Origin of the sequence: Micromonospora chokoriensis (assembly GCF_000718555.1) — a bacterium.
GTDB classification, from domain to species: Bacteria; Actinomycetota; Actinomycetes; order Mycobacteriales; family Micromonosporaceae; genus Micromonospora; species Micromonospora chokoriensis_B.
Genome location: NZ_JOAN01000004.1, coordinates 112,512 through 227,152, shown reverse-complemented (window position 1 = coordinate 227,152; position 114,641 = coordinate 112,512). Strand labels below are relative to the sequence as shown.

Here is a 114,641-nt window from a genome sequence, read left to right as displayed (position 1 = left end):
CGCGGCCAAGGCCGCGTACTGGTGTCAGGTCCCCGAGAAGGCCCACGTGCGGTGGGTGCTGCCGGACGACGAGGACGCCGCCCTGGACGCGCTGGCCCGGCTTGGCGCGGCCGGCACGCTGACGCTCGGCGAGCAGACCAAGTTCGCCGGCATGTTCCGCGCGCACGGTCGACTGGTGCCGGTCTGGGATCTGCCGGAGCAGACCCCGGCTGCCGAGTGGGAGGAGCCGGTGGCGCATTTCGCCAAGCGGTACGCCGAGGCGCTCACCGTCACCGACCCGCTCGACGCCGCCGGCCGCCGGTCCCGCCAGGGGCTGCTCGGTCGCCAGCTCACCCTGCGCTGAGCCGGAGCCGTCCCGCTGAACCGTAGAGCCCGCTATCCGTCGCCGCTCAGCCGGTGACGGATAGCGGCTCGCGGGTGATCGGGCAGGACATGCAGCGCGGCCCGCCCCGGCCGGAGCCCAGCTCAGAGCCGGCGATCGGGATCACCTCGATGCCGGCCCGCTCAAGTTGGGCGTTGGTCTCGGTGTTGCGCTCGTAGCCGACACAGAGCCGGGGGGCCAGCGCGAGGGTGTTGTTGCCGTCATCCCACTGCTCACGTTCCGCGGTGACCGGATCCAGCCCGGTGTCGATGACCCGGAGCAGGTCGAGGTCCATCGCGTCGGCGGCGGCCCGCAGGAACGGCGCCGGGCCGTCCACCCGCGGGTCCGCACCGTCCGCGCCGGCGATCACCGTGTACGCGGACAGCGTGCTCGCGATGTTGGGATACATGAGTACGGCGTCCACGTCGACCATCGTGCACACGGTGTCGAGGTGCATGGTGGCGCGTTTCTGGGCGATCGGCACCACCAGGATGGTGTGGGCCAGGCCGGCGGCGAAGACCTGCCGGCCGAGGCGTTCGGCGCCAGCCGGTGTCGTCCGCTCACCCACCCCGACGGCCAGCACCCCGGGTGCGAGCAGCAGCACGTCCCCGCCCTCCAGGTGCTCAAGGCTGGGGCGGTAGACGAACTCGGTGCCGGCGAACCGGGGGTGGTGGCGGTAGATGGCGTCGGTCAGGGTGGTCTCGCGGCGGCGGGCCGGCATGGCCAGGCTGGTGACACCGACCCGATCGCCGATCCACAGCGACGAGTCGCGGGTGAACAGCAGGTTGGGCAACGGATCGATGACGAAGTCGTGTCGGTCCATCAGCGTGTAGACCAGCCCACCCGGTCGCTCCGAGCTGATCCGCAGCTCCTCGTGGGCCAGCCCGGCGGTGAGCACGTCGGCCAGGGCGGCCGGGTCCAGGTAGGAGAGGTGGTCGGCGACGCGGGCGCGCAGCGTGTCGCCGAGCCGTCGGGAACGCAGCACCTGCTCGGTGAGTTCGGCACGGGCGTCCGCGACGGCAAGCGTCTCGGCCAGCAGGGTGGCCAGGTAGAGCACCTCGACGCCGCGCTCGCGCAGGGCGGCGGCGAACGCGTCGTGCTCCTCCTGGGCACGCCCCACCCAGGGGATCGCGTCGAACAGGAGCGAGTCGTTGTTGCGCGGGGTGAGCCGGGCCAGTTCGGGGCCGGGCCGGTGCAGCAGTACGGTGCCGAGCCGGCCGACTTCGCTGTCGACGTAGTGGGTCACTCCCGCAGCGTAGGGCAGGGTTTCGCGGCATCCGAGAAAAGAACTGTGGATGAATATGGCATTCATCCTGAGTCATTCCGGCGCTCCGGCTTGCCGAACACGGGTAGTAGCAACGTAGGGTAGTGAGGACATAACTTCGAGGGACCTTTTGCCGGAGGTCGCGATGACTGTCTTTCCCGCACGACGAGCCGTACCGTCCGCTCGGGCACTGCCGCCCGTCGCGGTGCCACACCCCCGCGTCGAGTCGCCGGGGGTGCTCGAGCCAGTCCGTCCAACACCGCTCGAATGGGCCCGCCGACGTCGGGCCGAGCGAGGTGCACGCCGCCTGGAGGCGGCTGGGGCACGAGCGCTGGGCCAACTCGACCACCTCGGGCCTGCCTGGCATGTGATCGAGTGGCCGCGCACCGACGTGACAGACGTCCTCGACCGCGGTCAGGACGATCGAGCCGGGTTCCTCGCCATCGGGCCGAGTGGCCTCTTTGCCGTGACCATCGCCGACCACGGCCGAGCCAGAGTGCTCGTCGCCGGGGACGTGGTGCAGATCAACGGCAAGCGACCCCCGTACGTGGCTGAGTCCCGTCGGGACGCCAGGCGGGCCAGCAAGGCCCTCTCCGACGCGGTGGGGCTGACTGTTCCGGTCACGCCGGTGTTGACCTTCGTCGGCTCAGGCGTGATCAGCGTCTACGGCCTCCCGAAGGACTGCCTGATGGCCACCCACCGGGAACTGGACCGGCTGCTCGTGGCCGGTGGCAGCCGGATCAGCCCCGCCACCGCCGAGAAGCTTTCCCGGGTCGCACAACACCCCGGCACCTGGCTGAACGGCACGTACCGTCCAACCGCCGACTACCGGTGGTACGACGAGGGCCGAACGGCCGCTGACAAGCAGGCCCACCACCGGTAACGTCATCGGCGACGCCACGCGGCTCCGGTCCCCCCGTTACCTCGCCGGTCTCCGCGCCGTCACCGGTCGCCTCGGTTCACGCTGCGCGGCTCGGTGACCCGGTGCGCTCGGTGATTCCGTCGGCGACCCGCTAGCGTGGACAGTCGATCGGTGCACATAGGAGGCGCGGTGGCCCACGTCGAACTTTCGCTCTCGGAGGCGTTCGTGCCGGCGGCGCGGGCATCGACAGAGCCGGAGTGCGACAACGTCGGCCAATGGTCCTCGACCGTCTCCCGGGCCGATGAGCCGTGTCTGCTGATCGACGCACACACCCGGGTGGTGGCGATCTCCACGGCCGGCTGCGAGCTGCTCTGTCTGGGCGAGCCAGCCGGGCTGATCGGGCGACCGCTGCTCGACGGCGGGCTACGCCTGCTCGACTTCACGGCCAACCGGTGCGAGCTGGCCGAAGCCGAGATCGACAAGATCCCGCCGCTGTTGGCGCTCTCCTCCGGCCGCCTCGCCCGTGGGCTACTGCGGGTGCAGGCCGCCTCGGCGAACAGCTCCGACGCGACCGTCGACGCGATCTCCACCCCGGTGCTCACCGAGGGCACTGTCGCCGGCTCCCTCACCTTTTTCTCCGAGGTCTGACCTGCGGCGGAGGTTGTCCTCCGCCGCACGCGTCGTTGTGCGGATGGGCCCACACGAAGGCCGTAGGGTGCCCTCATGCTCGATATCGCTCTGCTGCCGGGGGAATACGCTGTGTGCCGGTTGGCCGTCGGCGCCACCCTGCCGTACGCGTTGTCGAGCGGGCTTCGTGGCGCGGACGTGGTGACGGTGAGCTGGACCTCCGACGGGATCTCCGTAATCTGCCCGACCGACCGGGCGCCGGCGCAGGCCGTTCTGGAGACGACGTGGCGCTGTCTGCGGGTCACCGTCCCGGTGGCGCTGGCCGGCGCCGGGGGCCTCGCCGCGCTGGTCGACCCGCTCGCCGAGGCGCGGGTCAGCGCCGTCACGTTCTCCACGTTCGACACCGACTACCTGCTGGTGCCGACCGTCCGGCTGACCGAGGGCACGGCCGCGCTCCAGCGCGCCGGGCACCGCGTCACCGGCTGACCTTCACCCGATCGGCCGCTCGCCCTACGATGGGCTCGGCCACCCCCGGCCGCGAAAAATTCTCCGATGTCCCGAGGATCGGCCCGTGCCGTTCACCCCGCCCCGCCCCACGTCCCCCTCACCGCGGGCGACGATTCACACCTCACCGGCGACTCCTGGCCGAGCAGCCGATCGCGCTCCTGGGCGGGCTACCGCCCGGGTCCTGGCGATGGCGCTCGCCGCGCTCGCCGTCGCGGCGCTCGCCGGCTGTGGAGCCCCACCCGGGCTGGGAGAGCCGACCAGCGTGCCCACCCACACCGCGGCCCCGACGGCATCCGGCCCGAGCACCACACCCGCCACCTCGCCGGTCACCGCACCGCCTCTCGGTACGGTCACGCCCACCCCGGATGCCGGGCTGGTCGCGGCGGCCTGCCGAAACGGGCCTACCGGGCAGCGGGTGGTGCAACTGCTGCGCGGCCAGGCCGGAGTTCTGCCGGCGAACGTCCGGGTCAAGGTCCGCACCGGGCCGCTCTGTGCCGCTGACTGGCAGTTCACTGTGCTGGAGGTGACCGGGCACGAGGAGCTCCAGGTCGTCACCCGGGGCAAGTCCAGCGCCCCGGTGCTGGTCACCGCCGGCACCGACGTCTGCACCATCGAGATACGCGCCACCGCCCCGGCGGGGATCCGCACCCTTGCCTGCGACGCCGGTCCGGCCAACGGGCCGGGTGCGTAGGCTGGTCGGCATGCCGGGAACACCGCCGACACGTTTCGTCTACCTCGGGCCGGAGGGCACCTTCGCCGAGCAGGCCCTGCGCTCCATCCCCGCCGCCGAGCGCGGCACGCGTACGCCCGCTCGCAGCGTCGGGGAGGCGCTGGACAGCGTCCGGGCCGGCGACGCCGACGCCGCGCTGGTGCCACTGGAAAACTCGATCGGCGGCGCGGTGGGCGTCACGCTGGACGAGATGGCCGAGGGCGAGCCGTTGGTGATCACCCGGGAGGTGATCCTGCCGGTGGAGTTCGTGCTCGCCGCGCGGTCCGGCACCTCACCGACCTCGATCGGCACCGTGGCGGCCCATCCGCAGGCGTCCACTCAGTGCCGGGACTGGCTGCGTAACCACCTGCCCGATGCCGTGGTGGTGGACGTGCTCTCCAACGGCGCGGCCGCCGCCGGTGCCGGCACGGGCGAGTACGACGCGGCGATCTGCGCGCCGATCGGAGCCGCCCGGCACCGCCTCACCACCCTCGCCGACAAGATCGCCGACCACCCGGACGCGGTGACCCGGTTCGTGCTGGTGTCCCGCCCCGGGCCACCACCACCGCCGACCGGTGACGACCTCACCTCGCTCGCGGTCTACATCGCCCACGACCGGGTCGGCGCGCTGCTGTCCGTGCTGATGGAGCTGGCCGTCCGTGGGGTCAACCTGACCCGGATCGAGTCCCGTCCGACCGGCGAGGCGCTCGGCCGCTACGTCTTCTTCCTGGACTGCACCGGCCACGTGGCCGACGTACGCCTGGGCGAGGCGTTGCAGGGGCTCCGCCGGGTCTGCGCCGACGTCCGCTTCCTGGGCTCCTATCCCCGACACCGGTGGGCGGAGGCGGCGGGCGAACGCCCGGTGCCCGCGCCGACGGGCCTCTCCGACGTCGACTACGCCGACGCGGCGGCCTGGCTGACCCGGCTGCGCACCGGTGAGTTGACCTGACCGTGCGGGGCGCCCCAGCAGACCCGGAGCGCCCGCGCCACTCTGGTCAGCTCAACAGACCGCCGAGCAGACCGCCCTCCTGCTGCTGCTGGCCGCTGCCCATGACCGGCGGCTCCTCGGACGGCTGCACCACCACGAAGCCCTGCCCGGCGAAGCTCATGGTGAACGACTCACCGGTGCGGCGGCCGAGCAGCGTGCCGAGGCCGAGCTGCTCGGCACGGTGGTAGCCGGTCTGGAGGTTGGCCGACCAGCAGACCGCGGCCTGCGGGTCGACGTACGTCGGGGCGTCCACGTTCAGCACGACCGGGGTGCCCTTGGTGGTGATGGCGATCCGCCCGTAGCCGCTGAACACACAGTTGAACAGGCCAGACGAGGAGGCCATCCCGGCGCCGCCGACCATCCTGATGTCGTACTGGAGGGTGGAGTCGAAGGCGAGCACGCTGGAGCCGTTGATGGAGAGGGCGTCGCCCGGCTCCAGGTCGATGATGTGCACGTCCTTGGCCAGCTCGGCGAGGAAGACGTCACCCTGGCCGGAGACCTTCATCAGCGGGACGCCCTCGCCGGTGAGCTTCTGCTTGAGGAACTTGCCGAGCCCGCCCGAGCCCAGCGCCTGGAACTGCACATTGCCCTGGTAGGCGACCATCGACCCGACCCGGGCCATCGCCTCGCCGTTGAGCTCGATCTTCAACATCTTGGAGTTCTGCAACCGCATGCCGGGCTGCGCGGACTCCTTCTCCAGATTCTCCGCGGAGAACAGCTCGCTGCGCATGAAAGGGCCTCCTGAATAGGGTCGCGTTCGCTGCACCGACGGTAGGCGACCTCGGCAACCGCGCACGGTCGGCCACGCGGCGCGGGCCAGCGACGGGGCTTCAGCCCCAGCCGAGCGCGTGCAGCCGCGCGTCGTCGATGCCGAAGTGGTGGGCGATCTCGTGCACCACGGTCACCGCCACCTCGTCGATGACGTCCTCGTCGTTGTCGCAGATCCGCAGGATCGGATGGCGGTAGATGAAGATCCGGTCGGGCAGCACGCCGGAGTAGTCCCAGCCGCGCTCGGTGAGCGCGTGCCCCTCGTAGAGGCCGAGCAGGTCGACCTCGCCCGGCGGCGGGTCGTCCTCGACCAGGATCACCACGTTGTTCATCAGGCCGAGCAGTTCTTCGGGCACCTCGTCGAGGGCTTCGCCGACCAACTCCTCGAAGCGCTCACGGCTCATCTCCACCGGCACCTCGCCCATTGTGCCCGACGCGGAGGCCCGCGGCCCGGTCCCGCTGGACGACCGTGGCCGGGATCCGCACATGCACGGAAGAAGCGACCACCCGAGACCGGGCGGTGGCTCCCTCCGTGGACGTGCGGTGTGGGTCGACTCGTCAGGCGGCCAGGCGGGCGCTGAGGGTGATCTCGGCACCCGGCGAGAGCAGCCGGGAGATCGGGCAGTTGGCCTTGGCGGCCTCGGCGAGCTTCTGGAACTCGGCGTCGTCGATCCCCGGGACCTGGCCGACGGTCTCCAGATCGATCCGGGTCACGGTCATGCCGGCGTCGGTCTTGTCCAGGTGGACCTTGGCGGTGGTCTCGACCGAGGTGGCCGTCGAGCCAGCGTCGGCAAGCGCCTTCGAGAACGCCATCGAGAAGCAGCCGGCGTGCGCAGCGGCGATCAGCTCCTCGGGGTTGGTGCCCTCACCCTCCTCGAAGCGCGACTTGAAGGAGTAGTTGCCGGACAGGCCGCCCTTACCGGTGCGGATGGTGCCCGCGCCCTCGGTGAGATTGCCCTGCCATTGTGCTGAAGCGGTACGGATAGGCATGAGGCAAACGCTAGCGGAAAGGCGACCGCCGAGCGACAGACCGGCACGCTCACCCTGCGATCCCCGTCACCACCAGCCGGCTGTGCCATGATGCGACCCAGATCCGTGACCGGCGGAAGGATGGCCGATGTCCGAGGAGCTTCCAATCCCACGGCAGGGCGACCGGTCCGAGGCCCCGGCCGTGATCGAGTGGGGAGCCGTCGACACGGCCCCTCGGCGCCGGTTCGGTTGGTCCCTGGCCGGCTTCGCGCAAGACCCTCGGCTGCCCCTGATACTCGCCGGTCTGGGCGCGGTGGCCGCGGTCGCCTCGCTGGTCGGTGAGTGGCTCGTGATGAGCTTGCCGAACGACGGGCCCGACGGAAACTCCACGATCGAGGTGCCCGCCGGGGTGTCCGAGGTCGGTGGTTTCGGGGTCGGCTACCTGGTCGGGCTTCTCGCCCTCGTCTGCACCGTGGCGCTGGCGCTGCGCGGCACGGCGGCGGTGCGACCGAACGCCCGGCTGGCCGGTCTCACCCTGGCCGGTGCCCTGCTGGCGCTGCTGGTCGCCGCCACGGCCACCCTCAACGACCCTGGGCAGCGAAACTTCTTCTACTCGCCCCAGGACGGCTTCCAGGCCGAGTACGGCCGTGGTCTGGTGATGGCGTTCGCCGCCTGTGTGCTGTTCGCGGCCGCCCTGCGGTTGTCGCCGCCCGGCGCGCTTGGTGGCCCACCAGAAGACGACCGCCCGGCTGATGCGCCAGCGACGCACCCGTGGCGCCGCCGCCGAAACCCCGACCCGATCGACGACGGCCTACCCGCCCCAGCCGACCTGACAGTCACCCCAGCCACCCCCTTCGCCAACCCCAACCCCAAGCACTAACCCCCACCCCACTCCGAAAACCGCGCCGATCTTGCAGTTTCTGTCCCGCCATAAAGGGCATAGCACGCATCACGGCAATCGAAAGTGCAAGATCGCGCGGGGGGAAGGGGACACCTACCCGGTGGCCAGGGTTGGTGCCCGATTCGCCTGGAAGCCATGGATGCGACCCGTTCCGCGAGGTACGGTTGCTGCCCGCCGTCACTCCGGGACTCGGTTTCCTGACCCTGGCGGTGCGACGGCGGCGGGCGAAGGAGGAACGATGACCCGCCCGGGACTGCCCAAGTTGATCGCGACCGACCTCGACGGGACGCTGGTCCGCAGCGATGACACCGTCTCCGCGTACACCCATGGGGTGCTCGACCGGGTGCGCGCCGCCGGCATTCCGGTGGTCGGCGCGACCGGACGCGGCCCTCGGTTGACCGAGTTGACCCGCAACGACATCCGAGCCGCCGACTTCCTGGTAATGGCCGGTGGCGGCTGGGTGGTCGACCAGAGCGACCCGATCGGCCCGGTATTGCTCCGCGACGAGCGGCTGCCCGCCGAGGTGCTGGCCCGGCTGCTCGCCGATCTGGAGGCGGAGGTCGGCCCGCTGACCGTGATGGTCGAGGCGTCCGACGAGCACGACGCCCCGCTCTGGGGCGACTACCACGAGAGCTGGCCCTACCAGGACCGCTTCGAGGCGCGCACCCGCGACGAGTGCCTCGCCTGCGACGTGATCAAGGCCTTTGCCAGGACCGCCGACCACCACGTGGACGAGCTGCTGGCGGTGGCCCGGCGGATCGTCGGGCCGCAGGTCGCCACGCTCACCCAGGCCGGGCTCGGCTTCATCGAGATCTGCCCGCCCGGCGTGGACAAGGCGACCGGGCTGACCGTGGTCGCGCAGACCCTCGGGGTCGACCCGGCCGACGTGCTGGTCTTCGGCGACATGCCCAACGACCTGCCGATGTTCGAGTGGGCCGGCTGGTCGCGGGTGGCCGTGGCCAACGCGCACCCCGCTCTGCGCGCCGTCGCCGACGAGGTGACCTTGCGAAACGACGACGACGGGGTCGCGGTATATCTGGACCGGCTACTGTCCCGGTGATGGGAGACACGCCCCACCTCATCGCCACCGACATCGACGGCACGCTGATCCGCGACGACCACACCGTCAGCCCACGCACGGCCGACCTGCTCGCGCGGATCAGCGCGCGAGGCACGCCGGTCGTCTTGGTCACCGGCCGTCCGGTCCGCTGGCTCAAGATGGTGTACGACCAGCTCGCGCAGCCACTGCCGGCGGTCTGCGCCAACGGCGCCGTGGTCTACGACCCGTTCTCCGACGAGGTGGTACGAGCCGACCCGCTCGCACCGCACCACCTGGCCGAGGTGGCCCGGAGGCTGCGGGCCGAGGTGCCCGGGATCAGCTTCGCCGTGGAGATCCTGGACAGTCGGGAGATGCGGCACGAGGCGCACTACCCGCTGCGCTGGGACGCCGACGCCAACGGCATCAGGCCGATCGAGACGCCGGAGGAGTTGCTCTCACTGCCGGCGGTGAAGCTCCTCGCCCGAGCCGGCGAGCAGGACCCGGACGCCTTCGCCGCGCTGATCGCCACGGCGGTCGCCGGGGTGGCCGAGGCCACGCACTCGTCGTCCTCCGGGCTGGTGGAGATCTCGGCGGCGGGGGTGACCAAGGCCGCTGGGCTGGCCTGGTACTGCGACCAGCTCGGGGTGGCCGCGGCGGACGTGCTGGCCTTCGGCGACATGCCCAACGACGTGCCGATGCTGACCTGGGCCGGGCGTGGCGTGGCGGTGGCCAACGCGCACCGCGCCGTCCTGGCGGTCGCCGATGACGTGACGACGGCGAACACCGAGGACGGCGTGGCGGCGTACCTGGAGAAGATCTTCGGGGTGGACTGAGGTCAGAGGTACTGACCGGTGTTGTGCCCCTCGCCGCCGCCCGGCTGGCCGATGCCCGGCATCCCGGGGACGACGCCGCCGGGGCCGCTGGGCAGCGCCTGCCGGCCGCCGCGCATCTGCTCCAACTGCACCCGGGCAGCCATCTGCTGGGCCACCAGAGCCGCCTGGATGCCGTGGAACAGGCCCTCCAGCCAGCCGACGAGCTGCGCGTGCGCGATGCGCAACTCGCCCTCGCTGGGGGCCTTGTCCTCGGCGAAGGGCAGCGAGAGGCGCTCCAACTCGTCACGCAGCTCGGGGGCGAGGCCCTCCTTGAGCTCGACGATCGACCGCTCGTGGATCTCCCGCATCCGGTTGCGGCTAGCGTCGTCGAGAGGTGCGGCCTTCACCTCCTCCAGCAACTGCTTGATCATGCTGCCGATCCGCATCACCTTGGCCGGCTGTTCGACCAGGCGAGTCGGGTCCTCGCCCTGGCCCTCGTCGGTCTGCATCGTGCCGATCGGCCGGCCGTCCGGGCCGACCACCACAACGGTGCCGGGGTGGCCGGAGTCGTCGGGGCCAGGCTCGTCGTTCTGTCCAGCGGAGCGCGCTTCGGTCATGGGGTCCATCTTTACCCAGCGGACGCAAGCCATGCTGGCCGGGACCGACTCCCGGGGCCGAACCACCCGGGTGGGGCGCGCTACCGTCGCGCCATGCCTGTCGACCCACGCGCCGTGTTGACCCGGCCCGCTCCCGAGGCCGACCGGTCGGTGGCGTACGGCGACGACCCGAATCAGGTGGCCGATCTGCGCCTCCCGGCGGGCACCGGCCCGGCCCGGCCGCTGGTCGTCGTGCTGCACGGCGGTTTCTGGCGGGCCGAGTACGACCGGCGGCACACCGGCCCGCTGGCCGCAGCCCTCGCCGCTGGCGGCTACCCGGTGGCGCAGCTGGAATACCGCCGGACCGGGCAGCCGGGGGGCGGCTGGCCGGGCACCCTTACCGACGTGCTGACCGGGGTGGCCGAGCTGCCGGCGCTGGCCGCCGAGGCGCTGCCCGGCCGGGTGACCCTGGCCGCGCCGATCCTGGTCGGGCACTCCGCCGGCGGCCACCTGGCGCTGTTCGTGGCGGCCACCGCCCCGTCGACGGTGAGCGGGGTGCTCGCCCTGGCCCCGGTGGCCGATCTGGGCGAGGCGTACCGACGCGATCTGGACTCGGGCGCGGTCGCCGCGCTGCTCGGCGGCGGTCCGGCGGAGGTCCCGGACCGCTTTGCGGTCGCGGATCCACGAATGTTGGTACCGATACGAACACGTACGGTAGTCGTACACGGCTCGGACGATCAGCAGGTCCCGGCGGAGATGAGCCGGGATTTCGTCGTGGAAACTCGGGCCGCAGGTTCCGATATCTCCCTTGTTGAACTGCCTGGATGCGAGCATTTCGGGCTGATCGACCCGGAGTCGGCTGCCTGGCCTCAGGTCCTTGCTGTGTTGCGGTCCCTGCACAACGATCACTAGCCATTGACGCAGCGTCGCGGACCAGGTAGAACGCCGGAGGGGCGGTGTTCAGCCCTGCAACGCTCCTTGGAAGGAACTCGGTGTCGCAGATGAATCGCAGGCGAGCGCTCCAACTGTTGGCCGCGCTCGGTACCACCGGGTTCGTCGCCGGATGTGGCTCCGACAACGACGCCGAGCCCACCGTCAACCGGGGCCCGGTCAAGATCGGCTTGATCACGCCGCAGGCCGGCGGTCTCAAGAGCATCGGCGACGACATCACCAACGGCTTCCAGCTCTTCCTCGACCTGCACGACCAGCGCCTCGGCGGCCACCCGGTGGACCTGCTGACCGCCGACGAGGGTGACACCGCGAAGACCGGTAAGGCCGCCGTCGAGGGCCTGCTCAAGCAGGGCGTGCTGGCGCTCACCGGCGTGGTCAACTCGGCGGTGATGGTCGGCATCCGGGACACCGTGGAGCAGGCCCGGGTTCCGCTGATCGGCTCCAATGCCTCACCGAGCAGCCTGCAGAGCGTCTTCTACATCTGGCGGACCTCGTACGTGCTCGACGAGGCTGGCCGGGCGCTGGGCCGCTACCTGCGCGACCAACTGCCGCCGAACGGCCGCGTCGCGATCGTCATGCCGGAGAACGTCGCCAGCCCGGACGTCGTCCGCGGCTTCCGGCAGGAGTTCGGCGTGGCCGACCCGCGGATCAGCGACCCGGTGACCTACACCAGCCCCACCCCCACCCCGGGCAAGACGACGTACTCCTCGGACATCACCAAGGCGCTGGCCAAGGAGCCCACTGCGGTCTTCTGCTTCTACACCGGGTCGGCCGCCGTGGAGTTCATCAAGCAGCTACGCGAGAAGTTCTCCGGGCCGATCTACGCGCCCGGGTTCCTCACCGAGGGCACGGTGCTGGACAACCTGAAGGACAACGCGCTGGGCATCCAGACCGCGCTTAACTACTCGGCCGACCTGAACAACACCTCGAACCGGGTCTTCGCCTCGGCGTACCGCAAGAAGCACCAGGTCACGCCCACCACGTACGCGATGGCGTCGTACGACGCGGCGCAGGTGCTCGACCAGGCCATCCAGCTGACCGGTGGGAAGCCCACGCCGCAGCAGGTGAACCTGGCGCTGGGCAAGATCGGCCAGATCGACAGCCCGCGCGGCATCTGGCAGTTCAACCAGCCGCGTACGCCGCAGCAGAAGTGGTACCTGCGCGAGGTGCAGCGCGACGGTCAGGTCATGTCGAACGTGCTGATCAACGAGCTGGCCACGCTGGGCTGAGCGTCCTTCCGCGCCACGTTTCGGGGCCGGCCTCCCACTGGGAGGCCGGCCCCGAAGCATTCGTGGGTCAGTGCCGCAGCTCGGCGATGCAGCACTTCACACTGCCGCCGCCCTTCTTCAGCTCGGCCAGCTCGACGGGGACCGGGGTGTACCCGGCCGCCTTGAGCTTGCCGGCCAGCCGGGTGGCCTCACTGTTGAGCACCACGTTCGCGCCGTCGCTGACCAGGTTCAACCCGAACGCCATCGCGTCCTCGTCGTCGGCGATCACCGCGTCCGGAAAGAGTTGGGTGAGCACCCGCTGGCTGGCCGCGGAGAACGCGCCCGGGAAGTAGACGATGTTCGCGTCGTCGATGGCCGCGAGCGCCACGTCCAGGTGGTAGAAGCGGGGGTCGATCAGGCGCAGCGACACCACCGGACGGCCCAACGCCTCCTGAGCCTGCGCGTGCGCCGGGATCTCGGTGCGGAAGCCGTGCCCGGCCAGGATGAGCCCGCCGTGTGCCTCCGGCACGTACGCGAAGTCTCCCTCGCCCTCGTTGGTCTCGCTGGGTGCGATGAACCGCCAGCCCTGCGCCTCGTAGAAGGCCTGGTGGGCGGCGGCCTCGGCGGCCCGCTGCTCGTGCTTGAACCGGGCGCCGTAGACGCTGCCGTCCACCACGAACCCGCCGTTGGCGGCGTAGACCATGTCGGGCAGGCCCTGCTCGGGCGTGAGCAGGTGCACCTCGTGGCCGAGGCCGACAAGCGTCTCGCGCAGCCGGTCCCACTGCTTGACGGCCAGGTTCCGGTCGACCGGAGTGGTCACGTCCATCCACGGGTTGATCGCGTACTCGACCGCGAAGTAGTCCGGCGAGCACATGAGATATGTCCGCTTTCGCGGGAATCGCTGCTGGTTCACGGTCACCAAGAGTAGGTACCGTGGAACGTTGAAAACAGCCACAACCGTTGCTTCCCAGAGGCGGAACGTTGCAGATAGACGCGGTAGACCAGCGGATCATTGCGTTACTCGTCGCGGACGCCCGGGCGTCCTACGCCGACATCGGCGCTCGGGTGTCACTCTCCGCCCCAGCGGTGAAGCGTCGCGTCGACCGACTGCGCGCCACCGGGGTGATCAGGGGATTCACGGCCGTGGTTGATCCGGCCGCCGTCGGCTGGACCACGGAGGCCTTCGTCGAGCTGTTCTGCGCCGGCCGGACCACCCCGGCGCAGATCGGCGTGGCCGCCCGCCGCCACCCAGAGGTGGTCGGCGCGTACACCGTCTCCGGGGAGGCCGACGCGCTCGTGCACCTGCGCGCCGCCGACATCGCCCACCTGGAGGCCGCGCTGGAACGGTTGCGGGCCGAGTCCTTCGTGACCTCCACCCGGAGCACCATCGTGCTCTCCCGACTTGTCGAATCCCCCGGCGTCGGTCCGTCCCCCGGCACCGCTCCTTGACCTCAACCCGGGTTGAGGAGGTGGACTCGCCGGGAGTGGGCACGCCGCCCACCGCAACCGAGGGGGACTTCCATGCGGGCGATCTGGTTACGTGAGTTCGGGGGGCCCGAGGTGCTGGTGCCCGGTCCCGCGCCCGACCCGACGCCCGGCCCCGGCCAGGTGCTGATCGACGTCGCGCACGCCAACATCACCTTCATCGAGACACAACTGCGCGCTGGTCACCCCGGCCCGTTCCGCCTCACCCCACCGTTGATCCCCGGCAACGGTGTCGGCGGGGTGATCACGGCGGTCGGCTCGGACGTCGACGCGGCGCTGACCGGGCAGCTGGTGGTCAGCGCCACCGGAGGTTCCGGCGGGTACGCCGAACGCGCGGCCGTCGACGCGACCGCGCCGATCACGGTGCCGGCCGGGTTGCCGCTGGACGAGGCGGTGGCGCTGCTGGCCGACGGGCGTACCGCCACCATGCTGATCGAGGCGGTCGGCGTCCGCCCGGGTGACCGAGTGCTTGTGGAGGCCGCCGCAGGTGGAGTGGGCAGCCTGTTGGTGCAGCTCGCGGCCCGAGCCGGCGCACGGGTGATCGGAGTCGCCGGAGGGCAGCGCAAGGTGGACCTGCTGCCTGGCCTCGGTGCCCACCTCGCGATCGACTACCGCGAGCCGGGCTGGGCCGACCAGGTCCGAGCTGCGGTGGGCGGGGTCGACGTGGTGCTCGACGGGGTCGGTGGGTCGGTGGCCCGGGCAGCGTTCGACCTGCTGGCCCCGGGTGGCCGGATGGTCAGCTTCGGCTTGGCGAGCGGGGAGTGGTCCCCGGTGTCGGCGGAGGACGCCACCGCACGGCAGGTCACCCTGATCCGGCCGGACGTGCCACCCGCGCGGCTGCGGGCGTACACCGAAGAGGCCCTGGCGAACGCGGCGGCCGGCCACCTGCGACCACTCATCGGCCAGCGATTCCCGCTGGAACAAGCCGCCGACGCGCACGCCGCCATCGAGGCGCGCGCAACGGTCGGCAAGACCCTGCTGGACGTGGCCTGACCGGGTTCAGAGGTACATGCCGGTGCGGTGCTCCGACTCGTCGCGTCGGACCGGCTTGTCGCCCTCACCGAAGAACCGCTTGCCGCCGAACTCGCCGTGCAGACGGTCGTCCAGCTCGTCGGCGAGACCGGTCATCACCTGCACCGCCAGCATCAGATGGGTCGCCTGGAAGTTGCGACCGAAGACCGGAATGGACGCCCAGACCGTGTCGTCGGCGCAGTAGAGGCGGCCGATCGGCATCCGGTTGGTCAGCTCGGAGAGCTTCACGTAGAGCCGCTCGGTCGGCTCCACCTCGGTGAGCACCGGGGAGAAGACGTCCACCAGGGGCGGGTTGTCCCGCACCCGCACGAAGACCATCGCCGAGCCGGCGCGGATGTTGATGTCGCCGTCCGAGTCGATCTGCAACCGGTCGGTGTCCGACTTGAGCATGGTGGAGACCACGGTTCGGACCCGATCGGCCAGGTCGAGCACATCGTCCCGCTCGACCTGCGCGGCGGCGGCCTCGGCCAGCGCCTCCTCCAGGTCGGCCTCCACGTCGGCGTCCGGGCCGAACTCGCTGCGTGCGGTGCCCAGCGGGTCCACGGCCAGCGGGTCGCCCTCGGTGTCCTGCACCGAGTAGACGAGGAAGGCCGGGTGCGGGGCACCGTAGACGTCGCGAAGCGTGCGGGACAGCAGCGTGGCGACCTGGGTCGCCTCGGCCGTCGTGGCGTTCAGCCCGAAGGAACCGCCGGAGCCGGCCACCACCCCGGGCGGGGACCAGCCGAGCGCGACCATGTCGGCCACCGCCCCCCGGTCCAGTCGGTAGCCCGCCGGAAGCGCGGCGTTCCCGACCGCGCGGGCGGACAACACGCCGTCCGCATCCACGTCGACGCTTATCGAATAGACGGCATCCCCGGTGCCGGAGGCGGTCGGGTCCAGGGTCACGTCGAGGTGCGCGCCGACGGGAAGTTCCCGCAGCCGTACGGCGAGCGCGCGGGCGAACTCCCGCCACGCCTCGGTCACCTTCGCCCGCAGGTCGGTGGTGCTGGGTTCGTCGAGCAGGATCGATTCCGCCGGCTCAGTCGAAGCGCCGGGCAGCTCACCGTGCGGGGCCGAGGGGTGGTCAGCCGTCATGATCGCCTCCGTCCGTCACGATCACCCTACCCACGCCACCCGTGGGCCGAATCAGGCCGGACCGGGATCGGACAGCGGCGGTCAGGGGGCCGTCGGATCGGCGCCCAGCTCGACCGGCCAGGTGCCGGCCAGCGCGCTGATCCGGGCCGCGGCGTCCGCCGGCTCGGCACCCCGGCCAACCGCCAACCCGAGCAGGTACGCGGTGACCGGCGCACCCGGACGCAGCACCTGGTGGGCGACGTCCCGGGCCAGATCCAACACCGCCGGCACCGGCACCCCGGCCGGGTCCAGATCCAACTCGGCGCAGACCGCCGTGACCCAGTCGTCCATCACCGTCATCGCGCCCACTCCTCCGCCCGGCGTACGTCCTCGTCAGTGTCGCAGTCGAACCACGGCGGCGGGCCATCGCCGGACCAGGGCACCTCCCGCACGACGAGACCGGCCAGCAGCGCCCGGACCGGTGCTCCGGCCAGGCTGCCGCCCCGCTCGACCGTCAGCCGGTTCAACGCCGCCCGCAGCGCGGCGACCCGCCAGACACCGCAGAGCGACTGCCGCCGCCCGTCCCCGTCCACGAAGCACGCCCCGTCGGGCCCTCGCTCGGCGCCGAGGCCGTTGCGGGCCGGCGATGCGGGAGCAGAGCACCCGCCCGCCGGTTCGGTGTCGGGGGTCTCCCGGTCGAGGTGCTGCAGCAGATCGCCGATCGCGGCCCGGGTGAGCAGCGGCAGGTCGGCGGCGAGCAGCGCGACAAATGCCGTGTCGGGATCGAGCAGTGCCAGCCCGGCAGCCGCCGCGGCGACCGGGCCCCCGCCTGGCGGGTCCTCCCGGGTGACCCGCACACCCGCCGGCACAGCGTCAGCCACACCGACCAGCACCCGCGGCGTCGCATCGGCGACGGCGGCCAGCACCCGGTCACGCATCGGCCGACCGCCGACCGGAAGCGCGGGCTTGTCGACCCCGCCCATCCGTCGGGCGGCCCCACCCGCGAGCACCACAGCGGCGTACGTCCCCACCCGGCCACCGTAACCGTGCCAGCGCCCGAACGGGCCGACCCGCCCCTCGCCCTGGTGATCATGAGTTTATCGCTCGACACGCCGACGACACGCGCGGACAACTTCATGATCAACGCGCGGGGTTGGGGGTGGGTGGGGCTGGGGTGGGGTGGAGGATGGCGGGATGGGACGGGCAACTGATCGGCGGGGCGTACTCCGGATCGACCTGGACGCGGCTTCCGCTGGACGCGGGTCGGTTCGCCGACCGGACACGCTCGCGGTGGAGGAGCCGCTGGAGATCCGGGTCGGCGCGGCCGGCCCCGGCCGGCGCAAGCCGCTCGCCGTCACCATGCGCACCCCCGGCGACGACCTGGACCTCGCCATCGGGTTCCTGCTGACGGAGGGGCTGATCCGGTCGACCGACGACGTGCTGACCGCGCAGCTCTGTGCCGGCGCGGAGACGCCGAACACGTACAACGTGGTGGACGTGGTGCTCGCCCCCGGCGTTCCGGAACCGACCACCGACCCGTCCCGGAACTTCTACACGACGAGTTCCTGCGGGGTCTGCGGCAAGGCCAGCATCGACGCGATCCGTACCCGGTCATTGTTCTCGGTCTCGGCCGATCCGCTCAGCGTGCCGGCCACGCTGCTGGCCGACCTGCCCGACCGGTTGCGCGCCGCCCAGCGCGGCTTCGATCGGACCGGCGGGCTGCACGCGGCGGGGTTGTTCACCCCCGATGGTGAGCTGGTGGTGCTCCGGGAAGACGTGGGCCGGCACAACGCGGTGGACAAGGTGATCGGCTGGGCCGTGCGGGAACGCCGGCTGCCGCTCGCCGGGCACCTGCTGCTGGTCTCCGGACGGGCCAGCTTCGAGCTGACCCAGAAGGCGTGGATGGCGGGGTTGCCGCTGCTGGCGGCCGTGTCCGCCCCGAGCACCCTCGCCGCCGAACTGGCGGACGAGGCGGGGATGACACTTGTCGGCTTCCTGCGCGGGCGGACCATGAACGTCTACACCGGGCCGCACCGGATCACGGTGGAGCAGCCGGTCTGAGGCGAGCGCCGCGTCAGCGACCGATCCGGTCGATCAGGTCGAACAGGGCCAGCCGCGCGGCGGCGTCGCGGGCGATCAGGAAGCCTGCGATGCCGAGGATCCAGCCCAACGCGCTGCCCGCCTTCGTGACGATCCAGGTGTTCAGGCGGGCCAGCACCGGCTCGACCAGTCGCGGCCGGGCCACCCTGGCAGCCAGCAACAACACCGCCGGCAGCACCATGACCAGGCAATACCCGGCCAGCAGCGCCACCACGCCCGCCGCACCCACCCGCGAGGTGGCCAACAGGCCAACCGCACCGAGGTACGGGAGCATGGTCGCCACCTCGGCGAGCGCCGCGAGCAGCGCGAGCCCGACCAACCAGCGGGCCGACGAATCCCCGGCGGTGGCCCGGTCCCGCCAGCGCAACACGCCACCGGTACGGGGACGCCGCTTACCGTCGTAGCGGAAGCTGAGCGCCAACATTCCCACGCCGAGGACGAGTTGCGCCCAGAGGACACCCCGGTTGTCCAGCGCACCGCCCAACGCGTCGCCCAACCGGCTGCCACCCCAGACCAGCAGCAGCCCGACCGCGAGGTAGAACACCGCGATCGTGGCGAGGTAGCCCAGAATCCGCCGGACGTTGACCGACCCGGGGGCGAGCAGCAGCCAGACCGGGATGAAGAGGGTGCCGATGCTTGTGCTGTCGATCAACGCCAGCCCGGCCAGCGACAGCAGCAGTTCGGGGGTCATGTCGTACCAGTGCGGAGAGCGGACACGAGATCATTCTCCGGCGGTGGTGGCCCGGCCGCGTCGGCCGTGGACAGGAGCAACGCGTACATCCTTCGACGGAGGGCGTCGCGAGGCGCAGTTCAGGACAGGTCGAGGATGCTCCAGTTGGTGGGCAGCACCTTCGCCGCCGCCTTGGGTTGCAGGGTCGCGTAGTGCGCCTCGTGGATGATCGCCGCGCGGGCGGCATGACCGAACGAGATGTCTCCGTCCGCGGCGCGGGCCAGCACGCCGGTGTCTCGCACGTCTTCACCGTCGAGCGGCAGCAGGCGGATCATCGGGGCAGTCGTCATCAGGGCCAGTAGCGCGGCGTCGATCTCGTCGTTCACGCCCGCGAAGGCAACCGCCAGGCAGGTCGCCGGGACGGCCACCTGCCGACCCTCGTCGGCGACCTCCAGCATCAACTCCCCCACCGAGACGTTGCCCTCGATGTAGGCCGTCAACGCCGACGCGTCGAACACGGCCACGATCTGATCGCTCATTCGACGCGTCCCAACATCCGACGCCCCTCGGCCAACGCATCCGCCGGAATGGGTGTCGCCAGCCGCTCCCGCCACCGCGCCCTGCCCGCCTCGGTCACCTCGATGCCGGCTCGCCGCAGCACTTCGTCGAGGTGCACGCGGGCCATCTGGACCCGTACTGCCGCAGTTATCGCGGCCGAGACGTTGGGCTGCCGGTCAAGCCAATCCGCGACGTCGTCGGGGAGGCTCACGGAGCGCTTCACGGTCATGGCTGCCAGCGTATCAACCTTGGTAGCACCGGCGGTATTACCAGGACGGTCAACGCCGGCCACGACGGCTCCGTTTGCGGGGGCGGATGACCCCGGGCATACCGACCGACGGCCAGCCGTCCAGCTCGGATGGGGGCACGCCGCGCCGGAGCAGGTCGTCCAGCAGCATGGCGAGCGAGTAGTCGGGGTGCAGGTCGAGCGTGCGTTCGAGCGCCACCGCCGCCAACGCCCCCTGTCCAGCGCGCCAGGCGGCGAACGCCAGCAGCGCGCCCGGAGCGGCGGCCACCTCCGGCTCGGCACGGCGCAGCACGTCGGTCCAGAGGGCGATGTCCCGGTCCCGACCGTCGGTGCGTTCCCAGGCGTGATCGCGGACCGGCAGGTGGGTCATCAGCAGGCTCAGCCAGGCCACCTCGTCGTCGTCGAGCCGCTCACCACGCCGCTGCCGGCGCTGGGCCTCGCGGACCGCGGCCACCCCGGCGGAGCGCAGCGCCCGACCGCCGAGCAGATCACTCTCGGGCGCCTGCTCGATCAACTCGGCCAGTCTCGACTCGGCACGGGCGGTGGCCGCGCGGGCCGCGTCCCGGGCCGGGCCGTCCACCGGTGCCACCTGCGCCACCAGGGCGGCCCGGTCGGGGAGGGCGACCTGACCGGCGAAGACCGCCGAGGCGGTCACCCGGTTGACGGTCGGGTCGTAGCGACGCCCCTCAGGCGGACAGCAGTCGGGCTCGGTGCAGAGATAGGACCACCAGCGGCCGTCGGTCACCCGCAGCGCGTCGAGCACGTGCAGGCCGAACTCGCTCAGCGCGTCGCGTACCGCGTCCACGGCTGGAGTGACCCGCTCAGGTTGCCCGTAACCCACCACCGTGGCGGCCTCCGCACCCTGCCGGCGGATCACCCCAGCCAGGTGCCCGGCCAGCCCGCCCGGATCGGTCGAGTCGGGCAGGTCCGCACGGGCGGCGAAGATGATCTGCCGGCCGACCAGCGCCACGGCGACCACGCTGTCGGTGGGATGAAACCCGAGCAGGTACGGCACGGCGGCGATCAGGTCGGCGGGTGAGCGGACGGCGAGCTGAGGGCGTTCGGTCGAGGTCATGTCGGAAGCCTGCGGCGGGCCCACCAGGCCCTGCCACCCCTGTGGATGACACGCGACTTATCCACAGTTACTGAACGTGTTTTCCCTGCTCACGCCACACCTACGAATGCGGAAAGTGCGCCGATGTCGTCGGGCGACACCTGGCTGTCGTAAGGAGCGGTTACCGTGCGCTGATGGACCTGGCGTACCTGCGCGCGCACCCGGCACACCTGCCGACCTTCCGGACCCATCAGCGGCTCCGGGAGACGCCGGTCGCCGGTGGCAACATCTGCGGCGCCGCCCGGCTCACCCTCGACGACGGCCACTCCGTCTTCGCCAAATCCTGGCCGGAGGGGGCCGCCTGCCCGGTGCCGGAGGGCTTCTTCACCGCCGAGGCCGCCGGCCTGCGCTGGCTGCGGGAGGCCGACGCGGTGGGCGTACCCGAGGTGATCGTGGTGTTGCCGGAGCTGCTGGCGCTCGACTGGGTCGAGCCCGGCGAGCCGACGCCGGAGGCCGCGGAGCGATTCGGTCGGGAGTTGGCCGAGCTGCACCGGGCGGGCGCAACCAGCTTCGGTGCGACCTGGCCCGGCTTCATCGGGTCGCTCCCTGCGGACAACACCGCCACCGACGGGCCCTGGTCGACGTGGTTCGCCGAGCGACGTCTCGCCCCCTACCTGCGACGCTCGGTCGACGGTGGCGCGCTGACCGCCGCCGATGCCGCTCTGGTGGAGCAGGTGATCAGCCGCGTCGACGGGCTCGGCGGCGACGAGCCGCCCGCGCGCATCCACGGTGACCTGTGGCCGGGCAACGTGCTGTGGGGGGCCGACGACCGGGTCTGGCTCATCGACCCGGCAGCCCACGGTGGGCACCGGGAGACCGATCTCGCCCAGCTCGCCCTCTTCGGCGGCATCCCCTACCTGGATCGGGTGCTCGCCGCCTACCAGGAGAGTTGGCCGCTGCCGGAGGGCTGGCGCGATCGTGTGCCTCTGCACCAACTGCATCTGCTGCTCGTGCACACCGCCCTCTTCGGGGCCAGCTACCGAGATGTGGTCGTACAGACCGCCGGTGCCGTCCTGAGCCGGGCCGAGCGCGCTACGGTCGACAGGTGAACGTCGCCCCGGGGACCGCCGGCGTCCTCGTCGACCGGTACGGCCGTGTCGCCCGGGACCTGCGCGTGTCCCTCACCGACAAGTGCAACCTGCGCTGCACCTACTGCATGCCGGCGGAAGGGCTGCCCTGGCTCGCCGGCCCCGAGTTGCTGACCGACGAGGAGATCGTCCGGCTCGTCCAGGTGGCTGTCGAAAGACTCGGTGTGACCGAGGTGCGATTCACCGGCGGCGAGCCGCTGATCCGAGCTGGGCTGGTCGACATCGTGACGGCGGTCGCCGCCCTCGAACCCCGCCCCCGGGTGTCGTTGACCACCAACGGCATCGGCCTGGACCGGCTGGCCCCGGCGTTGCGTGCGGCCGGTCTAGATCGGGTGAACGTCTCCCTGGACACCCTGGATCCGGACCGGTTCACCAGGCTCACCCGCCGTCCCCGCCTCGACGCGGTGCTGGCCGGGCTCGCCGGGGCGGCAGCCGCCGGGCTCAACCCCGTGAAGATCAATTCAGTGCTCATGCGCGGTGTCAACGAGGACGAGGCGCCGGCGCTGCTCCGCTTCGCCCTCGACCACGACTACCAGCTGCGGATCATCGAGCAGATGCCGTTGGACGCCCAGCACGGTTGGGCCCGCGACACCATGGTCACCGCCGAGGAGATCCTGGCGTCGCTGCGTACCGTGTTCGATCTCAGCCCCGACCCGGCCGAACGCGGCGCGGCACCGGCGGAGACCTGGCTGGTCGACGGAGGCCCCGCCCGGGTCGGTGTGATCGCCAGCGTTACCCGCCCCTTCTGCGGGGACTGCGACCGCACCCGGCTGACCGCCGACGGTCAGGTCCGCGCCTGCCTCTTCGCCACCGAGGAGTCGGATCTGCGCGCCGCGCTCCGCACCGGCGCGGACGACGACGAGTTGGCCCGGCGCTGGCGCACCGCGATGTGGGGCAAGCGCGCCGGGCACGGCATCGACGACCCCACCTTCCTCCAGCCGACCCGCCCGATGTCCGCGATCGGGGGATGAGCATGGAGCTGACACCGCTGACCGTTCGCTACTTCGCAGGTGCCCGCGCCGCCGCCGGCCGCACCGAGGAGGCCATGCCGGCCGGGCGGTCACTCGACGACCTCACGGTCGAGCTGACCCAGCGGCACGGCGATCGGCTCGCCGGGGTGCTGCGGGTGGCGAGTTTCCTGGTAAATGGCGTCACCTGTCATGATCGTCAGGCACCCCTACCGGCCGGGGCCACGATCGACGTCCTGCCCCCGTTCGCGGGCGGCTGAGGAGGCGCACACATGATGGCGGTTCTGGGGTTCGTGGCTGTCCTGGCGCTGGTCACCGGTCTCATCCACCTCTACCTGTGGAAGCGACTCGTTCGCGACACCACCGCGCCGGGCCGCTGGCGACGCGTCGGCGGGATCGCCGCCCTGGTGCTGGCCCTACTCGTGCCGGTCACCCTCGCCGGGACGCAGGCCGGGCTCTACTGGCTCGCCTGGCCGGGCTACCTGTGGCTCGCGCTGATGTTCTACCTGCTTGTCGTACTAATCGTGCTGGAAGTCCCGATGCTCGTCACCCGGTTGGTGCTGCGCCGCCGGGTGGTCGCCGCGGAGCCGACCACCGCCGCGCCCGAGCCGGTGCTTGTCGGTGCAGCCGGGCCGACCGAGCCGCCGGCCGTCGGCGCGGTCGCGGCACCGGACCACGACCCGAGCCGCCGGTTGCTGCTGGCCCGTGGGGCGGCCATCTTCGCCGGCCTCACCGCCACCGGCATCGTGGGGTACGGCGTCCGCACCGCGCTCGGCCCACCCCACCTCGACCGGGTACGGATCCCGCTCGCCAAACTCCCCCGCAGCATGGACGGCCTGCGCATCGCCACCGTCTCCGACATCCACCTCGGCCCGCTGCGTGGCCGGGCGCACACCGAGCGGATCGTCGCCGCGATCAACCGGCTCGACGCGGACATCGTCGCGGTCGTCGGTGACCTGGTCGACGGCTCGGTGGCCGAGCTGGGCTCGGCGGCCGAGCCGCTGCGTGACCTGCGCTCCCGCTACGGCAGCTTCTTCGTCACCGGCAACCACGAGTACTACTCCGGGGTGGAGGAGTGGGTCCAGGAGGTCGACCGGCTCGGCCTGCGGGTGCTACAGAACCGGCGACAGGAGATCCAGGCTCGGGGCGGTGTGCTCGACCTGGCCGGCGTGAACGACCTGACCGCCGCGGGCACCGGCCTGGCCGCGCCACCGGACTTCGCCGCAGCCCTCGGTGACCGCGACCCGAGCCGTCCCGTGGTCCTGCTCGCGCACCAACCGCTCGCCGCGAAGGAGGCAGCCCGGTACGGCGTCGACCTGCAACTGTCCGGGCACACCCACGGCGGTCAGATGGTGCCGTTCAACCTGGCCGTCAAACTGGAGCAGCCGGTGGTCAGTGGGCTCGGCGAGGTCGATGGCACCAAGGTCTACGTGACAAACGGCGCCGGTTTCTGGGGGCCGCCGGTCCGGGTCGGCGCGGAGCCGCAGATCAGTCTGGTCGAGCTGCGCTCGGCATAGCGGAGGTCACGTCCGCGCGTGGCGGCAGGCGGCCGGCGCGGCGGGCGTGACAGGATGCGGCGTGCCTCCGTTCAGCGCCGTACCCCCCGGTGGCCTCCCGCCATTCGTCGCGGACCTGCACATCCACTCGAAGTACTCGCGCGCGTGCAGCCGCGACCTCACCCTGCCGAACCTCGCGTGGTGGGCCCGGCGTAAGGGCATCGGTCTGCTCGGCACCGGCGACTTCACCCACCCCGCCTGGTACGACCACCTGCGGGAGACACTGCGCCCGGCCGAGCCAGGGCTCTACCGGCTCAGCCCCGAGGCGGAACGGGACATCGCCCGCCGGCTGCCACCCCGGCTCGCCGGGGCGGCGGAGGCGGACCCGGCGCGTTTCATGCTGAGCGTGGAGATCTCCACCATCTACAAGCGGGACGACCGGACCCGCAAGGTGCACCACCTGATCTACCTGCCGGATCTGGACGCGGTGGCCCGGTTCAACACCGCGCTCGGCCGGATCGGCAACCTCGGCTCCGACGGCCGGCCGATCCTCGGACTGGACTCCCGCGACCTGCTGGAGATCACCCTGGAGGCCAGCCCGGACGGCTACCTGGTGCCGGCACACATCTGGACGCCCTGGTTCTCCGCGCTGGGCTCGAAGTCCGGCTTCGACGCGATCGCGGACTGCTATGCCGACCTGGCCGAGCACATCTTCGCCGTAGAGACCGGACTCTCCTCCGACCCGGCGATGAACTGGCGGGTCGGCAGCCTGGACGGCTACCAACTGGTGTCGAACTCGGACGCGCACTCGCCGCCGGCTCTCGGGCGGGAGGCGACCGTACTGACCAGCGAACGGGACTACTTCGCCGTTCGGGAGGCATTGCGGACCGGCGACGGCCTGGCCGGCACGATCGAGTTCTTCCCGGAGGAGGGCAAGTACCACGCGGACGGGCACCGGCTGTGTGGGGTCAACTGGTCGCCGGAGCGCACCCGGGCTGCCGGCGGGCGCTGCCCCGAGTGCGGCAAGCCACTCACCGTGGGCGTCCTCACCCGGATCGAGGAGTTGGCCGACCGCCCGGAGGGGCACCGGCCGGCGCACGCCCGGGACGTCACCCACCTGGTGCCGCTGGCCGAGATCCTCGGCGAGATCAACAAGGTGGGCGCCCGGTCGAAGAAGGTCGAGGGGCGGTTCAACGAGCTGCTGGCCGCACTCGGCCCCGAGCTGGAGATCCTGACCACGACGCCGCTCACCGACATCGCGCAGGCCGGTGGTGAGCTGCTCGCGGAGGGCATCGGGCGGCTGCGGCGCGGCGACGTCCGCCGGGTGCCCGGTTACGACGGCGAGTACGGGGTGATCACGCTCTTCGACCCGGCCGAGCTGGGTGCGCAGGAGACGCTGTTCGACGTACCGGTGCCGGCGCAGCGACGCCCCGCGGAGCCGGCTCCCCGGGCCGCGGTCAAGCGCCCGGCGGCGGCGAAGTCGGAGCCGAAGCGTAAGCCGGCCCCGACGCCCGCACCGCCGATCGCGCCGCCGCCGTCTCCGCACGAACCGTTCGAGCCGATGCTCTCCGGCATGGAGGAGGTCGGCACCGGCCTGCTGGACCGACTGGACGCTATGCAGCGGGTGGCCGCCTCCGCACCCGGCGGTCCGCTGCTCATCGTCGCCGGTCCCGGCACCGGCAAGACCAGGACGCTCACCCACCGGATCGCGTACCTCTGCGCAGAGCTGAACGTCTTCCCCGAGCACTGCCTCGCGATCACGTTCACCCGCCGGGCCGCCGAGGAGCTGCGGCACCGCCTCGACGGCCTGCTCGGCCCGGTCGCCGAGGACGTCACAGTGGGTACGTTCCACGCGCTCGGGTTGACCATCCTGCGGGAGAACGCCGACGCGGCGGGCCTCCCGGCCGACTTCCGGATCGCCGACGACGCCGAGCGGGCGGCAGCCCGAACGGAGGCCGGCGACGACAGCGCCAGCTATCGGACGCTGCTGCGCAAGCAGGACCTGGTCGACCTGGATGAGCTGGTGAGCCTGCCGGTGGAGCTGTTGCGGGCCGACCGGAAGCTGGTCGAGCGGTACCGGGACCGCTGGCGGTGGATCTTCGTCGACGAGTACCAGGACGTCGACGAGGTGCAGTACGAGCTGCTGCGGCTGCTCAGCCCCGCCGACGGCAACCTCTGCGCGATCGGCGACCCGGACCAGGCGATCTACTCGTTCCGGGGTGCCGACGTCGGCTACTTCCTGCGCTTCTCCGAGGACTTCACCGACGCCCGACTGGTCCGGCTCAACCGCAACTACCGCTCGTCGGCCCCGATCCTGGCCGCCGCCGTCCAGGCCATCGCCCCGTCCTCGCTGGTCCGGGGCCGACGACTGGACCCGGCCCGGCTCGACCCGGAGTCCCCGCTGGTCGGGCGCTACCCGGCGGCGTCCGTCGCCGAGGAGGCCGACTTCGTGGTGCGGACCGTCGACGACCTGGTCGGCGGGCTGTCGCACCGCTCGCTGGACTCGGGCCGAATCGACGGCCGGTCCACCTCGCTGTCGTTCTCCGACATCGCCGTGCTGTACCGCACCGACGCGCAGGCCGCCCCGATCGTGGACGCGCTGGCCCGGGCCAACATCCCCGTGCAGAAGCGTTCCCACGACCGGCTGCGGGATCGGCCCGGGGTGGCTGCCATCGCCCGCGAGCTACGGCACGCCGACGGCCTGGCCGGCTCGTTGGCCGCCCGGGTGCGGCTGGCCGGTCAGGTGGTCGCGGAGCGGTTCGCGGTGCCCACCCTGGACGGCGCTGGCAGCGCCGTTCGGCCCGAGGACGTCCGTTCGGCCGTTGACCTGCTGACCCCGCTGGCCCGACGCTGCGGTGACGACCTGGAGACCTTCCTGTCGCAGTTGGCCACCGGGGCCGAGGTGGACGCGCTCGACCCGCGCGCCGAGGCGGTCACGCTGCTCACCTTGCACGCCGCGAAGGGTCTGGAGTTTCCGGTGGTCTTCCTGGTCGGCGTCGAGGACGGGCTGCTGCCGCTGCGCTGGCCGGGCTCGACGCCCGACGAGGACGCGGTCGCCGAGGAGCGCCGGCTCTTCTTCGTCGGCCTGACCCGGGCCCAGGACCGGCTGTACGTCAGTCACGCCGCCCGCCGCACCCGCCACGGCGCGGAACGCGACTGCGCCCCGTCACCGTTCCTCAACGCCATCGACCCCGGCCTGTTCGAGCGCTTCGGCGAAACCGAGCCCCGCCGCCCCAAGGACCGCCAACTCCGCCTGATCTAAGCCACTCGGGCCCCGCGTCACACCCCCGGCCCTCACCGCGCCAATCTTGCACTTTCGGTCGCTGTTTTGCGTGAAATCCACCTTATGCCGGGACAGAAACTGCAAGATCGACGTGGCGTTGGGGCGGGGAGGGTGGGTTAGGCGAGGAGGACACCTAGCCAGGTGCCCGCGAGTAGGGCTGGGCCGAGTGGCAGCAGGGTGTCGCGACGCACCCGGCGGGTGACGAGCAGGGCGAGCACCAGTCCACCGTGCAGCAGATGCGGGAGGAGCAGCCCCGCCAGCAGGACGTCCCGGCCTAGCCAGCCGAGCGGCAGGCCGAGGACGGCGGCAAGTTTCACGTCCCCGAAACCCAGCCGGGACCCGGGCAGCAGGGCCAACAGCACATGCGCTGCGCCCGCGACCGCCGCACCACCCAGCGCCCCGATCAGCCGGCCGGGAGCACCGGACAGCAGCGCCGCAACGATCAGACCCCCGAGGGCCAGCAACCCGGCGACGACGACCAGCGGGTCGGGCAGCCGCAGGCAGGCCAGGTCGACCACGGCCAGCACCAACCCCACCGCCGCCACGGCGAGGAAGACCGGCAGCGCCGGGTCGGCACCCCGCGCGACGGCGAGCCCAACAAACACCACTGCCGCCACCGACGGGCTCAGCCAGGTGGCACACCGCAGCCGGCGCGGCGTCGCGACGGCTCTGCGCGGCGTCACGAAGCGCCAGGCCAACCGGGGTACGACGAGACCGACCAGCGCACCGAGCAGCGCGATCGACACCAGCGTGGCGGCCGACATGCGCCGGACGCTACTGGCGGTCGCGCACCCGCGCTGTCCCCGATCGTGATCCCGCGCCACGTGGTCGTTCGGTGGTCACCACCAGGGCGACCCCGGCGACGATGACGGCACCGCCGAGCAGCACCTGCGGGGTGATCGGCTCCGCCACCAGCAGCGCACCGAGCGCCACCGCGACCGCCGGGTTGACGTAGGCGTACGTCGACACCAGCGAGATGGGCGCGTTGTGCAGCAACCAGACGTACGCGGTGAAGGCCACCAGCGAGCCGGCCACCATGAGGTAGCCCAGCGCCAGCCAGGACCGGGTGCTGACCGACGCCGGGTGGAAGTCGGCCAACTCGCCCCGACCAGCGGCGACGACGGCCAACACCAGCGCGCCGGCCACCATCTCGTACACCGTGGCCACGAAGGGGTCGGCGGGCATCCGGATCCGTCCGGACAGGAACGACCCGACCGACCAGGAGGTGGCCGCCGCCACCACGGTCAACGCCCCGAGCAGTGGCACGGCGGCCGAACTGCCGCCGGGCAGCACCAGCAGGATGAGACCGACGAAGCCCAGGGTGACCCCGACGAACGTCCAGAGCGGCGGCCGGTCACCTGTCGCGGAGCGCAACAGCACCACCAGTAGCGGCACGGTGGCCACCAGTAGCGCGGCGATCCCGGACGGCACCGCCACGCCGGGCGGCCCGGATTCGGCGAGCACCACCAGGCCGTTGCCGCCGGCGAGCAGGAGCGTCCCGACCAACGCGGCCGAGCCGAGTTGCCGACGGTCCACCCGCAGTGCGCCCGGGCCTCGACGCAGCCGCAGCACAGCCGCCAGGATCAGGCCGGCCACGGCGAACCGGAGGGCGGCCGACAGCAGCGGAGGCAGCGTCTCCACGGCGATCCGAATGGCCAGGTAGGTCGACCCCCAGAGCAGGTAGACCACGATCAACGCGGTCCAGATCAGGGTCGGCGTGGTGCTGGCGCGACGGCCGGCGAGGGCTGTGACGCTCGGCGAAGGTGAGCTCATCAGTGGACCACGCTACGGTGACCTCGGAGTCGGCGTCGCGCTTTGGTGGCCGGCCTCTCACCACTCGCGCAGGAGGGCGGCATGACGAACTACGGACGACCGGGGGGCGGCAACCCGGGGCCGTGGCGTGGGCAACGACCCGACGAGACGCCCAGGCGCCCGGTACAGCAGCCCTATCCGCCCGCACCCGAGCCCTACCCGCCGGCGGTCCCCTCGTACCCGCCCGCACCGCAGGGACGACCCGGGACGTACGGAGGCCCACCCGCCGCCCCCCACGGAGGCCGTTCGGGGACGCCCCACGGTGCAGCGCCCGACGCGCCGTACGGCGGCGGCCCGAGGCAGCCCTACGGCCACCAGCCCGAGGCGCCCTATGGCCGCGGCCCGAGGCAGCCCTACGGCCACGAGCCCGACGCGCCCTACGGCGGCTCGTACCAGCCAACTGCGGCGAACACGACGTACGGCGGGCAGCAGTACCGGCCCGACGAACCGTACGGCGAGCAGCAGTACCGGCCCGACGAGCCGTACGGCGAGGATCCGGCACCGAGGCGGCGCGGTCGGGGTCCGCTGATCGCGGTACTGGCCGTCGTACTGCTGGTGGTGGCTGGCGGCGGCGCGTTCCTGTTCCTCCGTGGGCAGGGCGACTCAGCGCCGGCAGCGGGGCCGAGCAGCTCAGCCGTCGCCGGTGCGCCCGGCCCCGACGCGGTCGGGCCCGTGCCGAGCGGGGCCGCGCCGGAGTCGTCGGCCGATCCCCGGTTCGCCAAGGTCGGCCAGTGCGTCCGCAATGACGGCGCGGCCGGCGGCAAGCCCAAGCTGTTGATCAGTGGCTGCGCCGCGAAGTCGTACGAGGTGCTGAGCCGGATCGACGGCCCGACCAGCGGCGAGCGGGACGCCGAGACGAAGTGCGGCAAGGTCGAGGGCTACACCAACTGGTACTTCTTCGACAGCGAGCTGGACACTCTCGACTTCGTCCTTTGCCTCAAGCAACGCTGAGACCACCCACCCCGGGGATGACATGACGACCTACGGACCTGCGGGTTCCGATCAGCCGGACGACCCGTACCAGCGCCCGCCCACCGGGCCCGACAGTTCGCCGACGGTCGACCCGACCCTGCCTCAGTGGAGCGCCCCGCCCTCTGCGGAGGATCCGACTCGGCAGCAGTGGGGTCCGCCGCAGCCGGGCGCAGAGCCACCGACCGCCCCGATGTGGGCACCACCGCCCACGTCGGGGCCGGGTTACCCACCGCCCGGGCCGTTCCCGCCGGCCGGGCCGACACCGGGTCAGCCGCCCGGGCCGTTCCCGCCGGCCGGACCGTTTCCGCCAGTCGGCCCGACGCCGGGTCAGCCGCCCGCGCCGTGGGGCCAGCAGCCTCCCGGTGGCTACGGGATGCCGCCCGCCGCGCCGGTGAAGAAGACCGGTCGCAACGTCGCCCTCATCATCACGCTGGTAGTGCTGCTCGTACTCTGTCCGTGCCTCGGCCTTGCCGGTTGGGCGGTCTGGAAGGTCGCCGACGCCGCGCGTACCCCGTCGACCACTGCGCCGGCCGTTCCACCCGCTCTGCCCAGTGACGCGCCGACGCCGGCCGCGCCGACCCCCGACGAGGAGGAGTTCGCGCGGGGCGACTGCCTGGTGAACGAGGGCAGTGAGGACGACGCGGAGCTGCGCAAGGTGCCGTGCGGCCCGGACACCTATGAGGTGTTGCTGCGGATCCCGGCGACCACCGACGGGGACCGGTGCGAGGCGCTCGCCCCGCAGGCGACCGCGAACTACGTGCACGACAACTCGATCGACCTGTTCGACTACGTGCTCTGTCTGCGGAAACGATAGCCCGATTGCCAAAACTAGGGCTGTCTAGCGTGGACGCTAGACAGCCCTAGTTTCTTGTCGACGGTCTCGACACGCCGGTAGCCCCATCTATCCATGTCTAGCCTCGCAGCTAGATGGCCCGATACTCTGCGATGCGTGGATCCGGTCCGCAACCCGTACGCGCCGGGCGCCGGCCAGCGTCCGCCCGAACTCGCCGGGCGGGGGCGGGAGCTGGACGTCTTCGACATCGTGCTTGAGCGCATCGCACGGGGCCGGCCCGAACGCAGCCTGATGCTCACCGGGCTGCGCGGCGTCGGCAAGACGGTTCTGCTCAACACTCTCCGGTCACAGGCGATCAACCGCCTCTGGGGCAGCGGCAAGATCGAGGCTCGACCGGACCAGTCGTTGCGTCGCCCGGTCGCCGCCGCGCTGCACATGGCGGTCCGGGAACTCGCCCCCCGCCACCGCGCACCGGACCGGATCGACGCCTTCCTCGGCGTCCTCAAGGCGTTCGCCCAACGGTCCACCCCGACCGGCCGAGCCGGTGCCGCCACGAAGCTGCGCGACCGGTGGCAGCCCGGCATCGACGTGCCGGCGGCAAGTGGCCGGGCCGACTCCGGTGACATCGAGATCGACCTGGTCGAGCTGTTAAGTGACGCCGCCGCCGTGGCCAGTGACGTCGGCACCGGCATCGCCATCTTCATCGACGAGATGCAGGATCTCGGCCCGGAGGACGTGTCGGCGCTCTGCGCCGCCTGCCACGAGCTGTCCCAACTCGGTGCGCCACTGATCGTCGTCGGTGCCGGCCTCCCGCACCTGCCGGCCGTGCTCAGCGCCGCCAAGTCGTACTCCGAACGGTTGTTCCGCTACCAGCGCATCGACCGGCTCGACCGGATCGCCGCCGACCGGGCGCTCTGCGCGCCCGCCGAGCGCGAGGAGGTCGAGTACGAGCAGAAGGCACTCGACCTGCTCTACGAGAAGTCCGGCGGCTACCCCTACTTCGTCCAGGCGTACGGCAAGGCCACCTGGGATCATGCGCCGCGCTCGCCGATCACCGCCGCCGACGTGCGGGTGGCTGCGCCCGAGGCGGAAGCCGAGCTGGCGGTCGGGTTCTTCGGGTCCCGGTTCGAACGGGCCACTCCCGCCGAACGCGAGTACATGCGGGCGATGGCCACGATGTCCGCGGTCGAGGGCGAGTCTCCAACGGTGGTCCGCGACGACATGGACGCCGCGGTGCCCACCGCGGAGATCGCCCGTGCTCTCGGCCGCAAGCCGGCCAGCCTGTCCCCAGCCCGGGACGCGCTGATCAAGAAGGGCTTGATCTACTCCGGTGAGCGCGGCACGGTCGCCTTCACGGTCCCGCACTTCGGCAGGTACCTGCGGACCCAGCCGGCCTGACCACCACCCGGCGTCGACCCGGTCAGACCTTCGACCAGGGCGCCGGAAAGAGCACCTCGCCGCGCGGTGGCGAGCCCTCCTCGCTGGTGGACGGCGGCAGCACCAGCGCCTGCCAGGGCTCACCGAGGCCGGCCCACGGGCTACTCAGGCCCAGCTCACTAGCCGGGCCGAACCCGAACCGGCGGTAGAAGGCCGGGGCACCGAGGACGACGACGAGCCGCTCGCCCAGCTCGGTAGAGGCGTCCAGGGCGGCCTGCACGACAGCTGTGCCGTGCCCGACACGCTGTCGATGCGGGGCGACCGCCACCGGGCCGAGTGCCAGAACTGACACGTCCGAGCCCCGCTCCGGCCGCAGCCGCACCCGGGTCAGCAGCGCGTAACCGACCACCTCGCCGCCGTACTCGGCGACCATGGCCAGCTCCGGCACCCAGGCGGCGGTGCCGCGCAACTCGTCGACGAGGGTGACCTCCGGCGGCGTCGCCACGTCCGGACGAGCGAAGGCGGCGGCCAGCACCCGGCGAACCGGGCCGGCGTCGGCCGGGTCCTCGGGGCGTAGCCGCAGCGTGGTCACCCGCGCGACGTTACCCGCCACCGCCCGTCCATCCGTGACGGTCGCTAGATTTCGGCGTGGCGCACGTGCACGAACACCGATCCGATCCTGCGGTTGCCGGGGTAGCAAACGCCGCGAAGGGGTATGACTGATCCATGACGCCCGTACGCTCCCTCGCCCGCGCCATGTTGAGCGGCATCTTCGTGGTCAGCGGGTATCGCAACTTCCGCAACCCCGACCGGCTCGCGGTGACCGCCAAACCGGTGACCGACAAGGTCGCACCGATACTGAAGAAGGCACACCCGAGCTTCCCCACCGAGACCGAGACGTTGATCCGGCTCAACGCGGCGGTGCAGCTCAGCGCAGGTCTGATGCTGGCCACCGGTCGGTTCCGCCGACCCGCGGCGCTGGTCCTCGCCGGCACGCTGGTGCCGGTGACCATCGCCGGGCATCCCTTCTGGAGCAACGACGACCCGATCGCCAAGAACAACAACCAGATCCACGTGCTGAAGAACCTCGGGCTCCTCGGCGGTCTGCTGCTCGCCGCAGCGGACACCGACGGCAAGCCGGGTCTGCGGTGGCGGACCGGCCATCGCATCGGCCACTCTCGACGTTCTGTGCAACGCGCCGTCCGCACCGCCCGTCGCGAGGCCCGGATCGCCGTCCGGTCCGCGTCCACCGCACGTCGACTCCCCGGCTGACCTGCATCGATGCGCCTCGTCTCACCCCCTACCCCCCGCTAAGGCCACGAATTACCTGAACCACCCGGTAGGCGTTAACGCGGTGGAAATGTCAAAAACATGTGTGGGATCGGACACGGTCGCATAACGCGGGAGGCACTGACGTGAGGCGCCGTTCTAGGCTCCGTGCAGGACCTGGACGGGTAGGACGACCTTGGTACGGGGGTGGCCACGCCATGCCGACGGCTGTCGGTAAACGGGCGGACCGCCTCGCCCCAATCCAACGCGCGATGCGCGGGATCGATCGCAGGAACGTTGTACGGGGGGCCATCGTGGCCGCCGTCGCCTACGCCGCATGGCTCGCCATCGGCACCTTCGGACGGCCGTACAACTTCTTCGACATGAAGATCTATCACGGTGCCGTGGTGTGGTGGGCGAGCGGTCACGAGCTCTACGAGTTCATCGCGCCCGGAACTACTCTCGGGTTCACCTACCCGCCCTTCGCCGGGCTGGTCATGCTGCCGATGGCGCAGCTCCCGATCGGCGCGGCCGGCATGGTCAACGCCGCCGCCAGCATCGCCGCGTTGGCGCTGGTGCTGGCCGGGTTGCTCCGACCCATCGTGGACCGGCTGAGGTGGCCACTGTGGTTCACGGTGGCCGTGGCGGTGCCGCTCGCGGTCGCCATCGAGCCAGGTCGGGAGACCCTCGGCTACGGCCAGGTCAACATCCTGCTGTTCGCCTTGATCATGGCCGACCTGATCGGCCTGCGCTGGCGCTCCCGTCGGGGCACCCACTACGCCGCGACCGACGGCCCCCTACTGCGCTTCGTCTACGGCGGCGCGTGGGCCGGCGCCGGCATCGGCCTGGCCACCGCCGTCAAGCTCACCCCGGCGCTGTTCATCGCCTATCTGCTGATCACCCGTCAGTGGCGGGTGGCGGCCACCGCCATCGGCACCACGATCGGCGTGACGGTCGGCACCTTCGCGATCGTCGGCGACGAGTCTCGGACGTACTTCGGCAGCGTGCTCTGGCAGACCGAACGGGTCGGCGCGGCGGACATGACGCCCAACCAGTCCCTCGCCGGCCTGCTCGCCCGGCTCTACGACTCGATCGAGACCCCGGGGCTGCTCTGGCTCGCCTTCTCGGTGCTGATCCTGGCGCTGGGCCTGTCCCGAGCGGCCAGCTCCCGCGCCGACGGTGACGAGCTGACCGCGTTCACGCTTGTCGGTCTCACCGCGAACGTGATCAGCCCGATCTCCTGGACGCACCACCTGGTCTGGGTGATCCCGGCGATCATCGTGCTGGCCGACGCCGCCGTGCGCCGCCGCGAGGCGAGCCGGGGAACGCCACAGCGCAGCGGCCAGGGGCCGGTGTTCGGCGGCCTGCCCGGGGTCAACGGGCTCCGCCCGCCGATCTGGTACCCGACGCTGACCGGGCTCCGCCACGGCGTCGCCGCGATCGGGCTCTACCTGCTGTTCCTGATCTCTCCGATCTGGCCGTACGAACACCAACTACCGGAGATGTCGCACTACCAGGACGGTCTCTTCGGAGCGCTGATGGAGAACTCGCTGGCGCTCGCGCTGATCGTGCTTGTCGCCGCACTGCCCTGGCGTCCAGGAGCGGAGCCGGCGTTCTACGGCGAGCGGCTGGCCAGGGCCGTGGTGGTCAACGGCCGCCGCTGAGCGGTCAGGGGCAGTTGACCCATTCCTCGGTGCCATCGGTGAAGACCTGCCGCTTCCAGATCGGCAGTCGCGCCTTGACCTCGTCAACCAGCCGGGCGCAGGCCGCGAAGGCGGCGGCCCGGTGCGCGGTGCTCACCGCGGCGACCAGCGCCACGTCACCGATCGCCAGGGAGCCGACCCGGTGCGAGACCGCCACCGCGTACACGTCGGGCTCCGCGGCGATCTCGGCGGCCACCTCGCGCAGCACCTGTGCGGCGCTCGGGTGTCCTTCGTACTCCAGGCTCGTGACCTGGCGGCCGTGGTCGTGGTCGCGAACCACGCCCTGGAAGGACACCACGGCGCCGGCCCGGCGATCGGCGACCGCAGCCTCGTGCGTGGCCAGGTCGAGCGGCTGGTCGGTGACCTCGCCGAAGGTGATCGCTGGTGCGGTCACGACGCACGCTCCCCGGGAAACAGCGGCAGCGGCACGATCGGCACCCGGTCGCCCGGCTCGCCGCTGGTGCCGGGTCGGATGACAGCGAACCCGTCCGCGCCGGCCAGGCCGCGCAGCATCGCCGAGCCAACGTGTCGGACCGGGAACGCGGTGCCGGCGGCCCGGTCCAGTCGGACCAGCGCCAGGTGGGTGTGGTCACCTCGGCCGGGCACCGCCTCAGCCAATGTGGCCTGCGGCAGCACCGGCATCGAGCGGCCCTGCAGGCCGGCGAGCAGCGGGGCGACCAGCGACACCAACGCGACGATGGCGGACTGCGGGTTGCCCGGCAGCCCCGCCACGAACCGGGCTCGCCCGTCGTGGCCGGTCAGCCGGGCCAGCAGCATCGGGAACCCCGGCCGGACCGCCACCGTGTTGACCACGTAGTCGGCGCCGAGCGCCTCCAGGGTCGGGTGCAGGTGATCGACCGGGCCGTTCATCGTGCCGCCGGTGGTGCAGATCAGGTCGGCGTTGGCCAGGGCCGAGCGCAGGGCCGCCACGTGCGCGGGCAGCGTGTCGGCCACCGGGCCGACCACGTCGGATGGGCGAACCTGGCAGCCGTAGCGCCGCAGCCACGCCGGCACCGCGGGGCCCAACGCGTCGCGGACGCGGCCGGCCGCGGGCGGACCCGCCGTCAGTAACTCGTCGCCGAAGACCAGCAGCGCGGCGCGCGGCGCCCGCCGAACCCGCAGCGTGTCGTGCCCACAGGCGGCCGCCAGGCCGATCACCGCCGGGTCGACCGGCGTGCCAACCGGCAACAACTCCTCATCGGCGTACGCCTCCTCGCCGGGCTTCCGCCACTCGGGCGCCTCCCGGGGAACGCCGCTGACCAGGCCGTTGGCGCTCGTCGATTCTTCCACCCGCAGCACGGCGGTGGCACCCTCGGGCACCATCGCACCGGTCGCGATCTCGACGGTCGTGGCGTCCTCGGTGAGCGGTGCCGGGGTGCTGCCCGCCAGAACCCGGCCGACGACACGCCACGGGCCACGGCCCCGCACCGCCCAGCCATCCACGCTTGAGGTCGGGAATGCGGGCAGGTCGGTGCGGGTGGTCAACGGCTCGGCCAGGGTCGACCCGTCGGTGTCGACAAGTGGTCGGGCGACGGCGGGCAGCGCGGCGGCCAGACCGACCGCGTAGACCCGCGATCGCGCTTCCTCCCAGCCGGCTGGTGGGGGCGCAGTGACCCGATCCGCGGTGGGTGCGGTTTCCGTGCTCACCGACCGAGCCTATCGGCACGGACCGACACCCGCCGGGGCCTGCCGTGCACCGACCAGTGCGCGCCACCGCGAAGCGGTCAGTGGTCTCCGCCGCGAAGCTGGTCGACGGTGTGCCCGAGGATCGGCCCGAGGACGGCCAGGCCGTCCCGGGCACCGCCGGTCGAGCCGGGCAGGTTGACCACCAGCATCCGACCGGCGACCCCGGCCAGGCCCCGAGACAGCACCGAGGTCGGCACCCGGTCACGACTGTGCGCGCGGATCGCCTCGGCGATGCCCGGGATCTCGTAATCCAGCAGACCCCGGGTCACGTCCGGGGTCCGATCCGACGGGGTCACTCCGGTGCCACCGCTGGTGAGCACCACGTCGACACCGTCGGCGCGGGCGGCCCGTAAGGCGTCACCGACCGGCTCACCGTCGGGCACCACCACCGGCTCGTCGACCTGGCAGCCCAGCTCGCGCAGGCCGGCGACGAGCAGCGGACCGCTGGTGTCGGCGTAGACACCGGCCGCGGCCCGGTTGGAAGCGACGATCACCCGAGCCCGGATCACGGCCGGTCCTCCGGGCGGACCCACTCGCCGGTCTTGCCGCCCTCCTTGCGCAGCACTCGGACCGCCTCCACTGAGGCCGCCGGGTCGACCGCCTTGACCATGTCGACCAGGGCGAGACCGGCAACGGCAACCGCCGTGAGCGCCTCCATCTCCACCCCCGTCCGGTCGGCCGTGCGGGCAGTGACCGTGATCTCCACGGTGTCGACGGTCAGCCGCAGGTCGACGGTGACGCCATGCAGGGCGATCGGGTGGCAGAGCGGGATCAGGTCCGGAGTGCGCTTGGCCCCCATGATCCCGGCCAGTCGACCCACCGCCAACGCGTCGCCCTTGGGCAGCCCATCGCGATGCAGCAGGTCGATGACCTCGGGGGTAGTTCGCAAACGGCCAGCCGCGACGGCCACCCGGCCCGTCACCGCCTTGCCGGAGACGTCGACCATGCGGGCCGCGCCAGCGCGGTCGACGTGGCTGAGCTGCGCGGGTTCGGTCACGGTCGGAAGCCTATCGGTGCCCTACGACGGCGGTCAGAAGGAGCGGCGTCACGCTGACGACCGCACCGGGGTGCTGACGGCGCAACGTCCGACGCCGCTCCTCCCTCACCAACCCGCTACCGAGGTCGCTGGGGGGACCTGGCAGCGGGCGCGCGTCGACGACCCGGTTCTGCCCACGGGCAGAACCTCCCCCGTTCGCCGATACGGCAGGAAGCTACCGGGCTCGGCGATAAGAAATCGATAAGTGGCGTTCAGGCTGGTCCCCGGTCCGCGTCCACGGCTCGGGCAGCCAAGTCGGCGAGACAGCGTTCGGCCTCGAAGCGCTCCGGCACGCCCATCCGCCGGAAGATCGCCAAAGCGCGCTCCCAGTGCCGCCGGGCCTCGACCGGGTCGACGTGGGCGAAGTGTTCGGCAAGCCCGGCCAGGGCCCGCCCCTGCTCGTGTGGGTGCGCGATCCGCGTAGCCAACCGCAGCGCATCCTGGTGCATCTCGAACGCCTCGCCACCTCGGCCCTGCGCCAGCAGGGTGCGCCCGAGCTCGTTCAGCGCCGCCGCCTCGACGTGTCGTTCCCCCGAACCGATCGCCAGGTCCCGGGCCATCTCGTGTTCCTGCTGGGCCTCGACCAGCCGGCCAAGACCGCGATAGGCGATCCCGAGATCGTTGCGCACCTCGGCTTCGGCATACCGGTGGCCGGTCCGCTCGCGCAGGGCCAACGAGGCAAGGAGAATGCGGATCGCCTGCGGGAGGTCACCCATTCGGACGCGTACGGCGCCGATGTGGCTGAACGCGTTTAGCGTGTGGAACTCGTCGGAGTTCGTCTGGGCCCACGCCAGGTGCAGACGATGCAGGCGCAACGCCTCCTCGTAGCGACCCAACGACGTCAGCGCCATGCCGAGGTTCGGCAGCACCATCGGCACCCTGACAGTGCCGTACCCCTTGTAGTCGCGCAGGCATTCCGAGCCGACCGCCACCGCTTCGGCAAGGTTGCCACTCCAGTAGTAGACGGCCGCGAGATTCGCGCGGTACCGCGCGGTGCTCAGCACGTCCCCCGAGTCACGGGCGAGGGCGACCGCGCGGGTCAGGTGGTCGAGTCCTCGCCGGCTGTCACCGGTGCGGACGTAGCCGGAGGCGAGGTAGTTGTTGATCAATGCCAGTGCGCCGATGTCCCCGGATGCCTCCGCCGCGATCAGTGCTCGACGGTGAGTCACGATGATGTCCTCGAAGTATCCGCGGATGTAGCAGAATCGCCAGAGGGCACGGGCCAGTCGCCAGGAGTGCTCGGGAAAACCGTCATCAAGCGCTGCCGACACCATCGCCACCAGGTCCGTCCGCTCCGCCTCCAACCAGTCGGCGGTGGGGTCGCCGATGGCGTCGACCAGCTCGGGCCGCGCGAACGAGACTCGTTTGACCTGGGAATTTGCGATGCCAGGCTCCAGCGTCTCGGCGACCCTCAGCGCCACCTCCAGCGTGAAGTCGAACAGCTGGGCCAACCCAACGCTTCGATCGCTCGCGGAGTCGGTACGCGAGCACAACTCCACGGCGTACTGACGCATGAGGTCGTGCAGCCGATACCGCGTCGAGTCCAGGTCCTCCACCAGGTTCCTGTCGACGAGGTCGTCGAGCGCCTCGCGAGCTTCCGCGATGGTCAGGCCGGTCAGCGCGGCGACGGCCGGGAGGCTGAAGCGGTTACCCGGATACAGACCCAGGAACCGGAAGACACGCTTGGTCGAATTCGGCAGAGGCTCGTAGGAGGCGGCGAAGGCACCGGTGATCGTGCTGTCTTCCTGGGCCAGGTGGTGCAGCGCCGGGGCATCGCCAGCCATCTGTTCGGCAAGGTCCGCCAACCGCCAGCCGCGGCGGTGGGCCAGTCGGGCACCGGCCAGCCGAATCGCCAGGGGAAGGTGCCCACATCGCCGGACCACCTCGGCGGCCGCGTCCGGCTCGGCCTCGACCCGGTCTCGACCGACGCTCAGGCCGAGCAGATCCACACCCTCCTGCGGGCTCATCACCGGCAGCGTCTGCGACGGCCCGACATCCGGGTGGGACAGTCGTCGCCGCGACGTCACCAACACGACGGTGGTCGGCTCGGCCGGCAGGAGAGGCATGATCTGCTCGCTGCTCGCAGCGTTGTCGAGCACCACCACCGACCTCCGGCGGGCCAACTCCTGTCGCCACATTTCGACTCTGCCGTCGAACTCCACCGGTACGCGGTCGGCCGGAACGCCAAGCTGTCGGAGCAGGGTGACGAGGGCGCTCGCCGGCTCCACCCGGTTCTTCTCGCCATGCCCGCAGAGGTCGATGAACAACGCGGCGTCCGGGTACCGCTCGGACAGCCGACGCGCCAGGTGCACGGCAAGGGTTGTCTTGCCGCTACCCGCCATGCCGTCGATGATGTGCACGGCCGGCACCCGCTCCTCGATCCGCCGGGTCTCCGCCAGCAGCCGCGACACCACGTGCTCCCTACCGACGAAGTCGGTGACCGCTCGGGGGAGGTGATCCACCAGGTCGGGCCGACGTGGTTTCGCGGAGGCCACCGCGGTCGCCTGGGCAGGCGCGGTCGGGCCAGCCGGACGGGCTGCGGGGCTGCTCCTCGACAGTGGCGTAGCCGCCGTGAGGATCGTGCGGTGAAGAGCCTGCAGCCCGGCACCCGGAGGGATGCCCAGATCCGCTGCCAGCCTCGCGCGCGCCTCCCCGTACGCGGTAAGCGCGCCGGCGTGGTCGCCGCGCTCGTACAGCGCCCGCATGAGAAGGACGTACGCCGGTTCCCGGAGGGGGTGACGCACGATGACGTCGCGCAGCAGCGGGATCGCCAGGTCGTCCCGCCCCGACCTCAACTGGGCGTCGATGAGGAGTTCCACGGCCAGCAGGCGCTCCTCCTCTGCGGCAGCGCTGCTCGCGGTGAGTACCGGGCCGAGCGGGACACCGGCGAGCATCGGCCCGTGCCATCGAGCCACGGCAGACCCCAGCAGTTCCAGGGCGCGGTCCAGCCGGCCGGCAATTAGGGCTTCCCGGCCCGCCACGCGCTCCATCTCAAAGCGGAACACGTCGATAAGCTCCGCCGGCAGAACGAGTCGGTAACCGTTCTGTTGCCTAAGGATGGCGCCCTCACCGTTGTCGAAAGTCTCGAAGGCCCGACGCAGATTCGCGGCGTAGGAACGCACATTCGCAACCGCTGAGCGCGGCGGACCGTCGGGCCACAACTCGTCAACCAGGTCGTTTAGCGTCACCAGTTGTCCCGGCTGGACTGCGAGCATCGCAAAAACGGCCTGCTGTTTAGGCGTACCAAGGTGCAGTTTACGAGTGGACAATTGCACTGAGAGGCCACCCAGAAGCTGAATCTCCACTCATCCCCCTGCCATTGGGGCGGGACGGTCGCTAACGGCGGACAACGCGCTCTGCGACGAGGCTGGCCAGTCCCGGTGCAGGGTGCCGCGTGCAGGTTGCCCCCTGCTTATCCGGGAGCAAGTTGCCGGGCATCCGTTCACTTGAGGGCCATCGACCATTGATTGCGCCTCCCGGCGTTCCAGACGGACAGCTTGCCCAACCGGTTGTCTCCTCTGGCCGAACTCCAGATGATGTAGCAGGTCGGAAGCCAGCAGACTTGAGAGGATACGCAGACATAACCCACCGGATTCAACCTGCAGCAGCTAGCAACGAGTCCGCGTCAGAGGGGGCAAACCTCAACGGTGCGCTCAGGAGCGCGGACAGAACGTTACAAACCATCTCCCAGTTGGCTAATGTTGCGCATAGAGACATATGGCGGTCTGTAACGGGCTATATCTCTATTACGCTATCCCCGTCAGCAAGTCGGAGCATTAATGGCTAGTCCATGAGTTGCCACTAATGCCTGAACCTCCGGGAGGTAGTCATGCGCGGCAACGAGTGGATGTGACGACGCGGGGGTCTGCCGCTGGCCCCTTATCGTGCGCTACGGTGCCAGGAGCGGACCCGGCACCCTCGGGAGCGGCATGCCTTCCCAAGCGCAGAACGATCAAGAAGATCATCGAAGACTGACCCTGATTATCGGTGTCATCGTCGTTGCGGCATCGATGGTCTGCGCCCTGTCGCTGATGGCGGTGCTCGCCCGTCCCCCGGCATCCGTGACCGAAGTTGCCACCGTCGTAGCACTCATCGCCATGATCGCCGTTGCCACGATGGTCAAGGCCCGGGTGCGAATCCGATCAACCACACACTCGATCACCTGGAACGAGACCGCGATCCTGGTCGGAGTGGCGGTCGCTCCAGCACCCTGGGTCGTGTTGTGCACGGCAATTGGGGTGGCGGTTGCTTTCGCGGTCCTGCGTCTGCCGGCGATCAAGATGGCGTTCAGCGTCGGAAAAAACGCCCTCGTTGCCGCCGGCGCCGGGCTGACCCTCGTTTCGCTCGACTGGGCCTGGCCCCCCGACACATTCACCGACTTCACCGACCTCGTCGGCCCGATAGCCCTCGCCTACCTCGCCGCCACACTGCTCGACGAGATCATCGCGATCCCGGTCATCGCGATAGCCTCCGGTAGCAGCATCCGTCAGCAATTCCGCACGAACTGGGACTTGCGGGGCGTGGGTGTAGCGCTGCGATTCCTCGTCACCATCTGCACCCTTCTCCTCCTTCAGGCCGACCTACGACTCCTGGTGGCCGTTCCGCCGCTGGTGCTCAGCCTGCACCTCGCCTACTCCACGAGAATCCGTTCCAGGACGGAACAGCAGGCGTGGCAGCGCCTCGCCCGCACCACCGACGCGCTCAACGTGGTCGACCTGGGCAACGTCCTCACCACCGCCGTCACCCAGGCCGCCGAGCTGTTCTCCGCCGACGAGGTCGAGATCGAGCTACGCGACGGCGGCCGAACCGTACGCGGTGGCACCGGTGGCATCACCTTCGACGGCCCGACCGGCACGCCCACCGACGTGGACGGCACGATCATCCCCGCGACCCTCGAAGGTCACGACCGGACCGTCGATGTCGGCATGCTCCGACTGCGTTTCCGCGGCCCGGTACAGCTCTCCGAGCGGGAGCAGTACACCCTGCGTACCTTCGCCTCCGCGCTCTGCACGGCCGTCCGCAACGCGCAGGCGTACGCCGAGCTGGCCCGGGTCGCCGACGAGCACGCGTACGCGGCCGCGCACGACGCGCTGACCGGGCTGGCCAACCGCCGGCACCTCCTCGACGAGGGCACCGAGCAGTTGAGCGCCCGCCACGCCGACGGGGTGACCGCGCTGGTGCTGATCGACCTCAACCACTTCAAGGAAGTCAACGACACACTCGGGCATGCCGCCGGCGACCAGGTGCTGGTGCAGGTGGCCGACCGGTTGCAGGGCGCAGCCCAGGCGAGTGACCTGGTGGCCCGCCTCGGGGGCGACGAGTTCGCCGTGCTCTTGCGCGGTCTGCCGGCCCCTGCGGTCGCCACACACCGGGCCGAGACGCTGCTCGCCACCCTGCACGAGCCGTTCGAGCTGGACGGCATGCGGATCAGCGTCGAGGCCAGCGGCGGGATCTCCATCGCCCCGTCCAGCGGTGGGATGGCCGAGCTGCTGCGCCGCGCCGACGTGGCCATGTACCAGGCGAAGCGGGCCGGGCAACGGATCTCCACGTACGCCCCGGCCCGGGACACCGCAGACCTGGGCCGTCTCACCCTCGGCGGCGACCTGCCACGCGCGGTCGCCGACCACGAGTTCGTCGTCAACTTCCAACCGATCGTCGACCTGGGCACCGGCAAGGTGACAAGCGCAGAGGCCCTGGCCCGCTGGCACCACCCCACCCACGGCATGATCGACCCCCTGCGCTTCCTGGAGACGGTGGAGCGGTCCGGCCTACTGCCGGCCTTCGCCGAAGCGATCCTCGACCAGGCGCTGATCGCGGCGGCCAGCTGGCGCGACGCCGGCTTCGACATACCGGTCGCGGTCAACGTGTCCCCGCGCAGCCTGCTCGACGCGCGGTTCCCGGGCTCGGTGCTGGCCCGCCTCCGTGCCCACGACCTCCCACCGAACCGGCTGGTCCTGGAGCTGACCGAGACGCTGACGCTCAGCCAACTCGACGTGGTCGACCGGGTCCTCAGCCGGCTGCGCGACGAGGGTGTCCGGTTGGCGTTGGACGACTTCGGCACCGGCTACTCCTCACTCTCCCTGCTCTCCCGCATCCCGGTACACGAGTTGAAGATCGACCGGAGCTTCGTCACCACGATGGAGAGCTCGGCCGAGGCCGCCGCCGTCATCCGATCCACCCTCGACCTGGGCCGCAGCCTCAACCTGGACGTGGTGGCCGAGGGGGTCGAGAGCGAGCCGCAGCGGCGGGCCCTCTGGGAGTTGGGCTGCGTCGCCGGCCAGGGCCACCTGTTCGCGCGACCGATGCCGTCCGGCACCCTCCTCGCGGCGATGCAGCGCGGCTCGGGCGGCCGACCGGGCACCCTGGCCGCACCGCTGCACGACACCGGAGCGGTGATCCGGCTCAACCAGAACCGCCGCCAAGCCGGTCGCTCCCACCCCGACCGCCTCCCGCACCTGCCCGCCTGAGCAGGCACCTCTGCACCTGAGCGAGCATCGGCCCACCTCGCAGACAGCCCGATCTGCCAGACTGTCGCGCGTGATCGTCGACGACCAGCCCGCCCACCGCCGTCGCTGGCACTGGCGGACGCTCGACGCCGCAGCCGGTGGACTCGCCCTCGACCTGGGCCTCTACGCCGTCTCGGCCATCTTCGCCGCGATCACCGCAGTCACCTCGACCCTGCTGCCGCATCGAGCCTGGGGAGCGGTCGCCGCAGTCGGCTACCTGCTCGCCACACTGGCGGTAATCGCCCAACTCCTGCTGCGTCGACGCTCTCCGACCTCCCGACTGACCGGCCTGCCAGCCCGCTGGGCGGTCACCGGTCTCGCCTGGGCGGGCACCACACTGCTGCCCCTGGTCTGGCAGAGCATCGACCGGGCCGGCGGGCGCACCGACCGGGCCCAGGAGGAGGTGCTGGTCGTGGAGCACGCCGGCAGCCGCCTCCTGGAGCACGGCACGCCGTACCTCGGACCCGACGCCATCGCCGCCCTGCCACCCGGCGAGCAACTTATGGGCTACACCCCGTACCAGCCCGGCATGGCGATGTTCGGCCTGCCCAGAGCACTTGTCGACGCCTGGTGGACCGACTCCCGGGTCTGGTTCGCGGTGGGTACCGCGCTGGCGCTCGCCCTGGCGGTGGCCACCCTGCGCGGACTGCCGGCCGCCGCCGGCCAGGCCACCCCCGCCACGACCCACCGAACCGACACCGCCCTGCTGCGCGGCGTGCAGGCCGCCACCGTACTGCCGATCTGCGCCCTCACCCTCGCCACCGGCGGCGACGACCTACCCGTACTCGCGCTCTGTCTGCTGGCCCTCGCATTCGCCGCCGCCAACCGACCCGGCCGGGCCGGCCTCGCGGTCGGGCTCGCCGGCGCGCTGAAGCTGTTCGCCTGGCCGGTCGCCCTGGTTTTGATCGTCTGGGGTCTGACCCGACGCGCCGGCACCCGAGTCGCCGTCGGCGCCATCGGCCTGCCCGTCGCCGCACTACTGCCGGCACTGCTTGTCGACCGCGACGCCCTCACCGAGAACGTGCTGCGCTTCCCCCTCGGCCACGGGCTGGTCACCAGCCCCGCACAGTCCCCGTTCCCCGGCTACCTGATCGCCAGCGCGCTACCCGCCGGCCGGCTGATCGCCGCCGCGCTGCTGGTCGCGGCCGGCGTGGCCATCGCCGTCCGGCTCGCCCGCCGCCCGCCCCGCACCGCCGTCGCCACCGCGCTCATCTGCGGGTACGGGCTGCTCGCTGCCATCGCCCTGATGCCCACGACCCGCTTCGGCTACCTGCTGTACCCGCTGGCCCTGCTCACCTGGGCACCCGCGCTGCACCGCCCGGTCGACACGCCGAACTCCCCGGTTCCCGATGAGCGGTCCGGTCGGACCACTTCGGCGTAACTGCCGGGCGCAACTGCGCATCAGGGCGTAGACCTGAAGGCATGACGACGTACCGCGACCGGGCCGACGCGGGCCGGGTGCTCTCCGAACGACTCACCGCACTCATCGGCGATCCGGACGTCGTCGTCCTCGGCCTCGTCCGTGGCGGCATACCCGTCGCCCGGGTCGTCGCCGAACGGCTCGGCGCACCACTGGACGTGCTTGTCGTCCGCAAGCTCGGCATGCCGTGGGCCCGGGAGGTCGCCTTCGGCGCGCTCGGGCCGGGCGGCGTCCGAGTGCTCAACGACGCGGTGGCCAGCCGACTCAGCAGCGACGACATAGCCGAGGTCAGCCATCGGGAGCAGGCCGAGTTGGAACGCCGGGAACGGCTCTACCGGGGCGGTCGCGCACAGTTGGACCTCACCGGACGGACCGCGTTGATCGTCGATGACGGCCTCGCCACCGGCGCGACCGCCCGCGCCGCCGTCGAGGTGGTCCGCCAACTCGGGGCACACCGGGTGGTGGTCGCGGTCCCGGTCGGCGCGCAGGAGGCGTACGAACTGCTCGCCGCCGAAGCGGACCAGGTCATCTGTGCTCAACGGCCACCTGACTTCGGTGCGGTGAGCGTCTACTACGACGACTTCCACGAGGTGTCCGACGAAGAAGTCACCGAGGCGCTCACAGCAACTGCTTAGGTCCAGCGGGTACCGTCGGGCGATGAGTAGTCTCACCTGTCCCAAGTGTCACGGAGAAATGCGCCAGTACGAGCGCAGCGGCGTCGTCATCGACCAGTGCGGGGAGTGCCGAGGCATCTTCCTGGACCGGGGCGAGTTGGAGAAGCTGTTCGAGGCGGAGGCCAACTGGAGCCGCCAGCAGACCGGCGGCGCGCCAGCGCAGTCCGCGCAGCAGCCGGCCGGCTACCCGCCCCCGCCGCCCCCGCCGCACCAGCCCGGTTACGGCGCCGTCCCGCCGCCGCCCCCGCCCGCCCACGGCTACCCGCCGCAGCCGGCCTACGGCCACCAGCAGCAGCACCACGGCTACCACGGCCACTACCGGCAGAAGAAGCGCAAGGGCTTCCTCGACGAGATGTTCGGCTGAGCCCAAGCCGACCTCCCTGCCCGGGTCGATCCACGCGTCGGCCCGGGCACCTCACCCAGGCCATTGATCGTTGGCGGGTGCGATGCGTCGTGCGAGGCTGAGTCGTATGACCGCGATCCGACCGGACGAGGCGCTGGCCCAGGCGTACGACGGGATCACTGCGGTGGTCGGCGACCTGGACGACGCCGGCCTGCAACGAGCCACCCGCTGCCAGGGCTGGCTCATCGCCGACCTGCTCCTGCACGTGCTCGGTGACGCCCAGCGGGCACTTGTCGCCCTGGCCAGCCCCGTCGACGGCCCCGCCGACGTCGACGACGTGAGCTACTGGCGTGACTTCCCCGGCAACGACGACGAGGCGGCCCGGCACGCCTGGTGGGTCCGTCGATCGGCCGCCGCCTTCGACCGTCCGACCGGGATCGTCAAGCTCTGGCGAGAAACCACCCCGGCGGCGATCCGCGCCGCCGCGTCAGCCGACCCCAAGGGGTACGTGACCACGCAGGGGCACGTGCTGCGCGTACCGGATTTCCTCGCCACCCTGACCACCGAGGCCGTCGTCCACCACCTGGACCTGACGCTGGAACTGCCCGGCGCGCCGCCGCCCGGCCCCCTGGGGGTACGCGTCGCGGTGGCGACCATGTTTGGCCTGCTCAGTGACGACACCGTTCGACCCGCCGGGTGGAGCGACAGAGATTTCTTGCTGAAGGCCACCGGGCGCGTGTCACTGACCGACCGGGACCGGCTGGAGCTGGGCGAGTCGGCGGGCTGGTTCCCTCTGCTCGGCTGAGCGGCGAACGGTGCCGTGCCGGTCAGCCGATGGCCATGTCGACGAAGCGGGACAGGTGCAGCTGGGCTGCGACGGTCACCGTGTCGGTTGGCCCATTTCTGTGCTTAGCAACAATAAAATCCGCCTCCCCGGCCCGCGGCGACTCCTTGTCGTAGTAGTCGTCGCGGTGCAGCAGGATGACAACGTCGGCGTCTTGCTCAATCGAGCCCGACTCACGCAGATCAGACAGCTGGGGTCGCTTGTCGGTGCGCTGCTCGGGGCCACGGTTCAGCTGACTGACCGCGATGACCGGGCACTCGACCTCCTTGGCCAAGAGCTTGAGGCCACGGGACAGGTCGGCGACCTCCTGCTGGCGACTCTCGGTGCGCTTCGGCGAGGTCATCAGCTGGAGATAGTCCACCACGATCATCTTGAGGTCGTGCCGCTGCTTGAGCCGCCGAGCCTTGGCCCGGATCTCCATCAGGTTCATGCTCGGGGTGTCGTCGACGAAGAGCGGCGCCTCGCTGATCTCACCCATGCACCGGGCCAGCTTGGTCCAGTCGTCGTCGGAGAGCTGACCACTGCGCAGCACGTGCAGCGGCACCCGCGCCTCGGCGGAGAGCAGCCGCATGACGATCTCGACCTTGCTCATTTCCAGCGAGAAGATGGCGGCCGCCTGGTTGGCGCGAATAGCCGCATTTCGGGCAAAGTCCATACTTGCCGTAGATTTTCCCAAACCGGGCCTTCCGGCCACGATGATCAACTGACCGGCGTGCAGGCCGTTGAGCAGTCGGTCCAGGTCGCTGAAGCCGGTCGGCACGCCGGTCATCATGCCGCCGGTCGCCCCCACCGCCTCGATCTCGTCCAGCGTCGGCTGCAACATGTCGGCCAGGATCGCGAAGTCCTCGCTCACCCGCCGTTCGGTGACGTCGTAGACGGCCTGTTGGGCGAGGTCGACGACGTCGTCCACGTCGCGGCTGCCGCCGCTGGCGGTGCCGTAGCCCAGTTGCACGATCTTGGTGCCGGCCTCGACCAGCCGGCGCAGCACCGCCCGCTCGCTGACGATGCGGGCGTAGTACGCCGCGTTGGCGGCGGTGGGCACGCTGGCGATGAGGGTGTGCAGGTACGGCGCGCCACCGATGCGGGCCAGGTCCCCGGAGTCGGTCAGCGCGGCGGCGACGGTGATCGGGTCGGCCGGCTCACCCCGACCGTAGATGTCGAGGATGATGTCGAAGATGGTGGCGTGCACCGGCCGGTAGAAGTCGTTGGTCTTGAGGATCTCGACGACGTCGGCGATGGCGTCCTTGGAGAGCAGCATGCCGCCGAGGACGCACTGCTCGGCGGCAACATCCTGCGGTGGAGTCTTGTCGAACTGGCCGTCCCGCTGCGCGGGTGGCTGGCCTCCGCCGGAGCGTGGCTCTGCCCGCATGTCGTCGGTGACCGACACGGGTACCCCCTCCACTGCGCCGGATCCAGTCCCAGCTCTACCGCTGGGGTCTGACACTTCTACACCGACCGGGCCGGTCGATCGGGGGCCATCGCCGGCGGTCGAGGGCCAACCATACGGACCCCGAGGTCAGAGACTCAACAACGCCGGTGGATGAGCCTCGGGACAACCTGTGGATGCCGGTGGTCAGCATGTGCGCAGCGTGTGCACAGCCTGTGGATAACCATTGGGGAATTCTCGGCTTCAAGTCGCTGACCTGGGGAAACATGCTCCCCAGCCTGTGGAGGATAATATTTCGGTCGGGCCTGTGACACGATCGTCCCGTACTATCTCCAGCGAACGGCTACACCTGGACAGCGGATTCCGCTTTCGGTTCAGAAGGGTCACACTCCGGCCGTGAATTACCGGGACTGGGGACGCGGCGACGGCAGCCCGCGCGAGCGCCCGCCAACCGCATCGTGGGGTGAGCGCGCGGCGTCCGTTCCGGTTGATCCGTACGACGAGGACGGGCGCTACCGCACCTCCAGCCGAAGGCGTGCACTGGACCGCGGCCAGGACGAGCCTGTCGACGCCTACCTGCCCCGGTGGGCGCTGGAGTCGGGGGTCCGGCACGCGGACGGTGGCGGTCGCCACGCGGCACCAGACGAGGATGAGCCTGAGCCCGAGCGGCCGACGTCCGGCGCTGGCCGGCGGTCCGCCGAGTCGTCGACCCGTCAGCGGCGGGGCCGGGAGGTTGGTCGGCGGGAGCAGGCCGCGATCGGCCCGGCGCCCGACTCGGACCACACCAGAGAGTGGACGCTCGATCGACCACAGGAGCAGGGGTACGCCGGCCGCCGACGGGCCGATGCCGGGGAGGACGAGCCGGTCTCTGGGGCTGTCTCGGACCGGCGTCCCCGCCGTGCACCCGTTGGCCGTCCGCAGGTGATCTGGTCGGGCGGGGATCTGGAGGCCGCCCCGACCGAGCAGGTGCCGGACCAGGAGCCGAGCCGTCGCAGCCGGCGTAGCCGTCGTGCGGCGGAGGAGTCCTGGTCCCGCCCGGCGGCCGACCCGTGGACCAGGGGATCGGACCGGGTGGCTGAGCCCGAACCGTCGTACCCGCCAGCGGTGGACCCGTGGGACGCCTCGGGCGTGCAGGCGTGGCCGCCGGTGACCGGCGTGGCCGGCGGTGACGGTGGGGACCTGAGCGAGCAGTGGTCGGCGGTGGAGAGCGTCGGTGGCTGGGAGCGGTCGGACCGCACCGGCCAGTGGGAGCGGTCCGCGATCGAGGATGACCAGTGGGACCGTACGCTGCCGCCGCGCTCGGATCAGCCGGTGGCGGCCGAGGGGTGGCCGAGCCGGGAGGATGGATTCTGGTCCGGCACCCGGCTGGCCGATGACGACCCGCGTTGGATGGACCCGTCGACGTCGGCGCCCCGGTCGCCGGTGGTGGGATATACCGCTCCGCGGCCGCGCAGCGCGCCTGTGCCGCCGGTGGGTGCGCCGCGTGGGGGTGCGCCACGGCGTCGGGCGGACCGGCCGGCGGCCGGGACGGCGTCGGTGCGTCAGCGGGTCGAGTCGGCGGCCACCGGTGCCTGGGCGCGGCGTCTGGAGGACGACCTACTGGACCCGGACCCGGGTGGGTCTGTCCGGCCTCTGCTGTACACGGCCGCGTGTTACCTGGTGCCGGCGATGCTGATCTTCGTCTGGCTGTTGACGTTGGACAGCCAGGCACCGGCTGGTTGCGTGACGGACATCAGCGGGGGCGGCTGCGACTCGGCCCGGTCGCGCGCGTTGGAGTCACTGCTCGCCGGTTCGCCGCGCTTCGGGTTGGCGCTGGTGAGCAGTCTGGTGGTGGCGGCGCTGCTGCGTCGGGTGGGTACGACGTGGCGCTCGGCGACCATCGCTGTTGCCGCCGCGGTGGTGGGCGGCGGCCTCTCCACCGTGCTGATCAGCGCGGTGACGGGCCAGCCCATCGGGTGAGCCGCCAGCGGGTCGGGGCAGCGCCGGGCGCCGGGCGGCGGGCGGCGGGCGGCGGGCCACATCATCGGCTGGGCACTGCCGCTTCGGATGACGTACGCACGAGGGCCCGCACCGAGCGATCGGTGCGGGCCCTCGTGATGGTGTTGCGGACGTCAGCCCTGAACGACGTTCAGGTTGAACGACGCGGTCACCTCGGGGTGCAGCTTGATCTTCACCGGGTAGGCGCCGATCGACTTGATGTGACCGGGCACCTCCAGCCGACGCCGGTCGAGGACCGGGCCACTGGCGGCCTTGACGGCGTCGACGATCTCGGCCGGAGTGACCGAGCCGAAGAGCCGTCCGCCGTCGCCGGCGCGGACCTTCAGGTTGACCTTCAGACCCTCGAGCTGAGCCTTGACCTCGTTGGCGTGGTCGAGGTCGCGGATCTCGCGGGCCCCACGGGCCCGCTTGATGACCGTGACCTGCTTTTCCGCGCCCTTGGTCCAGACGATCGCGAAGCCCTGCGGCAGCAGGTAGTTACGGCCGTAGCCGTTCTTGACCTCGACGATGTCGCCTGGGGCACCGAGGCCGGACACTTCCTGAGTCAGGATGATCTTCATATCGGTGCCTCCTCTCAGCGGGTGGTGGCCGTGTACGGCAGGAGCGCCATCTCACGGGCGTTCTTGACCGCACGGGCGATCTGCCGCTGCTGCTGCGAGGTAACGCCGGTCACCCGACGAGCGCGGATCTTGCCGCGATCGGAGATGAACTTGCGCAGCAGCGCGGTGTCCTTGTAATCGATGTAGGCGATCCCGTCCTTGTCGAGCGGGTTCACCTTCTTCTTGGGCTTGCGCAGTGCCGCAGCCTTGGCCGTTGCACGTGCTCCTGGTTTGCGATCGCGAGCGCTAGGCGCCATTAGAACGGTGGCTCCTCGTCAAAATTGGCGCCCGAACCGGCACGCGCGGGAGAGGGAGAGGGAGCAGCCGAAGCCCAGGGGTCGTCGAAGTTGCCTCCGCCGCCACCCTGGCCGCCGCCACCGCCGCCACCGAAGCCGCCGCCACCGCCGCCGGAGCGGGACATCTTCTGCACCTTCGCCGTGGCGTAGCGCAGCGACGGGCCGATCTCGTCGACCTCAAGCTCGATGACGGTGCGCTTCTCACCCTCGCGGGTCTCGTACGACCGCTGACGCAGCCGGCCCGACACGATCACCCGAGCGCCACGCTGCAGCGACTCGGCGACGTGCTCGGCGGCCTGCCGCCACACGGTGCATGCGAGGAACAGCGGCTCGCCGTCCTTCCATTCGTTCGACGCCTTGTCCATGAAACGGGGCGTCGAAGCGACTCGGAACTTGGCGACCGCAGCCCCGGAGGGGGTGAACCGCAACTCGGGGTCATCGGTCAGATTGCCGATGACCGTGATGGTGGTGTCTCCTGCCATGACCATCTCCTCGCGCACTCAGCGTCTCGTCCTACAGGCTCGCAGAGCCGTACGACAGAGTCGCGGAGGCTGATCCGGACGAACCGGGGTTGGATGCTCTAGCGCATTTCCGGTCGGATGACCTTGGTGCGCAGCACGGACTCGTTGAGGCGCAGCTGACGGTCCAGCTCGGCCACCGCAGCAGGCGTGGCCTGCAGGTCGATGACGGCGTAGATGCCTTCGGCCTTTTTGTTGATCTCGTACGCGAGGCGCCGACGGCCCCACACGTCGGTCTTCTCAACCGAGCCACCCGCAGTCCGAATCACGTTCAGGTACGTGTCGAGCGACGGTGCAACGGTGCGCTCCTCGAGGCTGGAGTCGAGGATGACCATTAGTTCGTAGTGACGCAAGACGTGCTCACCTCCTATGGGCTAAGCGGCCACGGTCCTTCCGTGGCAGGAGGTCTTGTGTCGCTGCCCGCACGCGCCGGGGGAACCCGGCCGGACGCGGACAACCTGACCAGGATACCCGGTCCGAACGATCATGCCCGGGGGGCCGGGTGCACACCCGGACGTGCTGACGGGAGCCCACCGTCCGGCCGTCAATCGGCCGGGTGGTGGACCCCCGTCTACAAGGCCGCGGGGCGTCTGGTCCGCATTCCTTGGGTGGGACCTGGGGAGGAACGACCACACCGATGAGGTTGGACCGAAGACGCCCCGCGGAGCTTTATCGTGTTGTTATCTGACGATACAACAGCACTCGTACCTTGTCGGGGGGAAAAGCACAAATTTCCGAGATTCTTCATCGGTCGGCACTCGCGGTGCGAAGGGTCGCCCCCGCTGCGCCGGGCCGCGCGGCGGGGTGACCTCGCTGTCGGCCGTCGACCACCGGGTCGCCGTCTGCGACGCTCGCGCCGCTGGCGGCACCGGGTGCTGGTCGCCGGTTCACACACATCAACGATCGTCGGTCCATCCGGTGACGCGACACCGCCCCGGCCGTCGACCCGCCGCTGCGGGTCGCGACGTAGGCTCGCTCGCATGCGTATCGGAGCCCACGTCGATTCGACCGACCCGCTGGCGGAGGCGGCCTCCCGGTCTGCCGACACCGTGCAGTTCTTCCTCTCCGACCCACAGGGGTGGAAGGCGCCAAAGCCTCGGGAAGATGCCGAGCGGCTGCGCGCCGCCGAGGTCGACCTCTACGTGCACGCGCCGTACGTCATCAACGTGGCCACCCTCAACAACCGCATCCGGATCCCGAGCCGAAAGCTGCTGCTCGGGCATGCCAACGCGGCCGCCGCCATCGGCGCCAAGGGCCTGATCGTTCACGGCGGGCACGTCAACGCCGGCGACGACCTGGCCGTCGGCTTCGACAACTGGCGCAAGACCTTCGCGTACGCCGCTGACTCCGGCGGCTTCGGCGTGCCGGTCCTGATCGAGAACACCGCCGGCGGTGACAACGCGTGCGCCCGACGGCTGGACGCGCTCGCCCGACTGTGGGACGCCATCGGCGACCACGAGGTCGGCTTCTGCCTGGACACCTGCCACGCCTACGCGGGCGGTGAGGAGCTGCTCGGCCTGGTCGACCGCGTCAAGGCGATCACCGGAAGGATCGACCTGGTGCACGCCAACAACTCCAAGGGCGGGTTCAACTCCGGCCAGGACCGACACGACAACCTGGGCGGCGGGACGATCGACCCGGAGCTGGTGGTAGCGGTGATCCGGGCGGCCGGCGCACCGGTGGTCGTCGAGACACCGGGCGGTGTGGCCGGCCAGACCGCCGACATCGATTTTCTCCGTCAGCAACTCGGAGCGGAGAACTCGGCGGCATGACGAACGGACAGCCCGGGACCGGCAACGCCGGTTCTACCCCCACCGGCGCGGACGCCGAGAGCCGACCCGCCACCACGGCCGCAGCGGGCACCCCCGCCCAGCCGGCTCGCACCCCCGACGACGCCCCCGCTGAAACCACGGCGGTCCACTCGCCGTCGAGCGACGCGGCAACGGCCGAAGCGGCCCCGAACGGCGACCCCGCGACGAGCGGTGTCGCCAAGAAGGACGCGGCCCAGCCCGGCGGCAAGAAGGGTAGGGCGGCCAAGAAGGGCGTCACGGCGAACAAGGGGACGGCCACCGGGGGCACCGCCGAGGCCGGCACCGCAATCAGCGACAGCAGCGCCAAGGACAGCACGGAGGATGGCCCGACCAAGGACGCGAAGGCGGGCGACGCCGACGGCGACGCGAAGGCCGACGGCGAGGCGAAGTCCGACGGCGAGGCGAAGCCGGTCGGCCCGGAGCGTTGGGAGGCGTTCGCCTCCGCGCCGGAGCCGCGGCCCTCGATCTTCAGCCGAGCGGGCCGAGCCGTCGGTCGGTTCCTGATCCACGAGTGGACCCTGGCCGCCCTCGGGGCGTTGGCACTGGCCGTGGCGATGACCTGGCCGACGCTGCGCTATCCGCGCTACACCCTTCCGCAGGACTACTGGGATCCGAGCCTTCAGGCCTGGCAGATGGCCTGGTCCGGGCACATCCTGCTGGCCAACCCGGCGCACCTGTGGCAGTCCAACACGTTCTTCCCCGAGCTGTGGAGCTTCGCCTTCTCCGACACGCTGCTCGGGTACGCCCCGGCCGGAATGCTCGGCAGCGGCCCCGAGGACGCCGTGCTGCGCTACAACATCATGTTCGTGCTGGCGCACGCGCTCGCCACGCTCGGGGCGTACGCGCTGGCCCGACAGCTCGGAGCGGGCCGGATCGGTGCCGCTGTCGCTGGCGTGAGCTACGCCTACGCGCCGTGGCTGCTGGCCCAGGCCGGGCACCTGCACGTGCTCTCCAACGGTGGAATTCCGCTGGCGCTGGCGATGTTGGCGCGCGGGCACGGCTGGTCCCTGCGACACGGCTACCGACCGGAGCGCCGGCACGACGGGTGGGTATACGCCGGCTGGCTGGTGGCGGCCTGGCAACTCAGCCTCGGTTTCGGCATCGGGCTGCCATTCGCGTACCTCCTGGCCGGCGTGGTGCTCGTCGCTGCCGTCCTCTTCTACGCCCGACGGCTGCGCACCGGCCAGGCCGTACCGTTCGGTCGCCGGTTGTTCGCCGCCGACGTGCTCGGTGGGGTGTTGTTCGCCGGTGTGGGTCTGCTGATGGCGTTCCCGTTCTTCAAGGTGACCGAGCTGCACCCGTACGCCGAGCGCACCATCGCCGACATCAGCCTCTTCTCGCCGCCGGCGTCGGGCTTCGTGACGGCGCCCGCCGAGTCGCGGATCTGGGGTGGGCTGCACGAGGGGGCCCGCGCGGCGCTGCCGTGGCACCCGGAGATGACCCTGCTGCCGGGCTTCGTGCTCTACGCGCTCGCCGCGGGTGGGCTGTTCTTCTCGGTCTGGCGGTTGCGGCACCGGCTGCTGCTGCTCGCCGGGGTGCTGGTGACGATGGCGTTCGCGATGGGCACCCGGTTCTTCGACGGCACCTTCACCTACGTGCCGCTCTTCGAGCATGTGCCGGGCTGGAGCGCGTTGCGTACCCCCGGGCGGTTGATGCTCTGGACCACGTTGTTGCTGGGCCTGCTCGCGGCGGGTGCGGTCACCGCGCTCACCGACCGGGTTCGCGAGTTGACCGCGCAGCGGATTCCATCCTGGCCGGGGCCGTGGCTGCGGATGGCCACCCTGCTGCCGCTGCTGCTGGTCACCGTCGAGGGCCTGAACACCACCCCGCACCCGGTGGTGCCGACCCAACCGGCCGCGATGCGTTCGGCGCAGGGGCCGCTGCTGGTGCTGCCCAGCAACCAGAGCCTGGACCAGCACGTGATGCTCTGGTCGACCAACGGGTTCCCGGACGTGGTAAACGGCGGCAGCGGCTTCACTCCGCGCCAGCTCGACGACGTCCGTCGGGTGAGCCAGGCGTTCCCGGACCAGACCAGCGTCGACTACCTGCGCACGCTCGGCGTCCGCACGGTGGTGCTGCTGCGCGGGCAGGTCGCGGGCACGCCGTGGGAGATCAACATCGACGCGCCTGTGGAGTCGCTTGGCATCAGCCGGCAGGACGTTGGGGACGCCGTGGTCTATCGCCTTTAGGGCGGGTTTTCGGGGGAGCCCACCCGGCTCCGGGCGGTCGGGCTTGATCCCTGCGCCGGGCGGGCTCCCCCGAAAACCCTGACCTGTTCCGAGTCGCGTTCCACCTCAGGGGTCAGGTGGCGATGGGTTCCACGGAGGGCTCGCTTCTCGCGGGGCGGCGCCAGCGGTCTAGCCAGGGGGCATCTGGTGCGCCGTCGAGCACGCCGCCGTCCGGGTCGTCCGGGTAGGTGGCCCGCACCGCGTCCCGCTCGGGGTGCAGGATCTCCTTGACGACGAGCACGCAGAGCACCACCACGGTGGCCAGCCGCAGCGTCGAGGCCAGCACGAACACCCCCTCCGGGAAGACCGGACGGCTGGTTGCCGCGCCGAGCAGCTCCCCGTAGAAGGCGACGAAGTAGCAGACCTCGGCGATCTGCCAGGCCAGGAACGCACCCCACTTCGGCCGGGCCAGCACCACGAGCGGGAGCAGCCAGAGAACGAACTGCTGCGACCAGACCTTGCTGAAGATGAGGAACGCCGCCACCACCAGGAAGGCGAGCTGACCCAGCCGCGGTCGGCGCGGTGCCCGCAGCGCCAGCACGGCCACACCGAGGCAGGCCAGCCCGAACAGCGCGTACGAGAGGGTGTTGAGGGCCGGAATGTTGGCGTTCAGCCACTCGAACGGGCCGAGCTGTCCGGGGTCGTTGCCGACCTTGCCGTCCAGGTAGCGCCCGATGTACCAGAGCGTGCCCCAGTCGATCGGCCGGGTGGTGTTCAGCTCGAAGAATCGGTCCCAGTTCTCCGGGTAGGCCCGGGCGGCTGGCAGGTTCACCAGCACCACGGCGGCGATCGCCGAACCGATAGCGATGAGCGCGGCACGAACCCGGTCGGCCCGCAGCGCCAGGATGAGGATCGGCCCGAGTATGAACAGCGGCCAGAGCTTCGCCGCGCCGGCCAACCCGAGCAGCACACCGGCCAACGCCGGTCGTTTTCGAGCCCAGGCCAGCAGGCCGAAGGCGGCCAGCCCGATGGCGAGCAGGTCCCAGTTGACGGTGGCGGTGAGCACCAACGCCGGGGCCAGCGCGAACATCGCCGCGTCCCAGGGTCGTCGGCGGCGCAGGGACAGGATCACTGCCACCGTGGCCACCGCGAGCGCCCCCAACACCAGCGCATTGAGGTTGTAGAACCACTGACCCTGATTGATGCTCGGGTCGCCGTCGCCGATGGCGTGCACCGGCAGGCCCAGCGCCCCCATGAAGTAGCCGGTCAGCACCGGGTATTCCACCGGGTGGTCGCGGTAGGGCACCTTGCCCTCATTGAGCCCTTCGGCGTAATAGAGGGCGAGGACGTCGGTGTAGCAGAACCGGGTGTACTGGACGTTGTTCTGCCAGGCGCCGTCCTGGCAGGGCGACTTCTGCACCCAGTGCAGCGCGAGCGTGAGGCACACCAGCGCCAGCACGATCCGCACGGCGGTCCAGAAGCGACGCTCCGGACCGGCCGGCCGGTCCAACGCGGTCGCGTGGTCGCCCAGCGGGCCGCCGATGACGCTGGAGATGCCGCGGACGAACCCGTCGGAGCGAGACGGGTGATCGGTGGTTCCGGCGTCGTCGATGCCGGGCGTCGACTGGGTGCTCATGAAGAGGCATCCTGCCGTACGACGGGGGTGCCCGTCCTGTCCCGGCGCGGAGATCCGGGTACGAAAACGCCGCCGCCGGCGGGACGGGTCGTCCGGCCGGCGGCGGCGTGCGCTGATGCCTGTCAGTCCCGGTTGGGTGGCAGGCTGGGCAACAGCCCGCCGCCAGCACCACCGTTTCCATTGCCGCCAGGATTTCCTGGCGTGCCAGGGCCGCCGGGGTTGTTGCCATCGTTACGCGGGCAGAACGGGTCGGTCAGCGGGTTGCACGGCGGCGTGCCCCCACCCGGAATGCCGGGCAGACCCGGGATGACCGGCGGCGTCGGCGGCTTCGCGGGCTCCTTGCCATTGCCCTTCGTGACGTCGCCCTCGCCGGTGACGCTGGGCAGAGAGATCTCCTCCTGCCCAGCGAGGGCGGTGTTCATGAACTTCTCCCAGATCGGGCCGGGGAGCGTCGAGCCGCCGATGTCCTTACCGCTGGCGAGCCGGATCTGCGGCTTCCTCGGGTCCTTGCTGCCCACCCACACCGCCGTGGCGTTCTGCGGGGTGTAGCCGACCGTCCAGGCGTGCGCGTTGTCCTTGCTGTCGTACTCCCAGGTGCCGGTCTTGGCGGCGGCCTGGCGGCCATCGGCCAGGGAGATGTCGTTGGGGCGGGGGATCTGCTTCAGGACGCCGGTGACCTCATCGGTGATCTTCTTGGGGATCCGCTGCACGGGCTTGATGCGCTCGCCGCCGACCACCTTCCACTTACCGGTCTCCTTGTCCTGCTGCTCCACCTTGATGACGAAGTGCGCCTGGATGTACTTGCCGTCGTTGGCGAACGTGGCCATGGCGTTGGCGTGGTCCAACACCGTGAGCGGGTACTTGCCGAAGGCGGTGTAGTGGTCGAACGGGTTCGGCCCCTTCTTCTCCAGATCGAAGGCCTTCGGCGGGTCGACGCCCCACATGGTGGTCACGCCGGCCTTCCTGGCCATGTCGACGACCTTGTCGGAGCCGATCTCCTTCGAGACCCAGTAGAAGGGCACGTTGTACGACTGGATCGTCGACTCTTCGAGGGTGCAGTTCTTGCCGCACCTGAGGTTGGTGCGGTTGGCGTTACCGATTGCGACAGCAGAGCCCTCGGGCTTGTACGGCGTGGGGTCCCAGTGCGACTTGACCGAGATGCCGGCCTCGATCGCGGCGGCCAGGGTGTACACCTTCATCGACGAGCCCGGCTGGTGGCCACCGGTCAGGTCGCCGTTCTTGTCGGTGTTCTTGCCGGCGTAGTCGAAGTCGGCGCCGCTGTCACCCCCGTAGTAGGCGACCACGCGACCATTCTTCGGGTTGATCGAGACCACCGCCGCCATCAGGTTCTTTGGCTGGTCGTAGAGCTCGGAGCCCTTCTTCGACTGCATCGCCGTGTTCTCGGCGGCGGTCTGGAGCTTCCGATCGATTGTGGTCTGGATCCGGTAGCCGCCGACGCGCAGGGCCTCGACGCAGGTGACCTTGCCGGCCGCCCCGCTGTCGGTGCAGAGGCCCATCCGGTCCATCTCCTGGCGGACGTAGTTGATCACGTTGCCCCGCGGGCTGTCGACGCCGAACCCGGCCCCACCCTTCTTCGGAGGCGCCACCTTCGGATACTCAGTGGGTCGCTGCGGCCGATTCGGCTGGTCGAGCCAACCCTTCTTGACCATGCCGTCGATGACGTAGCGCCAGCGGGCCTGGGCTTCCTCAAGGTTGAGAGCCGGGTCGTAGCCCTTGTGGGTGGTGCTCGGCTCCGGCTGGCGGATCAGGGCGGCGAGGACCGCACCCTGCGCCACGTCCAACTTCTTGGCGTCGACGCCGAAGTAGGTCTGCGCCGCCGCCTGGATGCCGTACGCGCCGCGACCAAAATAGATCACGTTGAGGTAGTGCTCCATGATCTCGTCTTTGGTGAACTCGTCGTTCAGCTTGGAGGCGAACATCGCCTCCTTGACCTTCCGGGCGTAGCTGTCGTCCTTGAGGTTCTGGTAGGCGTTTCGCGCGTACTGCTGGGTGATGGTCGAGGCGCCCTGCTTGTCGCCGCCCGAGACGTTGTTCCAGGCGGCGCGGGCGATGCCCTTGTAGTCCACACCCGAGTGGTCGTAGAAGTTCCGGTCCTCGGCCGCCGCCACCGCGTCCCGCACGTGCTGCGGCATATCGGTGATCTTGATCAGCTGCCGGTTCTCCTCGCCGAGCTTGGCGATGATCGTCGTGTTGTCGCTCGCGTAGACGGTGGTGGAGAGCGGCAGGGGCAGCGACTGTGGCATCACCACACTTGTCGAGTAGTAGGTGAAGGTCACCACGCCGATGCCGGCGAGCATGATGAAGACCGCGAACCCGGCGATCAGCAGGTTCATCCGCTTGCGCTTCTTCGCCCGCGCTGCGGCGCCCGAGTCACCCGGGCCACGACCGCCCCGACCGGGACCGCCCGGGCCACCTGGCCCACCAGGGCCGCCGGGCCCACCGGAGACCGGTGAGACGCTCGCTCGGGCGACCGCCGCCCGGCCACCGACCGACGCGGAGCCGACGCTGGCCCGGCCCGCAGATGCGGTGCCAACCGATGCGGCACCGACGGCGGCGGCACCCACCGCAGCCCGACCTGCCGGTGCGCCCGGGGCCGGGGAGACGGGCACCGAGGCCCGACCCGCGCCAGCACGGCCGGCTGCCACACCCGGTGCCGGCGACACCGGCACCGAGGCCCGCCCGGCCCGGCCCGGCGATGCCGAACCCACCGAAGCGGACCCGGCGGCCGCACCGCCACGCGGCGGTACCGAGGCTGAACCGCCACGCGGCGGCACCGAGGCCGAACCGCCGACCGTGGCGCGACCACCAGCGGCCCGCGGTGTCACCGAGGCCCGACCCGGGGTTGCCGCGCCGCCCTCCGAGGCAGACCAGCCACTCCCGCCGGAGTCACCGCCCGGTCCGGGGTCGCCGTCCGGACCCGAGTACTGGGTCCGTCCGCGCGCAGAACTGGGATCGCCGTACGAGTTCATTCTTCACACCCTGCCGGTCGCGGTGCGGCGCGACTGCGCCGCCACCGGGTTGCCGTGAGTTGCTTCACCCTGGACACCGGCACAGGGGTGCCAGCTCCACGAGGTCATTGCCGTATCAATCGGGCCAATCGGACCAACAAGCGGTCGACCACCCCCGGTTTTGCCTGCGGCCCCGGGGCCGGTCCAACCAGCTGAGATCACCGTTGCGCCTCTCGCCTCCGCCGACCGGCGCCTTCGGCGCCCGCCGCGTCCTGTTCGCTGGTGCCGTCGCTGTCGCCGGTCAGGCCGTCCCGGCCGAGCAGGTACTGCTCGACGAGATGGTTCCAGTCGCAACCAAGGCACACCTCCACCACGAAGACCTGGAACTCACGCAGCGTCATCGCCAGCACAGGCAGCTCGGTAAGCGTGCGGGCCTGCCCGGCGGACTGCTTGAGTTCGTCGCCGTAAATGTAATGGACGAGAGTCAGGTTCTCGCTGCGACAGATCGGGCAGCGCCGGTCGGTCGGCTCGCCGTGGAACCGAGCGGCGTTCTTCAGGTACGGCGACGCGTCGCAGACGTCGTACGTGCCGACTCGCCCGGCCAGGAGCTCACGCAGCACTGCTCGCTTCTGAAGCGAGTAGTCGACGACCTGGCGCTGCGTACGCATGCGGAGAAGGGTACGCGGTCCGGCCCGACCAGGCGACCACGCTCACGATCCGTGACGACGGCATCTCGGAGCGGGGGTTTGCCCTGGCCCGCGCGACCCGCTAACGTGCGATGTATCGGTCCGATACATCGCGGCGGTTACGACTCCACGCCGGAGGGTAAAGAGAGGGTGGCCAGTGCTTGAGTTCGCCATCCTCGGCCTCCTGCAGGAGTCTCCGATGCACGGCTATGAGCTGCGCAAGGAGCTGACCGCGAAACTCGGCGCGATCCGGGCGGCGATCAGCTACGGCTCGCTCTATCCGACCCTGCGCAGGCTGCAGGCGGCGGGGTGGATCACCGAAGCTGCTGAGACACCCGCCACTGCCGAGGAGGTTCCCGCGCTGACCAGCCGACGAGGTCGGGTGGTCTACAAAATCACCGCGGAAGGCAAGGAACGCTTCGCCCAGCTGATCGCGCAGGCCGGGCCCGAGACGTACGACGACACGGGCTTCGGCGTGCACTTCGCGTTCTTCGCCCGGACCGACCAGGCGACCCGACTGCGCATTCTGGAGGGTCGCCGCCGCAAGATCGAGGAGCGTCGCGAAGGGCTTCGCGACGTGCTGGGCCGGGCGGCCGAGCGCCTCGACGCTTACACGCTGGAACTGCAGCGCCACGGCCTTGATGCCTGTGAGCGCGAGGTCCGCTGGCTGGAGGAGCTCATCGCCAACGAGCGCTCCGGCCGAGCCCCGACGGTCCCGAACATCGGGACAGCCGGCGGCCGACGAGAAGACAACAGCCCGCCTCCGCCTGGAGAGACCAGGAATGAGCGGCCGTGACAGAAAAGAAGGAGGCAGACGCTATGGGCTCCGTCCGCGTCGCCATCGTCGGTGTGGGTAACTGCGCCTCGTCCCTGGTTCAGGGCGTCGAGTACTACCGGAACGCCAACCCGAACGACCGCGTCCCGGGTCTCATGCACGTCGCCTTCGGCGACTACCACGTCAACTCCGTGGAGTTCGTCGCGGCGTTCGACGTGGACGCCAAGAAGGTGGGCATGGACCTCGCGGAGGCGATCGTCGCCAGCGAGAACAACACCATCAAGCTCTGCGACGTGCCGCCGACCGGCGTCAGCGTGCAGCGCGGTCCGACCTTCGACGGTCTGGGCCAGTACTACCGCGAGATCGTCGAGGAGTCGGACGCCACCCCGGTCGACGTGGCGCAGGCGCTGCGCGACGCGCAGGTCGACGTCGTCGTCTGCTACCTGCCGGTCGGCTCCGAGCAGGCCGCCAAGTACTACGCCCAGGCGGCGATCGACGCCGGTTGCGCGTTCGTCAACGCCCTGCCGGTCTTCATCGCCTCGGACCCCGAGTGGGCCCAGAAGTTCACCGACGCGGGCCTGCCGATCGTCGGTGACGACATCAAGAGCCAGGTCGGCGCCACCATCGTGCACCGCGCTCTCGCGAAGCTCTTCGAGGACCGCGGCGTCGAGCTGCTGCGCACGTACCAGCTCAACTTCGGCGGCAACATGGACTTCATGAACATGCTGGAGCGCAAGCGGCTGGTCTCGAAGAAGATCTCGAAGACCCAGTCGGTCACCTCGCAGATCCCGCACGAGATGAGCAAGAGCGACGTGCACATCGGCCCGTCGGACCACGTGCCGTGGCTGGACGACCGCAAGTGGGCGTACATCCGCCTGGAGGGTCGTTCGTTCGGTGACACCCCGCTGAACGCCGAGCTCAAGCTCGAGGTGTGGGACTCTCCGAACTCGGCCGGCGTCATCATCGACGCAGTCCGGGCCGCGAAGATCGCGCTGGACCGGAAGATCGGCGGCCCGATCCTGTCGGCCTCGTCGTACTTCATGAAGTCCCCGCCGGTGCAGTACGCCGACCACGACGCCCACCAGGCCGTCGAGGAGTTCATCGCCGGCGAGGTCGAGCGCTGACCCGCTGAGCACCAAGCACGGCCGAGGGCCGGGTCCGAACGGACCCGGCCCTCGCCGCGTTCAGTGCCTCGCCGTTGAGTACGGCGACCGGCTCACTTCCAGCTCGGCGTGCCCGCCTGGGCCTGCGCGGCCCGCTTCGCCCTACGCTGCTCGGGCGTCTCGGCTGCGCCACGCGCCGTCGAGTTCGCGGCGAAGGGCAGGATCTCCGGGAAGACCTCGCCGACGCCGACCACGAACGCCACCACGTCGATGATGATGTGGGTGGTCCGGGCGGCGTAGACGGAGATGACGTCGGTCGCGTTCTCGTCCCGGTAACCGACGCCCGACATGAACGAGTTCGCCACCACCTGGTTGGTCAGGTAGTTGATCGTCGAGAAGTTCGCCGGGCGCGGGGTGCCGAACGGGAAGATCTGCACGAAGCCCGAGGCGACCGCGGTGGTCACGGTGAGGTTGCCGAAGAGGGCGTCGCCGAAGTAGACGAAGTCGCTCAGGTTGATGTGGATCGTCTGGCCGTCCCGCAGGCGGCCCGAGCTGTCCAGGGTGGTCGACGACTGGTTCAGAATCCGCTTACGCGACGCCGCCGCGCGGGTGTCGACGACGCGCTGCGGCGTGATCGGGACGATCTGGTTCGAGTTGCCGGTGGTGTGCACGTAGTCGAGGTACTTGTCACCGCCGAACTCGGTGACCAACTGGATGTTGCCGTAGTTGTCCAGGCCGATCGAGCCGCCGGGCGAGTCGGGGTGCAGAAAATCGCCGCTGGGCGCCAGCTGCAGCGCCGGGCGGGCCAGCACCGCGCCGTTCGAGGCGGTGGTGCTCGTGTTCGCCAGCCGCAGCGTGGGGCCGGTCCCGGTGCTGGTCAGCGCCGTGGTGGTGGCACCGGCGGCGTTGGCGGCACCCTGAACCACCGGGTCACCCGCCGCGGCCTGAGCGGGCGCGGCAACGGCGGCGCCGACCACAGTGGTGCCGGCAACACCCGCCGCGACGGTGCCGGCGCGGCGCAGCAGCCGCCGACGGTTGACGGTCTTGTCCTGGTTCTCGGTCACAGGTCCCCCGCGATAGTCGGTGAAATGACGACCGATCATGACGGGTGAGACTGGGTATCCACATCGACCGATCGGCTGATGAACACGACCCGTTTCGAACAGATTGGCCCGTTGAGACCGATCAGGACCACGCTTGTTGTAGAGCCACCCGGGCCTCCAACTCCAGCAGGTGCACCTTGCGCGGCAGGCCACCCCCGAAGCCGACGAGCCGCCCGCCAGCACCGACGATGCGGTGGCACGGCACGATGACCGGGATGGGGTTCCGGTTGCAGGCCACCCCCACCGCCCGGGCGGCACCGGCGTCGCCGACCCGACGCGCCACCTCGCCGTAGGTAAGTGTCTCGCCGTACGGGATCAGAGTCATCTCCCGCCACACCGCCCGTTCGAAGTCCGAACCACGGGGGATGGTCACCGGGACGGCGAACCCGGTCAGCTCACCGGCGAAGTACGCCCGCAGCTCGGCGACGGCCTGCCGGGACAACTCGTGGTCAGGCTCGTCGGCCGCCGCGTCGACCCGGCCGAAGTGCGCGCCGCAGACGCTCGCACCGTCGCTGGCCACGGAGAACTCGCCGATCGGTGAGTCGAGCACGGTCCAACGCATCCACCCATTGTCCCCGACTCCCGCCGGCGGTGACCGACCCGTTGCCCGTTGCGCGGCGTCGATACCGTTCGGGTCGTGGCAACGGGGACGCTCATCTTTCTGATCATCGGTGGGGCGGGCATCGGCGTGCTCGCGCTCGCATTGCTCGGCACCGAGATTCTCCAGTTCGGGCATCCCGACGTGGACGGCCCGATCTCGGTCGAGACGGTCGCCGGCTTCGCCGGGGCGTTCGGGTTCGGCGCCGCCATCGTCAACGAACTGCTCGGTGCGCGTACACCTGGCATGATCGTCGGCGCGACGGCCGGCGGCTTGCTGGCGGCCGTGCCCACCGGCTGGTTGGCCTCCCGGCTGAGCCGGGCGGCCAGGAACATGCGCACCGACCCCACTCCCACCCGCGACGACCTGGTCGGAGCGCTCGGCCTGGTTGTCACCCCGGTGCCGGTCAACGGCTACGGCGAGGTCCGGGTACGCCTCGCCGGTCAGCCGGTCAAGCTCAGCGCCCGCGCGGACCAGCCGATACCGATCGGCACCCAGGTCTTCGTCGTGCAGGCACTCAGCGAGACCAGCGTGCACGTCGAAACCTACTGACTTCCCCCTCCTAGACGGGACTCCTCGTATGGCCCTGTTAATCGCCATTGGTGGCGCGGTCCTCCTCGCGCTCATCCTGGTGCTCTTCGTGCTCTCCCGGATCAAGGTGGCCGGCCCGAACGAGGCGTTCATCGTCACCGGCCGCAAGGGCCGCACCACGCAGACCGCCGACGGCGGGCGGTCGACCGACAACTCCGGTCAGAAGGTCGTGCTGGGCGCCTCGGTCTTCGTGCTGCCGGTGGTGCAGAAGCTCCAGTCGCTCGACCTGTCCAGCCGCCGGATCGACGTCGGCATCCGGGGTGCGGTGAGCAAGCAGGGCATCCGCGCCGACCTGCACGGCGTGGCGATCGTCAAGGTCGGCGGCACCGAGGACGCGATCCGCGCTGCCGCCCAGCGGTTCCTGCACCAACAGGACGAGATCGACAACTTCACCCGTGAGGTGCTCGCCGGAGCGCTGCGCTCGATCGTCGGCCGGCTCACCGTCGAGGAGGTCATCCGGGACCGGGCGGCGTTCGCCAGCGCCGTGGCCGAGGAGGCCGAACACTCGATGACCAACCAGGGTCTGGTGCTGGACACCTTCCAGCTCCAGGACATCCTCGCCGAAGGGTCCTACCTGCAGGACCTGGGTCGACCCGAGGCCGCCCGGGTGCTCAAGGACGCCGCCATCGCCGAGGCGCGGGCCCGGCAGCAGGCCGAGCAGGAGCGGCTGCTCGCCGAGGAGGCCATCGCCGAGGCGAACCGGAACCTGTCCCTCAAGCAGGCCGGCATCCAGGCCGAGATCGACGCCGCGAAGGCGAAGTCCGCCGCGGCCGGCCCGCTCGCCCAGGCGGAACGGGACCAGGCGATCCTCTCCGAGCAGCAGAAGGTCGCCGAGCGCAACGCCGAACTCAAGCAGCGCCAACTCGACACCGAGGTACGCAAGCCGGCGGACGCGGCCCGGTACAAGGTGGAGCAGGAGGCCGAGGCTTCCCGCGCCGCGGCGGTGCTGCACGCGGACGCGCAGCGGCAGTCGGTCATCGCCGCCGCGCAGGCCTCCGCCGAGCAGGCCCGGCTCACCGGTGAAGGCGAGCGGGCCCGGCGTGCCGCGCTCGCCGAGGCGAACGCGATCGAGGGTGCCAAGGAAGGTGAGGCCGAGCAGCGCCGACGCTCCGCGATCGCCGAGGCGGTCGAGCGGGAGGGCCAGGCCGAGGCGGCGGCCATCCTGGCCAAGGGCGAGGCCGAGGCCGACGCGATGGCGCGCAAGGCCGAGGCGTTCGCCGCGTACGGCGAGGCAGCGGTGCTGGACCTGCTGGTCAGGGTGCTGCCGAAGGTCGTGGAGGCGGCCAGCGCACCGATCGGGGCGATCGACAAGATGACCGTCATCTCCACCGACGGCGCGTCGTCGCTGACCAAGTCGGTGGCCGGCAACGTGGCCCAAGGGCTCCAGCTCGGCAGCGACCTCACCGGGATCGACCTGCCCGGCCTGCTGGCCCGGCTCGGCGCGGCGTCCTCTTCGACCGGCAACGGCACCTCGTCGGTGGACGGGACGGCCGTCGAAACCCGCTGACCTGGTACGCCGACGGGCGTCGCCCTGAACCTCGGGGACGACGCCCGTCGGCGTAACGCGAAGGCGTGGAGCGGGTTAGTTGATCAGACCCTCGGCGCGGGCCCAGCGCAGCAGTTCCACCTCGGCGGCGTCCCGGTCCAGTGGGCCGTGTTCGAGGCGCTGCTCCTTGAGGTGCTTCCAGGCCCGCCCGACCACCGGCCCCGGCGGCACGCCGAGCAGCTCCATGATCGCGTTGCCGTCCAGGTCGGGCCGGACCCGCGCCAGGTCCTCCTCGGCCGCGATCCGGGCGATCCGGTCTTCCAGCGCGTCGTAGTCGGCGGCGAGCTGGGCGGCCTTGCGCCGGTTACGGGTCGTGCAGTCCGAACGGGTCAGCTTGTGCAGTCGGGGCAGCAGATCACCGGCATCGGCGACGTAGCGGCGCACCGCCGAGTCGGTCCACTCGCCCCGCCCGTACCCGTAGAAGCGCAGGTGCAGCGCGACCAGCGCGGTCACCTTCGCGGTGATCTCCTTCGGGTACCGCATCGCCTTCATCCGGGCCTTGGTCAGCCGGGCACCGACCACCTCGTGGTGGTGGAAGCTGACCCGGCCGTCGGGGGCGGCGGCCTTGGTCGCCGGCTTGCCCACGTCGTGCATGAGGGCGGCCATCCGCAGGATGAAGTCGCAGCCCTCATCTTCGTAGGAGACCGCGTTCTCGACGACCGTCAACGTGTGCTCGTAGACGTCCTTGTGCTGCGCGTGCTCGTCGATCTCCAGCTTCAGCCCGGTCAACTCCGGCAGGAAACGCTCGGCCAACCCCGTGTCGACGAGCAGCCGCAGCCCGGTGATCGGGTCCGCGCCGCAGAGCAGCTTGGTGAACTCGTCGCGGATCCGCTCGGCGGTGATCCGGTCCAGGTCCGCCGACATCTCACTCATCGCCCGGTGCGCGTCGAGGTCGACGACGAAGCCGAGCTGGGCGGCGAACCGGGCGGCCCGCAGCATTCGCAGCGGGTCGTCACCGAAGGACTCACGTGGCGTGCTGGGGGTACGGATCACCTTGGCCGAGATGTCGTCCAGCCCGCCGTGCGGGTCGGTGAACCGGTGGTCCGGCAGGCTGACCGCCATCGCGTTGATGGTGAAGTCGCGCCGCTTCAGGTCCTCGTCGAGGCTGGTGCCGTACACCACTACCGGGTTGCGGCTGACCTGGTCGTACGACTCCGCGCGGAACGTGGTGATCTCCAGCCGGAGACCGTCGCGCTGAGCGCCGATGGTGCCGAACTCCCGACCGGTCTCCCAGATCGACTCGGCCCAGCCCTTGATGATCCGCAGGGTCTCGTCGGGGTGCGCGTCGGTGCAGAAGTCGAGGTCGTCCCCGAGACGACCGAGCAGGGCATCCCGCACCGAACCGCCCACCAGGTGCAGTTCGTGACCAGCGCGGACGAACCGGCGGCCCAACTCGTCGGCGACCGGGGACACCCGGAGCAGTTCGGCGACGGCGTTGCGCTGCGCGGCGGTGAGTTCACGGCGGTCAGCGGCGTGAGGAACGGAAGCTTCGGACATGGGATCGCCAGCTTATCGGGCCAGGGTGTGATCCGATCCGCCGGGCGCGGGTAATGGGCGTGGGTTGACTATGGTCTGTGGCGTGCGGGTCGGTGTCCGACTCGACGTACCCCTGGGAGGCTGGAGATGAGCGGCGGGCTCTACCGCAGCGCCAACGCCGCGAACGATGGCGGGGCCGGAGCTGGCGCCCGTCCCGGGGACGGCGCCACGTTCATCTCCGCCGAGCCACTGAACCAGCCGGCCATGGAGTCGACCGCACCGCCGCAGGAGCAGGTGGCCGAGGCGAGCGCGGCGACCAACAGCGCGGTGATGGCGATCGGCAGCCTGGTCAGCCGGGGCACCGGCTTTCTGCGTACGTTGGCGTTGACCGCCGCGCTGGGTGGCGCGCTGGTAGGCGACGCGTACACCACCGCGCAGATCCTGCCCGGCATGGTCTACGAGTTCCTACTCGGCGGCATCCTCACCAGCGTGCTGATCCCGGTGCTGGTCCGTCGGCGCAAGGTCGACGCCGACGGTGGTCAGGCGTACGCCCAACGGTTGCTGACCCTCGCCGTGCTGACCCTGGCGGGAGCGGCCCTGCTGGCTGTGCTCGCGGCCGGACTGCTGACCAAGCTCTACGCCGGCGAAGACACCGGAGAAGATTTCCGGGGCCTGGTCAAGGCCCTGTCGTACCTGATGTTGCCGATGATCTTCTTCACCGGTCTCAGCGCGCTGATCAGCGCGGTGCTGAACACGCGCGGGCACTTCGCCGCGCCGATGTGGGCGCCGATCCTCAACAACATCGTGGTGATCAGCACCGCTGGGCTGTACATCGCGATCTTCGGCGCGGAGATCGTCAAGCCGGCGGAGATGACCCCCGGCCGGATCCTGCTGATCGGCGGCGGCACCCTGCTCGGCGTGGCGATCCAGGCCGCCGGGCTACTGCCGGCGCTGCGCAAGGTCGGCTTCCGGTGGCGGTTCCGGTTCGACTTCCGCACCCTCGGGCTGCGCGAGCTGGGGCGTCTCGGCGGCTGGATGTTCTGCTACGTCGCGGTGAGCCAGGTCGGCCTCATCGTGCTGTTCAACCTGCTGAACCGGGCGGGCAAGGAGAACGCGGCCGGTCCACTTATCTACAACAACGTGTTCCTGCTGCTGATGATGGCGCACGGCATCATCGCCGTCTCGATCATCACGGCGCTGATGCCCCGGATGAGCGCGGCCGCTGCCGACGGCCGGTACTCCGACGTCGCCGCCGATCTGTCCCGTGGCACGCGCACCGTCTCGGCGGTGCTCGCCCCGATCGCGGTCTGCTACGCGGTGCTGGCCACCCCGCTGGCGGTGGCGCTGTTCCGCTACGGCGCGTTCAGCGACGAGAACGCGGCGGACACCTCGCTGGTGCTGCTGCTGGCTGCGCTGGCGTTGGTGCCGTTCGCGATCAGTCAGCTCTTCACGTTCGCCTTCTACGCCCTACCGGACACCCGCACCCCGGCGCTGATCAACATCCCGGTGGTGGCCCTGCGGATCGGCGTGCAGGTGGTGCTCTACGTCGCCTTCGCCGCCCACTTCGCCGCCGCCGGCATGATGATCGGCAACACCGTCTCCTACCTTGCGGCGGCGTTCGCCTCAGCCTGGCTGTTGCGGCCCCGGGTGGGCCGGATCGGGATGGGTGCCATCCTGCGCACCCTCGGCCGAGTGGCGGTTGCCGCGTTGGGGGCCGCGTTGGTCGGCCTTCTCGTCGTGAACCTGCTGCCCGGCGGCGACCGGCCGAGTTGGATGCAGGCGGTGATCCAGCTCGTGATCGGCGGCGTGGTGATCGGCGGGACCTACCTGGGTCTGGCCATGCTGCTGCGGATCGGCGAGATCACCGAGGTGGTCGGCATGGTTCGCCGCCGCCTCGGTCGCTGAAAGACAGCATCCGATCACAACAAGTTGACACTCATACGGACCGTGACCACGGATCACCAGGCTGGGGATGTCCCTGTGGATAACTCCGCGATTCGCCGGTCAACCACCGCATCGGCCTGTGGATAACCAACCGTACGGCTGAGGGTGGCAACCCGTTCGGGGGGAACATGCGAGGTAACGCGAGCGCCACGCCCAGCCCAGCCCCGACGTCGGTCACTTGCGGTGAAGCCGTAGATTAGCTAGTACATGTGCCAGCAACGTGGCTGACAACGGTCGTAACCGGACGAGTTCTCCGACTGCCGGAACCCCGCCAGGTGCGGCGGGAAGATGACATGTCGGAGAGACGGGCAACCCGGGTAAGGTCGCTCTCGACGGGTACGGCAGGGGCCGACGCTGCGCGTCGGAACTGGTCGGCCGGTTCCTTCAACGGCAGAGCGGGAAGCCACATGCCCAGCAGTTCGGGTTCATCGATCGACACGATCACCGAGGGAGGACGGGTGACCCAGGTCGGCGAGGGTCAGGAGGCGGACGAAAGCGCTCCTCCGGTCATGACCTTCGGTGCTCCCACGGCCGGTGAAGTCCTCGCCGAGCGGTACGAACTGGTTGAGCACATCAATAACGACAGCGCGGGTCGGCTGGTCTGGCGCGGGGTCGACGTCATCCTGCGCCGTCCCGTTGCGGTGGTGCTGCGTTACCCGGGTGGCGACTCCGCCACCGAGATGCTTCAGGCCGCCGTCGCGGCCAGCCGGGTCATCCACCCCAACCTGGTCGGCGTCTACGACGCGATCGACGAGGCCGACCGGGCGTACGTGGTGCGCGAGTGGGTCGACGGGCAGTCCCTGCGGGACCTGGCGACCGACGGCCCCCTGGACCCGGCTCGGGCCACCGCGATCGGCAACGCCGCGGCGAGCGCGCTCGCTGCGGTGCACGCCACCGGCATGGTGCACGGCAACGTTCACCCCGGCACCGTCATGATCAGCGACGAGGGCCGGGTGGTCCTGGCCGACGCCCGCACCGACGGCGCCGACAGCCAGGAGAACGACATCCGGGCGGTCGGCGGTGTCCTCTACTTCGCGCTGACCGGCTCCTGGCCGCACGCCGAGGCACCGCTGCGCGGCGCCACCGCTGGCCACGGCCGCGCCGCCATCCCGGACGCCGTTCGGGACGCCGCGGGTGCCATCGCGGCGCCTCGCCAGGTTAGGGCGGGCGTTCCGGCATACCTGGACGACCTGACCATGGACCTCCTCGACGCCGAGATCGCGCCGCCCTCCTCCGACGTGCTCGCCGCCGAGTTGGCGCGCCTGGATGTGCCGGCCGAGGATGAGCACTACCTCGACAACAGCGGGCCGCTGCGGTTCGCCGCCGACACCGAGGAAGAGCCGTCGCCGCTGGCCGCGGCCGGCGGTCGCAAGGTCGCCGTGGGCATCGCCAGCCTGCTGGCCGTCGCCCTGGTCGGTCTGCTGATCGGCATCATCACGCTGGGCGGCGACGACAAGGACCCGCAGTCCAACCCGGTCGCCGAACCGAGCGCCAGCGCCCCGGCCGGCGACGCCACCCCGGCCGCCGCGACCGTGCGCAAGCTGACCGTGAAGAACGTCCGGATCATCGACCCGGACAGCACGAACCGCAGTGAGGTCGGCGGCGCCGAAAAGGTCATCGACGGTGACGAGGACAAGGGCTGGGAGACCGAGACGTACCAGAACCGGCCCAACTTCGGCAACCTGAAGAGGGGCATGGGGGTCTGGATCGACCTCGGCGAGCCGCACAGCGTCAAGTCGGTGCGGGCGGTGCTCTCGGCCACCGGAGCGTCCGCCCAGATGCTCGCCGGCACGAGCAACCCGCCGTCCAGCTCCAGCGGTGACAAGCAGTTGATCGCGAACTACAAGACCGCCATCGGCCAGCCGTTCGAGGATCACGACGGCACCACCATGACGTTCAACGGCTTCGACGTCGACCAGAAATACCAGTACCTGCTGTTCTGGATCACCGAGCTGGCTCCGGCCGAGGGTGGGTTCAAGCTAGGGGTGCAGGAGATTACGGTCCAGGGGTCGTGAGCCGGGCACCACGAACCGGGCACCGCATTCGCTGGACGCGGTGATGGACGGGCGCGACGCCGCAACGGACCTGGAGCTGCTGCGCGCCCACGCCGCCGGTGACCGGGACGCCTTCGCCGAGTTGTTCCACCGGCACCGCGACCGGTTGTGGGCGGTGGCCCTGCGGACGCTCGGCGACCGCGAGGAGGCAGCTGACGCGCTCCAGGACGCGTTGCTGTCGGCGCATCGAGCGGCGGCCCGGTTCCGGGGTGACTCCGCTGTCACGACCTGGCTGCACCGGATCGTGGTCAACGCCTGCCTGGACCGGATCCGACGCCGGCAGGCGCACCCCACCGTGCCGCTGCCGGACGGCAATCGGGCCGAGGACGGCTCGGGCACCGGCGGGTTGGAGCCGGCCGCCCCGGTCCAGGATCATGACACCGTGCTGGTGGTCCGCCAGGCGCTCACCGCACTACCTCTTGAGCAACGCGCCGCGTTGGTGCTGGTGGACGTGCAGGGCTACCCGGTCGCCGAGGTCGCCCGCATCCTCGGGGTCGCGGAGGGCACGGTGAAGAGCCGGTGCGCCCGGGGTCGAGCCCGGCTGGCCGTGCTGCTCGGGCATCTTCGCCCCGCCGTCACCGTGACGACTCCGGCCCAACCGGATCCCGCCTCCCCGCACAACGGCGTGCCCGACGTCACGCCGGGGAACCTCGGCCCGGCGGAGGGCGTCGGATCGGGGTCGGGACGCTACCGGCGGGACGCCAACCAGGAGGACACGTGACGACCGAGGGGTTCCGGGAGGTCGACGACGACCTCCTCGCTGACTACCTCGGCGGGGCGTTGGACGGCACCCCGCAGCAGGACGAGGTCGCCCAACTGGTCTCCACCGATCCGGCCTGGGCCGAGGCGTACGCGCTGCTGGCCCCCGCCGTAGCGGAGGTCCGGACGGACCTGACCCGCTGGGCCGAGCCACCTCCGAAGATGCCGCAGGCGATCGCCGACCGCCTCCTGACCGCGCTGGCCGCCGCAGAGCCGACCGACGACACCTCGAACGCGGACCCCGCCGCCACGACCAGCGGCGATCCGGACGGCGACACCGCGACACCGTTTGTCGTACCGGTGCAGGGCGGAGCCGGTCGCCGGCCGGCCCTCCCCGAGCCAGTCGGGTCGGCGCGCTGGGCGTCCACCGGGCCGGGCCGCCGCCAGCGCGGCTGGGCCCGACGCAGCGCACCCGTGGCCGCCGCCGCGATCGCCGTCATCGCTGTCGCACTGGGCCTCAACCAGTTGACGATGCGAGCATCGGACGACGCCGGCAGCAGCACCGCCATGAACCACCCGGCCAACGCGCCCGAGGGCCTCGCGGGGGTCGGCGCGGTCCGCACCACCGGGCCGGTACTACGCAGCGGTACGAACTACACCCCGCAGGCCCTCGGCAACGCCTATGGCACCGACGCGCCGAACGCCAGCCGGGCAACCGGCGAGACGCCCGGCGGGCAGCCGGGGGTGGACGCCGAGGGTGAGCGACGTCGGTCACCCGTCGGGTCGGACCAGCTGGCCCGGCTGTCCGACGAGGTCGCGCTGACCACCTGCCTGGCCACCGTCGCGGCGGAGCACGGGGCGGCCCCACTGGTGGTCGAAATGGTCGACTACGCGCGGTTCGCGGGCGAGCAGGCGCTTGTCATTCGTTTCACCGACGCAACCGGTGCCCGGTGGGCCTGGGTGAGTGGCCCGGAGTGCGGAGTGCCTGGGTCCGGCTCGGACAGCCGTTATTCGGCGCGGGTAGGGTGAATCCACGGTCAACGGCACGATGCCCACTCACGTGACCTGACCCACCGGATGCCCGGCTCGGGAATCCCCGGTTCGTACGATGACGTTCTGGAAGTCAGCTGCCGACCCCACCCAGGCGTCGGCAACTCGGATCAGCATCGGTGCTCGCGCCGACGCCGAACACACACAACTCGGGAGACGGCAGTGGACGAGGTCCGCAACCTGATCATCATTGGCTCCGGGCCGGCCGGCTACACGGCGGCGGTCTATGCCGCACGCGCCAACCTCAAGCCGCTGATCATTGAGGGCGTGCAGTCCGGTGGCGCGCTGATGACCACGACCGAGGTGGAAAACTTCCCCGGCTTCGCTGACGGCATCCTCGGCCCCGAGCTGATGGACAACATGCGCAAGCAGGCCGAGCGGTTCGGCGCCGAGTTCCTCACCGACGACGTGACCCGGGTCGAGCTGGTGGACACCGGCGACGCCGGCTCCGGCGCGGTCAGCACCGTCTGGGTTGGCAAGACCGCCTACCGGGCGAAGTCCATCATCCTCTCCACCGGTTCGGCCTGGCGTCCGCTGGGCGTGCCCGGCGAGCAGGAGTACCTGGGCCACGGCGTCTCCTCGTGTGCCACCTGCGACGGCTTCTTCTTCCGCAACCAACACATCGTGGTCGTCGGCGGCGGCGACTCGGCGATGGAGGAGGCCAGCTTCCTCACCCGCTTCGCCGAGTCGGTCACCATCATCCACCGCCGCGACTCGTTCCGCGCCAGCAAGATCATGGCCGACCGGGCGCTGAGCAACGAGAAGATCAAGGTCGAGTGGAACAGTGCCGTCGAGGAGATCCTCGGCGACGACGGCAAGGTCACCGGCGTACGCGTCCGCAACGTGCACACCGGCGAGACCAAGGTGATGGACGTGACCGGCGTCTTCGTGGCGATCGGTCACGACCCCCGCAGCGAGCTGTTCCAGGGCCAGGTCGAGCTGGATGACGAGGGCTACGTGAAGGTCCACGCCCCGAGCACCCGCACCAACGTGCCCGGCGTCTTCGCCGCCGGCGACGTGGTCGACCACACCTACCGCCAGGCGATCACCGCGGCCGGCACCGGCTGTGCCGCCGCGCTCGACGCCGAACGGTTCATCGCGACGCTCAGCTGAAACAACGCAACACATCCCGGAGGAGGGGCATAGTGGGAACAACCAAGGCCGTCACGGACAAGAGTTTCGTCGCCGACGTGCTGCAGGCCGACAAGCCGGTTCTGGTGGACTTCTGGGCCGAGTGGTGCGGGCCGTGCCGCAAGGTGTCGCCGCTGCTCGAGGAGATCGCCGGCGAGATGGGCGACCAGGTCACCATCGTCAAGCTCAACATCGACGAGAACCCGGAGACCGCTCGGGCCTACCGGGTGATGTCGGTGCCGACGCTCACCGTCTTCAAGAACGGCCAGCCGGTGCAGTCGATCGCCGGTGCCAAGCCGAAGGGCGAGCTGATCCGACTCATCGAATCGGCCCTCTGACCAGCACAGAAGCATCAACCGAACCCCGTACCCGCTCGTCGGGTGCGGGGTTCGGCGTCTTTCCCGGCAGCACCGTCGACGTATTTCTCGGCCCAGCCACCTCGCCGCCGGAGAGCGCATAGCCTCAAGCCTGGGCCGCCCGGCCAGCGAGCGTCGTGCAGAGGGGGTCGTGCGTGCGTCCGATCCGACCCGGTGACCGGGGACCTGCGGTCACGGAGATCCGTACCATCCTGACCGGCCTCGAACTGCTCAGCGCGGCCGGCCCGCAGACCGACGAGTTCGACCTCGACACCGAGCGGGCGGTTCGCGCGTTCCAACAGTCGCGGGGGCTCAGTGTGGACGGCCGGGTCGGGGCAGAGACCTGGCGCGCACTGGACGCCGCCCGCTGGCGGCTCGGCGCTCGCACCCTCTACCACGCGGTCCCCGAGCCGCTCACCGGCGAGGACGTCCGGTCGCTGCAGGAGCGACTGCTGGAGATGGGGTACGACGTGGGCCGGGCGGACGCCATCTACGGCGTCCGGACGTCGCGGGCGGTGGCCCAGTTCCAGCGCGAGGTCGGGCTCACCCCGGACGGCTCCTGCGGCCCACACACGATGAACGCGCTGCGCCGGATCGGCCGCAAGGTGGTCGGTGGCCGACCGCAGTGGCTACGCGAGTCCGACGCGATCCGGCAGTCCGGGCCGGCGCTGGTCGGCAAGACGGTCGTCATCGACCCGGGGCACGGGGGCACCGACCCCGGGATGGTGGTGCCCGACGGGTCGCTGCGCTGGACGGAGGCGGATCTGGTGCACGACCTGGCCAGCCGCCTGGAGGGGCGACTCGCCGCCACCGGCGTGCGGGTGCAGCTCACCCGCGGCCCGTCACCCGACAGCTGTCTGCCGGACACCGACCGGGCCCTGCTGGCCAACTCGCTCGGCGCCGACGTGTTCATCTCGCTGCACCTGGACGGCCACGCCAACCCGGACGCGGAGGGCGTCGCGACCTACCACTACGGCACCGACAACGGGGTGACCTCGGCGACCGGTGAACGCCTGGCCGGGCTGGTGCAGCGAGAGATCGTCGCCCGCACCGGCCTGCGGGACTGCCGTACCCATGCCAAGACGTGGGAGCTGCTGCGGTTGACGCGGATGCCCGCCGTCCGGGTCGAGGTCGGCTATCTCACCTCACCGAAGGACCGCGCCCAACTTGTCGACCCCCGGTTCCGGGACCGGGTGGTGGAGGCGATCGTGGCAGCGGTACAGCGGATGTACTACCCGATCGAGCGGGACGTCCCAACCGGGTCGCTCGACGTCAGCGAACTGCGCGCCGTGGTGACCGCCGGCACGGTGGTCGACTGATCCGCCGCCGGGCCGGCGGTTGCCGCGTCTGCGCGGTCAGCCGTTGGTGGATCGGGTGGCCGGGGCGGGACGGACCGGCCGGAGCAGGGTCTCCGGGCTCATCGACCCGAGCAGCTTCTCCAGCGCGTACTCGACGTCGGACTTCCAGCTCAGCGCGGTACGCAGCTCAAGGCGCAGCCGGGGGAAACGCGGGTGCGGGCGGACGGTCTTGAAGCCCACGGAGAGGAAGAAGTCGACGGGTGCCACGCAACCGCCGGCGGAATCGTCCGCGTCACCGAACTTGGCGTCGCCGAACGCCTCGATGGCCTTGATCCCGCGCTTGGTCAGATCCCGGGCGACGCCCTGCACAAGCATCCGGCCCAACCCGCCACCAGCGAACGCGGCGACCACGTTGGCGGTCATCAGCAGCGCCGCGTCGGCCGAGACCGGCGAGGTCGGGAACGCCATCGAACGGGGCACGTAGGCGGGCGGGGCGTACATCACGAAGCCCGCCGGCATGCCGTCGACGTACGCAAGTTTTCCGCAGGAGCCCCACTCCAGCAGCGTCTGGGAGACCCACGCCTCCTTCTCCAGGCCCGGGTCGCCAGCGGCGCAGGCCCGCTCCGCGGAGACCGGGTCGAGCTCCCAGTAGACGCACTGCCGGCACGGGCGAGGGAGATCTTCCAACGTGTCGAGGGTCAGGTTGACCAGACGTCGCGACATATGGCGCATCCCCACAATAGGCTCGGTGGTGAGACCGGCATGGAACGACAGCGCCGCCTTCCTGCCCCCGACGAGCGATCGTACGCCGCCGATCGGCGATGCGGGAGGGGACGCGCAGATGCCCACCGTCGCGGGGGACGCCGAGGACGGTCCGCTATGTGGTCGATCTGCTTTGGCACGGCGGCAGGGCGACGCTGGCGGACTAGGATCGACAATCGGTGTCCTGCCGCCATGGTCAGCGGCGGGCGGGGTACCCGGGGCTGGAGCCACCCGAGCAGCGATCGAGGTGAGGTCATGACCGGCACGACTCTCGACGACTACACCGACCGGTATGCCCGGCGGGTACGCGGAATGACCGCCTCCGAGATTCGAGCATTGTTCGCGGTGGCAAGTCGCCCAGAGGTCGTCTCGCTCGCCGGTGGCGCACCGTACATCGCCGCCCTTCCGCTGGACGCGGTCGGCGAGATGCTCGGCCGGCTCGGCTCCGAGCACGGCGTGACCACCCTTCAGTACGGCATCGGCCAGGGCACCCTTGAGCTACGCGAGCGGATCTGCGAGGTGATGTCGCTCTCCGGGATCGACGCCGCGTGCGGCGCCTCTCCGGAGGACGTCGTGGTCACCGTGGGCGGGCAGCAGGCACTGGACCTGGTAGCCCGGCTCTTCCTCGACCCGGGTGACGTGGTGCTCGCCGAGGGGCCGACGTACGTCGGTGCGCTCGGAGTCTTCCAGGCCGCCCAGGCACAGGTCGTGCACGTACCCATGGATGCGGACGGGCTGATCCCGGAAGCGCTGGAGACGGCCATCGCCGACCTGGCTCGCGCGGGCCGGCGGGTCAAGTTCCTCTACACGATCCCCACCTACCAGAACCCGACCGGCGTGACGCTCAGCGAGGAGCGCCGGGAACGGGTCCTCGACATCTGCGAGCGCGCCGGCCTGCTCGTCGTCGAGGACGACCCGTACGGTCAGCTGGGGTTCGAGGGTGAGGCCCCGGCGCCCCTGCGGGCCCGCCGCCGCGACGGCGTCTTCTACCTCAGCACCTTCTCCAAGACCTTCGCCCCCGGGCTGCGGGTCGGCTGGATCCTGGCGCCGCACGCGGTCCGCGACAAACTGGTCATCGCCAGTGAGGCGCAGATCCTCTGCCCCAGCAGTTACGCCCAGGCCGCGGTCGCCACCTACCTGAGCACGATGCCCTGGCGGCAGCAGCTCAAGGTCTATCGCGAGGTCTACCGGGAACGCCGCGACGCCCTGCTCGACGCGATGGCCGACCTGATGCCCGAGGGCACCAGCTGGACCACACCGGCCGGCGGTCTCTTCGTGTGGGCCACCCTGCCCGACGGTCTCGACTCGAAGGCCATGATGCCGCGAGCGGTTGCCGCCCGGGTCGCCTACGTCCCCGGCACCGGTTTCTACGCCGACGGCACCGGCACCGGCGCCATGCGGCTCAACTTCAGCTTCCCGCCGCCGGAGCGGATCCGCGAGGGCATCCGCCGGCTGGCCGGCGTGATGGAACAGGAGATCGCCATGCGTCGGGTCTTCGGTGCCGTGGGTGGCGCGGCCGGCCGACGCGGTCGGGCCGGCTCCGACGTGCCCGGCCCCGACTTGGCATGATGCCGGCATGGGTACGACCGCTGAGCGCCTCCTCGTGACCGATTCCGCCGTCGCGGCCGACCTGCGCGTCGTGGTGCTCGCCGGCGGGCTCTCCTACGAACGGGACGTGTCGCTGCGCTCTGGCCGTCGGGTGCTCGATGCGCTGCGCGCCGTCGGGGTGGAGGCCGAGCTGCGGGACGCGGACGTGGCGCTGCTGCCGGCGCTCGCGGCCGACCCGCCGGACGCGGTGGTGATCGCGCTGCACGGCGCCACCGGCGAGGACGGCTCGCTGCGCGGGGTGCTGGATCTGTGCGACATTCCGTACGTCGGCTGCGACGCCAGAGCCTCCCGGGTCGCCTGGGACAAGCCCTCGGCCAAGGCGGTGCTCCGCGAGGCGAGCATCCCGACCCCGGACTGGGTGGCCCTCCCGCACGATCGCTTCTCCGAGCTCGGCGCGGTCGCCGTACTGGACCGGATCGTCGACCGTCTGGGCCTGCCCCTGATGGTCAAGCCGGCGCAGGGCGGGTCCGGGCTGGGCGGAGCAGTGGTCCGGGACGCCGCGGCGCTGCCCGCAGCGATGGTCGGCTGCTTCTCGTACGACTCCACGGCGCTTGTGGAGCGGTACGTGCCCGGCATGGATGTGGCGGTTTCCGTGGTCGACCTCGGCGACGGCCCGCAGGCGCTGCCCCCGGTGGAGATCGTGCCGCGCAACGGCGTGTACGACTACGCCGCCCGCTACACGGCAGGGCGGACCACCTGGCACGCACCTGCGCGGCTGGGCCCGGAGGCGTCTGCCACGGTCGCTGATGTGGCCCTCGCCGCACACAACGCGCTCGGTCTACGGGACCTCTCCCGCGTCGACGTGATCGTGGACGCGGCCGGCCAGCCGCACGTGCTGGAGGTCAACGTCTCGCCGGGCATGACGGAGACGTCGCTGCTGCCGCTCGCCGTGCAGGCGGCAGGGCTGGACTTCGGCCGACTGCTCGGCACCCTGGTCGCCCGCGCGGCGACCCGGCTCGCCACTCGCTGACCCACCGGAGCGCGTGACGGCGCTTCCGGATCGACCATGAAGTTGACTTGTCGTGGCCAACCTCATGGTCGGTCCCACCTCAGTGGCTGGTACGGGCGTCGGGTGTATCGCTGCCACTGGTAGGCGCGACCGCTCCGCCAGCGGTGCCGGTGTCCCCGGAACCGCTCCCGCTGCCCCTGCCGGCCGCACCGGAGGCGCCCTTACCGGCGGCCCCCTCGTCGGCGCTCCTGCCTACTGGAACGACGTGGGGTCCGTCGGTCGACGTCTCCGCCGCGTCCGCGCTGTCGGTCGCTGCACTGTCGGATGCTGCGGCGCTGGGGTCACGGGCGGTGGAGGCCGGAGTGCCGGATGCTGAGGTGCCGGGCAGATCGGCGGCGGATGCCGTCCGAGCGGGTTCAGCCGCCGGGCCGGTGGCCGTCGCAGTCGGCGCGGGTTCAGTCGTCCGGTCGGTGACGGTGGTCGCCGTTGAGCCGGCATCGGCATCGGTGTCCGTTGCTGGTGCGACCGAGGACGCGACGTCGGCGTCGAGCGCGGGTTCCGGGATCTCCTCTGCCGCCTCGATGACCGAGACCGCCTCCGCAGCGGCAGCCTCCGCAGCGGCAGCGGCGTCCGCGGCAGCTGACTGGGCCAGCAGACTGGACGGTGCCTGCCACTGGATCCGGGGCGGCTCAGCGAGCGGGCGACCGCCGAACTCGGCGAGCCAGGCCGCGACGAGTGCCAGATTTTCCCGCCACTGCGCCTCGGAGATCGGCGGCAGGATCGAGTCCCACAGGGACAGGAACGTGCCCCGCAGTTGAAGGCGGCCGTATGGGCGGGCGAGGAACCACATGTGCAGATGGGCCGAGCCGTCGCCCCAACGATTGACGTGCACCCGCGCCACGCCGTCGAGAGAACGGATGGCCCGCTCCAGTCGCACGGTCATCACGCCCAACTCGGCAGCCAGCAGGTTCGGCAGATCACCGAGGTCGAGGTGGGTCCGCGATTCCAGGATGAGGACCATGGGCAGGCCGGTGGGACGGTCCATGGCGCGTACCCGCCACCGCTCACCCACCCAGATGTAGGCGTCGTCGGGTGCGTTACAGGCGGTGCATTCCCGGAGACCCTCGCCCTTCCGGGGCGGTTCGACCGGGACCGGATCATCGAGATGCTTGACGTGGAGGTCACCCTCGAATGGAAATGACGGCCACTGGGTGAAGTCCGGGACTGAGGGAGGGGTGTCGTGCACGACGCTGACCCTAACCGAGTCTGGCACCGCTGTCCCTACCTGTTTGAGCGGTCTCAGGGTCACTGAAACGGCACAGCCATCGACCGGGACGGCGCAGTCACGCGTACGCCGAGAAGCGATATCCACAGGCTGCCGAGATCCTCAACACAGGCCGTCATCCACAGGCTCGCACCCACTCTCACGCGCTGTTTCACGTGAAACGGGGGGTGCCTGTGGACAACCGGTGTGGATAACTTTTCGGCCGGTCGGTCGTTGTCCGCGAACCGCCAGATCGACGGGTCGACCGCCACCGAGTCGGCGACGTGAACCGGCGCGCTCCGATCGCGCCGGAGTGGCACTCGTCCGCCGGTCGCCCCCTCGCCGACCGGGCGCGGGACGGCGTCGACAACGACCGCTGGCCCACCCCCGATCGGCTCGCACCCCGATCGGCTCGCACCCCGATCAGCTCGCGGCCCGGCCGGCTCGGCACCTCGATCTAACTGCGGCCCGGTTTCACGTGAAACCAGGCCGCACTGGGGCTCCGAGGACGTCGGCACGCCCGAGGATCACGACGGAGGCGCGTTTCGCACCGCTGAGCGGCTCACTGGCGCTTCTGGCGCGACTGGGGGTGGCTGCGGTCGAGTGGACCATTGCCGACCCGTCTGCGACGCCTGTGGCGGGCGGTTGGCGCGGCAACTGAGTCTTGGCGTGGCGTCGGCGGATTTGTGAGCGCGCGAGCGAGCCCGATCTCTCCGACCGTTCTCCCGCATCGGCGGGCACGGCGCTGGCGTCGCTACTCGACCCAAGCCGACGGTCGGGCGGCGGCCCGTGGCGGAGAAGCGGCCGGAGCTGGTCAGCGCAGACCCTCGCCGCGCGACTGACCGAGCGGGCCACGGGCGATCCGTTCGCCGGCTACGCCGATCCGCAGAAGCGAGGGCCACCGCCTGTTTCACGTGAAACGCGGCGACCCCGGCATGCAGAACGGCCGCGCCCCCTGCGGGTAGCGCGGCCGTAGCGAGAGACCGGGCTCAGTCCCCGTTCTCGCTCTCCTCCTGCTGCACGCCGATGATTCCGACGATCCGCTCAAGGTCGTCCACCGTCGCGAACTCGATCGTGATCTTGCCCTTGCTCCGGCCGATGTCCACCTTCACCCGAGTGTCGAACCGGTCGGACAGCCGATCGGCGAGATCGGTGAGGGCCGGCGCGTGAGCCTTGGGGCGCCGCTTTGCGGGCTGGCCCTTCGCCGGCCCATCGTTCAGCGCCAAGGCCACGATCTCCTCGGTCGCCCGGACCGACAGGCCCTCGGCCACGATCCGCAGCGCCAACTGTTCCTGTGCCTCGGCCTCATCGAGGCTCAGCAGAGCGCGGGCGTGCCCCGCCGAGAGAATGCCGGCGGCAACCCGGCGCTGCACCTGCGCGGGCAGATTCAGCAGTCGGATCGTGTTGGAGATCTGCGGGCGACTCCGGCCGATCCGACGGGCCAACTCCTCGTGGGTGGCCCCGAACTCCTCCAGCAGTTGCTGGTAGGCGGCGGCCTCTTCCAGAGGGTTCAGGTTGGCCCGGTGGATGTTCTCCAGGAGGGCGTCACGGAGCATGGCGTCGTCGCGGGTGTCCCGGACGATCGCCGGGATGCTCTCCCGCCCCACCGCCTGGGCGGCCCGCCAGCGCCGCTCACCCATCACCAGTTCGTACTTCTCGTCGTCGAGCTGCCGAACGACGATGGGCTGAAGGAAGCCGACCTCCTGGATCGAGGTCTTCAGCTCTTCCAGTGCCTCCTCATCGAAGACCTGGCGGGGTTGCTTCGGGTTCGGGATGATCGCGTCGACCGGGATCTCGGCGAATCGCGCACCGGGCACCGGGCTGAGCGCAGGCTCCGGCTCATGGACCGGTGCTCCGGCGGGCATCGCGGCGACGGCAGCGGTGCCCGCGTCGTCCACGTGCTCATGCTCCGGCTCGGCCGTCGCGGTGCCGACGGCATCCGGCGCCGGCCCGGTCGGGATCAGTGCCCCCAGGCCCCTACCCAGACCGCCCCGAGGACGGTTCTTCATGCCACGCCTCCCAGCGACTCATCCGCACTACGCATTCCGGCCCACCGGCTCCTTCACGCCCCGCTCGGCGATCTCCTGGGCGGCCTCGAAGTAACTCGTGGCGCCCCGCGAACCGGGATCGTAGGTCATCACCGACTGGCCGTAGCTCGGTGCCTCGGAGACCCGGACGTTGCGGGGGATGACCGCCTGGAGCACCTTGTCGCCGAAGTGGTTCCGGACGTCCTGCTCGACGGCGTCGGCCAACCGGGTGCGGCGGTCGTACATGGTCAGCAGGATGGTGGAGACGTCGAGCTTCGGGTTGAGGTGTTGGCGTACCAGGTTGATGTTGTTGATCAGCTGGTTGAGCCCCTCCAGCGCGTAGTACTCGCACTGGATCGGGATCAGCACCTCCTGCGCGGCAACCAGAGCGTTGACCGTGAGCAGACCGAGCGAGGGCGGGCAGTCGATGAAGACGTAGTCGAACTCGCCCGGGTACGCGGCGATCGCACGATCCAGGCGCGACTCCCGCGCCACCACCGACACCAGCTCGATCTCCGCGCCGGCCAGGTCGATGGTCGCGGGTACGCACCAGAGGTTGGGGATGCCCTCGACGGCCTGTGCCACCTCGGCCAGCGGCACGCTGTTGATCAGGCAGTCGTAGACATCGGGGATGCCGGTGTGATGTGGGACGTTGAGCCCGGTCGAGGCATTGCCCTGCGGGTCGAGGTCGACCACGAGCACCCGGTTGCCGTGCAGGGCGAGTGCCACCGCAAGGTTGACGGTAGTCGTGGTCTTACCCACGCCGCCCTTCTGGTTGGCGACGCACATGACCCGGGTCCGGTCCGGCCGAGGCATTGTCACCTCGCCACTGGGATTCAGGATCTGCACGGCGCGCATCGCCTCCATAGCCAACGGTGGGTCATCCTCTTCGCGCGTCGGGGTTTCACGTGAAACGTACGTGGAGTCGGCCGCCACGGCAGCCAGCGACTCGGTCGAAGCGATCGGCGCGTCGGCGACCACCGGCGCGGAGTCCCGAACGACGGCCGCGGTGGGTTGGTGCGGGACCGCCGGCTCGAACCGAACCGCTCTGGCGGTATTGCGGCGACCCGAGGTCGGCCGCACCTCGGCGGCGTTGACCGGCCGACTCAACCCCTCCGGCGTACGACGAACACTCGCCGACTCCGGAATGGCTGAGCCCTCCGACCGTTCGAAGTCAGAGGGTTGGTCGAGCACTGCCGGCGGATCGCTGTCCGCAGGTCGGGTCGTCGGCCCGGTCGCGCCGGGCGACCAGCTCGGGTAGTCGGTTTCACGTGAAACGGGATCGCTGGTCGACCCGGTCACGCGTGGATCGTCGTACCTGCCGTCGTCATGCACCTGTCATCCCTGCCCGCTTCGGATGGTCGGTCCGCGCCCCGGTCAACTTGGCCGCATCCACGTCCGCATCCCGGAGCGTACGGCCCAAGGGAGCGGTCGGAGACCCGCGACGTCCGTCACCCGCTCCACACTATCGACGCGCGGTCAGCCTACGGCGGACGGGCGCGGCCGGTCCACGTCGGGTTCTCATCCCCTCGTCCATCCGTACCGGTACAACGAGGCAACCCACCGGCCGGAAGCCCGATGGCGCGAAGTGTCAGCGTCGGCGCGATTGACCGCCCCGGGCGCGCTTCTTGGCCGCCGGACGAGGGCCGACCACACGCTCCCGCACGATCTCCACCACCGTGGTCGGTGGGTCGATGACCCCGACGCCGCAGAGGTGCACGGCCGGCTCTCCACCACCGAGTCGCGCCACCACCTCGGCGTGCTCCTCGATCTCGGCTGCGGCCGACGACCCCTTGAGCGCCAACAGACGACCACCGCGAACCGCCAGGGGGAGACTCCAGCCCGCCAGCCGATCCAGCGGCGCGACCGCGCGCGCGGTCACCACGTCTCCGCTGATCGGCTCCCGGCCGCTCGATCCGCTGGCCGCCTCGTCGGCCCGGCCCCGGAACACCCGCACCGACTTGGCCAGGCCGAGTCTCTCGACGACCTCGATCAGGAACGACGTCCGTCGGGCGAGCGGCTCGATCAGAGTGACCGTGAGGTCCGGGCGTGCGATGGCCAGGACGAGACCCGGCAGACCGGCGCCGGAGCCGACGTCGAGCACCGTCGCGCCGGACGGGATCCGCTCGGCGACAGCAGCACAGTTGAGCAGGTGCCGATCCCAGATGCGAGGTGCCTCCCGAGGGCCGATCAGGCCACGGACCACCCCGTCGGTGGCCAACAGCTCGGCGTACGCGGCGGCCAGGTCGAGACGATCACCGAAGAGGGTCAGCGCGGCCGGAGCCAGCTCGGGCGGCAACGCCGCGTCGGCCGGGGACGGGGCGGTGTCAGCCGACGACTGGGCGGTGTCACGCCCGGTCGACTCGGCATCGGCAGCGGAGTTATCGGGCCGGGCAGCGGACGGCCCGGGCAGCGTGCCGCCCGGGCCGGTCACGGCGTCGGCCGTGATGTCGTCGTGGGTCACCCGGTCAGTCCGCCGGCCGTACGACGATGCGCCGGTTCGGCTCCACACCCTCGGACTCGCTCGCCACACCGGACATGGCGTTGACCACATCGTGCACGCACTTGCGCTCGAACGCGGACATCGCGTCCAGGCGGACCGGCTCGCCGTACTCCTTGACCTTCTCGACGGCGTTCTTGGCGACCGCGGCGAGTTCCTTGCGGCGGTTCGCCCGGTAGCCGCCCACGTCGAGCAGCAGACGACTCGGCGTACCGGTCTGCCGGAAGACGGCGAGGCGGGTCAGCTCCTGGAGCGCCTCCAGGGTGGCCCCGCGCTGACCGACCAGATTCTGCAGCTGCTCGCCGACCACCTCGACCATCGGACGGCCGGCGGCGACCAGCTCGTCGATGTCGCCGTCGTAGTCGAGGATGTCGAGCAGGCCCTCGACGTAGTCGGCGGCGATCTCGCTCTGCCGGAACAGGTCGCCCTCGCCCACCGCCTTCTTCACCCGGGTGCCAGCGGCGGTGTCGGTGTCGTCGTCCGCCTCGGTGTCATCGGCGTCGTCGTCGCCGTTCACCGCGAGCGTCGCGGTCTCCTCCTCGTCCAGGGACTGCTCGGCGCGGGGGATGCTGGTCTCGGTCACGGTCTCATCTCCGTACTCGCTCGGCCGGACCGTCGGGTCCGACTGGTTTCCCGGGGCCGGCGGGAGGTCGCCGGTGCCCACGGGCACGTCTGTACGGGCAGTGTCGCCCGTGGCCGCGCGGTGCGCGGTCGGTTCCACCCGGCGCCGGCCGTACGGCGGCTGCGCGGTGCGGAACGGGCCGCCGCCGGTCACCCGGCGACGGCCCTCAGAGGTCAGCCCTGCCGCTTGGCGGGGCGACCCTTCTTGGGGTTGTTCACCGGCTTGGCGCCCGGCTTCGGCCCGGCCACCTTGGGGGCGGTCGCCTTGACCGGTGCCGGCGGGGCCGTCTTGCCCCGGCCGAACAGGCCACCGGACTTGGCGGGCTGCACCGGGCTACGGGTGGCGGCGGGGGCGACGGCCTTCTTGGCGGTCACCGGCGGCGGGAACTTACGCAGCACCCACTGCTGCTGGCCGAGGGTGAAGAGGTTGTTGGTGACCCAGTAGATGATGACGCCGATCGGGAAGATCGCGCCGGAGATCAGCAGCGATGCGGGGATGCCGTAGAGCATCAGTCGCTGAATCATCCGCTGCTGCGGGTCTTCCGCCCAGCCGGTCTTGAGGATCATCTGACGGCTGGTCAGGTAGGTGGTCGCGATCATGACCAGCACCAGGACACCAGCAATGATCTTCACGGTGCTGCCATTGGCGCCGAGGCTGGCCAGTTCGTCGGCGGTGGAGCCGAACTTGCCGGCGATCGGCGCGGTGAAGAGCTTCGCGTGCGAGGCGCTCTGGAACTGGTCGGCGGTCCAGCCGTAGAGGGTCTTGTTCTGCTTGTCCGGGTCGAGCCGGCGCAGCACGTGGAAGAGGCCCAGGAAGACCGGGATCTGAAGGAACATCGGAAGGCAACCCATCAGCGGGTTGGCCTTCTCCTTCTTGTACAGCTCCATCATTTCTTTCTGGAGCGTCTCCCGGTCACCCTTGTGCTTCTCCTGAAGCTCCTTGACCTTGGGCTGGAGCGCCTGCATCGCCCGCTGCGACTTGATCTGCTTGACGAAGACCGGGAACAGGATCACCCGGACGGTGACCACCAGGAAGATGATGGACAGGATCCAGGCGAAGTTGGTGCCGATCACCGCGCCGACGGGCACCCCGATGGCGTCCCAGGCAGAGTGCCAGGTCAGCAGGATCCACGAAATCGCGTAGTAGATCCAGTCGAGACTCAGACTCAATTCGGGGCTCCAGTCACATCAGCACGGCGGCGGCCGCCCGGCTCCGGCACCGGGTCATGTCCACCAGGGTGAAAGGGGTGGCAGCGCAACAACCGCCGGGCCGCCAGCACGGCTCCCCGGAGCGCGCCGTGCCGAGCGATCGCCTCCTGGGCGTACGCACTGCACGACGGGTAGAACCGACAGCGAGCCGGCAGTGCCGGACTTATCCACCGACGGTACGCGATGATGGGCGCGATCAGCACCTTGGCACCGGTTGTCGACGGGCGTGACCTGGTCTGGTCGGTGTCGCTCATCGGGACCGCCGCTCGCGGGGCGACCGGGCGACCGCGATGGCGGCGTCCAGATCGGTGGCGAGCCGAGGGTACGAGGCCTGCGCCGCGGCGGGGAGCGCCCGGACGACCAGGGTGCTGCCGGCGGGCAGGGCCGCCAACCGTTCCCGAACCAGCGCCCGCAGTCGGCGCTGGACCCGGTTGCGGGTCACCGCGTTGCCGACCGCCTTGGAAACGACGAAGCCGGCACGGGACGGCACGGACGACTGCTCCGCACTGTTGTCCCGTACCGGCTCCGGCGAGGTCGGTGTGCTGGGGTCGACGGTCACCGGCACGGCCAGGTGGACCACGACGGCGCCACGTCCGGCGCGTCGGCCACCACGAACCGCTGCGGCGAAGTCAGTGCTGCGCCGCAGTCGCTGTGCGGCGGCCAGCACTGCCCACGTCCCCTGGACCGGCCCGGTCGGCTCAGGCCGACAGGGTGGTGCGACCCTTGGCGCGACGGCTCGAAAGGATGGCACGGCCGGCACGGGTGCGCATGCGCAGCCGGAAGCCGTGGGTCTTCGCGCGCCGGCGGTTGTTCGGCTGGTAGGTGCGCTTGCTCACGTCAGGCTCTCCGTTTTCGTACGCGCCCCGCGCGAAGGGATCGCCGGGGTCGTGTGGTGGTCCAGGCCACCTCGACGGTGGCCCACGATCGGTGCTGTCCGGCGGAGCGGGACCTCGGCAATGCGGGGATGCGACCGCGGACAGCAAGCACCCATCACCCTAGCAGAGGGCGAGAAAGCAGCCGTTCCAGCCTACGCAGGGGGGCAATGACCGTCAAACACCCCGAGCAGCGGGTAACAGGACGCGCCCGAGGCCGGAGGGCGGTTTTCGCTGATGCCGACAAGGGCGCCGCCGCGTCGCCGGTTGATGGCGCAGGGACAACGCTGTTACCGTGCCCGATTGCGGTGAGCGTCTTCAAGCTCCGGGCGTCGCGCAGGCAAGACCGGACAAGGCAGTGAATCGTTCGGCACGGTGAACCCGCTTCAGCGCCCGTTCAGGCGGGGGCAGGTCCCACCCGCGTCCGGCGGCGGTCACAATCGGTCGGTACACAGGCTGTGGATAACTTGTGGATGACCACCGGTCGACCGTCCGGGTGGGTGTTGTTCCACCCGCGAACGCGGCGGGCCCGGGATGGCCGGCTGGCAGACAGCGGCGGCCGGGAGCAGAAGCGAGGGGGTGGCACGACGGTGGCCGGTATGACCGACCTTGCCGCGGTGTGGTTAGCGGCGACCGACGAGCTCGCCGACGAGATCATCTCCGCCCAGCAGCGTGCCTATCTCCGACTGACCAGGCTGCGGGCGATCGTCGAGGACACCGCGCTGCTCTCCGTTCCGGATGCGTTCACCCGCGACGTGATCGAGTCACGGCTGCGCCCCGCCATCACCGAGGCGCTCACCCGGCGGCTCGGCCGACCGATCCAGGTCGCGGTCACCGTCCGGGTGGCCGAGGATGCCACTGGCCGACCGGCGGGCACCGTCTACCGCAGCGCCCCGGAGACCGGGCCGCTCGACGTCGAGGGTCCAGCCGCCGCACCGTTCGACCACGACCAGTCCGTTCGGCCGGGTGCCGACGCGATGATCCCGGAGCAACCGCACGCGTCCGAGCCGGTCGCGCCAGCCGCGCCGGCGGGTCCGCCGCTCGCGCCGGCCGTCGACGGGCATCGCGCGGGGCTGATTCCCGCCAGCAGGGATGGGCAGGAGGCGTTGTTCAGCGCCGCCTTCGCGGAGCCCATGCGGTCGTCCCGGCCAGGCCCGGACCGGCGCGGCTACGACGAGCAGGCCGCCCGCCTCGACCCGCCCGGCCCGGACACCCGGCCCTACGAGCCCCGCTATCGGGAAGAGTCGGCGTCGCCGCGCGACCAGCATGTGATCCGCTCCCTTCCCCGAGACAGCGGAACGGACAGCGGCCCGGGTCGCAGTGCGGTGGACCACCGGACCGGTGGCCGCGACGACCGCCGGTTGCCCGGCGCCGACACCGGCGGCAACCGGCTCAACCCGAAGTACATGTTTGAGACGTTCGTCATCGGCTCGTCCAACCGCTTCGCCCACGCGGCGAGCGTGGCGGTGGCGGAATCACCGGCGAAGGCGTACAACCCGCTCTTCATCTACGGGCACTCCGGGCTGGGCAAGACTCACCTGCTGCACGCGATCGGGCACTACGCCACGACGCTCGGCAACGCCCGCTCGGTCCGGTACGTCTCGACCGAGGAATTCACCAACGACTTCATCAACTCGCTCCGGGACGACAAGACCAGTGCGTTCCAGCGGCGCTACCGCGACGTCGACATCCTGTTGATCGACGACATCCAGTTCCTGGAGAACCGCGAGCGCACCCAGGAGGAGTTCTTCCACACGTTCAACACCCTGCACAACGCCAACAAGCAGATCGTGATCACCTCCGACCGGTCGCCGCGCCAGCTCGCCACCCTTGAGGACCGGATGCGAACCCGGTTCGAGTGGGGGCTGCTGGCCGACATCCAGCCACCGGACCTGGAGACCCGGATCGCGATCCTGCAGAAGAAGGCGGCGCAGGAGCGGATGTACGCCCCGCCGGACGTGTTGGAGTTCATCGCCTCCCGGGTGTCGAACTCGATCCGGGAGTTGGAGGGGGCGCTGATCCGGGTGACGGCGTTCGCCAGCCTGACCCGGTCGACCGTCGAGCTGTCGTTGGCCGAGGAGGTGCTGCGGGACTTCATGCCCGACGGCGCCGGTCCGGAGATCAACGCCGACCAGATCATGGCTTCGACCGCTGACTACTTCGGTGTGAGCCTGGAGGACCTGCGCGGCCAGTCCAGGTCCCGGGTGCTGGTCAACGCCCGGCAGGTGGCCATGTACCTGTGTCGGGAGCTGACCGAGCTGTCGCTGCCCCGGATCGGGCAGGCGTTCGGTGGTCGGGACCACACCACGGTGATGCACGCCGACCGCAAGATCCGTCAGCAGATGGCGGAGCGCCGCTCGCTGTACAACCAGATCGCCGAGCTGACCAACCGGATCAAGCAGAACAGCTGAGCGCACGCCCGCCGTCGCGGCGGCACACAGCCCGGGACACGCCCGGCCGGATCTCCCGGCCGGGCGTTCTTTTTCGGCCGCCAGCTGGACTCTCGACATGGTGTAGACCACATCATCGAGGCCGTGACCGCCTCGACTGCCACTCGTTGTCCACAGCTTGTTATCCACCGCCGGTGGATAACTACGTTCCGTCTTTCCCTGGTTACCCACAGGCTGTGGAGAAACCCTGTGTACGAGGCTGTGGACGCCTGGGGACGACGGTCAGGTTTTCCACCGAAAACGATCAACCTGTGTACGAGCTGTTGAAGGTTCTGGGGATGACGGCAATGGTGATCTTCGCCGCCGTCCACAGGCTTGGGGAGAAAGTCGGTGGATTACCGGTGGACAACCGGTGGACAACGGTGGACAACCGGCCGCCGCGACCGGGCTGTGGACACACAAGCCAGTTGTACCCCCGGTTCTCCACAGCTAAATCACCGGTGGATAACCCGTCTGACCTGCGCAGACTCGGCTTTTCCACAGTTTGCACAGGTGCGATGAAGACGATGAGTTATCTCTTCTAAGAGAACAAAAACCAATCATCACCGTTGGGCTTTCTGTGGATCGGGCCGAACGCTGTCGGATCAGCCGGTCAGCACCGACACGATCCATGGGGTCGGGCGCACAGCCGATGCCCCCGCGCCCTAAGGTGCGATGGGTACCCGCACGGTCGGGCGGGACGGTAGGCAGCGGTCGGCATGAGAGAGTTGTCGCTGACGTCGACGCGGAGGCATTGATGAAGTTCCGAGTGGAGCGCGACGCGCTCGCCGAGGCCGTGGCGTGGACCGCGAAGAGCCTGCCCAACCGGCCATCCGTACCGGTGCTCGCCGGGGTGATGCTCCGCGTCACCGATGGCAACCTGCGGGTCTCCGGGTTCGACTACGAGGTCTCCAGCCAGGTGACCGTCGAGGTGCAGGGTGACGCCGACGGCGCCGCCCTCGTCTCCGGCCGCCTGCTCGCCGAGATCACCAAGGCGTTGCCGGCCAAGCCGGTCGACATCGCCGCGGTCGGCGCGCACCTCGAGTTGGTCTGCGGCAGCGCCCGGTTCACCCTGCCCACCATGCCGGTGGAGGATTACCCAGCGCTGCCCGAGATGCCGCAGAGCGCCGGCACTGTCGACGCCGCCGCGTTCGCCACCGCGGTGTCCCAGGTGGCCATCGCGGCCGGCCGGGACGAGACGCTGCCGATGATGACCGGCGTCCGCGTCGAGCTCTCCGGCAGCACGCTGTCGATGCTGGCGACCGACCGTTACCGGTTGGCCCTGCGCGAGATCCAGTGGCGGCCGGACGACCCCGACGTGAGCATCAACGCCCTGGTGCCGGCGCGCACCCTGAACGACACCGCCAAGGCTCTCGGCCCGATCGGCGGCGAGGTCACGCTCGCCCTTGCTCAGGGCGCCGCTGGCGAGGGCATGGTCGGCCTGGCGGGCGGCACCCGCCGCACCACCAGCCGCCTGCTCGACGGCGCCAACTACCCGCCGGTGCGGTCGCTCTTCCCGGCCACCCACAACGCCGCGGCCCGAGTGCCGGTCAGCACGCTGATCGAGGTGGTCAAGCGGGTCGCGCTGGTCGCCGAACGGACCACCCCGGTGCTGCTCAGCTTCAGCGCCGACGGCCTGGTGGTCGAGGCCGGTGGTTCCGAGGAGGCACGGGCCAGCGAGGCGATGGAGGCCACCTTCACCGGTGACGCGCTGACCATCGGCTTCAACCCTCAGTACCTCATCGACGGTCTGGCAAACCTGGGCTCCCAGACGGCCGTGCTCTCCTTCGTCGACGCCTTCAAGCCCGCGGTGATCTCTCCCGCTGGCGAGGATGGCGAGGTCATTCCGGGGTACCGGTACCTCATCATGCCGATCCGCGTGTCTCGCTGATCGTGCCAAGCAACACCCAGATCCACGGAGGTAGAAACACATGCAGCTCGGCCTAGTAGGACTCGGCCGGATGGGCGGCAACATGCGGGAGCGGCTTCGTGCCGCTGGTCACGAAGTCGTCGGCTTCGACCACAACGCCCAGCTGAGCGACGTTGCGACCATCGCGGGCCTGGCGGAGAAGCTCGAGTCCCCGCGCGCCGTCTGGGTCATGGTGCCCGCCGGTGTCACCGACGCCACCATCGACGAACTCGCCGAGGTGCTCGGTGAGGGCGACATCATCATCGACGGCGGCAACTCGCGCTTCAGCGACGACGCCCCCCGGGCCGAGCGGCTCAACGAGCTGGGCATCGGCTACGTCGACGTCGGCGTCTCCGGCGGCGTCTGGGGCCGGCAGAACGGCTACGGGCTGATGGTCGGCGGCGCCCAGGAGCACGTGGACCGCCTCATGCCGATCTTCAACGCGCTCAAGCCGGAGGGTGAGTTCGGCTTCGTGCACGCCGGCCCCGTCGGCGCCGGGCACTACTCGAAGATGGTGCACAACGGCATCGAGTACGGCCTGATGCACGCCTACGCCGAGGGCTACGAGCTGATGGCCGCCTCCGAGCTGGTCACCAACGTGCCGGGCGTCATCAAGTCCTGGCGAGAGGGCACCGTCGTCCGCTCCTGGCTGCTCGACCTGCTGGACCGCGCACTCGACGAGGACCCGGAGCTGGCCGACCTGAGCGGCTACACGGAGGACACCGGCGAGGGCCGGTGGACGGTCGACGAGGCGGTCCGGCTGGCCGTGCCGCTGAACGTCATCACCGCCTCGCTGTTCGCCCGGTTCACCTCGCGACAGGATGACTCGCCCGCCATGAAGGCCGTTGCCGCGCTGCGTCAGCAGTTCGGCGGCCACGCCGTCCACAAGCGCTGAGCGGTATCCACAACCTGTGTACGTTCACCGGCTGGAACTGGTCGACTTCCGCTCGTACGAGCGGGTGGCGGTCGACCTCCAGCCGGGGGCGAACGTCCTGATCGGCGCCAACGGCGTCGGCAAGACCAACCTCGTCGAGGCGCTGGGCTACGTGGCGACCCTGGACTCGCACCGGGTCGCCACCGACGCGCCTCTGGTCCGGATGGGCGCCACGTCGGCGGTGATCCGCTGCGCGGTGGTGCACGACGGCCGGGAACTCCTGGTCGAGTTGGAGATCGTGCCGGGCAAGGCCAACCGGGCCCGGCTGGGTCGCTCACCGGCGCGGCGGGCCCGGGACGTGCTCGGGGCGCTCCGGCTTGTGCTCTTCGCCCCGGAAGATCTTGAGTTGGTCCGGGGCGACCCGGCCGAGCGCCGCCGCTACCTGGACGACCTGCTGGTCAATCGGCAGCCCCGGTACGCCGGGGTGCGGGCCGACTACGAGCGGGTCGTCAAGCAGCGCAACGCTCTGCTGCGCACCGCGTACCTGGCTCGCAAGACCGGTGGGAATCGGGGCGGAGACCTCGGCACTCTCGCCGTCTGGGACACCCACCTGGCCCAGCATGGCGCGGAGCTGCTCGCCGGCCGCCTGGAACTCGTGGCCGCGCTCACCCCGCACGTCGCCAAGGCGTACGACGCGGTCGCCGCCGGTCGAGGCGCGGCGAGCATCGTCTACCGGCCCTCGATCGAGCTGGCCGAGCCGACCACCGACCGGGCCACGCTGGCCGAGGCGCTGATGGCAGCCCTGGCCTCGTCCCGCTCCGCCGAGATCGAGCGGGGCACCACCCTGGTCGGCCCACACCGCGACGAGTTGGCGCTGAGTCTCGGCCCACTGCCGGCCAAGGGGTACGCCAGCCACGGCGAGTCGTGGTCGTTCGCGCTCGCGCTGCGGCTGGCCGGGTACGACCTGTTGCGCGCCGACGGCATCGAGCCGGTGCTGGTGCTCGACGACGTCTTCGCCGAGTTGGACACCGGCCGCCGGGAGCGGTTGGCGGAGCTGGTCGGTGGGGCGAGTCAGCTGCTTGTCACCTGCGCGGTGGACGACGACGTGCCGGCCGCCCTGCGCGGCACCCGCTACCAGGTCGGCGAAGGGACGGTACGCCGTGTCGGATAAGCCAGGCACCGATCGGCAGGCGGCAGGCGACAGCCCGGCTGCGCGTACTGCCAAGGCGGAATCGGCGGGCGGTGAGGCGGCGGCGGCCGCAAGCGGGCCGGAGCTGGCCCGGGCGGTGCTCGACGCGGCGCTGTCGCGGCGGCAGGCGGCGGCCCGAGCCCGGCGTACCCCCAGTGGCGGTGACGCTGCCGGCGGCTCCGGGCGGCGGCTGCGCGGCTACTCCGGCCCCGGCCCCGACCCGCGCGACCCGCAGCCGCTCGGTGCCGTGCTGAACCGGCTGATGAAGGCGCGTGGCTGGCAGCAGCCGGCGGCCGAGGCCACCGTCTTCGGCGCCTGGGAGCGGGTCGTCGGCGCGGAGGTCGCGCAGAACAGCCGCCCGGTGAAGTTGGAGAACGGCGAGCTGACCGTGGAGGCGCGCTCGACCGCCTGGGCCACCCAGCTGCGGCTGCTCGCCGGCTCGCTGCTCAAGCAGATCGCCAGCGAGGTCGGCCACAACGTGGTGCGCAAGCTGCACATCCACGGCCCGGCCGCGCCCTCCTGGGGGAAGGGGCCGCGCCGGGTACGCGGCCGGGGCCCCCGCGACACGTACGGCTGAGCCGGCTACTCAGCCGCGCCGGTCGGCCTCGCGGGCTGCCCGCTTTCGTTCCCGCTGCTCCTGGGTAAAGCGTTTGCGCTCGGCCAGGTCGCGTTTCCACGCCTCGCGGGCCTCGGCCGAGCCGCCCTGCACCGCGCCTTGCACACCCTCGGCCGGGCCGGCCAGGTGCCGATAGGCCCAGCGCATCAGTCGGCCACCCTCGCCCGGGGCTCTGGTGACCGCGCTGTCCTCGCTCATCTGCCGCCCTCTTTTCGCCTCGCCGCGTCTCGCCCGCCGCGTCTCGCCTTCGCACGAGCAGAGTATTGGTACACCAATGGTTGGTGTACCAATGATCGGTACCATAGTCATCGTGCGGAGAGAGGGCAACCGATGAGCGAACGACCGGGCGGCGTCGACCCGCTGGCACTGGAGCAGCAGGTCTGTTTCGCCCTCTCGGTGGCCGCGCGCAGCGTGGTGGCCGTCTACCGGCCGCTGCTCGAACCGATGGGTCTGACCCACCCGCAGTACCTGGTGATGTTGGCGCTCTGGCAGCACGCGCCGCTCTCCGGTCGTGACCTCAGCCGCCTGCTCCAGCTCGACCCGGGCACGCTGTCACCCCTGCTCAAGAGGCTGGAAGCGGCCGGTTACCTGCGCCGGGAACGCGACCGGAGTGACGAGCGCAGCCTCGCCATCACCCTCACCGCCAGCGGTGCCGCGCTACGGAGTCAGGCAGAGCTGATCCCGGCCGCGATCGTGCAGCGGCTCGGGCTGCCCGTCGCGGACCTGCAACACCTGCACGCGGTGCTCACGCAGCTGATCGCGGCCGCCAACGGACCGGCCGCCTCGGCGACCGACGCGGCGGCTCAGGCGTCGGCGTAGACGGCGAACCCACGCTCGGCACAGCGCCGATAGAAGGCCGCCAGCACGCCCAACTCGGCGCAGGTGAAGTTCCACTGCGGCGGGTCACCGCGCTCGTCACGCAGAGCGTCGAGCCGGCTCTCCAGCCACCGCAGTTGCTGTTCGGCCAACCTGCCGTCGCCGAGCAGAGAACGCAGCACGGTGCTCACCGACTCGAAGGTGACCGCCTCGCCGTGCTCGCGGTGCCCGGTCACGAACCTCTCGATGCCGCTCGCGATCCAGGAGCAGCCGTCCGGGTCGATCACCGGGTCCTCGTCCTCGGCGGCGGCGTCTGTGGCGTACAACACACCTTCCAGGCCGAGGAGCAGATCCACCAACTCGGTGTACGCGGTCGCCCGGATGGTGCCGGTCTTGGCGATGAGCTCGGCCAGCGCCGCAGTCGGCGCGGAGATCCGCGGTAGGTCGACGATCTCGCCGAAGTCGACGAACTCGGCCGGCGCGACCGGATCGTAGAAGCGGCCGGTCCGCGGCCAGTGCACCGCGACGTTGTCCAGCCCCATCTGTCACCTCTTCAAGAGCGCTTATCGGGTCGATCGAGTCGATCGTCCCGGTTCCAGCCGGTAAAGATCAAGCCAGGTTCCGGGGCGCCGCAAACGTACGGCACGGACGCTTTGTCCGCGACCCCCGACCCACCCGACCGCGGGTCAACCCGTTCGGGTGCGGCGCGTGCGATCGGAGCCTGGCGTGTGGGGGGAGTCGTGGGCGGCGGGGTTCTGCCGGCTATGGACTTCTCAGCCGCCTCTCTGAGGGTGCCGAGTGGTGGTTCTGTCTCCCGCGCACAGTAGGATTGACAGCGAGACGAAGACCCGGTGCGGGAGTGGGACGGGGCCGCTGGCCCAGATTCATTCTCCACGTCGGGTCGAGCCGATCGCGATCCGCGGGCAACCGCGGCGACCGGCGCGTTCGACCCGCTGTCCGGAGGTCTCCGGCACCGGTCCGCGCGCCGACGTCGCGTCCTGTCCGCCGAACCCGCGCCCGACGCGCCCTACCGGCGCGGCTGACGCGAGAAAGTGGCCGAGGGTGGCAGCGCAGGACAAGCAGGAGTACGGCGCAGAGTCGATCACCGTTCTCGAGGGGCTGGAGGCGGTTCGCAAGCGGCCCGGTATGTACATCGGGTCCACCGGCGAGCGCGGTCTGCACCACCTCGTCTGGGAGGTCGTCGACAACGCGGTCGACGAGGCGCTGGCCGGATACTGCGACACCATCGACGTGGTGCTGCTCGCCGACGGCGGCGTCCGGGTCACCGACAACGGCCGTGGTTTCCCGGTCGACCTCCACCCGAAGCTCAAGAAGCCGGGTGTCGAGGTCGCGCTGACCGTGCTGCACGCGGGTGGCAAGTTCGACGGCAAGGCGTACGCGGTCTCCGGCGGTCTGCACGGCGTCGGTGTCTCCGTGGTGAACGCGCTCTCCACCCGGATGGCCGTGGAGATCCACAAGTCCGGCTTCGTCTGGCGGCAGAAGTACGACTACTCCAAGCCCGGCCCACTGGACAAGGGCGAGACCACCGACCGCAGCGGTTCGGCGGTCTCCTTCTGGCCCGACGCCGACATCTTCGAGACCGTCGACTTCGACTTCCAGACGATCTACCGGCGTCTGCAGGAGATGGCCTTCCTCAACCGCGCCCTGCGCATCCACCTGCTCGACGAGCGGGTGGCCGAGGAGGAGGACGGCCGGCAGCGCGAGGTCACCTTCTACTACGAGGGCGGCATCGCCGACTTCGTCCGCCACCTCAACGCCTCGAAGAGCCCGATCCACAAGACCGTGGTCGAGTTCGAGGCCGAAGAGGAGGGCATGTCGCTCGAGATCGCCATGCAGTGGAACGAGTCGTACGGCGAGTCGGTCTACACCTTCGCCAACACGATCAACACGCACGAGGGCGGCACCCACGAGGAGGGCTTCCGGTCCGCGCTGACCAGCGTGGTCAACCGGTACGGCACCGACAAGAAGCTGCTCAAGGGTGACGAGAAGCTCTCCGGCGAGGACATCCGCGAGGGTCTCGCGGCGATCATCTCGGTCAAGCTGGCCAACCCGCAGTTCGAGGGCCAGACCAAGACCAAGCTGGGCAACACGCCGGTGAAGAGCTTCGTGCAGCGGGTCTGCAACGACCGGCTGGTCGACTGGTTCGACCGTAACCCGGCCGAGGCCAAGATGATCATCACGAAGGCGTCCCAGGCCGCGCGGGCCCGGATCGCCGCGCAGCAGGCGCGCAAGCTGGCCCGGCGCAAGTCGCTGCTGGAGTCCGGCTCGATGCCGGGCAAGCTGGCCGACTGCCAGTCGACCGACCCGCGCGAGTCCGAGGTGTTCATCGTCGAGGGTGACTCGGCCGGCGGCTCGGCCAAGCAGGGCCGCGACCCACGGACCCAGGCGATCCTGCCGATCCGCGGCAAGATCCTCAACGTGGAGAAGGCCCGGATCGACCGGGTACTGAAGAACAACGAGGTCCAGGCGCTGATCACCGCCCTGGGCACCGGCATCCACGACGACTTCGACATGGAGAAGCTGCGGTACCACAAGGTGGTGCTGATGGCCGACGCGGACGTCGACGGTCAGCACATCCAGACGCTGCTGCTCACCCTGCTGTTCCGCTTCATGCGTCCGCTTGTCGAGATGGGGCACGTCTACCTGGCCGCCCCGCCGCTCTACAAGATCAAGTGGAACAAGAAGGGCGACGACGCCCAGTACGCGTACTCCGACCGCGAGCGGGACGGCCTGATCGCGCTGCGCCAGCAGAAGAAGCCGAACGCCAAGCCGGACGACATTCAGCGCTTCAAGGGCCTCGGCGAGATGAACTACCCCGAGCTGTGGGAAACCACGATGAACCCGGCGACGCGTACCCTGCGTCAGGTCACTCTCGACGACGCGGCGACCGCCGACGAGTTGTTCAGTGTGCTGATGGGTGAGGACGTCGAGGCGCGCCGGTCGTTCATTCAGCGCAACGCCAAGGACGTGCGGTTCCTGGACATCTGACGGACTGCGGTGGGTCGGCCGGGCACTGCCCGGCCGATCCGGCGGTCCACAGAGTTATCCACAGCTTGGCCGGTATCCACAGCGGTTATCCACAGCACGAAAACGACTCTGAGTCTGATAAGGGTATACAGTGACCGATTCTCCCGAGTCCACACCGAACGAGCCCGAGGTCCCCGCCGAGGCCATCGCCGCGGTGGTCGCGCACGACCGGATCGAACCGGTCGGGCTCGAGGTGGAGATGCAGCGCTCCTACCTCGACTACGCGATGAGCGTCATCGTCGGTCGCGCGCTGCCGGACGTCCGGGACGGCCTCAAGCCGGTCCACCGCAAGATCCTCTACGCGATGTTCGACTCCGGCTACCGTCCGGACCGCGGCTACGTGAAGTGCTCCCGCGTCGTCGGTGACGTGATGGGTCAGTTCCACCCGCACGGCGACTCAGCGATCTACGACGCGCTGGTCCGCATGGCGCAGCCCTGGTCGCTGCGCTACCCGCTGGTCGACGGCAACGGCAACTTCGGCTCACCGGGTAACGACCCGGCCGCAGCCATGCGATACACCGAGTGCAAGCTCGACCCCCTCGCGATGGAGATGCTGCGGGACATCGACGAGGACACCGTCGACCTGCAGGACAACTACGACGGCCGGGCCAAGGAGCCCACCATCCTGCCGTCGCGGATCCCCAACCTTCTGGTGAACGGCTCCGAGGGCATCGCGGTCGGCATGGCCACCAAGATCCCGCCGCACAACCTGCGGGAGATCGGCGCGGCGGTGCAGTGGTGCCTGGAGCACCCGGAGGAGGACGAGGAGACCACCCTCGAAGCCCTGCTCGGCATCGTCAAGGGCCCGGACTTCCCGACCCACGGCCTGATCGTCGGCACGACGGCGATCCAGGACGCGTACCGCACCGGTCGCGGCTCGATCCGGATGCGCGCCGTGGTGGAGGTCGAGGAGGACAAGCGGGGTCGACCCTGCCTGGTCGTCAGCGAGCTGCCCTACCAGGTCAACCCGGACAACCTCGCCGAGCGGATCGCCGAGCTGATCAAGGAGGGCAAGCTCGCCGGGATCGCCGACATCCGCGACGAGTCCTCCGGCCGTACCGGCATGCGGATCGTGCTGGTGCTCAAGCGCGACGCGGTCGCGAAGGTGGTGCTGAACAACCTCTACAAGCACACCCAGCTCCAGGAGACGTTCGGCGCCAACATGCTGGCCCTGGTCGACGGGGTGCCGCGCACGCTCAACCTGGCCCAGTTCATCCGCTACTACGTCGAGCACCAGATCGACGTGATCCGCCGGCGGACCGCGTTCCGGCTGCGCAAGGCCGAGGAGCGGGCGCACATCCTGCGCGGCCTGGGCAAGGCGCTGGACGCGTTGGACGAGGTGATCGCGCTGATCCGGCGGTCGCCGACCGTGGACGACGCCCGGCAGGGCCTGATCCGGCTGCTGGAGATCGACGAGATCCAGGCCACCGCGATCCTGGACATGCAGCTGCGCCGGCTCGCCGCCCTGGAGCGGCAGCGGATCGTGGACGACCTGGCCAAGCTCGAGATCGAGATCGCCGACCTCAAGGACATCCTCGCCAAGCCCGAGCGGCAGCGGAGGATCGTCTCGGAGGAGCTGGGCGAGATCGTCGCCAAGTGGGGCGACGACCGTCGGACGCAGATCATCCCGTTCGACGGCGAGGTCTCGATGGAGGACCTCATCGCCCGCGAGGACGTGGTCGTCACGATCACCCGGACCGGGTACGCCAAGCGGACCAAGGTCGATCTGTACCGCTCGCAGCGGCGCGGCGGCAAGGGCGTCAGTGGCGCCACGCTGCGGCAGGACGACATCGTCAGCCACTTCTTCGTCTGCTCGACCCACGACTGGATCCTGTTCTTCACGAACAAGGGCCGCGTGTACCGGGCCAAGGCGTACGAGTTGCCGGAGGCCAGTAGGGTAGCCAAGGGCCAACACGTGGCCAACCTGCTCGCCTTCCTGCCCGATGAGCAGATCGCTCAGATCATTGAGATCCCGAACTACCAGGTAGCCCCCTATCTGGTACTGGCCACGAAGAACGGCCTGGTGAAGAAGACGCGGCTCGAGGAGTTCGACTCCAACCGTTCCGGCGGCATCATCGCGATCAACCTGCGCGATGAGGACGAGCTGGTCGGTGCTGCGTTGGTTGCGCCGGAGAACGACCTGCTGCTGGTCTCGGAGAAGGCACAGGCGATTCGGTTCAACGCCTCGGACGAGGCGCTGCGGCCGATGGGCCGGGCCACCTCGGGCGTGATCGGCATGCGCTTCACGGACGACGACGTCCTGCTCGCCATGGAAGTCGTGCGGGAAGGTTTGGACGTTCTGGTGGCCACGAACGGGGGATACGCGAAGCGCACCCCGATCGAGGAATACCCGGTGCAGGGTCGGGGAGGTAAGGGCGTGTTGACTGCAAAGATCACCGAACGGCGCGGTGGTCTGGTTGGCGCGGTGGTGATCGATCCGGACGACGAGCTGTTCGCGATCACCAGCAATGGTGGTGTCATTCGGACTCCGGTGAAGCCTGTACGACGTACGCGTGACCGGAACACAATGGGGGTCAAGCTGATGGACCTCCCGGACGGCGTGACTATCGTGGCGATTGCTCGCAATGCCGACGAGCCTGACGAACAGGACTAGTTGAATGACGGAGACACAGGCGAAGTCGGGGAACACGGGGACCTCGGCCAACCCGGTCGACGAGGAGGCCGCCAAGGGCGGCACACCAGCGACCGGCCGCGCGGCCGTGGGCCGGGCGACGGTCCCCGCTGACGCGCCTGCCCCGAAGTTCACAAGGGCTCCAGGCATGACACCTCCGCCAGAGCAGTCTGGCGAGGATGCTGGGTCGGGCGACAAGACCGAGACGGCCGGCGCTGAGGCGCCGACATCGGCCGCCGCCACGCCTCCGGGTCCGGCGGCGGCGCCCTCGGCCCGTCCGGCGACCACCCAGCCGCTGGGTGTCCGGGCCGGCCAGGCGGCGTCAACCGGGTCCACCGGCACCCAGCCGCGGATCACACCCGGCATGACCCAGCCGCAGCCGCAGTCGGACGCCGCGCGTGCCGCCGCCGCTGGCGGTCGCCCGGCCAGCGGTGGTGGTCTGCCCCCGGGGATCGGCAGCCCGTCCGCCGTCGGGGCCGCCCGGGTCGGTGACGCGGTGCGTGCTGCGCGTACGTCGGTCAGTTCGGCCGCGTCGCGCGGACCGCGCCGGGCCCGGCTGAACCTGAAGCGGATCGACCCGTGGTCCGTGATGAAGTTCGCATTCGCCGTCTCGGTGGTGCTCTTCATCGTCGTGGTGGTCGCCACCTCGGTGCTCTACCTGGCGCTGGACGCGATGGGCGTGTTCCAGAGCGTCAACGAGAGCCTGAGTGACCTGGTCAATGCCGGTGGTGGGCAGAGCACCAGCGGCTTCCAGATCACCGCCAAGGGCGTGATCCTCAGCTCGGCGCTGATCGGGCTGGTCAACGTGGTGCTGTTCACCGCGCTGGCCACGCTGGGCGCGTTCGTCTACAACGTCTGCGCCGACCTGGTCGGCGGGATCGAGCTGACCCTCGCCGAGCGGGACTGAACGACCGGGACGCCGGGGCACCGTGGAAAGCGGTCGCTCCGGCGTCCCGTACTCAGGTAGTTTTTGCAGGCGTCGACGGCCCGGCTCGCAGGCGCGGACCCCGATTTGGGTCCGGCGCAGCGGATGGGTTAATCTTGCTCGTCGCAACGCGGGGCTATAGCTCAGTCGGTTAGAGCGCAGAGCTGATAACTCTGAGGTCGATGGTTCGATTCCATCTAGCCCCACCGCATTTCGTCCGACGGTAGTCGAGCTTGAGGGGTCGCCCCATGTTCAAGAAGCTGCTGATCCTGGCTGGCGTCGTCGGTGTGGCCGCCGTCGTGTTCAACAAGATCAAGGCGTCGAACGACGAGCGTGCCCTGTGGCACGAGGCGACCACCGCGCCCGACCTGCGCTGACGTCCGGCCCGGCGACGAGCGATCGACGCCACGGCCACTCACGGGGCCCTAGCTCAACTGGCAGAGCACTGCCTTTGCAAGGCAGGGGTTAGGGGTTCGAGTCCCCTGGGCTCCACCAAACTCCGGTGCAGGTCACCGGAGTTTATTTTTTCGACCGGCCCAGAGCCAGAAGAGCGACGCCGCCAGTCCACTGGCGCCCATGGCGACGATCACACCTCGGGGCATCTCGGTGTTGATTGGCTTCGGCATGCACCTGGCCGGGGTGTAATCGATTGTCAGTTGCTGGTGCAGCGACGGAAGCCGCCGGTCGGGGAACGAGCGCGCACCGATGCCGCAGGTGGTCGGCCCGTCGGCCGTGACGACACGTACCTGCACGTAGGCGCTCTGGGTGCCGTGGGCCGGTTCCACCGCGACCACCGTCGCTGGCAGGAGTACGCCGGCCGGTGGGGGCGGCTGGCGGTCATCGGTGGCACCTATCAGTATCAGCAGGCTGCACGGCAGCAGCAGCGCCAGCGGAAGGGATGGCCAGACCTTTGGACGAGTCCCGGTGGCCAAGAACGACGGCATGACGTCAGGCTAGCCAGCGAGATCAATGAGGCTGTCCTTGCGCGGTGATGGCGCTGCCCGTCGGGGCGATCCCGTTCTGGTGAGCGCGATGACTCAGGGACATCATGATGACTCAGGGACATCATGAACTTCGCTGCGAACGCCGCCAGTCAGCGCTCGGAGCCATCAGCTGGCGGACGGAACCAAGGGCATGAAGGGCTGCGCCCGGCCCGACGAAGAATCGGGCCGGGCGCGCATTGGGTGAGCTATGCCGCGAAGTGGGTGCGGCGGCGGCGTCCGATCAGGTAGATCGCGCCGCCGAGGAGCAGCAGCGCGCCGCCAATGCCCACCACGGTCGCGGTCGCGGCACCGGTTACGGGAAGCCCGCCGCCCTCGCCACCGGGGGCGGCCGCGCCACTGGAGACACTGGGCGCCGGTGCAGCAGTCGCCGTGGCGCTGGGAGAGGCGCTCGGCGTGGCACTGGAGGAGGCGCTCGGCGTCGGCGTGGGCTGAGCCTTGCAGTCAAGGGCGCGCGCGGCGTACAGGCCGTCGTTCAGGTAAGCCAGTAAGACATCGATCGACCCGTCGTCGAGCGTCGTCTGCGCGGCTGCCTTCACGTTGACACCAGCCTTCGTCAACGTCTGGGTCACCCTGACCCGAAGATCCGTCGTCCAGGCCTGCTGCAGATCAGTCTTGAGGAACGCGCGCAGATCCTCCGGAGTGCCGTCCAGATGCTTCTGAATGGCGGGAGGCAGAACGACGAACGAGGCGGCGTTCGCCGCACTCAGGATCTGCGCGGTCAACACCCGAACCTGAACATCGGTGGCGGTGTCCAGGTCGATGGTGACAAGCTTGCGGAGGTCCGTGTAGACCTTGCGCTCGACCGTTTGGCAGGCGTCGTTCAGCCCGGGTGATGCAGTCTGCGCCACCGCGGGTGCCGCCGGAATCAAAAAGGCCAGCGCCATCAGGACGCCAGCCGGGACCTTCCATCGCATATGGAACCTACTCCCCGTTGGATGTTGAAACATGGAGATGTTGCATCTCCGGTGGGGAGTCCTTGGCGAGAGCTTCAACGCGGCCGTTCGGTGTTCAGCCTTGGGAGCCGTCGCCGGCTGAGGTGGTGACGTCGGGTCGGGCCTGCGGGACGTGCTCCATGAGCTTGGTGAGCGCGCCGTTGGCGAAGGTCGCGCCGAGCGCTGACCCGGCCCCGATGGTCCAGCCGACCGGCCCGAGCGGGGTGCAGCCGAAGAACTGGCTCACCCCAGGCGTCTGCACCACCACGACGAGCACCCCCAGCGACGCTGCCGTGGACGCCAGCACCGTCGGGCTGGTGCCGCCGGCCAGGATGGTCTGCCCGAGTTGGGTGCCGACCAGGGAGACCAGGGCGACCGTCCCGGCTCGCTGACGGCGTCCGGTGTAGCGGGCCAACGTCCAACCTGCGGTAGCGCCCAGCGTGGTGGCTGCCGCCCGCAAGCCGATCTCGCGGGTGAGGCTCTCGCCGAGGGCCGCGTCCGGGCCCTCCCGGAGCAGCGCGTCGGTGCGGTCCGACGCGGGCGGCCGGACCGCGATGGCCAGTGCCGGTGCCAGGTCGGTGAGCAGGTTGACGAGCAGCAGCTGTCGTCCGGTGAGCGCGGAGCGGCCGGTCGCCGCGGCGGTGAGCACGCTGAACGCGATCTCGCCGAGGTTGCCGCCGACCAGGATGCTGAGCGCGTGCCGTACCGACGACCACATCGCCCGCCCTTCGATCAGGGTCGCGATGATGGTTTCCAACCGGTCGTCGGTGACCACCAGGTCGGCTGCGGCGCGGGCGGCCGGGGTGCCCCGTTGGCCGAGGGCGATGCCGACATCGGCCAGCCGGATCGCCGGGGCGTCGTTGGCGCCGTCGCCGGTCATCGCCACGGTCCGCCCGCACTTCTGCAACGCCTGGATGATCCGCACCTTGTGTGCCGGGGTGCAGCGGGCCACCACGTCGGTGTTGGCCAACCGCTCGGCGAGCGCGTCGTCGTCGAGTTGGTCGAGTTCAGCGGCCGTGACCACCCGCTGTTCGTCGTGCTCGCTGATGGTGGCGGCGATCGCCTCAGCGGTGGCCGGATGATCGCCGGTGATCATGATGGTGTGCACGCCGGCCTGCCGGATTCGGCGTACCGCCGGGGCGGCACTCTCCCGGACACCGTCCGCGAGGGCCAGGAAACCCACGAAGGTGAGCCCTCGCACGTCGGAGTCGGTGACCTTCGGGTCGTCCACCGGGCACTCCGCGACGGCCAGGATCCGGTTGCCCGCCCCGGCCCGGTCGGCGAGCATCCGCTCCAACTCCGCGCGGCCGGCGTCGTCGAGCGGCTCCTGACGACCGTCGAGGCGTCGCGACGAACAGCGCGGCAGCACCGTCTCCGGAGCGCCCTTGACGCTCAACAACAGGTGACCGTCGGTCTCCCCGACGCTCGCGTGGTAGCCGCGGGACGGCTCGAACGGCAACCCTCCGGCAGCCCGCCAGCCGGCCGTACCGGTCTGCTCGACCACCCCGGCCTCGCCGGCGCCCCGTCGGACCGCCCGGTCGGTCTGCAACGCCAACTCTTCCGAACCCTTCGCCGCAGGGGTGGCCCGCAGCGCCGCGGCCAGCGTAAACCGGAGTCGGTCGTCGAGCCGGTCCACCGGCGCGTACCGGTCGCCGACGCCGTCGCCGACCCCGGCCAGCAGCATCTGGCCCTCGGTGAGGGTGCCGGTCTTGTCGAAGCAGAGCACGTCCACCCGGCCCAGCGCCTCGATGGTGCGCGGGTTGCGGACCAACGCGCCGTGCTCGGCCAGCCGCCGGGCGGCGGCCAGCTGCGCCGCGCTGACCAGGAACGGCAGCCCCTCCGGCACCGACGCCACGGCGAGGTTCGCGGCGGTCGCCGCCGTTTCGACAAGGGGTACGCCCCGAAGCAGGCCCGCGCCGGCCACTGCCACTGCGGAACCGACCGCCAACGGGATGGCAGCGCTGGTCAACGAGCCGAGTCGAGCCTCCACCCCACTGGCCGGGGGTGCCTGCCGTACCAGTGCCAGGCTGCGCCCGGCCTCGGTGTCGTTGCCGGTGGCCACCACCACGGCGGTGCCGTGCCCGGCGGCGACGGTGGTGCCCTCGTAGAGCATCGAGTGTCGGTCGGCGATGGCGGCGGCCACCACCGGCCGGTTGGACTTGGCGACGGGTAGCGACTCGCCGGTCAACGACGATTCGTCGGCCTCCAGGCCCACCGATTCGAGGACCCGACAGTCGGCGGGCACCGAGTCACCCGGTTCGAGGGCGATGACGTCCCCGAGGACCAGGTCTTCGGCGGCGAGCACCTGCTCGGCGCCGTCGCGGCGGACCCGTGCGGTCACCGCCGACCGGGACAGCAGCTCTGCCAGTGACCTCTCCGTGTTGCGCTCGTGCACCGCCCCGATCAGGGCGGACCCACCGACCACGCTGCCCACCAGCGCGGCGTCGACGAGCGAGCCGAACGACGCGGAGAGCACCGCTCCGGCGGCCAGCACCGGGGTGAGCGGGTTGGACAGCTCGTCCACGAAGGCGCGCAGCAGCCCACCACCTCCGGGTGCGGCACTGCCGTCCCCGCCGGAGCCCTGGCGTCGGCGCTGCGCTTCGGCGCTGGCCAGGCCGTCCAGGGTGGAGCGCAGGTGGTCGAGGACGGTGCCGACGGGCATCAGGTGCCAGGCGGTTGTCACGGGCGCCGGCGTGTCCGACTGGTCGTGCAGCCGGCGGGCCTGCCAGACCCCGTTCGCGAAGGCCAACCCGGCAGCGCCGTTGACCGCGACGAGCGCCCGGTGGGGCAGTTGAGTCGGTGGGGCGGTGAACGCGCCCAGCGCCCCGAGACCGGTGCCGGCCATGGAGAGCCGGATGTTCTGCTGGGCCGTTCGCCGGGCCACCCCGGTCGCCTCGATCACCAGTGCCACCACCCGCAGGTCGGCACCGACCAGCAGGTGCGCACCCCACGGCGGCAACTCCTCCGGAGCGGCGAACCCGAGACCGCAGTCGGACGCGCCGAGCGCCTTCCGGTCCGCGGAGACCAGCATCACCACCGCGCCGTCGCGCTGCAACGCGCGCACCGACTCGGCCAACTGGTCCCCGCCGGGCAGCATCGTGTCGGCGAAGGCGTACCGCTGCTCGTCTCCGCCGGCGACGACCAGCCGCAGGCCGGCGTGTCGGGCGGCGGCTGGCAAGCCGTCGACGCCGGGTGCGGGTTCCGGCTCGACCCGCAACAGCGCGGCGAGCCGGTCGCGGTGGGCGAGGCCGAGGAGCTGGCCGCCGGCAGAGCGCAACCGGGCCGCATCCGGGATGTCGTCCGGGTCGTACGCGGGCATCCGGTCCAGTGGCCCGAGCCGCCAGCCGTCCGCCGTGCGGGAAGCGGCCGGGTCGTCCGGGTCGAACAACGCGAAGGCCCGCTCGGCCACCTCGTCGACGTCCGCATCGGATGCCGGTGCCAGATCGGCCAGCACGCCCCGATCCGAGCCGAGCACCGCGGCGTCGAGCACGAGCGTGTCGATCCGGTCCAGCTCGCGCAGCACGCTCCGGTCCATCGCGATCACTCCGCGCCGGGCCAACATCCGGCCGAGCTGGGCTGCGTACCCCTCACGGCCACTGCCGGGCGCCTTGGGTAGCGCGGACAGGCCCAGCGCGGCGGCCCGCTTCGGTCCGGCGAACGGCACCGCCGCCGCCGCTGCGGCCGCGCCTGCGGCAAGCATGCGGTTGATATGCCGCTCGACCGGGCCGTCCGGCTTCGGCCGGGGGCGGTCGGCCACCGGCCATCGGGCGCCAGCGCGTTCCGCGTCGCCGGTCAGCCGTGGCTCGGCCCGCTCCCAGGCGGAGAGTTGGGCCCGCGCCTCGCCCCACTGCACCACCCGCTGCGCACCGTCCAGGACGATCCCGGTCCAGCGGCCGGTCAAGCCCTGCACCACCGCTTCGGCCAGCGGAAACAGGATGTCTGCGCGGGGGTCGGAGCGCAGCCGTCGGCCGATGAAGTCGTGCAGCTTCGGTTGGAGATCCACTGCGGAGAGCAGACCGGACACCTCGCCGGGCAGCGGTGCGAACGGCAGGACCCGGGTGGCGGCCGAGATGGTCAGGCCCAGCGCGTCCGAGGCGAGCCCGCCGAGGGTGCGCGGGGTTCGCGGCCCCTCCTCCGGTGGGTGTGGCGGTGGGATCTCCGGGTCGGGTTCGTGGTCGCAGGTCCGCTCGACCCGGTCGATCGCGGCGATCAGGTCGCGCAGCGTCGGCTCGGGGGTCTGGACGGCAACCACCACCCGGCCGGAGGGTGCGTTGACCCGGGCCCAGGCGACACCGGGCATCCGCTCCAGCGCACCCTCCACCTGACGAGCCAGCCGGTTTCCGCCCTCTTGGCACACACCGTGCACTTCGATGTGGTGCCGGCCTGGTCGGGACCAGACCCGACGCCGCGTCAGCCCGGCAGTCCGGGCCAGCCGGGTCGCGGCCGAGCTGAGCGTCCGGGACGCCTCGCCGACCAAGTGCGGCACGCCGAAGGACGGCAGGAAGCGGCCGGCAGCTCGACCCGCCGCCGTCATCGAGGCGTACGGCTGGACGGACGCCGGCCCTGCTCCCTGTTGCCGCCTGTCCTGACCTTGGCCATTTCGTCCTCCCGCCGCGCTCACGTCCGGCGGCCTGGCTTCCCGACCTGCCATCCGTTATGCCCCCTGGGTGGCGGAATTTTCCGCCGTCACTGGCGCATGGACGGGGTGGGCCGTGGAATCCGACGACCTTCACCGGAACAGGGGGAGGCCGGCATGAGCACGCTGACGCGACATCTCACCGGTTCGCGCGAGAACGTCCAGATGTACGGCCGGCGGGTTCACCTGCCGGTGCTGGGTGAGGTGGCGGTGCCGCCACCGGACAAGGTCGCCTACTACGCCGGGCTCGGGGTGCTCGCGGCGCTACAGGTCATCGAGTGGCCGATCGCTGTGGTGATCACCGCTGGCCACCTGCTGGCCGACCAACATTTCTCCGGCCTGGTGCGCGGTGTCGGGGAGGCGCTGCAGACTGCCTGATGCGAGCCAGGTCACCCGACGATTGACATGAATCAGGGTTGAGGTCGCATGCTCGGGCGATGCCGAGCACAACCGTCACCGCCGTACCTGCCGCACCAGGGCTGTTCGCACCCCGACTGCGCGCGATGACGGTGGGCATCGTCGCGCTGATCTCACTCCTCGCGTTCGAGGCGCTGGCGGTCGGCACGGCGATGCCGACCGTCGCCCGCAGCCTGGACGGGCTGGCGCTGTACGGGATCGCGTTCGGTGGCCCGTTCGCCACCGGCGTGCTGGCCATGGTGGTCTCCGGCATCTGGTGCGACGCCCGAGGTCCTCGTGGCCCGATGTGGCACGGCGTCGCCTGGTTCGTGGTCGGGTTGCTGATCGCCGGGACCGCCCCCGTGATGAGCGCGCTGGTCGTCGGGCGGGTCGTGCAGGGGTTCGGCTCCGGGCTGCTCTCGGTGGCGCTCTACGTGATCGTCGGGCACGCGTACCCGCAGGAACTGCACCGGCGGATCTTCGCGGCGTTCGCGGCGGCGTGGGTCGTACCGTCGATGGTCGGGCCGGCGGTTGCCGGCCTGATCGTGCAGTACCTGGGCTGGCGGTGGGTCTTCCTGGCGGTACCGGCGGTGGCCGTGCCGGCGGTACTGCTGATCCACCCCGGCCTGCGGTCGCTGGGCCGGAGCGCGGCGACCAGCCCACCGGCGGGTGCAGCCGCGCGGATCGGTTGGGCGTGCGGGGCCGCGGTGAGTGCCGCACTGCTGCACATCGGGGGGCAGCAGCGCGGCGCTACCGCTCTGGTGCTGGTCGCGTTCGCCGTGGTTGGCCTGCTGGTGTGTGCCCCGCGCCTGCTGCCGGCCGGGTTTCTTCGGGCCGCGCGAGGGTTGCCCACCGTCGTCGGGCTGCGTGGCCTGGCGTCGGCGGCCTTCGTCGGCGCCGAGGTGGTCATCCCGTTGTTGCTCTCCCGGGAGCGGGGCCTCTCGCCGACCGCAGCCGGGCTGGTCCTCACCGTCGGCGCGTTGGCCTGGTCGGTGGGCTCCTGGTTGCAGGGCCGGATCCCGGTGCCGGCGTCGCGGGCCAGCCTGCCGCGCGCCGGGCTGAGCTGCATCACGGTCGGCACCGCCATGGTGGCGCTGGCCGTCTGGCCCGAGCTGCCGGTGACCGTCGCCGTGGCCGGTTGGGCGGTCGCCGGCCTGGGCATGGGGCTGCTCTATCCGTCGTTGTCGGTGCTCACCCTGGAGTTGTCCGCGCCGGGTGAGCAGGGCCGCAACAGCTCGTCATTGCAGCTGGGCGACTCCCTCTTCGCGGCGACCGTGCTGGCGCTTACCGGAGCCGTGTTGGCGGCGGGAAGCGCGCCGGGCCCGGCCAGCTACACGGCGACTCTCGTGGTAGCTGCGGGGTTGGCGCTGGTCGGAGCACTGCTGGCCGGTCGTGTCGTGGTCGGCGGGAGCGTGCGGCCGGGCGGGTGATCCGGGGATTCGGCCGCGTCTGACCTGATTGTGCCGGGAGGATGACGGACGATGAACTTCCTGACCATTCTGCCGCTCGCCGTGGTCATGGTCGCCGGGACGCAGTTGGTGGTGGCGGTCTTCCTCGCGTCGTCGGATCGGCCCCGGGCGGCGTCGCTCGGCTTCCTCGCTGGCGCGGGGCTGGTGGTCGCCGCCGGTGTGACAGTGGGTTGGCTGCTGACCCGGTTGGTGGGCGGTCTGGTCGCCGATGCCAAAGCCGTCGCGGGCAAGGTCGATCGCGGCCCCGCCATCGACCTGGTGGTGCTCGCCCTGCTGGTGATCCTGGCCGTGCTGATTTGGCTACGGCGCAATCGGTCCGGACCGCCACGATGGCTGGGGAGCATCGAGCGTGCCGATCCGCGCCAGACACTGCGACTGGGCGCGCTGCTCTTCGTGGTGACGCCCACCGACGACCTGACCATGGCCACCGTCGGGGCGACCGTGGCCCGACACAACCTGCCCTGGTGGCACCTGGTGCCGTTCGTGCTGCTCACGGTGCTCCTGCTCGCGTTGCCCCTGCTGGCGTTGCTGCTCCTCGGGGACCGGGCCGCGCGGGCGTTGGCCCGGATGCGGGAATGGGCCGAGGGGCACGCCTGGATCGTCAACGAGATCGTGATCGCGTTCTTCGCGGTGCTTACCGTGTTGGACCTGATCCGCTCGGGCTGACCCGCCACGCGGACACGTACGGGGGAACCGGCCGGAAATGAGAGCAACAACGGTTCACGTTCGTCTTACGGTGACGCCATGTTCGCTGTCGTCACCACGGTGATCCTCTACGTCTTCGGCTTCGTCTTCCTCTACGGCGTGATCCGGCTGGGTGTCCGGCACGCGTTCGAGGATCTGGAGCTGCAACGGGCCAAGGCCCAGCGCGAGGAGGAGTTGGCTGCTGCCCGCGACCGCTCCTTCATGCGCGACAACGCGTTCCTCGCCGGCAGTTGAGCGCCGGATCGATCCGGCGTCGGCCGGTGGCGTCGCCGGGCGGCCGGGGAGCCGCCGGGCAGTTCAGCGTCGCGGATGCGAGGATCGCACCCGTGATGGGAACGCTGAAGACCGAACCGGCCCGCGCCCGCCTGGATCTGCTTGCCCCGCCGGTTGCCGAGGCCATCGCGCAGTGGCCCGCCGACGCGCCGGTGGACGTCGACGACGTGCTGGTCGCGCCGATCGACGCCGATCTCGCCGACACCGCCGCGTTCTGTGCGGCGTACGAGGTGGGGTTGGACGTGTCGGCCAACTGTGTCGTGGTGGCGGGCAAGCGCGATGGCGTGGTCCGCTACGCGGCCTGCATCGTTCTGGCCACCACTCGGGCCGACGTGAACGGGGTGGCCCGCCGGGCGCTGGACGTCCGCAAGGCGAGCTTCGCCTCGATGACCGACGCGGTCGAGTTGACCGGCATGGAGTACGGCGGAATCACTCCGATCGGGTTGCCGGCCCAGTGGCCGATCCTGGTCGACGCGCGGGTCATCGCCACACCGCACGTGATCGTCGGGTCCGGCGTACGACACAGCAAGATCGCGCTGCCCGGGCCGGCGCTAGGCGCGCTGCCCGGCGCGCGGGTGGTGGAAGGGCTGGCCAAGCCGGCCTGACCAGGCACCGGCATCGATGTTGTTGCACGTGAAACATCGTGATCATCGATGCCGGATCCCGACCACGGGTGACTCAGTGTGAGTGGGCTGCGGATTCGCGCTGCTCGACCTCGGCGAGCGCGGCGAGCAACGTCTGCACCTCCTGCGCGCCGGAGACTGCGTACTTCCCGGCCAGGATGAAGGTCGGCACGCTGGTGATGCCCAGGTCCCGGGCGGTGGCCAGGTCGGCGGAGACGTCGGCGACCCGCTCGTCGGAGTCCAGGAACCGACGCGCGTCGGCAGCGTCCAGGCCGATCTCGCCGGCCAGGGTGGCCAGCGCCTCCCGCGACCCGACGTCGACGCCGTGGTTGAAGTGCGCCTGGTAGAGCGCCTCCACCATCTCGCCCGCCCTGCCCTGGTCGTTGGCCCAGGAGACCAGCCGGTGCGCGTCGAAGGTGTTGGCGATCACCGCGCGGTCGTAGTCCAGCCGTAGCCCGTCACCGGCCGCG

Annotated in this window: 108 protein-coding genes, 2 tRNA genes and 1 pseudogene (2 of these 111 cut by a window edge); 63 read left to right on the top strand and 48 right to left on the bottom strand. The window is 70.7% G+C overall.

Annotated elements, in window-relative coordinates; all coding sequences use genetic code 11:
- A protein-coding gene (locus tag IF46_RS0108510) for a DUF5926 family protein (RefSeq protein ID WP_030487741.1) crosses the window boundary here: on the top strand, positions 1-343 show its 3' end. Its footprint begins 545 nt before the window's first position; the window shows 343 of its 888 coding nt (coding positions 546-888); its start codon lies off the left edge, out of view; the stop codon is at positions 341-343.
- Between the two features lie 46 nt (positions 344-389).
- On the opposite strand, the gene IF46_RS0108505 is transcribed toward IF46_RS0108510, so the two are convergent.
- The gene (locus tag IF46_RS0108505; RefSeq protein ID WP_030487740.1) at positions 390-1,607 is read right to left on the bottom strand and encodes an arginine deiminase; all 1,218 of its coding nucleotides are present in this window, start codon (positions 1,605-1,607) and stop codon (positions 390-392) included.
- Between the two features lie 163 nt (positions 1,608-1,770).
- Between IF46_RS0108505 and IF46_RS0108500 the strand changes: the two genes are divergently transcribed.
- From IF46_RS0108500 to pheA, 5 genes are all read left to right on the top strand, one after another.
- Entirely contained in the window at positions 1,771-2,508 is a 738-nt protein-coding gene (locus IF46_RS0108500) for a hypothetical protein (RefSeq protein ID WP_030487739.1), read from the top strand.
- Between the two features lie 168 nt (positions 2,509-2,676).
- Complete coding sequence (locus IF46_RS0108495) at positions 2,677-3,135, top strand: hypothetical protein (protein ID WP_030487738.1); 459 nt, start codon at positions 2,677-2,679, stop codon at positions 3,133-3,135.
- Positions 3,136-3,210: 75 nt separating this feature from the next.
- Positions 3,211-3,600: an ACT domain-containing protein gene (locus IF46_RS0108490; RefSeq protein WP_030487737.1), complete on the top strand. Its 390-nt coding sequence runs from the start codon at positions 3,211-3,213 to the stop codon at positions 3,598-3,600.
- Between the two features lie 208 nt (positions 3,601-3,808).
- The gene (locus tag IF46_RS0108485) at positions 3,809-4,312 is read left to right on the top strand and encodes a hypothetical protein (protein WP_030487736.1); all 504 of its coding nucleotides are present in this window, start codon (positions 3,809-3,811) and stop codon (positions 4,310-4,312) included.
- Between the two features lie 10 nt (positions 4,313-4,322).
- Positions 4,323-5,279, top strand: coding sequence for a prephenate dehydratase (gene pheA, locus IF46_RS0108480; RefSeq protein ID WP_030487735.1), 957 nt, complete (start codon positions 4,323-4,325; stop codon positions 5,277-5,279).
- Positions 5,280-5,325: 46 nt separating this feature from the next.
- Here pheA and IF46_RS0108475 read toward each other — a convergent pair whose 3' ends face one another.
- From IF46_RS0108475 to IF46_RS0108465, 3 genes are all read right to left on the bottom strand, one after another.
- Positions 5,326-6,048, bottom strand: a complete 723-nt coding sequence (locus IF46_RS0108475; RefSeq protein WP_030487734.1) for an AIM24 family protein — start codon at positions 6,046-6,048, stop codon at positions 5,326-5,328.
- Between the two features lie 100 nt (positions 6,049-6,148).
- Entirely contained in the window at positions 6,149-6,496 is a 348-nt protein-coding gene (locus IF46_RS0108470) for a metallopeptidase family protein (protein ID WP_030487733.1), read from the bottom strand.
- A 148-nt stretch (positions 6,497-6,644) separates the two neighbouring features.
- Complete coding sequence (locus IF46_RS0108465; RefSeq protein ID WP_030487732.1) at positions 6,645-7,076, bottom strand: OsmC family protein; 432 nt, start codon at positions 7,074-7,076, stop codon at positions 6,645-6,647.
- Between the two features lie 127 nt (positions 7,077-7,203).
- Here IF46_RS0108465 and IF46_RS0108460 point away from each other — a divergent pair, with 127 nt between their 5' ends.
- The 3 genes from IF46_RS0108460 (at position 7,204) to IF46_RS0108450 (ending at position 9,828) form a co-directional block, all read left to right on the top strand.
- A complete protein-coding gene (locus tag IF46_RS0108460; protein ID WP_030487731.1) occupies positions 7,204-7,935 on the top strand; it encodes a hypothetical protein in 732 nt (243 codons plus the stop codon).
- Between the two features lie 259 nt (positions 7,936-8,194).
- Positions 8,195-9,016 (top strand): HAD family hydrolase, encoded by an 822-nt coding sequence (locus IF46_RS0108455; RefSeq protein ID WP_030487730.1) that lies wholly within the window; start codon positions 8,195-8,197, stop codon positions 9,014-9,016.
- On the top strand, positions 9,016-9,828 hold the full coding sequence (locus tag IF46_RS0108450) for a Cof-type HAD-IIB family hydrolase (RefSeq protein ID WP_030487729.1): 813 nt from the start codon (positions 9,016-9,018) through the stop codon (positions 9,826-9,828). The genes IF46_RS0108455 and IF46_RS0108450 overlap by 1 nt, the downstream gene beginning before the upstream one ends.
- 2 nt (positions 9,829-9,830) lie before the next feature.
- Here the strand turns inward: IF46_RS0108450 and IF46_RS0108445 are convergent, their stop codons facing one another.
- Positions 9,831-10,433 carry a bacterial proteasome activator family protein gene (locus tag IF46_RS0108445; RefSeq protein ID WP_030487728.1) on the bottom strand — a complete coding sequence of 201 codons (603 nt, stop codon included), beginning with the start codon at positions 10,431-10,433 and terminating at the stop codon, positions 9,831-9,833.
- Positions 10,434-10,517: 84 nt separating this feature from the next.
- Between IF46_RS0108445 and IF46_RS0108440 the strand changes: the two genes are divergently transcribed.
- Complete coding sequence (locus IF46_RS0108440; RefSeq protein WP_030487727.1) at positions 10,518-11,315, top strand: alpha/beta hydrolase family protein; 798 nt, start codon at positions 10,518-10,520, stop codon at positions 11,313-11,315.
- Positions 11,316-11,395: 80 nt separating this feature from the next.
- Complete coding sequence (locus IF46_RS0108435; RefSeq protein ID WP_030487726.1) at positions 11,396-12,583, top strand: ABC transporter substrate-binding protein; 1,188 nt, start codon at positions 11,396-11,398, stop codon at positions 12,581-12,583.
- A 67-nt stretch (positions 12,584-12,650) separates the two neighbouring features.
- Here IF46_RS0108435 and ddaH read toward each other — a convergent pair whose 3' ends face one another.
- Positions 12,651-13,484, bottom strand: coding sequence for a dimethylargininase (gene ddaH, locus IF46_RS0108430; RefSeq protein WP_420063550.1), 834 nt, complete (start codon positions 13,482-13,484; stop codon positions 12,651-12,653).
- A 59-nt stretch (positions 13,485-13,543) separates the two neighbouring features.
- Between ddaH and IF46_RS0108425 the strand changes: the two genes are divergently transcribed.
- Entirely contained in the window at positions 13,544-14,011 is a 468-nt protein-coding gene (locus IF46_RS0108425) for an Lrp/AsnC family transcriptional regulator (RefSeq protein WP_030487724.1), read from the top strand.
- A gap of 72 nt (positions 14,012-14,083) precedes the next feature.
- Positions 14,084-15,040 (top strand): zinc-binding dehydrogenase, encoded by a 957-nt coding sequence (locus IF46_RS0108420; protein ID WP_030487723.1) that lies wholly within the window; start codon positions 14,084-14,086, stop codon positions 15,038-15,040.
- A 6-nt stretch (positions 15,041-15,046) separates the two neighbouring features.
- Here IF46_RS0108420 and IF46_RS0108415 read toward each other — a convergent pair whose 3' ends face one another.
- The 3 genes from IF46_RS0108415 to mobA all read right to left on the bottom strand — a co-directional run bounded on the left by IF46_RS0108415 (position 15,047) and on the right by mobA (position 17,163).
- On the bottom strand, positions 15,047-16,153 hold the full coding sequence (locus tag IF46_RS0108415) for a T3SS (YopN, CesT) and YbjN peptide-binding chaperone 1 (protein ID WP_030487722.1): 1,107 nt from the start codon (positions 16,151-16,153) through the stop codon (positions 15,047-15,049).
- A gap of 81 nt (positions 16,154-16,234) precedes the next feature.
- Positions 16,235-16,492: a DUF6457 domain-containing protein gene (locus IF46_RS0108410; protein WP_030487721.1), complete on the bottom strand. Its 258-nt coding sequence runs from the start codon at positions 16,490-16,492 to the stop codon at positions 16,235-16,237.
- Entirely contained in the window at positions 16,489-17,163 is a 675-nt protein-coding gene (gene mobA, locus IF46_RS0108405) for a molybdenum cofactor guanylyltransferase (protein WP_030487720.1), read from the bottom strand. Before mobA ends, IF46_RS0108410 begins: the two co-directional genes overlap by 4 nt.
- A 163-nt stretch (positions 17,164-17,326) precedes the next feature.
- On the opposite strand from mobA, the gene fdhD reads away from it, so the two are divergent.
- The gene (gene fdhD, locus IF46_RS0108400; protein WP_030487719.1) at positions 17,327-18,193 is read left to right on the top strand and encodes a formate dehydrogenase accessory sulfurtransferase FdhD; all 867 of its coding nucleotides are present in this window, start codon (positions 17,327-17,329) and stop codon (positions 18,191-18,193) included.
- A gap of 13 nt (positions 18,194-18,206) precedes the next feature.
- On the opposite strand, the gene IF46_RS0108395 is transcribed toward fdhD, so the two are convergent.
- The 4 genes from IF46_RS0108395 to IF46_RS0108380 all read right to left on the bottom strand — a co-directional run bounded on the left by IF46_RS0108395 (position 18,207) and on the right by IF46_RS0108380 (position 20,782).
- Positions 18,207-18,923 (bottom strand): GAP family protein, encoded by a 717-nt coding sequence (locus tag IF46_RS0108395; protein WP_030487718.1) that lies wholly within the window; start codon positions 18,921-18,923, stop codon positions 18,207-18,209.
- A gap of 119 nt (positions 18,924-19,042) precedes the next feature.
- A complete protein-coding gene (locus IF46_RS0108390; protein WP_030487717.1) occupies positions 19,043-19,441 on the bottom strand; it encodes a hypothetical protein in 399 nt (132 codons plus the stop codon).
- Positions 19,438-19,689: a hypothetical protein gene (locus tag IF46_RS0108385; protein ID WP_030487716.1), complete on the bottom strand. Its 252-nt coding sequence runs from the start codon at positions 19,687-19,689 to the stop codon at positions 19,438-19,440. Before IF46_RS0108385 ends, IF46_RS0108390 begins: the two co-directional genes overlap by 4 nt.
- Before the next feature lie 49 nt (positions 19,690-19,738).
- A complete protein-coding gene (locus IF46_RS0108380; RefSeq protein ID WP_030487715.1) occupies positions 19,739-20,782 on the bottom strand; it encodes a DUF4192 domain-containing protein in 1,044 nt (347 codons plus the stop codon).
- Between the two features lie 173 nt (positions 20,783-20,955).
- On the opposite strand from IF46_RS0108380, the gene IF46_RS0108375 reads away from it, so the two are divergent.
- The 5 genes from IF46_RS0108375 (at position 20,956) to IF46_RS0108355 (ending at position 27,635) form a co-directional block, all read left to right on the top strand.
- A complete protein-coding gene (locus IF46_RS0108375; protein ID WP_030487714.1) occupies positions 20,956-21,870 on the top strand; it encodes a fructosamine kinase family protein in 915 nt (304 codons plus the stop codon).
- Positions 21,867-22,880 carry a GTP 3',8-cyclase MoaA gene (moaA, locus tag IF46_RS0108370; protein ID WP_030487713.1) on the top strand — a complete coding sequence of 338 codons (1,014 nt, stop codon included), beginning with the start codon at positions 21,867-21,869 and terminating at the stop codon, positions 22,878-22,880. Before IF46_RS0108375 ends, moaA begins: the two co-directional genes overlap by 4 nt.
- 2 nt (positions 22,881-22,882) lie before the next feature.
- Complete coding sequence (locus IF46_RS0108365; protein WP_030487712.1) at positions 22,883-23,137, top strand: MoaD/ThiS family protein; 255 nt, start codon at positions 22,883-22,885, stop codon at positions 23,135-23,137.
- Between the two features lie 12 nt (positions 23,138-23,149).
- Positions 23,150-24,394, top strand: coding sequence for a metallophosphoesterase (locus IF46_RS0108360; protein WP_030487711.1), 1,245 nt, complete (start codon positions 23,150-23,152; stop codon positions 24,392-24,394).
- Between the two features lie 61 nt (positions 24,395-24,455).
- On the top strand, positions 24,456-27,635 hold the full coding sequence (locus IF46_RS0108355; protein ID WP_030487710.1) for a UvrD-helicase domain-containing protein: 3,180 nt from the start codon (positions 24,456-24,458) through the stop codon (positions 27,633-27,635).
- 137 nt (positions 27,636-27,772) lie between these two features.
- Here the strand turns inward: IF46_RS0108355 and IF46_RS0108350 are convergent, their stop codons facing one another.
- Entirely contained in the window at positions 27,773-28,420 is a 648-nt protein-coding gene (locus IF46_RS0108350) for a prepilin peptidase (protein WP_036391395.1), read from the bottom strand.
- Between the two features lie 10 nt (positions 28,421-28,430).
- Complete coding sequence (locus tag IF46_RS0108345; protein WP_198041388.1) at positions 28,431-29,429, bottom strand: EamA family transporter; 999 nt, start codon at positions 29,427-29,429, stop codon at positions 28,431-28,433.
- A 501-nt stretch (positions 29,430-29,930) separates the two neighbouring features.
- Between IF46_RS0108345 and IF46_RS35115 the strand changes: the two are divergent.
- The 3 genes and pseudogenes from IF46_RS35115 to IF46_RS0108330 all read left to right on the top strand — a co-directional run.
- A pseudogene (locus IF46_RS35115) lies at positions 29,931-30,419 on the top strand (LppU/SCO3897 family protein); the annotation flags it as partial.
- 394 nt (positions 30,420-30,813) lie between these two features.
- The gene (locus tag IF46_RS35620; RefSeq protein ID WP_051723760.1) at positions 30,814-31,254 is read left to right on the top strand and encodes an LppU/SCO3897 family protein; all 441 of its coding nucleotides are present in this window, start codon (positions 30,814-30,816) and stop codon (positions 31,252-31,254) included.
- A gap of 135 nt (positions 31,255-31,389) precedes the next feature.
- On the top strand, positions 31,390-32,631 hold the full coding sequence (locus IF46_RS0108330; protein ID WP_030487705.1) for an ATP-binding protein: 1,242 nt from the start codon (positions 31,390-31,392) through the stop codon (positions 32,629-32,631).
- 22 nt (positions 32,632-32,653) lie between these two features.
- Here IF46_RS0108330 and IF46_RS0108325 read toward each other — a convergent pair whose 3' ends face one another.
- Positions 32,654-33,202, bottom strand: coding sequence for a GNAT family N-acetyltransferase (locus tag IF46_RS0108325; protein WP_030487704.1), 549 nt, complete (start codon positions 33,200-33,202; stop codon positions 32,654-32,656).
- Between the two features lie 134 nt (positions 33,203-33,336).
- Here IF46_RS0108325 and IF46_RS0108320 point away from each other — a divergent pair, with 134 nt between their 5' ends.
- Together IF46_RS0108320 and IF46_RS0108315 are read left to right on the top strand one after the other, a co-directional pair.
- Positions 33,337-33,882, top strand: a complete 546-nt coding sequence (locus tag IF46_RS0108320) for a DoxX family protein (RefSeq protein ID WP_030487703.1) — start codon at positions 33,337-33,339, stop codon at positions 33,880-33,882.
- 215 nt (positions 33,883-34,097) lie between these two features.
- The gene (locus IF46_RS0108315) at positions 34,098-35,543 is read left to right on the top strand and encodes a glycosyltransferase 87 family protein (protein ID WP_030487702.1); all 1,446 of its coding nucleotides are present in this window, start codon (positions 34,098-34,100) and stop codon (positions 35,541-35,543) included.
- Positions 35,544-35,547: 4 nt separating this feature from the next.
- Here IF46_RS0108315 and IF46_RS0108310 read toward each other — a convergent pair whose 3' ends face one another.
- The 5 genes from IF46_RS0108310 to IF46_RS0108290 form a co-directional block, all read right to left on the bottom strand.
- Positions 35,548-35,976 (bottom strand): molybdenum cofactor biosynthesis protein MoaE, encoded by a 429-nt coding sequence (locus tag IF46_RS0108310; RefSeq protein ID WP_030487701.1) that lies wholly within the window; start codon positions 35,974-35,976, stop codon positions 35,548-35,550.
- On the bottom strand, positions 35,973-37,229 hold the full coding sequence (locus IF46_RS0108305) for a molybdopterin molybdotransferase MoeA (RefSeq protein WP_030487700.1): 1,257 nt from the start codon (positions 37,227-37,229) through the stop codon (positions 35,973-35,975). The genes IF46_RS0108310 and IF46_RS0108305 overlap by 4 nt, the downstream gene beginning before the upstream one ends.
- Positions 37,230-37,306: 77 nt before the next feature.
- Positions 37,307-37,777 carry a MogA/MoaB family molybdenum cofactor biosynthesis protein gene (locus IF46_RS0108300; protein ID WP_030487699.1) on the bottom strand — a complete coding sequence of 157 codons (471 nt, stop codon included), beginning with the start codon at positions 37,775-37,777 and terminating at the stop codon, positions 37,307-37,309.
- The gene (gene moaC / locus IF46_RS0108295; protein WP_030487698.1) at positions 37,774-38,265 is read right to left on the bottom strand and encodes a cyclic pyranopterin monophosphate synthase MoaC; all 492 of its coding nucleotides are present in this window, start codon (positions 38,263-38,265) and stop codon (positions 37,774-37,776) included. Before moaC ends, IF46_RS0108300 begins: the two co-directional genes overlap by 4 nt.
- Before the next feature lie 251 nt (positions 38,266-38,516).
- Positions 38,517-41,609 carry an AfsR/SARP family transcriptional regulator gene (locus IF46_RS0108290; RefSeq protein ID WP_157562740.1) on the bottom strand — a complete coding sequence of 1,031 codons (3,093 nt, stop codon included), beginning with the start codon at positions 41,607-41,609 and terminating at the stop codon, positions 38,517-38,519.
- A 624-nt stretch (positions 41,610-42,233) separates the two neighbouring features.
- On the opposite strand from IF46_RS0108290, the gene IF46_RS0108285 reads away from it, so the two are divergent.
- From IF46_RS0108285 to IF46_RS0108265, 5 genes are all read left to right on the top strand, one after another.
- Positions 42,234-44,771 carry a putative bifunctional diguanylate cyclase/phosphodiesterase gene (locus IF46_RS0108285; RefSeq protein ID WP_030487696.1) on the top strand — a complete coding sequence of 846 codons (2,538 nt, stop codon included), beginning with the start codon at positions 42,234-42,236 and terminating at the stop codon, positions 44,769-44,771.
- 73 nt (positions 44,772-44,844) lie between these two features.
- Positions 44,845-46,191 (top strand): glycosyltransferase 87 family protein, encoded by a 1,347-nt coding sequence (locus IF46_RS0108280; protein ID WP_030487695.1) that lies wholly within the window; start codon positions 44,845-44,847, stop codon positions 46,189-46,191.
- A 41-nt stretch (positions 46,192-46,232) separates the two neighbouring features.
- Positions 46,233-46,865, top strand: a complete 633-nt coding sequence (locus IF46_RS0108275) for a phosphoribosyltransferase (protein WP_030487694.1) — start codon at positions 46,233-46,235, stop codon at positions 46,863-46,865.
- 22 nt (positions 46,866-46,887) lie between these two features.
- Positions 46,888-47,268, top strand: a complete 381-nt coding sequence (locus IF46_RS0108270) for a zf-TFIIB domain-containing protein (RefSeq protein WP_030487693.1) — start codon at positions 46,888-46,890, stop codon at positions 47,266-47,268.
- Positions 47,269-47,374: 106 nt separating this feature from the next.
- Positions 47,375-48,052 (top strand): maleylpyruvate isomerase N-terminal domain-containing protein, encoded by a 678-nt coding sequence (locus IF46_RS0108265; RefSeq protein WP_030487692.1) that lies wholly within the window; start codon positions 47,375-47,377, stop codon positions 48,050-48,052.
- A gap of 22 nt (positions 48,053-48,074) precedes the next feature.
- Here the strand turns inward: IF46_RS0108265 and dnaB are convergent, their stop codons facing one another.
- Complete coding sequence (gene dnaB, locus IF46_RS0108260) at positions 48,075-49,478, bottom strand: replicative DNA helicase (protein WP_030487691.1); 1,404 nt, start codon at positions 49,476-49,478, stop codon at positions 48,075-48,077.
- Between the two features lie 396 nt (positions 49,479-49,874).
- Here dnaB and IF46_RS0108255 point away from each other — a divergent pair, with 396 nt between their 5' ends.
- Positions 49,875-51,437, top strand: coding sequence for a hypothetical protein (locus IF46_RS0108255; RefSeq protein WP_030487690.1), 1,563 nt, complete (start codon positions 49,875-49,877; stop codon positions 51,435-51,437).
- A 152-nt stretch (positions 51,438-51,589) separates the two neighbouring features.
- On the opposite strand, the gene rplI is transcribed toward IF46_RS0108255, so the two are convergent.
- The 4 genes from rplI to rpsF form a co-directional block, all read right to left on the bottom strand.
- Complete coding sequence (gene rplI / locus IF46_RS0108250; protein ID WP_030487689.1) at positions 51,590-52,036, bottom strand: 50S ribosomal protein L9; 447 nt, start codon at positions 52,034-52,036, stop codon at positions 51,590-51,592.
- Positions 52,037-52,050: 14 nt separating this feature from the next.
- Entirely contained in the window at positions 52,051-52,332 is a 282-nt protein-coding gene (gene rpsR / locus IF46_RS0108245) for a 30S ribosomal protein S18 (protein ID WP_051723758.1), read from the bottom strand.
- Positions 52,332-52,871, bottom strand: coding sequence for a single-stranded DNA-binding protein (locus IF46_RS0108240; RefSeq protein WP_030487687.1), 540 nt, complete (start codon positions 52,869-52,871; stop codon positions 52,332-52,334). Before IF46_RS0108240 ends, rpsR begins: the two co-directional genes overlap by 1 nt.
- An 80-nt stretch (positions 52,872-52,951) precedes the next feature.
- Positions 52,952-53,242, bottom strand: a complete 291-nt coding sequence (rpsF, locus tag IF46_RS0108235; RefSeq protein WP_036391391.1) for a 30S ribosomal protein S6 — start codon at positions 53,240-53,242, stop codon at positions 52,952-52,954.
- 627 nt (positions 53,243-53,869) lie between these two features.
- Here rpsF and IF46_RS0108230 point away from each other — a divergent pair.
- On the top strand, positions 53,870-54,661 hold the full coding sequence (locus IF46_RS0108230; RefSeq protein ID WP_030487685.1) for a deoxyribonuclease IV: 792 nt from the start codon (positions 53,870-53,872) through the stop codon (positions 54,659-54,661).
- Entirely contained in the window at positions 54,658-56,889 is a 2,232-nt protein-coding gene (locus IF46_RS0108225; RefSeq protein WP_030487684.1) for a hypothetical protein, read from the top strand. The genes IF46_RS0108230 and IF46_RS0108225 overlap by 4 nt, the downstream gene beginning before the upstream one ends.
- A gap of 112 nt (positions 56,890-57,001) precedes the next feature.
- Here IF46_RS0108225 and IF46_RS0108220 read toward each other — a convergent pair whose 3' ends face one another.
- From IF46_RS0108220 to IF46_RS0108210, 3 genes are all read right to left on the bottom strand, one after another.
- A complete protein-coding gene (locus IF46_RS0108220) occupies positions 57,002-58,504 on the bottom strand; it encodes a glycosyltransferase family 87 protein (RefSeq protein ID WP_030487683.1) in 1,503 nt (500 codons plus the stop codon).
- A gap of 122 nt (positions 58,505-58,626) precedes the next feature.
- Positions 58,627-61,494: a transglycosylase domain-containing protein gene (locus tag IF46_RS32345; protein WP_084597823.1), complete on the bottom strand. Its 2,868-nt coding sequence runs from the start codon at positions 61,492-61,494 to the stop codon at positions 58,627-58,629.
- Positions 61,495-61,691: 197 nt separating this feature from the next.
- Positions 61,692-62,141, bottom strand: coding sequence for a DUF5318 domain-containing protein (locus IF46_RS0108210; protein WP_030487681.1), 450 nt, complete (start codon positions 62,139-62,141; stop codon positions 61,692-61,694).
- Between the two features lie 175 nt (positions 62,142-62,316).
- Here IF46_RS0108210 and IF46_RS0108205 point away from each other — a divergent pair, with 175 nt between their 5' ends.
- Both IF46_RS0108205 and IF46_RS0108200 read left to right on the top strand, forming a co-directional pair.
- Complete coding sequence (locus IF46_RS0108205; RefSeq protein ID WP_030331823.1) at positions 62,317-62,955, top strand: PadR family transcriptional regulator; 639 nt, start codon at positions 62,317-62,319, stop codon at positions 62,953-62,955.
- A gap of 23 nt (positions 62,956-62,978) precedes the next feature.
- Positions 62,979-64,058 (top strand): inositol-3-phosphate synthase, encoded by a 1,080-nt coding sequence (locus tag IF46_RS0108200; RefSeq protein ID WP_030487680.1) that lies wholly within the window; start codon positions 62,979-62,981, stop codon positions 64,056-64,058.
- Between the two features lie 92 nt (positions 64,059-64,150).
- Here IF46_RS0108200 and IF46_RS0108195 read toward each other — a convergent pair whose 3' ends face one another.
- The gene (locus IF46_RS0108195) at positions 64,151-65,101 is read right to left on the bottom strand and encodes a hypothetical protein (RefSeq protein ID WP_030487679.1); all 951 of its coding nucleotides are present in this window, start codon (positions 65,099-65,101) and stop codon (positions 64,151-64,153) included.
- Between the two features lie 121 nt (positions 65,102-65,222).
- Positions 65,223-65,702: a methylated-DNA--[protein]-cysteine S-methyltransferase gene (locus IF46_RS0108190; protein ID WP_030487678.1), complete on the bottom strand. Its 480-nt coding sequence runs from the start codon at positions 65,700-65,702 to the stop codon at positions 65,223-65,225.
- Positions 65,703-65,777: 75 nt separating this feature from the next.
- On the opposite strand from IF46_RS0108190, the gene IF46_RS0108185 reads away from it, so the two are divergent.
- A complete protein-coding gene (locus IF46_RS0108185) occupies positions 65,778-66,290 on the top strand; it encodes an NfeD family protein (RefSeq protein WP_232233969.1) in 513 nt (170 codons plus the stop codon).
- 28 nt (positions 66,291-66,318) lie between these two features.
- The gene (locus tag IF46_RS0108180) at positions 66,319-67,836 is read left to right on the top strand and encodes a flotillin family protein (RefSeq protein ID WP_030487676.1); all 1,518 of its coding nucleotides are present in this window, start codon (positions 66,319-66,321) and stop codon (positions 67,834-67,836) included.
- A gap of 75 nt (positions 67,837-67,911) precedes the next feature.
- Here the strand turns inward: IF46_RS0108180 and IF46_RS0108175 are convergent, their stop codons facing one another.
- Positions 67,912-69,372 carry a CCA tRNA nucleotidyltransferase gene (locus tag IF46_RS0108175; protein ID WP_030487675.1) on the bottom strand — a complete coding sequence of 487 codons (1,461 nt, stop codon included), beginning with the start codon at positions 69,370-69,372 and terminating at the stop codon, positions 67,912-67,914.
- 126 nt (positions 69,373-69,498) lie between these two features.
- On the opposite strand from IF46_RS0108175, the gene murJ reads away from it, so the two are divergent.
- The 7 genes from murJ (at position 69,499) to IF46_RS0108140 (ending at position 77,904) form a co-directional block, all read left to right on the top strand.
- Positions 69,499-71,256 (top strand): murein biosynthesis integral membrane protein MurJ, encoded by a 1,758-nt coding sequence (gene murJ / locus IF46_RS0108170; protein ID WP_030487674.1) that lies wholly within the window; start codon positions 69,499-69,501, stop codon positions 71,254-71,256.
- Positions 71,257-71,702: 446 nt separating this feature from the next.
- Entirely contained in the window at positions 71,703-73,310 is a 1,608-nt protein-coding gene (locus IF46_RS0108165; protein WP_030487673.1) for a protein kinase family protein, read from the top strand.
- A 43-nt stretch (positions 73,311-73,353) separates the two neighbouring features.
- Positions 73,354-74,070, top strand: coding sequence for an RNA polymerase sigma factor SigM (sigM, locus tag IF46_RS0108160; RefSeq protein ID WP_051723756.1), 717 nt, complete (start codon positions 73,354-73,356; stop codon positions 74,068-74,070).
- Complete coding sequence (locus tag IF46_RS0108155; RefSeq protein WP_030487671.1) at positions 74,067-75,077, top strand: hypothetical protein; 1,011 nt, start codon at positions 74,067-74,069, stop codon at positions 75,075-75,077. The genes sigM and IF46_RS0108155 overlap by 4 nt, the downstream gene beginning before the upstream one ends.
- A gap of 183 nt (positions 75,078-75,260) precedes the next feature.
- On the top strand, positions 75,261-76,211 hold the full coding sequence (trxB, locus tag IF46_RS0108150) for a thioredoxin-disulfide reductase (protein ID WP_030487670.1): 951 nt from the start codon (positions 75,261-75,263) through the stop codon (positions 76,209-76,211).
- Between the two features lie 32 nt (positions 76,212-76,243).
- On the top strand, positions 76,244-76,567 hold the full coding sequence (trxA, locus tag IF46_RS0108145; protein WP_030487669.1) for a thioredoxin: 324 nt from the start codon (positions 76,244-76,246) through the stop codon (positions 76,565-76,567).
- Positions 76,568-76,740: 173 nt separating this feature from the next.
- The gene (locus IF46_RS0108140; protein WP_030487668.1) at positions 76,741-77,904 is read left to right on the top strand and encodes an N-acetylmuramoyl-L-alanine amidase; all 1,164 of its coding nucleotides are present in this window, start codon (positions 76,741-76,743) and stop codon (positions 77,902-77,904) included.
- A gap of 36 nt (positions 77,905-77,940) precedes the next feature.
- Here the strand turns inward: IF46_RS0108140 and IF46_RS0108135 are convergent, their stop codons facing one another.
- Positions 77,941-78,606 carry a hypothetical protein gene (locus IF46_RS0108135; protein ID WP_030487667.1) on the bottom strand — a complete coding sequence of 222 codons (666 nt, stop codon included), beginning with the start codon at positions 78,604-78,606 and terminating at the stop codon, positions 77,941-77,943.
- A 294-nt stretch (positions 78,607-78,900) separates the two neighbouring features.
- On the opposite strand from IF46_RS0108135, the gene IF46_RS0108130 reads away from it, so the two are divergent.
- The gene (locus IF46_RS0108130) at positions 78,901-80,214 is read left to right on the top strand and encodes a PLP-dependent aminotransferase family protein (protein WP_030487666.1); all 1,314 of its coding nucleotides are present in this window, start codon (positions 78,901-78,903) and stop codon (positions 80,212-80,214) included.
- 7 nt (positions 80,215-80,221) lie between these two features.
- Positions 80,222-81,223 (top strand): D-alanine--D-alanine ligase family protein, encoded by a 1,002-nt coding sequence (locus tag IF46_RS0108125; RefSeq protein ID WP_030487665.1) that lies wholly within the window; start codon positions 80,222-80,224, stop codon positions 81,221-81,223.
- Positions 81,224-81,302: 79 nt separating this feature from the next.
- On the opposite strand, the gene IF46_RS35725 is transcribed toward IF46_RS0108125, so the two are convergent.
- A complete protein-coding gene (locus tag IF46_RS35725) occupies positions 81,303-82,448 on the bottom strand; it encodes a hypothetical protein (protein ID WP_232233968.1) in 1,146 nt (381 codons plus the stop codon).
- Between the two features lie 302 nt (positions 82,449-82,750).
- On the opposite strand from IF46_RS35725, the gene IF46_RS34275 reads away from it, so the two are divergent.
- Positions 82,751-82,927 (top strand): hypothetical protein, encoded by a 177-nt coding sequence (locus IF46_RS34275; RefSeq protein WP_157562734.1) that lies wholly within the window; start codon positions 82,751-82,753, stop codon positions 82,925-82,927.
- Positions 82,928-83,455: 528 nt separating this feature from the next.
- On the opposite strand, the gene IF46_RS0108110 is transcribed toward IF46_RS34275, so the two are convergent.
- From IF46_RS0108110 to rpmH, 8 genes are all read right to left on the bottom strand, one after another.
- Complete coding sequence (locus tag IF46_RS0108110) at positions 83,456-84,475, bottom strand: ParB/RepB/Spo0J family partition protein (RefSeq protein ID WP_030487663.1); 1,020 nt, start codon at positions 84,473-84,475, stop codon at positions 83,456-83,458.
- 27 nt (positions 84,476-84,502) lie between these two features.
- Positions 84,503-85,474, bottom strand: coding sequence for a ParA family protein (locus IF46_RS34700; protein WP_420063553.1), 972 nt, complete (start codon positions 85,472-85,474; stop codon positions 84,503-84,505).
- Between the two features lie 610 nt (positions 85,475-86,084).
- Positions 86,085-86,792: a 16S rRNA (guanine(527)-N(7))-methyltransferase RsmG gene (rsmG, locus tag IF46_RS0108095; RefSeq protein WP_420063552.1), complete on the bottom strand. Its 708-nt coding sequence runs from the start codon at positions 86,790-86,792 to the stop codon at positions 86,085-86,087.
- 169 nt (positions 86,793-86,961) lie between these two features.
- A complete protein-coding gene (locus IF46_RS0108090; protein ID WP_030487659.1) occupies positions 86,962-87,576 on the bottom strand; it encodes a protein jag in 615 nt (204 codons plus the stop codon).
- 212 nt (positions 87,577-87,788) lie between these two features.
- A complete protein-coding gene (yidC, locus tag IF46_RS0108085) occupies positions 87,789-88,778 on the bottom strand; it encodes a membrane protein insertase YidC (protein WP_030487658.1) in 990 nt (329 codons plus the stop codon).
- 2 nt (positions 88,779-88,780) lie between these two features.
- Entirely contained in the window at positions 88,781-89,077 is a 297-nt protein-coding gene (gene yidD / locus IF46_RS33655) for a membrane protein insertion efficiency factor YidD (protein ID WP_084597820.1), read from the bottom strand.
- Positions 89,074-89,490, bottom strand: coding sequence for a ribonuclease P protein component (rnpA, locus tag IF46_RS0108080; RefSeq protein WP_030487657.1), 417 nt, complete (start codon positions 89,488-89,490; stop codon positions 89,074-89,076). The genes yidD and rnpA overlap by 4 nt, the downstream gene beginning before the upstream one ends.
- Before the next feature lie 31 nt (positions 89,491-89,521).
- Positions 89,522-89,659: a 50S ribosomal protein L34 gene (rpmH, locus tag IF46_RS0108075; RefSeq protein ID WP_007453904.1), complete on the bottom strand. Its 138-nt coding sequence runs from the start codon at positions 89,657-89,659 to the stop codon at positions 89,522-89,524.
- Between the two features lie 626 nt (positions 89,660-90,285).
- Here rpmH and dnaA point away from each other — a divergent pair.
- From dnaA to IF46_RS0108050, 5 genes are all read left to right on the top strand, one after another.
- Positions 90,286-92,106, top strand: coding sequence for a chromosomal replication initiator protein DnaA (gene dnaA, locus IF46_RS0108070; protein WP_030487656.1), 1,821 nt, complete (start codon positions 90,286-90,288; stop codon positions 92,104-92,106).
- A gap of 775 nt (positions 92,107-92,881) precedes the next feature.
- A complete protein-coding gene (gene dnaN / locus IF46_RS0108065; RefSeq protein ID WP_030487655.1) occupies positions 92,882-94,015 on the top strand; it encodes a DNA polymerase III subunit beta in 1,134 nt (377 codons plus the stop codon).
- A 40-nt stretch (positions 94,016-94,055) separates the two neighbouring features.
- Positions 94,056-94,928 carry a phosphogluconate dehydrogenase (NAD(+)-dependent, decarboxylating) gene (gnd, locus tag IF46_RS0108060; protein ID WP_030487654.1) on the top strand — a complete coding sequence of 291 codons (873 nt, stop codon included), beginning with the start codon at positions 94,056-94,058 and terminating at the stop codon, positions 94,926-94,928.
- A gap of 16 nt (positions 94,929-94,944) precedes the next feature.
- Entirely contained in the window at positions 94,945-96,078 is a 1,134-nt protein-coding gene (gene recF / locus IF46_RS0108055; protein ID WP_030487653.1) for a DNA replication/repair protein RecF, read from the top strand.
- On the top strand, positions 96,068-96,673 hold the full coding sequence (locus IF46_RS0108050) for a DUF721 domain-containing protein (RefSeq protein ID WP_030487652.1): 606 nt from the start codon (positions 96,068-96,070) through the stop codon (positions 96,671-96,673). Before recF ends, IF46_RS0108050 begins: the two co-directional genes overlap by 11 nt.
- Positions 96,674-96,682: 9 nt before the next feature.
- Here IF46_RS0108050 and IF46_RS0108045 read toward each other — a convergent pair whose 3' ends face one another.
- Positions 96,683-96,910 (bottom strand): hypothetical protein, encoded by a 228-nt coding sequence (locus IF46_RS0108045; protein ID WP_030487651.1) that lies wholly within the window; start codon positions 96,908-96,910, stop codon positions 96,683-96,685.
- A 132-nt stretch (positions 96,911-97,042) separates the two neighbouring features.
- Between IF46_RS0108045 and IF46_RS0108040 the strand changes: the two genes are divergently transcribed.
- A complete protein-coding gene (locus IF46_RS0108040; RefSeq protein ID WP_030487650.1) occupies positions 97,043-97,531 on the top strand; it encodes a MarR family winged helix-turn-helix transcriptional regulator in 489 nt (162 codons plus the stop codon).
- Here the strand turns inward: IF46_RS0108040 and IF46_RS0108035 are convergent.
- Positions 97,516-98,070: a hypothetical protein gene (locus tag IF46_RS0108035; RefSeq protein ID WP_030487649.1), complete on the bottom strand. Its 555-nt coding sequence runs from the start codon at positions 98,068-98,070 to the stop codon at positions 97,516-97,518. The genes IF46_RS0108040 and IF46_RS0108035 overlap by 16 nt on opposite strands.
- 520 nt (positions 98,071-98,590) lie before the next feature.
- On the opposite strand from IF46_RS0108035, the gene gyrB reads away from it, so the two are divergent.
- The 6 genes from gyrB (at position 98,591) to IF46_RS0108005 (ending at position 104,628) form a co-directional block, all read left to right on the top strand.
- Positions 98,591-100,537 carry a DNA topoisomerase (ATP-hydrolyzing) subunit B gene (gene gyrB, locus IF46_RS0108030; protein WP_030487648.1) on the top strand — a complete coding sequence of 649 codons (1,947 nt, stop codon included), beginning with the start codon at positions 98,591-98,593 and terminating at the stop codon, positions 100,535-100,537.
- A gap of 130 nt (positions 100,538-100,667) precedes the next feature.
- Positions 100,668-103,190, top strand: a complete 2,523-nt coding sequence (gyrA, locus tag IF46_RS0108025; RefSeq protein ID WP_030487647.1) for a DNA gyrase subunit A — start codon at positions 100,668-100,670, stop codon at positions 103,188-103,190.
- 4 nt (positions 103,191-103,194) lie between these two features.
- Positions 103,195-104,115 carry a DUF3566 domain-containing protein gene (locus tag IF46_RS0108020; protein ID WP_030487646.1) on the top strand — a complete coding sequence of 307 codons (921 nt, stop codon included), beginning with the start codon at positions 103,195-103,197 and terminating at the stop codon, positions 104,113-104,115.
- Positions 104,116-104,265: 150 nt separating this feature from the next.
- Positions 104,266-104,339, top strand: a tRNA-Ile gene (locus IF46_RS0108015).
- 42 nt (positions 104,340-104,381) lie between these two features.
- On the top strand, positions 104,382-104,510 hold the full coding sequence (locus IF46_RS35100) for a DLW-39 family protein (RefSeq protein WP_209444550.1): 129 nt from the start codon (positions 104,382-104,384) through the stop codon (positions 104,508-104,510).
- Between the two features lie 42 nt (positions 104,511-104,552).
- Positions 104,553-104,628 (top strand) — tRNA-Ala (locus tag IF46_RS0108005).
- A 14-nt stretch (positions 104,629-104,642) separates the two neighbouring features.
- Here the strand turns inward: IF46_RS0108005 and IF46_RS0108000 are convergent.
- From IF46_RS0108000 to IF46_RS0107990, 3 genes are all read right to left on the bottom strand, one after another.
- Complete coding sequence (locus tag IF46_RS0108000; RefSeq protein ID WP_030487645.1) at positions 104,643-105,077, bottom strand: hypothetical protein; 435 nt, start codon at positions 105,075-105,077, stop codon at positions 104,643-104,645.
- A gap of 245 nt (positions 105,078-105,322) precedes the next feature.
- On the bottom strand, positions 105,323-106,051 hold the full coding sequence (locus tag IF46_RS0107995; RefSeq protein WP_030487644.1) for an LPXTG cell wall anchor domain-containing protein: 729 nt from the start codon (positions 106,049-106,051) through the stop codon (positions 105,323-105,325).
- A gap of 94 nt (positions 106,052-106,145) precedes the next feature.
- Positions 106,146-110,603: a cation-translocating P-type ATPase gene (locus tag IF46_RS0107990; protein WP_051723755.1), complete on the bottom strand. Its 4,458-nt coding sequence runs from the start codon at positions 110,601-110,603 to the stop codon at positions 106,146-106,148.
- Positions 110,604-110,765: 162 nt separating this feature from the next.
- Here IF46_RS0107990 and IF46_RS0107985 point away from each other — a divergent pair, with 162 nt between their 5' ends.
- From IF46_RS0107985 to IF46_RS0107965, 5 genes are all read left to right on the top strand, one after another.
- Positions 110,766-111,083 (top strand): hypothetical protein, encoded by a 318-nt coding sequence (locus tag IF46_RS0107985; RefSeq protein WP_030487642.1) that lies wholly within the window; start codon positions 110,766-110,768, stop codon positions 111,081-111,083.
- Positions 111,084-111,142: 59 nt separating this feature from the next.
- Positions 111,143-112,531 carry an MFS transporter gene (locus IF46_RS0107980; RefSeq protein WP_030487641.1) on the top strand — a complete coding sequence of 463 codons (1,389 nt, stop codon included), beginning with the start codon at positions 111,143-111,145 and terminating at the stop codon, positions 112,529-112,531.
- 51 nt (positions 112,532-112,582) lie between these two features.
- Positions 112,583-113,236 (top strand): GAP family protein, encoded by a 654-nt coding sequence (locus tag IF46_RS0107975; RefSeq protein ID WP_030487640.1) that lies wholly within the window; start codon positions 112,583-112,585, stop codon positions 113,234-113,236.
- Between the two features lie 78 nt (positions 113,237-113,314).
- Positions 113,315-113,509, top strand: coding sequence for a hypothetical protein (locus tag IF46_RS0107970; RefSeq protein ID WP_030331904.1), 195 nt, complete (start codon positions 113,315-113,317; stop codon positions 113,507-113,509).
- A 95-nt stretch (positions 113,510-113,604) separates the two neighbouring features.
- On the top strand, positions 113,605-114,153 hold the full coding sequence (locus IF46_RS0107965; RefSeq protein WP_030487639.1) for a YbaK/EbsC family protein: 549 nt from the start codon (positions 113,605-113,607) through the stop codon (positions 114,151-114,153).
- A gap of 73 nt (positions 114,154-114,226) precedes the next feature.
- Here IF46_RS0107965 and IF46_RS0107960 read toward each other — a convergent pair whose 3' ends face one another.
- Positions 114,227-114,641, bottom strand: partial view of a DsbA family oxidoreductase gene (locus IF46_RS0107960; RefSeq protein ID WP_030487638.1) — the 3' portion only. Its footprint extends 227 nt past the window's final position; the window shows 415 of its 642 coding nt (coding positions 228-642); the start codon falls outside the window, past its right edge — the gene reads right to left on this strand; the stop codon is at positions 114,227-114,229.

Bases quoted from the DNA above. Each gene is read 5' to 3' on its own strand.
- IF46_RS0108500 (WP_030487739.1), top strand. From the start codon at position 1,771: ATGACTGTCTTTCCCGCACGACGAGCCGTACCGTCCGCTCGGGCACTG.
- IF46_RS0108490 (WP_030487737.1), top strand. From the start codon at position 3,211: ATGCTCGATATCGCTCTGCTGCCGGGGGAATACGCTGTGTGCCGGTTG.
- IF46_RS0108485 (WP_030487736.1), top strand. From the start codon at position 3,809: ATGGCGCTCGCCGCGCTCGCCGTCGCGGCGCTCGCCGGCTGTGGAGCC.
- pheA (WP_030487735.1), top strand. From the start codon at position 4,323: ATGCCGGGAACACCGCCGACACGTTTCGTCTACCTCGGGCCGGAGGGC.
- IF46_RS0108475 (WP_030487734.1), bottom strand. From the start codon at position 6,048: ATGCGCAGCGAGCTGTTCTCCGCGGAGAATCTGGAGAAGGAGTCCGCG.
- IF46_RS0108465 (WP_030487732.1), bottom strand. From the start codon at position 7,076: ATGCCTATCCGTACCGCTTCAGCACAATGGCAGGGCAATCTCACCGAG.
- IF46_RS0108460 (WP_030487731.1), top strand. From the start codon at position 7,204: ATGTCCGAGGAGCTTCCAATCCCACGGCAGGGCGACCGGTCCGAGGCC.
- IF46_RS0108455 (WP_030487730.1), top strand. From the start codon at position 8,195: ATGACCCGCCCGGGACTGCCCAAGTTGATCGCGACCGACCTCGACGGG.
- IF46_RS0108450 (WP_030487729.1), top strand. From the start codon at position 9,016: ATGGGAGACACGCCCCACCTCATCGCCACCGACATCGACGGCACGCTG.
- IF46_RS0108445 (WP_030487728.1), bottom strand. From the start codon at position 10,433: ATGGACCCCATGACCGAAGCGCGCTCCGCTGGACAGAACGACGAGCCT.
- IF46_RS0108440 (WP_030487727.1), top strand. From the start codon at position 10,518: ATGCCTGTCGACCCACGCGCCGTGTTGACCCGGCCCGCTCCCGAGGCC.
- IF46_RS0108420 (WP_030487723.1), top strand. From the start codon at position 14,084: ATGCGGGCGATCTGGTTACGTGAGTTCGGGGGGCCCGAGGTGCTGGTG.
- IF46_RS0108415 (WP_030487722.1), bottom strand. From the start codon at position 16,153: ATGACGGCTGACCACCCCTCGGCCCCGCACGGTGAGCTGCCCGGCGCT.
- IF46_RS0108410 (WP_030487721.1), bottom strand. From the start codon at position 16,492: ATGACGGTGATGGACGACTGGGTCACGGCGGTCTGCGCCGAGTTGGAT.
- fdhD (WP_030487719.1), top strand. From the start codon at position 17,327: ATGGGACGGGCAACTGATCGGCGGGGCGTACTCCGGATCGACCTGGAC.
- IF46_RS0108395 (WP_030487718.1), bottom strand. From the start codon at position 18,923: ATGACCCCCGAACTGCTGCTGTCGCTGGCCGGGCTGGCGTTGATCGAC.
- IF46_RS0108390 (WP_030487717.1), bottom strand. From the start codon at position 19,441: ATGAGCGATCAGATCGTGGCCGTGTTCGACGCGTCGGCGTTGACGGCC.
- IF46_RS0108385 (WP_030487716.1), bottom strand. From the start codon at position 19,689: ATGACCGTGAAGCGCTCCGTGAGCCTCCCCGACGACGTCGCGGATTGG.
- IF46_RS0108380 (WP_030487715.1), bottom strand. From the start codon at position 20,782: ATGACCTCGACCGAACGCCCTCAGCTCGCCGTCCGCTCACCCGCCGAC.
- IF46_RS0108375 (WP_030487714.1), top strand. From the start codon at position 20,956: ATGGACCTGGCGTACCTGCGCGCGCACCCGGCACACCTGCCGACCTTC.
- IF46_RS0108365 (WP_030487712.1), top strand. From the start codon at position 22,883: ATGGAGCTGACACCGCTGACCGTTCGCTACTTCGCAGGTGCCCGCGCC.
- IF46_RS0108360 (WP_030487711.1), top strand. From the start codon at position 23,150: ATGATGGCGGTTCTGGGGTTCGTGGCTGTCCTGGCGCTGGTCACCGGT.
- IF46_RS0108350 (WP_036391395.1), bottom strand. From the start codon at position 28,420: ATGTCGGCCGCCACGCTGGTGTCGATCGCGCTGCTCGGTGCGCTGGTC.
- IF46_RS0108345 (WP_198041388.1), bottom strand. From the start codon at position 29,429: ATGAGCTCACCTTCGCCGAGCGTCACAGCCCTCGCCGGCCGTCGCGCC.
- IF46_RS35620 (WP_051723760.1), top strand. From the start codon at position 30,814: ATGCCGCCCGCCGCGCCGGTGAAGAAGACCGGTCGCAACGTCGCCCTC.
- IF46_RS0108320 (WP_030487703.1), top strand. From the start codon at position 33,337: ATGACGCCCGTACGCTCCCTCGCCCGCGCCATGTTGAGCGGCATCTTC.
- IF46_RS0108315 (WP_030487702.1), top strand. From the start codon at position 34,098: ATGCCGACGGCTGTCGGTAAACGGGCGGACCGCCTCGCCCCAATCCAA.
- IF46_RS0108285 (WP_030487696.1), top strand. From the start codon at position 42,234: ATGCCTTCCCAAGCGCAGAACGATCAAGAAGATCATCGAAGACTGACC.
- IF46_RS0108275 (WP_030487694.1), top strand. From the start codon at position 46,233: ATGACGACGTACCGCGACCGGGCCGACGCGGGCCGGGTGCTCTCCGAA.
- IF46_RS0108270 (WP_030487693.1), top strand. From the start codon at position 46,888: ATGAGTAGTCTCACCTGTCCCAAGTGTCACGGAGAAATGCGCCAGTAC.
- IF46_RS0108265 (WP_030487692.1), top strand. From the start codon at position 47,375: ATGACCGCGATCCGACCGGACGAGGCGCTGGCCCAGGCGTACGACGGG.
- rplI (WP_030487689.1), bottom strand. From the start codon at position 52,036: ATGAAGATCATCCTGACTCAGGAAGTGTCCGGCCTCGGTGCCCCAGGC.
- rpsR (WP_051723758.1), bottom strand. From the start codon at position 52,332: ATGGCGCCTAGCGCTCGCGATCGCAAACCAGGAGCACGTGCAACGGCC.
- IF46_RS0108230 (WP_030487685.1), top strand. From the start codon at position 53,870: ATGCGTATCGGAGCCCACGTCGATTCGACCGACCCGCTGGCGGAGGCG.
- IF46_RS0108225 (WP_030487684.1), top strand. From the start codon at position 54,658: ATGACGAACGGACAGCCCGGGACCGGCAACGCCGGTTCTACCCCCACC.
- IF46_RS0108220 (WP_030487683.1), bottom strand. From the start codon at position 58,504: ATGAGCACCCAGTCGACGCCCGGCATCGACGACGCCGGAACCACCGAT.
- IF46_RS32345 (WP_084597823.1), bottom strand. From the start codon at position 61,494: ATGAACTCGTACGGCGATCCCAGTTCTGCGCGCGGACGGACCCAGTAC.
- IF46_RS0108210 (WP_030487681.1), bottom strand. From the start codon at position 62,141: ATGCGTACGCAGCGCCAGGTCGTCGACTACTCGCTTCAGAAGCGAGCA.
- IF46_RS0108200 (WP_030487680.1), top strand. From the start codon at position 62,979: ATGGGCTCCGTCCGCGTCGCCATCGTCGGTGTGGGTAACTGCGCCTCG.
- IF46_RS0108190 (WP_030487678.1), bottom strand. From the start codon at position 65,702: ATGCGTTGGACCGTGCTCGACTCACCGATCGGCGAGTTCTCCGTGGCC.
- IF46_RS0108180 (WP_030487676.1), top strand. From the start codon at position 66,319: ATGGCCCTGTTAATCGCCATTGGTGGCGCGGTCCTCCTCGCGCTCATC.
- IF46_RS0108175 (WP_030487675.1), bottom strand. From the start codon at position 69,372: ATGTCCGAAGCTTCCGTTCCTCACGCCGCTGACCGCCGTGAACTCACC.
- murJ (WP_030487674.1), top strand. From the start codon at position 69,499: ATGAGCGGCGGGCTCTACCGCAGCGCCAACGCCGCGAACGATGGCGGG.
- IF46_RS0108165 (WP_030487673.1), top strand. From the start codon at position 71,703: ATGCCCAGCAGTTCGGGTTCATCGATCGACACGATCACCGAGGGAGGA.
- sigM (WP_051723756.1), top strand. From the start codon at position 73,354: ATGGACGGGCGCGACGCCGCAACGGACCTGGAGCTGCTGCGCGCCCAC.
- IF46_RS0108135 (WP_030487667.1), bottom strand. From the start codon at position 78,606: ATGTCGCGACGTCTGGTCAACCTGACCCTCGACACGTTGGAAGATCTC.
- IF46_RS0108130 (WP_030487666.1), top strand. From the start codon at position 78,901: ATGACCGGCACGACTCTCGACGACTACACCGACCGGTATGCCCGGCGG.
- IF46_RS0108125 (WP_030487665.1), top strand. From the start codon at position 80,222: ATGGGTACGACCGCTGAGCGCCTCCTCGTGACCGATTCCGCCGTCGCG.
- IF46_RS0108110 (WP_030487663.1), bottom strand. From the start codon at position 84,475: ATGAAGAACCGTCCTCGGGGCGGTCTGGGTAGGGGCCTGGGGGCACTG.
- yidD (WP_084597820.1), bottom strand. From the start codon at position 89,077: ATGAGCGACACCGACCAGACCAGGTCACGCCCGTCGACAACCGGTGCC.
- dnaN (WP_030487655.1), top strand. From the start codon at position 92,882: ATGAAGTTCCGAGTGGAGCGCGACGCGCTCGCCGAGGCCGTGGCGTGG.
- gnd (WP_030487654.1), top strand. From the start codon at position 94,056: ATGCAGCTCGGCCTAGTAGGACTCGGCCGGATGGGCGGCAACATGCGG.
- IF46_RS0108045 (WP_030487651.1), bottom strand. From the start codon at position 96,910: ATGAGCGAGGACAGCGCGGTCACCAGAGCCCCGGGCGAGGGTGGCCGA.
- IF46_RS0108040 (WP_030487650.1), top strand. From the start codon at position 97,043: ATGAGCGAACGACCGGGCGGCGTCGACCCGCTGGCACTGGAGCAGCAG.
- IF46_RS0108035 (WP_030487649.1), bottom strand. From the start codon at position 98,070: ATGGGGCTGGACAACGTCGCGGTGCACTGGCCGCGGACCGGCCGCTTC.
- IF46_RS0108020 (WP_030487646.1), top strand. From the start codon at position 103,195: ATGACGGAGACACAGGCGAAGTCGGGGAACACGGGGACCTCGGCCAAC.
- IF46_RS35100 (WP_209444550.1), top strand. From the start codon at position 104,382: ATGTTCAAGAAGCTGCTGATCCTGGCTGGCGTCGTCGGTGTGGCCGCC.
- IF46_RS0108000 (WP_030487645.1), bottom strand. From the start codon at position 105,077: ATGCCGTCGTTCTTGGCCACCGGGACTCGTCCAAAGGTCTGGCCATCC.
- IF46_RS0107995 (WP_030487644.1), bottom strand. From the start codon at position 106,051: ATGCGATGGAAGGTCCCGGCTGGCGTCCTGATGGCGCTGGCCTTTTTG.
- IF46_RS0107990 (WP_051723755.1), bottom strand. From the start codon at position 110,603: ATGACGGCGGCGGGTCGAGCTGCCGGCCGCTTCCTGCCGTCCTTCGGC.
- IF46_RS0107985 (WP_030487642.1), top strand. From the start codon at position 110,766: ATGGACGGGGTGGGCCGTGGAATCCGACGACCTTCACCGGAACAGGGG.
- IF46_RS0107980 (WP_030487641.1), top strand. From the start codon at position 111,143: ATGCCGAGCACAACCGTCACCGCCGTACCTGCCGCACCAGGGCTGTTC.
- IF46_RS0107975 (WP_030487640.1), top strand. From the start codon at position 112,583: ATGAACTTCCTGACCATTCTGCCGCTCGCCGTGGTCATGGTCGCCGGG.
- IF46_RS0107970 (WP_030331904.1), top strand. From the start codon at position 113,315: ATGTTCGCTGTCGTCACCACGGTGATCCTCTACGTCTTCGGCTTCGTC.
- IF46_RS0107965 (WP_030487639.1), top strand. From the start codon at position 113,605: ATGGGAACGCTGAAGACCGAACCGGCCCGCGCCCGCCTGGATCTGCTT.